The 113181-nt window shown below is 52.7% G+C and carries 119 protein-coding genes, 3 tRNA genes and 2 pseudogenes (2 of these 124 only partly in view); 83 read left to right on the top strand and 41 right to left on the bottom strand.

Features of this window, described 5'->3' with window-relative positions; all coding sequences use genetic code 11:
- The 7 genes from OLTU_RS30450 to OLTU_RS30420 all read right to left on the bottom strand — a co-directional run.
- On the bottom strand, positions 1–34 hold the start of the coding sequence (locus OLTU_RS30450) for an NACHT domain-containing protein (protein WP_141736478.1). 3977 nt of this gene lie to the left of the window's left edge; 34 of the gene's 4011 nt are visible here — the first part of the coding sequence; its start codon is at positions 32–34; its stop codon lies off the left edge, out of view.
- A 76-nt stretch (positions 35–110) separates the two neighbouring features.
- Positions 111–1556 carry a DUF2971 domain-containing protein gene (locus OLTU_RS30445; RefSeq protein WP_141736477.1) on the bottom strand — a complete coding sequence of 482 codons (1446 nt, stop codon included), beginning with the start codon at positions 1554–1556 and terminating at the stop codon, positions 111–113.
- 10 nt (positions 1557–1566) lie between these two features.
- Positions 1567–2361, bottom strand: a complete 795-nt coding sequence (locus tag OLTU_RS30440; RefSeq protein ID WP_218110372.1) for a hypothetical protein — start codon at positions 2359–2361, stop codon at positions 1567–1569.
- A gap of 33 nt (positions 2362–2394) precedes the next feature.
- Complete coding sequence (locus OLTU_RS30435) at positions 2395–2598, bottom strand: recombinase family protein (protein WP_218110371.1); 204 nt, start codon at positions 2596–2598, stop codon at positions 2395–2397.
- Between the two features lie 230 nt (positions 2599–2828).
- Positions 2829–2904, bottom strand: a tRNA-His gene (locus tag OLTU_RS30430).
- 63 nt (positions 2905–2967) lie between these two features.
- On the bottom strand, positions 2968–5640 hold the full coding sequence (locus tag OLTU_RS30425; RefSeq protein WP_141736475.1) for a hypothetical protein: 2673 nt from the start codon (positions 5638–5640) through the stop codon (positions 2968–2970).
- The gene (locus OLTU_RS30420) at positions 5637–6626 is read right to left on the bottom strand and encodes a hypothetical protein (RefSeq protein ID WP_141736474.1); all 990 of its coding nucleotides are present in this window, start codon (positions 6624–6626) and stop codon (positions 5637–5639) included. Before OLTU_RS30420 ends, OLTU_RS30425 begins: the two co-directional genes overlap by 4 nt.
- A 273-nt stretch (positions 6627–6899) precedes the next feature.
- Here OLTU_RS30420 and rpsJ point away from each other — a divergent pair, with 273 nt between their 5' ends.
- From rpsJ to OLTU_RS30270, 30 genes are all read left to right on the top strand, one after another.
- On the top strand, positions 6900–7211 hold the full coding sequence (gene rpsJ / locus OLTU_RS30415; RefSeq protein WP_141736473.1) for a 30S ribosomal protein S10: 312 nt from the start codon (positions 6900–6902) through the stop codon (positions 7209–7211).
- A gap of 77 nt (positions 7212–7288) precedes the next feature.
- The gene (rplC, locus tag OLTU_RS30410) at positions 7289–7942 is read left to right on the top strand and encodes a 50S ribosomal protein L3 (RefSeq protein ID WP_141736472.1); all 654 of its coding nucleotides are present in this window, start codon (positions 7289–7291) and stop codon (positions 7940–7942) included.
- A gap of 22 nt (positions 7943–7964) precedes the next feature.
- Complete coding sequence (gene rplD / locus OLTU_RS30405) at positions 7965–8594, top strand: 50S ribosomal protein L4 (protein WP_141736471.1); 630 nt, start codon at positions 7965–7967, stop codon at positions 8592–8594.
- A gap of 1 nt (position 8595) precedes the next feature.
- Positions 8596–8883, top strand: a complete 288-nt coding sequence (gene rplW / locus OLTU_RS30400; protein WP_141736470.1) for a 50S ribosomal protein L23 — start codon at positions 8596–8598, stop codon at positions 8881–8883.
- A gap of 20 nt (positions 8884–8903) precedes the next feature.
- Positions 8904–9731: a 50S ribosomal protein L2 gene (gene rplB, locus OLTU_RS30395; protein WP_141736469.1), complete on the top strand. Its 828-nt coding sequence runs from the start codon at positions 8904–8906 to the stop codon at positions 9729–9731.
- A gap of 15 nt (positions 9732–9746) precedes the next feature.
- Positions 9747–10016 carry a 30S ribosomal protein S19 gene (gene rpsS, locus OLTU_RS30390; RefSeq protein WP_141736468.1) on the top strand — a complete coding sequence of 90 codons (270 nt, stop codon included), beginning with the start codon at positions 9747–9749 and terminating at the stop codon, positions 10014–10016.
- 17 nt (positions 10017–10033) lie between these two features.
- A complete protein-coding gene (rplV, locus tag OLTU_RS30385) occupies positions 10034–10372 on the top strand; it encodes a 50S ribosomal protein L22 (protein WP_141736467.1) in 339 nt (112 codons plus the stop codon).
- A gap of 16 nt (positions 10373–10388) precedes the next feature.
- On the top strand, positions 10389–11030 hold the full coding sequence (gene rpsC / locus OLTU_RS30380; protein WP_141736466.1) for a 30S ribosomal protein S3: 642 nt from the start codon (positions 10389–10391) through the stop codon (positions 11028–11030).
- Between the two features lie 29 nt (positions 11031–11059).
- The gene (gene rplP, locus OLTU_RS30375; RefSeq protein ID WP_141736465.1) at positions 11060–11482 is read left to right on the top strand and encodes a 50S ribosomal protein L16; all 423 of its coding nucleotides are present in this window, start codon (positions 11060–11062) and stop codon (positions 11480–11482) included.
- Positions 11482–11694 (top strand): 50S ribosomal protein L29, encoded by a 213-nt coding sequence (rpmC, locus tag OLTU_RS30370; protein ID WP_141736464.1) that lies wholly within the window; start codon positions 11482–11484, stop codon positions 11692–11694. The genes rplP and rpmC overlap by 1 nt, the downstream gene beginning before the upstream one ends.
- 12 nt (positions 11695–11706) lie before the next feature.
- Positions 11707–11985 (top strand): 30S ribosomal protein S17, encoded by a 279-nt coding sequence (gene rpsQ / locus OLTU_RS30365; RefSeq protein ID WP_141736463.1) that lies wholly within the window; start codon positions 11707–11709, stop codon positions 11983–11985.
- A 33-nt stretch (positions 11986–12018) separates the two neighbouring features.
- On the top strand, positions 12019–12390 hold the full coding sequence (rplN, locus tag OLTU_RS30360) for a 50S ribosomal protein L14 (protein ID WP_141736462.1): 372 nt from the start codon (positions 12019–12021) through the stop codon (positions 12388–12390).
- Between the two features lie 28 nt (positions 12391–12418).
- The gene (rplE, locus tag OLTU_RS30355) at positions 12419–12967 is read left to right on the top strand and encodes a 50S ribosomal protein L5 (RefSeq protein ID WP_141736461.1); all 549 of its coding nucleotides are present in this window, start codon (positions 12419–12421) and stop codon (positions 12965–12967) included.
- A 9-nt stretch (positions 12968–12976) separates the two neighbouring features.
- The gene (locus tag OLTU_RS30350) at positions 12977–13162 is read left to right on the top strand and encodes a type Z 30S ribosomal protein S14 (RefSeq protein WP_141736460.1); all 186 of its coding nucleotides are present in this window, start codon (positions 12977–12979) and stop codon (positions 13160–13162) included.
- A gap of 24 nt (positions 13163–13186) precedes the next feature.
- Positions 13187–13585, top strand: coding sequence for a 30S ribosomal protein S8 (gene rpsH, locus OLTU_RS30345; protein WP_141736459.1), 399 nt, complete (start codon positions 13187–13189; stop codon positions 13583–13585).
- A gap of 12 nt (positions 13586–13597) precedes the next feature.
- The gene (rplF, locus tag OLTU_RS30340) at positions 13598–14140 is read left to right on the top strand and encodes a 50S ribosomal protein L6 (protein WP_141736458.1); all 543 of its coding nucleotides are present in this window, start codon (positions 13598–13600) and stop codon (positions 14138–14140) included.
- Positions 14141–14157: 17 nt separating this feature from the next.
- Entirely contained in the window at positions 14158–14514 is a 357-nt protein-coding gene (rplR, locus tag OLTU_RS30335) for a 50S ribosomal protein L18 (protein ID WP_141736457.1), read from the top strand.
- A 126-nt stretch (positions 14515–14640) separates the two neighbouring features.
- Positions 14641–15135 carry a 30S ribosomal protein S5 gene (rpsE, locus tag OLTU_RS30330; RefSeq protein WP_141736909.1) on the top strand — a complete coding sequence of 165 codons (495 nt, stop codon included), beginning with the start codon at positions 14641–14643 and terminating at the stop codon, positions 15133–15135.
- 28 nt (positions 15136–15163) lie between these two features.
- The gene (rpmD, locus tag OLTU_RS30325; protein WP_141736456.1) at positions 15164–15349 is read left to right on the top strand and encodes a 50S ribosomal protein L30; all 186 of its coding nucleotides are present in this window, start codon (positions 15164–15166) and stop codon (positions 15347–15349) included.
- Positions 15350–15371: 22 nt separating this feature from the next.
- The gene (gene rplO, locus OLTU_RS30320) at positions 15372–15815 is read left to right on the top strand and encodes a 50S ribosomal protein L15 (protein ID WP_141736455.1); all 444 of its coding nucleotides are present in this window, start codon (positions 15372–15374) and stop codon (positions 15813–15815) included.
- Between the two features lie 2 nt (positions 15816–15817).
- The gene (gene secY, locus OLTU_RS30315; RefSeq protein ID WP_369696367.1) at positions 15818–17140 is read left to right on the top strand and encodes a preprotein translocase subunit SecY; all 1323 of its coding nucleotides are present in this window, start codon (positions 15818–15820) and stop codon (positions 17138–17140) included.
- Complete coding sequence (locus OLTU_RS30310; protein ID WP_141736454.1) at positions 17137–17778, top strand: adenylate kinase; 642 nt, start codon at positions 17137–17139, stop codon at positions 17776–17778. Before secY ends, OLTU_RS30310 begins: the two co-directional genes overlap by 4 nt.
- Positions 17779–17898: 120 nt before the next feature.
- Complete coding sequence (gene infA, locus OLTU_RS30305; RefSeq protein WP_141736453.1) at positions 17899–18117, top strand: translation initiation factor IF-1; 219 nt, start codon at positions 17899–17901, stop codon at positions 18115–18117.
- 69 nt (positions 18118–18186) lie between these two features.
- Entirely contained in the window at positions 18187–18300 is a 114-nt protein-coding gene (gene rpmJ, locus OLTU_RS30300; RefSeq protein WP_141736452.1) for a 50S ribosomal protein L36, read from the top strand.
- 11 nt (positions 18301–18311) lie between these two features.
- Complete coding sequence (gene rpsM / locus OLTU_RS30295) at positions 18312–18683, top strand: 30S ribosomal protein S13 (RefSeq protein ID WP_141736451.1); 372 nt, start codon at positions 18312–18314, stop codon at positions 18681–18683.
- Positions 18684–18707: 24 nt separating this feature from the next.
- Positions 18708–19097, top strand: coding sequence for a 30S ribosomal protein S11 (gene rpsK, locus OLTU_RS30290; protein WP_141736450.1), 390 nt, complete (start codon positions 18708–18710; stop codon positions 19095–19097).
- 194 nt (positions 19098–19291) lie between these two features.
- Positions 19292–20302, top strand: a complete 1011-nt coding sequence (locus OLTU_RS30285; protein WP_141736449.1) for a DNA-directed RNA polymerase subunit alpha — start codon at positions 19292–19294, stop codon at positions 20300–20302.
- A gap of 17 nt (positions 20303–20319) precedes the next feature.
- Positions 20320–20706 carry a 50S ribosomal protein L17 gene (gene rplQ / locus OLTU_RS30280; RefSeq protein ID WP_141736448.1) on the top strand — a complete coding sequence of 129 codons (387 nt, stop codon included), beginning with the start codon at positions 20320–20322 and terminating at the stop codon, positions 20704–20706.
- 97 nt (positions 20707–20803) lie between these two features.
- Positions 20804–21238, top strand: a complete 435-nt coding sequence (locus tag OLTU_RS30275) for a hypothetical protein (RefSeq protein WP_141736447.1) — start codon at positions 20804–20806, stop codon at positions 21236–21238.
- A gap of 24 nt (positions 21239–21262) precedes the next feature.
- Positions 21263–22357 (top strand): LptF/LptG family permease, encoded by a 1095-nt coding sequence (locus OLTU_RS30270; RefSeq protein ID WP_141736446.1) that lies wholly within the window; start codon positions 21263–21265, stop codon positions 22355–22357.
- On the opposite strand, the gene OLTU_RS30265 is transcribed toward OLTU_RS30270, so the two are convergent.
- The gene (locus tag OLTU_RS30265; RefSeq protein WP_141736445.1) at positions 22323–24143 is read right to left on the bottom strand and encodes a hypothetical protein; all 1821 of its coding nucleotides are present in this window, start codon (positions 24141–24143) and stop codon (positions 22323–22325) included. The genes OLTU_RS30270 and OLTU_RS30265 overlap by 35 nt on opposite strands.
- Positions 24144–24538: 395 nt before the next feature.
- On the opposite strand from OLTU_RS30265, the gene rimP reads away from it, so the two are divergent.
- From rimP to OLTU_RS30190, 17 genes and pseudogenes are all read left to right on the top strand, one after another.
- Positions 24539–24994, top strand: coding sequence for a ribosome maturation factor RimP (gene rimP / locus OLTU_RS30260; protein WP_141736444.1), 456 nt, complete (start codon positions 24539–24541; stop codon positions 24992–24994).
- A 76-nt stretch (positions 24995–25070) separates the two neighbouring features.
- The gene (gene nusA / locus OLTU_RS30255) at positions 25071–26645 is read left to right on the top strand and encodes a transcription termination factor NusA (protein ID WP_141736443.1); all 1575 of its coding nucleotides are present in this window, start codon (positions 25071–25073) and stop codon (positions 26643–26645) included.
- A gap of 108 nt (positions 26646–26753) precedes the next feature.
- Positions 26754–26891: pseudogene (locus OLTU_RS33325) on the top strand (translation initiation factor IF-2 N-terminal domain-containing protein); the annotation flags it as partial.
- A gap of 79 nt (positions 26892–26970) precedes the next feature.
- Positions 26971–27168, top strand: coding sequence for a hypothetical protein (locus tag OLTU_RS32815; RefSeq protein WP_245676847.1), 198 nt, complete (start codon positions 26971–26973; stop codon positions 27166–27168).
- A gap of 212 nt (positions 27169–27380) precedes the next feature.
- On the top strand, positions 27381–29786 hold the full coding sequence (infB, locus tag OLTU_RS30250) for a translation initiation factor IF-2 (protein ID WP_245676846.1): 2406 nt from the start codon (positions 27381–27383) through the stop codon (positions 29784–29786).
- Between the two features lie 107 nt (positions 29787–29893).
- A complete protein-coding gene (gene rbfA / locus OLTU_RS30245; RefSeq protein WP_141736441.1) occupies positions 29894–30235 on the top strand; it encodes a 30S ribosome-binding factor RbfA in 342 nt (113 codons plus the stop codon).
- Positions 30236–30249: 14 nt separating this feature from the next.
- Positions 30250–31227: a tRNA pseudouridine(55) synthase TruB gene (gene truB / locus OLTU_RS30240; RefSeq protein WP_141736440.1), complete on the top strand. Its 978-nt coding sequence runs from the start codon at positions 30250–30252 to the stop codon at positions 31225–31227.
- Complete coding sequence (gene metK / locus OLTU_RS30235; protein ID WP_141736439.1) at positions 31224–32390, top strand: methionine adenosyltransferase; 1167 nt, start codon at positions 31224–31226, stop codon at positions 32388–32390. The genes truB and metK overlap by 4 nt, the downstream gene beginning before the upstream one ends.
- An 86-nt stretch (positions 32391–32476) precedes the next feature.
- A complete protein-coding gene (locus OLTU_RS30230; RefSeq protein ID WP_141736438.1) occupies positions 32477–33076 on the top strand; it encodes a HAMP domain-containing protein in 600 nt (199 codons plus the stop codon).
- Positions 33077–33100: 24 nt separating this feature from the next.
- Positions 33101–33856 carry a Holliday junction branch migration protein RuvA gene (ruvA, locus tag OLTU_RS30225; protein ID WP_141736437.1) on the top strand — a complete coding sequence of 252 codons (756 nt, stop codon included), beginning with the start codon at positions 33101–33103 and terminating at the stop codon, positions 33854–33856.
- A gap of 25 nt (positions 33857–33881) precedes the next feature.
- The gene (ruvB, locus tag OLTU_RS30220) at positions 33882–34925 is read left to right on the top strand and encodes a Holliday junction branch migration DNA helicase RuvB (protein WP_141736436.1); all 1044 of its coding nucleotides are present in this window, start codon (positions 33882–33884) and stop codon (positions 34923–34925) included.
- A gap of 89 nt (positions 34926–35014) precedes the next feature.
- The gene (locus tag OLTU_RS30215; RefSeq protein WP_176737092.1) at positions 35015–36127 is read left to right on the top strand and encodes a porin; all 1113 of its coding nucleotides are present in this window, start codon (positions 35015–35017) and stop codon (positions 36125–36127) included.
- 76 nt (positions 36128–36203) lie between these two features.
- Positions 36204–37001: an undecaprenyl-diphosphate phosphatase gene (locus tag OLTU_RS30210; protein WP_141736434.1), complete on the top strand. Its 798-nt coding sequence runs from the start codon at positions 36204–36206 to the stop codon at positions 36999–37001.
- 25 nt (positions 37002–37026) lie between these two features.
- Positions 37027–37254, top strand: coding sequence for a hypothetical protein (locus OLTU_RS30205; RefSeq protein WP_218110370.1), 228 nt, complete (start codon positions 37027–37029; stop codon positions 37252–37254).
- Positions 37235–38623 (top strand): DEAD/DEAH box helicase family protein, encoded by a 1389-nt coding sequence (locus OLTU_RS30200; protein WP_141736432.1) that lies wholly within the window; start codon positions 37235–37237, stop codon positions 38621–38623. The genes OLTU_RS30205 and OLTU_RS30200 overlap by 20 nt, the downstream gene beginning before the upstream one ends.
- Positions 38586–39812 carry a DUF790 family protein gene (locus tag OLTU_RS30195; protein ID WP_176737091.1) on the top strand — a complete coding sequence of 409 codons (1227 nt, stop codon included), beginning with the start codon at positions 38586–38588 and terminating at the stop codon, positions 39810–39812. The genes OLTU_RS30200 and OLTU_RS30195 overlap by 38 nt, the downstream gene beginning before the upstream one ends.
- Positions 39813–39893: 81 nt before the next feature.
- Entirely contained in the window at positions 39894–41102 is a 1209-nt protein-coding gene (locus tag OLTU_RS30190) for a DHH family phosphoesterase (RefSeq protein ID WP_141736430.1), read from the top strand.
- Positions 41103–41140: 38 nt separating this feature from the next.
- Here OLTU_RS30190 and cutA read toward each other — a convergent pair whose 3' ends face one another.
- The gene (gene cutA / locus OLTU_RS30185; RefSeq protein ID WP_176737090.1) at positions 41141–41476 is read right to left on the bottom strand and encodes a divalent-cation tolerance protein CutA; all 336 of its coding nucleotides are present in this window, start codon (positions 41474–41476) and stop codon (positions 41141–41143) included.
- Between the two features lie 10 nt (positions 41477–41486).
- On the bottom strand, positions 41487–41930 hold the full coding sequence (gene dtd / locus OLTU_RS30180; RefSeq protein ID WP_141736428.1) for a D-aminoacyl-tRNA deacylase: 444 nt from the start codon (positions 41928–41930) through the stop codon (positions 41487–41489).
- 95 nt (positions 41931–42025) lie between these two features.
- Between dtd and gpmI the strand changes: the two genes are divergently transcribed.
- Both gpmI and mazG read left to right on the top strand, forming a co-directional pair.
- Entirely contained in the window at positions 42026–43660 is a 1635-nt protein-coding gene (gene gpmI, locus OLTU_RS30175) for a 2,3-bisphosphoglycerate-independent phosphoglycerate mutase (RefSeq protein WP_218110369.1), read from the top strand.
- Positions 43661–43678: 18 nt separating this feature from the next.
- Positions 43679–44524, top strand: a complete 846-nt coding sequence (gene mazG / locus OLTU_RS30170) for a nucleoside triphosphate pyrophosphohydrolase (RefSeq protein WP_141736426.1) — start codon at positions 43679–43681, stop codon at positions 44522–44524.
- A gap of 68 nt (positions 44525–44592) precedes the next feature.
- Here the strand turns inward: mazG and rpsT are convergent, their stop codons facing one another.
- The 4 genes and pseudogenes from rpsT to rpsR form a co-directional block, all read right to left on the bottom strand.
- A complete protein-coding gene (rpsT, locus tag OLTU_RS30165; protein WP_141736425.1) occupies positions 44593–44862 on the bottom strand; it encodes a 30S ribosomal protein S20 in 270 nt (89 codons plus the stop codon).
- A 71-nt stretch (positions 44863–44933) separates the two neighbouring features.
- Complete coding sequence (gene rnhA, locus OLTU_RS30160; protein ID WP_141736424.1) at positions 44934–45407, bottom strand: ribonuclease HI; 474 nt, start codon at positions 45405–45407, stop codon at positions 44934–44936.
- 221 nt (positions 45408–45628) lie between these two features.
- On the bottom strand, positions 45629–45859 hold the full coding sequence (rpmB, locus tag OLTU_RS30155) for a 50S ribosomal protein L28 (protein WP_141736423.1): 231 nt from the start codon (positions 45857–45859) through the stop codon (positions 45629–45631).
- Between the two features lie 149 nt (positions 45860–46008).
- A pseudogene (gene rpsR, locus OLTU_RS32810) lies at positions 46009–46200 on the bottom strand (30S ribosomal protein S18); the annotation flags it as partial.
- A 241-nt stretch (positions 46201–46441) separates the two neighbouring features.
- Here rpsR and priA point away from each other — a divergent pair.
- The 4 genes from priA (at position 46442) to OLTU_RS30130 (ending at position 51355) form a co-directional block, all read left to right on the top strand.
- Positions 46442–48730 (top strand): replication restart helicase PriA, encoded by a 2289-nt coding sequence (gene priA / locus OLTU_RS30145; protein ID WP_141736422.1) that lies wholly within the window; start codon positions 46442–46444, stop codon positions 48728–48730.
- A 59-nt stretch (positions 48731–48789) separates the two neighbouring features.
- A complete protein-coding gene (locus OLTU_RS30140) occupies positions 48790–49419 on the top strand; it encodes an ATP-dependent Clp protease proteolytic subunit (protein ID WP_218110367.1) in 630 nt (209 codons plus the stop codon).
- Between the two features lie 33 nt (positions 49420–49452).
- A tRNA-Leu gene (locus OLTU_RS30135) sits at positions 49453–49538 on the top strand.
- A gap of 107 nt (positions 49539–49645) precedes the next feature.
- Positions 49646–51355 carry an ABC transporter ATP-binding protein gene (locus OLTU_RS30130; RefSeq protein WP_218110366.1) on the top strand — a complete coding sequence of 570 codons (1710 nt, stop codon included), beginning with the start codon at positions 49646–49648 and terminating at the stop codon, positions 51353–51355.
- A 67-nt stretch (positions 51356–51422) separates the two neighbouring features.
- Here the strand turns inward: OLTU_RS30130 and OLTU_RS32805 are convergent, their stop codons facing one another.
- From OLTU_RS32805 to OLTU_RS30105, 5 genes are all read right to left on the bottom strand, one after another.
- Positions 51423–52391: an electron transfer flavoprotein subunit alpha/FixB family protein gene (locus tag OLTU_RS32805; protein ID WP_141736420.1), complete on the bottom strand. Its 969-nt coding sequence runs from the start codon at positions 52389–52391 to the stop codon at positions 51423–51425.
- An 11-nt stretch (positions 52392–52402) separates the two neighbouring features.
- Positions 52403–53194, bottom strand: coding sequence for an electron transfer flavoprotein subunit beta/FixA family protein (locus OLTU_RS30120; RefSeq protein WP_141736419.1), 792 nt, complete (start codon positions 53192–53194; stop codon positions 52403–52405).
- A gap of 117 nt (positions 53195–53311) precedes the next feature.
- Positions 53312–54457, bottom strand: coding sequence for a pyridoxal-phosphate-dependent aminotransferase family protein (locus tag OLTU_RS30115; RefSeq protein WP_141736418.1), 1146 nt, complete (start codon positions 54455–54457; stop codon positions 53312–53314).
- 89 nt (positions 54458–54546) lie between these two features.
- The gene (locus OLTU_RS30110) at positions 54547–55860 is read right to left on the bottom strand and encodes a lytic transglycosylase domain-containing protein (RefSeq protein WP_176737089.1); all 1314 of its coding nucleotides are present in this window, start codon (positions 55858–55860) and stop codon (positions 54547–54549) included.
- A gap of 59 nt (positions 55861–55919) precedes the next feature.
- Complete coding sequence (locus OLTU_RS30105) at positions 55920–56699, bottom strand: outer membrane protein assembly factor BamD (RefSeq protein WP_141736416.1); 780 nt, start codon at positions 56697–56699, stop codon at positions 55920–55922.
- A 161-nt stretch (positions 56700–56860) separates the two neighbouring features.
- Here OLTU_RS30105 and OLTU_RS30100 point away from each other — a divergent pair, with 161 nt between their 5' ends.
- Entirely contained in the window at positions 56861–57856 is a 996-nt protein-coding gene (locus OLTU_RS30100; protein WP_141736415.1) for an energy transducer TonB, read from the top strand.
- A 387-nt stretch (positions 57857–58243) separates the two neighbouring features.
- The gene (locus OLTU_RS30095; RefSeq protein ID WP_141736414.1) at positions 58244–58651 is read left to right on the top strand and encodes a hypothetical protein; all 408 of its coding nucleotides are present in this window, start codon (positions 58244–58246) and stop codon (positions 58649–58651) included.
- 54 nt (positions 58652–58705) lie between these two features.
- Here the strand turns inward: OLTU_RS30095 and OLTU_RS30090 are convergent, their stop codons facing one another.
- Entirely contained in the window at positions 58706–60076 is a 1371-nt protein-coding gene (locus OLTU_RS30090; protein ID WP_141736413.1) for a 3-dehydroquinate synthase, read from the bottom strand.
- Positions 60077–60241: 165 nt separating this feature from the next.
- On the opposite strand from OLTU_RS30090, the gene OLTU_RS30085 reads away from it, so the two are divergent.
- The 5 genes from OLTU_RS30085 (at position 60242) to avs2 (ending at position 67131) form a co-directional block, all read left to right on the top strand.
- Positions 60242–60751 carry a response regulator gene (locus tag OLTU_RS30085; protein ID WP_141736412.1) on the top strand — a complete coding sequence of 170 codons (510 nt, stop codon included), beginning with the start codon at positions 60242–60244 and terminating at the stop codon, positions 60749–60751.
- Between the two features lie 75 nt (positions 60752–60826).
- Positions 60827–60902 (top strand) — tRNA-Asn (locus tag OLTU_RS30080).
- 248 nt (positions 60903–61150) lie between these two features.
- On the top strand, positions 61151–61441 hold the full coding sequence (locus OLTU_RS30075; RefSeq protein WP_141736411.1) for a hypothetical protein: 291 nt from the start codon (positions 61151–61153) through the stop codon (positions 61439–61441).
- Positions 61441–61728 carry a hypothetical protein gene (locus tag OLTU_RS30070; RefSeq protein ID WP_141736410.1) on the top strand — a complete coding sequence of 96 codons (288 nt, stop codon included), beginning with the start codon at positions 61441–61443 and terminating at the stop codon, positions 61726–61728. The genes OLTU_RS30075 and OLTU_RS30070 overlap by 1 nt, the downstream gene beginning before the upstream one ends.
- A 396-nt stretch (positions 61729–62124) precedes the next feature.
- The gene (gene avs2 / locus OLTU_RS30065) at positions 62125–67131 is read left to right on the top strand and encodes an AVAST type 2 anti-phage system protein Avs2 (RefSeq protein ID WP_141736409.1); all 5007 of its coding nucleotides are present in this window, start codon (positions 62125–62127) and stop codon (positions 67129–67131) included.
- A gap of 39 nt (positions 67132–67170) precedes the next feature.
- Here the strand turns inward: avs2 and OLTU_RS30060 are convergent, their stop codons facing one another.
- Positions 67171–67557, bottom strand: a complete 387-nt coding sequence (locus OLTU_RS30060; protein ID WP_218110365.1) for a recombinase family protein — start codon at positions 67555–67557, stop codon at positions 67171–67173.
- 353 nt (positions 67558–67910) lie between these two features.
- Between OLTU_RS30060 and OLTU_RS30055 the strand changes: the two genes are divergently transcribed.
- From OLTU_RS30055 to OLTU_RS32170, 3 genes are all read left to right on the top strand, one after another.
- Positions 67911–68924, top strand: coding sequence for a type IV toxin-antitoxin system AbiEi family antitoxin (locus tag OLTU_RS30055; RefSeq protein ID WP_176737088.1), 1014 nt, complete (start codon positions 67911–67913; stop codon positions 68922–68924).
- A 326-nt stretch (positions 68925–69250) separates the two neighbouring features.
- The gene (locus OLTU_RS30050) at positions 69251–69703 is read left to right on the top strand and encodes a hypothetical protein (protein WP_141736406.1); all 453 of its coding nucleotides are present in this window, start codon (positions 69251–69253) and stop codon (positions 69701–69703) included.
- A 93-nt stretch (positions 69704–69796) separates the two neighbouring features.
- Entirely contained in the window at positions 69797–69964 is a 168-nt protein-coding gene (locus tag OLTU_RS32170) for a hypothetical protein (protein ID WP_176737087.1), read from the top strand.
- Positions 69965–70250: 286 nt separating this feature from the next.
- Here the strand turns inward: OLTU_RS32170 and OLTU_RS30045 are convergent, their stop codons facing one another.
- On the bottom strand, positions 70251–71156 hold the full coding sequence (locus tag OLTU_RS30045) for a hypothetical protein (protein WP_141736405.1): 906 nt from the start codon (positions 71154–71156) through the stop codon (positions 70251–70253).
- 245 nt (positions 71157–71401) lie between these two features.
- Here OLTU_RS30045 and OLTU_RS32565 point away from each other — a divergent pair, with 245 nt between their 5' ends.
- The 4 genes from OLTU_RS32565 to OLTU_RS30030 all read left to right on the top strand — a co-directional run bounded on the left by OLTU_RS32565 (position 71402) and on the right by OLTU_RS30030 (position 75381).
- Positions 71402–71662 (top strand): hypothetical protein, encoded by a 261-nt coding sequence (locus OLTU_RS32565; protein ID WP_218110364.1) that lies wholly within the window; start codon positions 71402–71404, stop codon positions 71660–71662.
- A 1317-nt stretch (positions 71663–72979) separates the two neighbouring features.
- On the top strand, positions 72980–73189 hold the full coding sequence (locus OLTU_RS33320) for a DUF4160 domain-containing protein (protein ID WP_141736905.1): 210 nt from the start codon (positions 72980–72982) through the stop codon (positions 73187–73189).
- Positions 73179–73619 carry a helix-turn-helix domain-containing protein gene (locus tag OLTU_RS30035; protein WP_141736404.1) on the top strand — a complete coding sequence of 147 codons (441 nt, stop codon included), beginning with the start codon at positions 73179–73181 and terminating at the stop codon, positions 73617–73619. Before OLTU_RS33320 ends, OLTU_RS30035 begins: the two co-directional genes overlap by 11 nt.
- Before the next feature lie 643 nt (positions 73620–74262).
- Positions 74263–75381: a DUF642 domain-containing protein gene (locus tag OLTU_RS30030; protein ID WP_176737086.1), complete on the top strand. Its 1119-nt coding sequence runs from the start codon at positions 74263–74265 to the stop codon at positions 75379–75381.
- A gap of 1017 nt (positions 75382–76398) precedes the next feature.
- On the opposite strand, the gene OLTU_RS30025 is transcribed toward OLTU_RS30030, so the two are convergent.
- Positions 76399–77658 (bottom strand): type II toxin-antitoxin system HipA family toxin, encoded by a 1260-nt coding sequence (locus OLTU_RS30025; protein ID WP_141736402.1) that lies wholly within the window; start codon positions 77656–77658, stop codon positions 76399–76401.
- Positions 77655–77969 (bottom strand): helix-turn-helix domain-containing protein, encoded by a 315-nt coding sequence (locus OLTU_RS30020; RefSeq protein ID WP_141736401.1) that lies wholly within the window; start codon positions 77967–77969, stop codon positions 77655–77657. The genes OLTU_RS30025 and OLTU_RS30020 overlap by 4 nt, the downstream gene beginning before the upstream one ends.
- Positions 77970–78525: 556 nt before the next feature.
- Between OLTU_RS30020 and OLTU_RS32560 the strand changes: the two genes are divergently transcribed.
- The 4 genes from OLTU_RS32560 (at position 78526) to OLTU_RS30005 (ending at position 81861) form a co-directional block, all read left to right on the top strand.
- Entirely contained in the window at positions 78526–78693 is a 168-nt protein-coding gene (locus OLTU_RS32560) for a hypothetical protein (RefSeq protein ID WP_218110363.1), read from the top strand.
- On the top strand, positions 78615–78902 hold the full coding sequence (locus tag OLTU_RS33315; RefSeq protein WP_141736904.1) for a HipA domain-containing protein: 288 nt from the start codon (positions 78615–78617) through the stop codon (positions 78900–78902). The genes OLTU_RS32560 and OLTU_RS33315 overlap by 79 nt, the downstream gene beginning before the upstream one ends.
- A 219-nt stretch (positions 78903–79121) precedes the next feature.
- The gene (locus tag OLTU_RS30010; RefSeq protein ID WP_141736400.1) at positions 79122–81410 is read left to right on the top strand and encodes an ATP-binding cassette domain-containing protein; all 2289 of its coding nucleotides are present in this window, start codon (positions 79122–79124) and stop codon (positions 81408–81410) included.
- A gap of 67 nt (positions 81411–81477) precedes the next feature.
- Entirely contained in the window at positions 81478–81861 is a 384-nt protein-coding gene (locus tag OLTU_RS30005) for a DoxX family protein (protein WP_141736399.1), read from the top strand.
- Positions 81862–81941: 80 nt separating this feature from the next.
- On the opposite strand, the gene OLTU_RS30000 is transcribed toward OLTU_RS30005, so the two are convergent.
- From OLTU_RS30000 to OLTU_RS29990, 3 genes are read right to left on the bottom strand one after another with little or no spacing between them, the layout of a single operon-like run.
- Positions 81942–82292 carry a DUF2200 domain-containing protein gene (locus OLTU_RS30000; RefSeq protein WP_141736398.1) on the bottom strand — a complete coding sequence of 117 codons (351 nt, stop codon included), beginning with the start codon at positions 82290–82292 and terminating at the stop codon, positions 81942–81944.
- Positions 82293–82338: 46 nt separating this feature from the next.
- Entirely contained in the window at positions 82339–84117 is a 1779-nt protein-coding gene (locus tag OLTU_RS29995; RefSeq protein WP_141736397.1) for an ATP-binding protein, read from the bottom strand.
- A gap of 17 nt (positions 84118–84134) precedes the next feature.
- Positions 84135–85262, bottom strand: coding sequence for an FIST signal transduction protein (locus OLTU_RS29990; protein WP_141736396.1), 1128 nt, complete (start codon positions 85260–85262; stop codon positions 84135–84137).
- Between the two features lie 289 nt (positions 85263–85551).
- Between OLTU_RS29990 and OLTU_RS29985 the strand changes: the two genes are divergently transcribed.
- The 5 genes from OLTU_RS29985 (at position 85552) to OLTU_RS29965 (ending at position 92432) form a co-directional block, all read left to right on the top strand.
- Positions 85552–88488 (top strand): DEAD/DEAH box helicase, encoded by a 2937-nt coding sequence (locus OLTU_RS29985; protein WP_141736395.1) that lies wholly within the window; start codon positions 85552–85554, stop codon positions 88486–88488.
- An 84-nt stretch (positions 88489–88572) separates the two neighbouring features.
- Positions 88573–89142, top strand: coding sequence for an OsmC family protein (locus tag OLTU_RS29980; RefSeq protein WP_141736394.1), 570 nt, complete (start codon positions 88573–88575; stop codon positions 89140–89142).
- Entirely contained in the window at positions 89143–90630 is a 1488-nt protein-coding gene (locus tag OLTU_RS29975) for an adenylate/guanylate cyclase domain-containing protein (RefSeq protein WP_141736393.1), read from the top strand. It begins immediately after the preceding gene.
- A complete protein-coding gene (locus OLTU_RS29970) occupies positions 90627–91835 on the top strand; it encodes an FIST signal transduction protein (RefSeq protein WP_141736392.1) in 1209 nt (402 codons plus the stop codon). The genes OLTU_RS29975 and OLTU_RS29970 overlap by 4 nt, the downstream gene beginning before the upstream one ends.
- Positions 91836–91955: 120 nt before the next feature.
- Positions 91956–92432, top strand: a complete 477-nt coding sequence (locus tag OLTU_RS29965; RefSeq protein WP_141736391.1) for a hypothetical protein — start codon at positions 91956–91958, stop codon at positions 92430–92432.
- A 4-nt stretch (positions 92433–92436) separates the two neighbouring features.
- Here OLTU_RS29965 and OLTU_RS29960 read toward each other — a convergent pair whose 3' ends face one another.
- From OLTU_RS29960 to OLTU_RS29930, 7 genes are read right to left on the bottom strand one after another with little or no spacing between them, the layout of a single operon-like run.
- Positions 92437–93534 carry an ABC transporter permease gene (locus OLTU_RS29960; protein WP_218110362.1) on the bottom strand — a complete coding sequence of 366 codons (1098 nt, stop codon included), beginning with the start codon at positions 93532–93534 and terminating at the stop codon, positions 92437–92439.
- Positions 93531–94643: an ABC transporter permease gene (locus tag OLTU_RS29955; protein WP_218110361.1), complete on the bottom strand. Its 1113-nt coding sequence runs from the start codon at positions 94641–94643 to the stop codon at positions 93531–93533. Before OLTU_RS29955 ends, OLTU_RS29960 begins: the two co-directional genes overlap by 4 nt.
- The gene (locus OLTU_RS29950) at positions 94643–95578 is read right to left on the bottom strand and encodes an ABC transporter ATP-binding protein (protein ID WP_141736390.1); all 936 of its coding nucleotides are present in this window, start codon (positions 95576–95578) and stop codon (positions 94643–94645) included. The genes OLTU_RS29955 and OLTU_RS29950 overlap by 1 nt, the downstream gene beginning before the upstream one ends.
- Positions 95575–96303 (bottom strand): ABC transporter ATP-binding protein, encoded by a 729-nt coding sequence (locus OLTU_RS29945; protein ID WP_218110360.1) that lies wholly within the window; start codon positions 96301–96303, stop codon positions 95575–95577. Before OLTU_RS29945 ends, OLTU_RS29950 begins: the two co-directional genes overlap by 4 nt.
- On the bottom strand, positions 96296–97042 hold the full coding sequence (locus OLTU_RS29940; RefSeq protein WP_141736388.1) for an HlyD family secretion protein: 747 nt from the start codon (positions 97040–97042) through the stop codon (positions 96296–96298). Before OLTU_RS29940 ends, OLTU_RS29945 begins: the two co-directional genes overlap by 8 nt.
- On the bottom strand, positions 97039–98397 hold the full coding sequence (locus OLTU_RS29935; protein ID WP_141736387.1) for a TolC family protein: 1359 nt from the start codon (positions 98395–98397) through the stop codon (positions 97039–97041). Before OLTU_RS29935 ends, OLTU_RS29940 begins: the two co-directional genes overlap by 4 nt.
- Positions 98394–99014 carry a TetR/AcrR family transcriptional regulator gene (locus tag OLTU_RS29930; protein ID WP_141736386.1) on the bottom strand — a complete coding sequence of 207 codons (621 nt, stop codon included), beginning with the start codon at positions 99012–99014 and terminating at the stop codon, positions 98394–98396. Before OLTU_RS29930 ends, OLTU_RS29935 begins: the two co-directional genes overlap by 4 nt.
- Before the next feature lie 348 nt (positions 99015–99362).
- Between OLTU_RS29930 and OLTU_RS29925 the strand changes: the two genes are divergently transcribed.
- The 3 genes from OLTU_RS29925 (at position 99363) to OLTU_RS29915 (ending at position 101774) form a co-directional block, all read left to right on the top strand.
- Positions 99363–100451 (top strand): LNS2 domain-containing protein, encoded by a 1089-nt coding sequence (locus OLTU_RS29925; RefSeq protein ID WP_141736385.1) that lies wholly within the window; start codon positions 99363–99365, stop codon positions 100449–100451.
- Positions 100452–100605: 154 nt separating this feature from the next.
- Positions 100606–101010 (top strand): HPF/RaiA family ribosome-associated protein, encoded by a 405-nt coding sequence (locus tag OLTU_RS29920; protein ID WP_141736384.1) that lies wholly within the window; start codon positions 100606–100608, stop codon positions 101008–101010.
- A gap of 200 nt (positions 101011–101210) precedes the next feature.
- Entirely contained in the window at positions 101211–101774 is a 564-nt protein-coding gene (locus OLTU_RS29915; RefSeq protein ID WP_141736383.1) for an Hsp20/alpha crystallin family protein, read from the top strand.
- A gap of 69 nt (positions 101775–101843) precedes the next feature.
- Here OLTU_RS29915 and OLTU_RS29910 read toward each other — a convergent pair whose 3' ends face one another.
- Positions 101844–102554 (bottom strand): caleosin family protein, encoded by a 711-nt coding sequence (locus OLTU_RS29910; protein WP_141736382.1) that lies wholly within the window; start codon positions 102552–102554, stop codon positions 101844–101846.
- Between the two features lie 358 nt (positions 102555–102912).
- Between OLTU_RS29910 and OLTU_RS29905 the strand changes: the two genes are divergently transcribed.
- Positions 102913–103380 carry an RrF2 family transcriptional regulator gene (locus OLTU_RS29905; RefSeq protein ID WP_141736381.1) on the top strand — a complete coding sequence of 156 codons (468 nt, stop codon included), beginning with the start codon at positions 102913–102915 and terminating at the stop codon, positions 103378–103380.
- A 12-nt stretch (positions 103381–103392) separates the two neighbouring features.
- On the opposite strand, the gene OLTU_RS29900 is transcribed toward OLTU_RS29905, so the two are convergent.
- Positions 103393–104052 (bottom strand): leucine-rich repeat domain-containing protein, encoded by a 660-nt coding sequence (locus tag OLTU_RS29900; RefSeq protein WP_176737085.1) that lies wholly within the window; start codon positions 104050–104052, stop codon positions 103393–103395.
- Between the two features lie 242 nt (positions 104053–104294).
- On the opposite strand from OLTU_RS29900, the gene OLTU_RS29895 reads away from it, so the two are divergent.
- Positions 104295–104678 (top strand): DUF5679 domain-containing protein, encoded by a 384-nt coding sequence (locus OLTU_RS29895; RefSeq protein WP_369696366.1) that lies wholly within the window; start codon positions 104295–104297, stop codon positions 104676–104678.
- A 35-nt stretch (positions 104679–104713) separates the two neighbouring features.
- Here OLTU_RS29895 and OLTU_RS29890 read toward each other — a convergent pair whose 3' ends face one another.
- From OLTU_RS29890 to OLTU_RS29875, 4 genes are all read right to left on the bottom strand, one after another.
- The gene (locus tag OLTU_RS29890) at positions 104714–105718 is read right to left on the bottom strand and encodes a 3-oxoacyl-ACP synthase III family protein (RefSeq protein ID WP_141736378.1); all 1005 of its coding nucleotides are present in this window, start codon (positions 105716–105718) and stop codon (positions 104714–104716) included.
- 210 nt (positions 105719–105928) lie between these two features.
- Entirely contained in the window at positions 105929–107815 is a 1887-nt protein-coding gene (locus tag OLTU_RS29885; RefSeq protein ID WP_141736377.1) for a hypothetical protein, read from the bottom strand.
- 15 nt (positions 107816–107830) lie between these two features.
- Positions 107831–109060, bottom strand: a complete 1230-nt coding sequence (locus tag OLTU_RS29880; RefSeq protein ID WP_141736376.1) for a transporter family protein — start codon at positions 109058–109060, stop codon at positions 107831–107833.
- Positions 109061–109131: 71 nt separating this feature from the next.
- Positions 109132–109968 carry a hypothetical protein gene (locus OLTU_RS29875; protein WP_141736375.1) on the bottom strand — a complete coding sequence of 279 codons (837 nt, stop codon included), beginning with the start codon at positions 109966–109968 and terminating at the stop codon, positions 109132–109134.
- A gap of 384 nt (positions 109969–110352) precedes the next feature.
- Here OLTU_RS29875 and OLTU_RS29870 point away from each other — a divergent pair, with 384 nt between their 5' ends.
- Together OLTU_RS29870 and OLTU_RS29865 are read left to right on the top strand one after the other, a co-directional pair.
- Positions 110353–111045: a response regulator transcription factor gene (locus tag OLTU_RS29870; protein WP_141736374.1), complete on the top strand. Its 693-nt coding sequence runs from the start codon at positions 110353–110355 to the stop codon at positions 111043–111045.
- An 11-nt stretch (positions 111046–111056) separates the two neighbouring features.
- Complete coding sequence (locus tag OLTU_RS29865; RefSeq protein ID WP_176737084.1) at positions 111057–112580, top strand: sensor histidine kinase; 1524 nt, start codon at positions 111057–111059, stop codon at positions 112578–112580.
- Here OLTU_RS29865 and OLTU_RS29860 read toward each other — a convergent pair.
- Positions 112575–113181: the 3' end of a YihY family inner membrane protein gene (locus tag OLTU_RS29860; RefSeq protein WP_141736372.1), read on the bottom strand. 674 nt of this gene lie beyond the right edge of the window; 607 of the gene's 1281 nt are visible here — the last part of the coding sequence; the start codon falls outside the window, past its right edge; it ends in the stop codon at positions 112575–112577. The two genes, OLTU_RS29865 and OLTU_RS29860, sit on opposite strands and share 6 nt — an antisense overlap.

Here is a 113181-nt window from a genome sequence, read left to right as displayed (position 1 = left end):
GGAGTCGTTCAATCGACTGGTGAATGGTAGTCATTCGTACTCCAATTTCGGAACCTATTTAAAGACACGGAAATAGAAGCGTATTGATCGAAGGAAATAAGATTATATTATCACGTAAATTTGAGTAGGCGCATCTCTGACACATGCATTTTCCCGTCTCGGCTGGAGTATGAGGCCTGGTAGAATTTGAAATCTTTTCTTCCTTCTGAAGAGCATTTTTTGTCAATAATGTCGATTATTTTTAGCTTATCTTCAATTGAAGTCTTGATGCCAAATATGATGCCTTCCAAAGAATTAAAGTCATATTTAAGTAATCGATCTGCTTTCTCGATCTCATTATCTAGAACGCCACTGAGAATAAGTCTGCTTTCATTCTCATGTTTCCACTCTGAAAGCTTAATCGAAGTGTTCTTGATAAAGGTACTCCAATAAGCTTCCCGCCATTCATCCTGGCTGTCCATAATTCCACGAACTTTTTTACTAATTGTCCCATCTGCATCCGCGAACCAGTGTTTTAGTAATTGTGGAATTGGCAGTCTACCAATTGATTTGAAGAAGTCTATCTTCGGATAAGTGACCCCATACTCGACCTGATAGAGGCGAAAGAAATGCTTGCCATAAGTTTTATTTGACTTAATACCTTCAGCAATTTTTCTCGCACTAGTGCCAGTAACGGTATGTAAGTGAATGCCTCGCTGCCCTTGGTGTTCATCCGTTCGGAACTTCAGGCAGACGCCTGAGTGATCATTCGTATAGTACCCCCAGGTTGCAGGGTTTGTTGGATCGCTAAAGAAACATGCTGTGTACCAGTTTGGGTACATGAGTCGCTCAAGCTGCCGAATGTATCGCTGAGGAAATTCGACGAAATAAAAGCGCTTAGCGAGGCTTTCGCGAAGACCTGGGGTATTGAGGATTGTAATTAATTCCATTTGAGCATGTACGCGCTGTGATATTTCAAACGCACCTGCGGCGAAATTGGCTATTTCGGGAGAGTCTCTTTCAGCACTTTTGAGTGTATCGAAGAGCTTAGTATCGAGTACATCCCAAGGGTTTTTTACAGGATCACGAAAGCCAGATTTTTCGGTTTTTGTAGTTGAAATACCGCTTTCGGATTCATTTATTATTGACAAGCAGTAAGGGTGTATCATTTTGAGGTAGAAATTAAGTTCATCTCTGCCGATAGGTCCGCGTTCACTCAATCTGGCGATAACTTGAGAGATAGTATCATTCTCAAAAAACATTTCGAATAGCTTTGATACACGCTCTTTATAAGCTTGGGTTGGAAACCGCGACTCGTTGTTAAATACGAAAATGTCGTCGTCTTGAAGGTCCTCTTTGCCGAGGCGGATTAGTATGTACACTTGGTAGACACAATGAACGTAGTTCCGCAACAGTGCATTCCAGAGGATCTTGTCACCTTCCCAGAAGATGTCCCGATAGCCTTCCATAGGATCGTTGAGTTGCTCAAGAGATGCGAAATAGATCTGCTGCTTTTCTAGCTCTTCGCGATCGAATAAAGATTTGGTTGGACGAAGACGGTAAATGAACTCACTCATATGAGACCCCCTAAGCAGGAAACATCGTGATAAAAGTTCTGATACCGAAAATCATGGGTTTAACCATGGCTTCGCTATACTTGCCATAGTCCCCGTGGGCAGCATCATTGCGAATGCCAGCCCAAGCTGTGACAAGTTTCTGCTGAGTGGGGTTGTATACGGAGGCAGCAGCAAGCTCGGAATTCATCGTATCCAATTTCTTTGGTTTACCATCCGGTTTCAGGGTAGATATGCTCTGTTTGACGCATAGCTTGCGAAGGTGCTCTTCCAGAACGCTACCTGCAAGTACTGCAGCAGGGTCCTTGTAATTCTGTTCGAGGAGATGATCTGCCATGTCCAGGAAATCTGAGAAGACCTCCCCGCTGATGATTTCGCCAACAGATTTAGCGTAGCCGGCCGTGACATCGCGTTGCAGAGCCTTCAAAACACCTAGTAGGGGTTGCAAAATGTAATTGTTGGTATTGAGATGTTGAGCAACGAGCGCATTTGCTTGTCGAAGGTACTCAGTTTCCCCGTGAGTCGTTCGGCGTATGGTGCTCAGCGCTGTAGTTACAGCGCCTGTGACGTACTGCTCTTCATCAGTGTCATGACGGCTTCTTATCGAGTTGAAAGGGTATTTTCGCGCAGCTTCTGCAACGACTGCGATTGCGCCGTCGATTTGTTCAAGGATGTATTTCGTATCCATGCCTTCCTTCCAAACGCATACACTGTTTTCGGTTTTACCGATAAACTGCAATTTGATCGGAGGGCTGTCCATCAGTTTTTGATCGTCCGGACATGCTGCTTTTGAAATTCTCTTGGGCATAGGGAGAAAGTGGTTGCGCTACGCTATACCTGATCAATCACCCACGATTGCCATCACCGATCGCGCGTGCCATTGCCCCCTTCCAGTCTTCGTCCTCACCTTCAGCGTGTTCAGGATTTTGGCGATCTTCCAGTAGCTGTGGCCCTGATCCCGCAATTCTTTGACCTGCTTAAGGACTTCCTGCTCTCGCTTGTGATCTTCCACGCTACGGCCGACGATCTTTTTCCCAAACGGCAAATGCCGCTTGGGTCTGATATTCTATCCACCTTCCCTGACTAGGATGCCGTATTTTTTGAGATGCTTCAGCACCGTACTCACAGCACAGCCAATCTCAGACGCAACTTCATCCGCCGAGGCATTCTCGCCGACATACTTTTTTTGCAGAAATTTCTTGATTGAGATACAGAGGAGTGACCGGAAACTCAAACCATCAGAAAACTGACTTCTAGTTTGTCTTCGGGGAAGTATGGGGTGGGTGATGGGGATCGAACCCACGTATGTCGGAATCACAATCCGATGCGTTAACCACTTCGCCACACCCACCATACGGGAGAGCGTGATATTACCCGGAACATTGCTTTTGTCAACCCCATAGCCCGGGGTCTTTCAAAGATTTTGGAGGGTACCTTTCTCGATAGCAAATGACATGCTTTGCTCGGGACTCCAGGTTTCCCCATCCTCGCTCAGGCTGATATGCATGTCAAACGCGTCACCATTGGCGATGGCCTCGTCCAGAAATTTGGCATCCGACAGGCCGTTGCGGCCATTCAAGGCGACATGGAAAGTCTCTGTTCGACCGCGACGTGATTCCAGTCCGGACCTGCTGACGTTAGGGGACAGACGCACAATGTGCTCGGATAAGACGAAACGGCCGAGATCCAGCGCCCCATGCTGTTCAAAACGGATATAGGCCTGCAAATTTCCCTGGGTGATGGACATATTCCGAATGGTCAGCTGCAAACGCAAATCCCCGACGGCCCCTGCCCGGGCCCGACGCGCGGAACGGTCCAGCGTAACCCTGGCTTTCAGCAGCTTCGGCGTCGGCCGCGGATCACGATAACCGCCAGGCTGAAAATTCGCCAGCTTCTCCTCCACGCTCTGATCCCGCTTCAAAGGCGGAATGGACCACGGCGACTCAAACACGCGGTCATTCAGGATCTCAAATTTCTTTTTCGCCGCCCGCACATCCTGGCTATCCTTCCCCCGCTCCTGACCCTGCGCGCTGAAACCCACCACGACCGGCACTGGCAAACCCTTCGCCATTTCCCCAAGCGCCTGCATGAATTCCACGGGATGCCCGGTATCCATGATCTGATGATAGGCTTCCTGAATCTCCAAAGGATCCCGCGCCCTCAGCAGGGCTTCAAAACCCTTCCGCATCCGCCGAACTTCAGCGGCCACATCCGGATAACCCGTCTCTATATTCAGAAGCCGCAGCGGCATCACCACATAAGTCCCGAGCAGGTTTGCATAATGAAACATCCCCTCCGCTGGCCCCTCGCGCGCCCACTGTTTCGGGTTGGCATCAAAGGCCTTCGCCAGTGCCGCCCAAAGCACCCGCTCATCCTTGCGAGCCAGGGCAATGAGCAGGTCATGCGAAAAATAAAGATGCGCCGTCGCACTCAGTTTCCCAAGATGAGTCGCGGACACGGTCTGCGCATAAACCTCATCCATGGGATTCCCCAGAGCCTGTTCCCGCAAAAGTTTTCTCTCGACATCCTGGGCATAGAGCGGGATCTCCGGCAGGCTATCCATCGCGAGGCCGGTATACCGCCGCAGAAGATCCACCGTGCGGTTATAGTCCCGGACATCGACAAAGTTATCGATGATCCGCAGAGAGGCCGTCATATAAAGAGGATTCGCGGCATTCGCGGTCAGGATATAACGCGCGGATCGCCGCGGACCCTTCTCCTTTCGCACAGGAATGGAAAGCTTGTGGCGAAACTCCATTGTGTCCGTACCCACCAGGATGTTCCAATTCCGATCATACAAAAAATGCTCGGCCTCGAGGTTCATGAACTGACCATCCCGGTCAGTGGTCTGACTTTCCCCCACACCAAACGTGCTTTGTCTTTGACTTTGCGCCACATAAAAGCTGCGTTCCAGCTTGTGACCTATTTCATTACGGGTGGTGACCCGATAGAACTGAAAGGTGACACCACTCGCCCTGTTCGGCCTGGTCGTCTGCCCCTGCAGCTGTCCTGTCAGCTCCCGCGCTTTACGGAAATCCCCGTGCAAGGCTTCCGTAAAAGCCCGCCGGGCCCCCTCACGCTGCAGATCAAAATCATAAAGCTCATCGATCTGAAAGATTTTCGCGCGTTGCAGATCAAAATCCACGGGCGTAATGGGAGCCGGGACGCCGGCCCACCATTTCACCATCTTTTGAAAGACCATGTAATCCTTGCCCAAAGTCAGCTGCAGGCCGGTGCCGATCCGGCGAAGCTCGCTCAAAGCCAGCCAGACATGCGACTGATTACGGCGTAACACGCTGATTCTATGTTCCCCATCCCGAAAAACCGAGAGCGGAATGGTCAAATCCAGGTCGCTGAGACCCAGGGATTCCTGCAAAGATCTTGCGGTGCGACCGGCGGTGTCAACGGCCAGGGAGGCCCCCCCGCTGATACCGTAACTGCGGATATTGCCTATGGGAAGTTCCAATGCATGGTCAATGGTCGAGGGAAAAAGGAAGGGCGTTTTCAGATAGGTGATCGGATCATAGAGCTCCAGGGGGTTGAACGAAGGCGGCAGGATATTCGTGAGGAACGGCAGGATTCCAAACCAGTTCGCAAAGAGTTCCGTCCAGAATCCCGCTTTTTGTTCCTCGGCTTTGCGGGAGGCATCACTGCGATAGGTGGCATTGGTGACGAAGAGTTGACTCTGGCCGTTGAAAGTCAAAGGCAGGCCGCGCACCTTGCCGAGCTCCCGCAGAAAATCCGGTCCCATTTGAAAACGATCGACGACCACATAGGTGCCGATATTGGTTGGATGCACATCACGCCGATAGCCGCTGACAAGCGACATGCTATCGCTGCCGCGGATGTTGATATCCTCGTCCATCAAACTATAAAATAAACTCTCCATCAAAGAGTCCACAGAACGATTGATGCTGTCCGCGCCCGAAGCCAGACCGGAGGCGATCGTTGAGTTCTTGATCACGCGACTGATCGATTCATAAGCGTCGATCTCGTCATTGGGTTGACGAAAATCCTTCTCAACCTGCGAGGATTGAGCCCAGACGCCATACGACCAGAACATGATCACCAGCCACCAGTATCTCATGGATGCTGCTCCTCCCAGGCCCATGCCTGGCCAAAGCCGAGTCCTACCATCACGACCCAGTGATGTCGCGGTTCCTCCCGCTCTCTTTGATAATGCACACTCATGGTGCCGACAAGGTCATGAATCCAGGGGCGTCGCGCTCCCCAGCTCAGTCGATAGGAATCCTTGCGCAATTCCTCGATGCCCAGAACCCAGGCCCAGTCCTTGAGCTGCTGCTCATGAACGAAGCGGAAAACCTGATCGAAATAATCCGGCAAGGCCTCTTCGGTCACGCGAAGCCATTCCAGACTTGTCCGATGTTCGTCATGATGAACCAGGGTTGCCAGTCCCACGCGCGTCTGTCCATAATCCGAGGACGCGGCATAGGAGGCCATGATGCGGGCTCCTTCGAGGAGATCGATGGTACGGATCAGGCGTCCGCTGATCACATTGCGTTCCTTGCCTGTGACCGGATCGGGTTGCCCCAGATTGCTCGTTCCCACTTCAAGGCGAAACCCCTCGCGGGAACCGAGACCGATCCGCCCGCCATTGACACTCGTGAGCCACAGCCGTCGCGCCCGACTCGGCAGGTTCAGGCGGAACACATCGTGATTCAAGCCAAAGGGAGCATCCAGGCGCCCAGCCGCTGCATAGAAGCGGTCGACGACAGGATGGCCTAGCTGCAGAAAAAGATGCTCTGCCCTTTTGTACTCGCGAACGGTGCTGTCGTTAACACTGGCTTGACGGGTATAAGCGCCTCTGGCATGCATGGAAACCCAGTGCCCTAAAGCGAAGGAGCTGTAGACCTGAGCCAGTGCGGCTGTGTCGGCCCGTATTTGGTTGTCATCACCCAATACACGTTCCGATAACTCAAGGTATCCCGACACACAGGCTGTGTAAGGATTATAAATAAGCCATTTGTCAGTCTTGAGCTGACAGGGTGGAAGTCCTTCCGCGTGGGCGATCGAGCTCAAAGCGCCCAGCAAGATGACAATGCTGCGTTTCATTCATACTCGTCTGTGAAAAGCCTTGATTTCCCGCTGAAGAGCAAGCCTTCTTCATCATGCCCAAGTCGATACGACATTGAAAGATGAATTCTAACTTCTCCAAAAGCTTCCTATAAAAACCTTGACACCCAAAGGCCTCAGTAATATAACCCGGTCTCCACTATCGAGGTAAGCCTGCGACAAGCAAGCCAATGCCACATGCCGGTGATGCTCATCACTTTCTTGCCTCGGTTTGTTTCGTAACCCTATCCAAGTTGACTAGGTTTGGGAATTATGAGTAGTCAAAACATTAGAATTCGTCTCAAGGGGTACGACCACCGATTGCTTGATCAATCTGCGGTCGAAATCGTAGAGCGTGCGAAACGGACGGGAGCGCGAGTCGCTGGTCCTATACCACTGCCCACCTCGATCAACCGTTTCACAGTCCTGCGCAGTCCTCACGTTGACAAAAAATCGCGTGAGCAGTTTGAGATTCGCACACACAAGCGCGTTCTCGACATCATGGATGCTAAAGCGCAGACAATCGATGCTTTGATGAAGCTCGATTTGGCAGCTGGAGTCGACGTCGAGATCAAACTCTACTAAGCAGAGTGCGGTTGTTGTCGTTTTCTGAACGGTCGCTTTAGGAACCGAATAACTCAACAGCAGGTTGAATATAAGTCATGACAATTCACGGACTAATAGCAAAAAAAGTGGGAATGACCCGGGTCTTGGACGCTGAAGGTCAAATGATTCCCGTGACTCTTCTCAAAATCGAAGGTCAGAAAGTTACCAAGATCCTGACTCCTGAACGCGATGGCTATCATGGCATTCAGGTTGGCTACTACGAAAAGCCTGAGCGTAAGCTGACCAAGCCCGATGTGGCCCGCCTGCGTAAAGTCTCGGTTGGCGAGAGCTTCACTCGTTTCAAGGAATTCCGTACCGAAGGCGCGCTGGAAGGCGTGAACATCGGTAGCGCAATGAACGCCGCCCTCTTCTCCGATGTGGGCACAGTTGATGTCACCGGCGTGACCAAAGGTCATGGCTTTGAAGGTGCGATCACTCGTTGGGGCCACTCTTCGGGTCGTCGTTCGCACGGTTCAAACTTCTATCGCTTGCCTGGTTCGCTCGGTATGAGAACCACCCCAGGTCGCGTATTTAAGAACAAAGAAGTTCCGGGTCACATGGGTTGCGTGCAGGTTACCGTTCAGAACCTGAAAGTCGTCGATGTCGATGTGGAAGCCAATGTTATTGCTCTCAAAGGCTCCGTTCCCGGGTTCCGCAATGGCTTTGTTATCATCAAACCTTCTGTGAAAGCCAAAGAACTCAAGAAATGAGTTCTAGGGGGAATGGATAATCATGCAAGTCCAAGTCAAAGACATCAAGGGTAACAACGTGAAGTCGATCGATCTTCCCGATTCGATCTACAACGTTGAATTGAACGATCACGTTCTTCACCATGTGGTCAAAGCATACCTGGCGAACCAACGCCAAGGAACGCACGCCACCAAGACCCGCGCTTATGTAAGCGGCGGTGGTAAGAAGCCTTATAAGCAAAAAGGCACAGGTGGTGCTCGCGCCGGTTCGACCCGCGCTCACAACCGTCCCGGTGGTTCTGTGGCCCACGGTCCTCAGCCCCGTGACTATCGTCTGAAGCTCAACAAGAAAGTGAAGGCTCTGGCCATTCGTGTTGCGCTCTCCGACAAGGCTCGTCACGGTAAACTGGTTGTCGTGAACGATTTCGCAGGCGTCAGCTCTTACTCGACGAAAACTGTGTTGGGTGCTCTGAAAGCCTTGAACGCGCCAAAAGCTCTGCTTTCCGACGTTCGCGAAGACGATTTCCTGTATCGTTCGGCTCGCAACATTCACGGTGCAGAAGCCAAGTCGCCACTGGATTTCAACGCCATGGATCTGCTTCGCTACGAGACTCTGATCATTAGCGAAAAAGCTCTCGAGGCTCTCAACGCTCGCGTAAGTGAGGAAGCATAACATGCATCCATATCATGTGATCGTTCGCCCAGTTCTGTCCGAAAAATCGAACGGCGTTCGTGAAGCTCAAGGCAAATATACTTTTATCGTGCAAAAAGAAGCCACCAAAGACGACATCAAAAAAGCTGTTGCGGCTCTTTGGAATGTGAAAGTGCAATCGGTTCACACTCTGCTTCAACGCGGTAAATTCAAACGTCGCGGCGCTCGCTACTCCAAGCCTGTTCTGACCAAAAAAGCGGTCGTGAAATTGGCTGAAGGCGCGAAACTCCCGATCTTTGAAGACCAATAACGAAGGGACTGGTAAACGTTATGGCTATCAAGCAATACAAACCGACATCAGCATCTCAACGCGGTACCTCCGTCGTTGATTACAGTGTCCTTGATCGCGTGGAACCGTTCCGTCCTCTCGTAGAGTCTACAAAGAGAAACGGCGGCCGCAACAACACAGGCCACATTACAGTTCGTCATCACGGCGGTGGCGCTCGTCGTCACTACCGTCTGATCGATTTCAAACGCAACAAGCGCGATATCTCGGGCCGCGTTGAGTACATCGAATACGATCCCAACCGGACGGCCTTCATCGCGCGTATCGTCTACAAGGACGGTGAGCGTCGTTATATCCTGGCTCCGGACGGCCTCAAAAAAGGTGATGAAATCATCGCCTCGGCCAATGTGGACGTGAAGCCCGGCAACGCCATGCCTTTGAAAAACATCCCCTTCGGTACTCCTGTTCATAATATCGAGATGAAGGTGGGTAAAGGCGGTCAGCTGGCTCGCAGCGCCGGTGTTTCCGCTCAGCTGGTTGGTCGTGTCGACGGCTACGCTCAGCTCCGCATGCCTTCTGGTGAAATGCGCCGCGTTCGTGAAGAATGCTACGCAACCATCGGTGTGGTTTCCAACTCAGACCATTTCAACGTGAAGATCGGTAAAGCCGGTCGTACTCGCTGGTTGGGTATTCGTCCCACCGTTCGCGGTGTGGCCATGAACCCGGTCGATCACCCTCACGGTGGTGGTGAAGGTCGTACATCCGGTGGTCGTCACCCCTGTACACCTTGGGCTGTGCAGACGAAAGGTCACAAGACCCGTCATAATAAGCGCACGGACAAGGATATCATCCGCCGTCGTAACCGTAAGTAATGGGAGGTATGCTCAGTGGCTCGTTCAGTTAAAAAAGGCCCCTTCGTGGATGGCTATCTCTATAAGAAGGCCGAGCAGGCTCTTAAAGATAAGAAGCCGATTAAAACCTGGAGCCGTCGTTCGACGATCGTTCCTGACTTTGTCGGCCTGAATTTCCTCGTACACAACGGGAAGAAATTTGTTCCTGTATTCGTGTCCGAGAACATGGTCGGCCATAAGCTGGGTGAATTCGCTCCAACGCGCACCTACTTCGGCCACGGGTCTGACAAAAAAGGCAAAAAGTAAGATAAAGGGAGCTAGCCTTGGAACGTCTCTATCAAGCAGTTCTTCGGAACACGCGAATCGCCCCGCGCAAAGCGCGGCTGGTAGCTGATCTCGTTAGAGGGATGCCCGTTGCGGTCGCTCTGGATGCACTCCGGGTGACTCACAAGAAGGCTTCTCCTCTTTTCTCGAAACTCATTCAGTCCGCTATGGCGAATGCAACTTCGACAGCGACTGTCGACATCGACCGTCTCGTCGTGCAGGAAGCCTATGTGAATGAAGGTGAGAAGCTCAAGCGTTACCTGCCACGTGCGCAAGGTCGTGCCACCCAGGTGAAAAAGCGTTCTTCACACATCGTCATTAAACTGGCTGAGATTTAAGGGAAGGGTAGGATCCGTGGGACAGAAAGTAAATCCAATTGGTTTTCGTACCGGTATCACACGCCCCTGGGCCTCGCGCTGGTATGCGAAAAATGATTATGCAAAATTCCTGCACGAAGACATGCGCATTCGCGACTATATCATGCGGAAGTTCGACAGCGCTGGTGTTTCGAAGGTCGAGATCGAACGTGCAGCCGCTAACATGCGCGTGAACATCTATTCGAGCCGCCCTGGTATCATCATCGGCAAGAAAGGTGCAGGCGCAGAGAGTCTGAAAGACGAACTGGTCAAGATCTGCAAGCTTGCGTCGGGCGATCCGAATGTGAACGTATACGAGATCCAAAAGCCAGACGCCGACGCCAACCTCGCTGCTCAGAGCATTAAGCAGCAGCTGGTCCGCCGGGTATCTTTCCGCCGCGCCATGAAAAAAGTGATCGCTTCTGCGGTCAAAGCCGGCGCCAAAGGTATCAAGGTAAGCTGTTCGGGTCGTCTCGGTGGTGCGGATATGTCCCGGATCGAGAAATATCGGGAAGGTCGCGTTCCCCTCCATACCCTGCGTGCGGACATTGACTACGGCACAGCCGAAGCTTTGACCACCTACGGTTTGATCGGGATTAAGGTCTGGATCTACAAAGGCGACATTCTGACCGACCAATAAGCGGTCCGTAGCAGCAAGAGGAAAGTGCGATGCTATCTCCAAAGAAAATGAAATTCAGAAAGCAGCATAAAGGCCGCATTAAAGGCGAAGCCGAGCGCGGAGCCAAGCTGTCTTTCGGTGACTTTGGCCTTCAGGCCCTGGAAGCAGGCAAAATCACTGCGCGCCAGATCGAAGCAGCCCGTATCGCGATGACCCGCCATATTAAACGCGGCGGTCGCGTATGGATCAATATCTTCCCTGATCATCCCGTAACCAAGAAGCCTCTTGAGGTGCGGATGGGTAAGGGTAAAGGTAACGTGGAATTCTACGTTGCTTACATCAAACCCGGTCGGGTCCTCTATGAGATGGACGGTGTGACACCCGAAGTCGCAGCGCAAGCTTTGGAACTCGCAGGGTCTAAACTGCCGATCAGAACCAAACTGCTGACTAAATCGGAGGATCCCTGGTCATAATGGATTACTTTAAAATTACAGCCGATGAGCTGCGGTCCAAAGACAAAGGTGAATTGCAGGCAACTGCAAGTGAAGTGCGAAAAAAGCTTGCTGAAATTCGTATGGACATCTATACAGCGCCAGCAGTGAATGTGAGCAAAGTGAAGAAACTGCGCAAGACCCTTGCCCGTCTCCTCACTGTGCAAAACGAAAAAGCGCGTGCGAAAGCTTGAGGGGATTGAGCAATGTCTGAACAAAAAGAGAAGAAATCCAAGCCTGTGTTCGGTGTTGTCACCTCGGACAAAATGCAAAAATCGCGCGTTGTCACTGTGGAACACCTTGTGAAGCATCCTCGTTACGGCAAGTATATGAAACGCCGGACGAAATTGATGTTCCACGACGAAAAGAATGAAAGCCGAATCGGTGATTCCGTTTTGATCATCCCTTCTCGGCCCCATAGCGCTCGTAAGCGCTTTGATCTCTTGAAAATCGTGCAAAAAGCGGGCGAGCTTGTCGCCGAGTAATGGCAGATAGATGCAAGACCAAAGGGCGTTAATATGATCCAGATGGAATCCGTACTACTCAGTGGTGACAACTCCGGGGCGAAAGTCCTGAAGTGTTTCAAAGTACTGGGCGGCAGTAAAAAGCGCTTCGCGACCGTAGGCGACACCATCGTCGTGTCCGTGAAGGAAGCTCTGCCCAATAGCAAAGTGAAAAAAGGTAGCGTTCATAAAGCTGTGATCGTGCGGACGGCTAAAGAAGTCCAACGTAAAGACGGCAGTACGATCAAGTTTGATGAGAACGCAGCGGTGCTGATCAAGGGAAAAGATAACGAACCCGTAGGGACTCGTATCTTTGGACCGGTAGCGCGGGAAGTGCGGCAGAAGGGTTTTGTCCGCATCGCGTCTCTGGCACCTGAAGTACTCTAATCATCGACAGAATATAAAGGTGTCCGTGATGGCTAACGTCCCTCGACTTCAAGACCAATATAATAAGATCCGCGAGCAGCTGGGAAAAGAGCTGGGATTGGAAAATCCTAACGAAATTCCTCAGATTAAGAAAATCGTTGTGAACATCGGCCAAGGCGAAGCCGTCCAGAACCATAAGATTCTGGAAGGCGCTGTGGCAGACCTTGAGAAAATCACAGGTCAAAAAGCTGTTACAACCAAGTCCAAGAAAGCGATCGCAGGCTTTAAGCTGCGTGCTGGCTTGCCCATCGGCTGTAGCGTGACCCTGCGTCGTCAGCGCATGTACGAGTTCCTCGACCGTCTTATCAACGTGTCGATCCCTCGTATCCGCGACTTCCGCGGTTTCTCGCCCAAAGCCTTTGATGGTCGCGGCAACTATACTCTCGGCGTCAAAGAGCAGATCATTTTCCCAGAGATCGAATACGATAAAGTCGATCGGATCCGCGGTCTGGGTATCACGATCGTGATGAGCGCCAAGAACGATATCGAAGCCAAGGCGCTGTTGGAAAAGTTCAACTTCCCCTTCAGAAAAAGCTAAGGAGCGACCATGGCAAAGAAATCACTGATCGAAAAAGCTAAGCGCACGCCGAAGTTTTCGACCCGCGCTTATACTCGATGCAATAAATGCGGCCGACCCAAGGCGGTCTACCGTAAGTTCGGGATCTGTCGTATCTGCTTCCGGCAAATGGCCTTGAATGGTCTGCTGGCCGGCGTGACAAAAGCATCCTGGTAACAGAGCAGTCGGAGAAGAGAGACGATGCAAGTTAATGATCCAATCGCAGACCTTTTAACACGAGTTCGCAACGCACAAAAAGCGGGTCATGAAGTCGTGAGCGTACCAGCCTCGAAGATGAAGATCGCGATCGCCCATATTCTGCGCGAAGAAGGCTTCGTACGGAACTACAAGGCCATTCGCGACAATAAGCAGGGTATTTTGAAAATTGCTCTCGCATATTCTGAAGATGGCAAGCCTGGTATTCGTACGATCGAACGTGAAAGCACTTCTTCGCGTCGCGTCTACGTTACGGCTGACAAGCTTCCCTACGTGAAGAGCGGTTACGGTATCGGCATCCTGTCGACATCGAAGGGTATCATGACCGATCGCGAAGCTCGTAAGCTCAACATCGGCGGTGAGTATATCTGCTCCGTCTTTTAATAGAGGTTGTATATGTCACGCATAGGTAAAAAGCCGATCACGGTCCCAAGCGGGGTCGAGGTGAAGATAGAGGGCAGCCTGGTTAAGGTGAAAGGCCCCAAAGGCAAACTGGAAAGAACGCTTCATCGTGCGATCAAGGTCGCCCAGGAAGGTTCGACTCTGACCGTGAGTCCGGTTGCCGACACCAAGGAAAACAAAAAATTCCATGGCCTGACGCGCACTCTGATCGCCAATATGATCGATGGTTGCCATAAGGGCTATGAAAGACGTCTGACTCTCGTCGGCGTCGGTTATCGCGGTGCGAAGCAAGGCAAAGGTTTGAACCTTTCTCTTGGTTACAGTCATCCTGTTTATTTCGAAGCTGTGGAAGGCGTCGATCTGAACGTTGACAAGAACACTACCATCATCGTCACCGGCGCTTCGAAAGAGCACGTTGGCGAAACAGCCGCGAAAATCCGCTCGCTGCGTCCACCCGAGCCGTATCACGGCAAAGGCGTTCGCTACGAAGACGAAAGAATCGTCACCAAAGTTGGTAAATCTGGCGGTAAGAAATAACGGGGTAGGATTGCGTCATGGCAAGCACAAATTCGAAATACGCGTCGCGTAAGAAGCGCAAAACCAGGATCCGTAAGAAGATCTTCGGTACGACTGAACGTCCCCGTCTGAGCGTGTTCCGCTCGGCCCGGCACGTTTATGCCCAGGTGATCGATGACACCAAAGGCGTGACACTGGCACATGTGCACAGCTTTAAGAAAGGCGCCGAAGAGCGTGCCGGCAAGGCTGCTTGTACTGAACTTGGCAAGAAGCTGGCGGAAGCCTGCAAGTCCAAGAACATTACAAAAGTTGTGTTTGATAAAAATGGTTATGCTTATCACGGCCGGATCATGGCTTTGGCCGAAGGCGCCCGTGAAGGTGGCCTGGATTTCTAAGAGTCATGGTGGAGGCACAAGTCAGTGGCAAAAGAAATAAGTCCTAAAGATAATAAGCGCGAAGATAGACGTGATCGTGGAGACCAGCGCGGCCGTGAAGGAGCTAGCTCCGCCGGTGAAGACAACCTGCAAGACAGAGTTGTGAACATCGCTCGCGTGGCCAAAGTTGTGAAGGGCGGTCGCCGTTTCAGCTTCAGTGCCCTGATCGTGGTCGGTGATAGCAAAGATAAAGTGGGCTTCGGCCTTGGCAAAGCCAACGAAGTTCCCGATGCGATTCGTAAAGGATCGGATCAAGCGAAGAAGAACATGATCACTGTTCGTAAGAACGGTGGAACGATTCCTTTCGAAGTCGTCGGCAAATACGGCTCCGCCAAGGTTCTGATGTACCCTGCTAAAAAAGGTAAGGGCATCATCGCCGGTGGTGCAGTGCGTATCATCGCGGAACTCGCAGGGATTCAAGACATCGTGTGTAAGGTCCACGGTACCCGCAACCACCAAAACGTGGTGCGCGCGGTCATCAACGGCCTGAAGCAGTTGGAAAGCCTGGAAGAGTATGCGAAGAACCGTGGAAAAGAGGCTCATGAAGTCTACCAGGTTCGTAACGCGCAAGCACAAGCTTAATTTGTAACGCGCTAGGCGGAGTTCCCCTATGTCGAAGATTATTGTCAGACAAACCCGGAGCCTGATCGGCAACAACCCGAACAACCGCAAGGTGGTTCGCGCTCTCGGTCTGGGCCGGATTGGCAAAACGAAGGTCCATAAGGATAACAATTGCATCCGCGGGATGATCAACAAAGTCCGCCATCTCGTTGAATACGAGTTGGTAAACGACTAAGGATGCGTAAGTGGAGTCTATCATGAAGTCGTTGGAAAATTTGCATCCAGCCCCCGGATCGAACAAAGGCAAGAAACGTCTTGGTCGTGGTCCTGGCAGCGGTAAGGGCGGCACTTCGGGTAAAGGCCATAAAGGTCAGAAAGCCCGTAAGAGCGGAAACGTCCGCGCCGGTTTCGAGGGTGGTCAGACCCCTATGTACCGTCGTCTGCCAAAACGCGGTTTTAAAAATCCTTCTCGGATTGAATACAATCCGATAAACTTGGATGCTCTGAACGCTTTTGACGCGGGTACCGTTGTAACCGCAGAATTGTTAGCTCAAGGTGGATTGTTGCGCAAGCCTAATATGCCCGTCAAGTTGCTCGGCCGCGGCCAGCTGAACAAAGCCTTGACTATCAAGCTTCACAAAGCAAGCAGCGCAGCAAAAGCAGCAGTGGAAAAGGCAGGCGGTAAAGTTGAGGAGATCTAATAGTGGGACAGCGGATATCATCTCTGCCTGAGGTGACTCTCAATCACTTGACCAAGAAAATCCTGTTTACACTGGGTTTCTTGGCTCTCTACCGGATTGGGGTGCACGTTCCCATCCCGGGGGTAAATTCGGAGGCTTTGGCTGAGTTTTTCAGAAGCCAAGGCGCCAACCTCTTTGGCATGTTTAACATGTTCTCTGGGGGCGCCCTCGAAAGGTTCAGTATTTTTGCCTTGGGTGTGATGCCATATATCTCGGCTTCCATTATCTCTCAACTCTTAACCGTTATCGTTCCGCACCTGGAAGCGCTTTCGAAAGAAGGCGAGGCCGGTCGCAAGAAAATCACTCAGTATACGCGTTACGGCACGATTGTGATTGCTCTGGTTCAGGGCTTCATGATCGCGCGAACGCTGGCCACAACCTCGATGGGAGCGGGTTCCTTTGTAACGGACCCGTCCACCAGCTGGGCTGTGCTCACGACGATTTCGTTGACCGCTGGTACCGCTTTCGTCATGTGGCTGGGTGAGCAGATCACCGAACGTGGCGTGGGCAATGGTATCTCGCTCATCATCTTCTGCGGTATCGTTGCCGGCTTGCCCAGTGTGATCGGCAACACCTATGAAAAGTTCAATAGTGCAGAAATGGACCTGGCTGCGATTGCGATTCTTATTGCCATCGTCATTGTCGTGACAGCGGGTGTGGTGTTCATGGAGCAGGGCGCGCGTCAGGTTCCGGTTCAGTACGCAAAACGCCAGGTCGGCAATCGGGTTTATGGCGGTCAGACTTCGCATCTGCCCATTCGGGTGAACACCTCAGGTGTGATTCCCCCGATCTTTGCCAGTTCGCTCCTGCAGATTCCCGTGACGGTGGCTCAGTTCGCCCAAACAGGACTCTTTGCGAGCGTGGTGGGAACGGTTTTGATCCCTGGTGGATGGCTCTACAATGTGCTCTACCTCGTGATGATCATCTTCTTCACCTTCTTCTATACGTCGATTCAGTTCAAGCCGGATGATATCGCGGAAAACCTGAAGAAGCATGGCGGCTTTATTCCTGGCATTCGCCCCGGCGCAAGAACTTCGGAATATCTGGGTAAGATCATAAACCGTCTGACCCTGACCGGTGCTATCTATCTGAGTGCGATCTGTTTGATCCCCTCATTGATCACCGATAGTTTCAACGTTCAGTTCTATTTTGGTGGCACCAGTCTTTTGATTATTGTCGGTGTCGCTCTGGAAACTTTTAGACAAATTGACGCGCATCGCCAGTCCCTCCGTTACGAGGCGTTCATGAAGAATACCAGTATCAGGAGCAGAGGAGGCCGGCGTTGATAGTCATCCTTACGGGCGCTCCAGGCGCAGGCAAGGGCACTCAAGCAGACCTTCTCGCTCAGCGGGAAGGTTATAAAAAGATCTCAACCGGTGATGCCCTCCGCAAGCAAATCAAGGAAGGCACCGAGATCGGCAACAAGGCCAAGTCCATTATGGCCGAAGGCAAGCTGGTACCCGATGATGTTCTCCTCGGCATTCTGCAATCCGAACTGGAAGCGGCGCGCGGTTTCCCCATCCTGTTGGATGGTTACCCTCGCAACGTGGCGCAAGCCAAGGCTCTGCAGGATCTGGTCGGTAAGAACGGTATTCGCGGCGCGATCCATCTCGAAGTTGATCCTGGTGCGTTGATTCAGCGCATTAGTGGCCGTCGTACCTGTGTGAACTGCGGCGCCAGCTACCATGCGACCACAAATCCTCCGAAACGGGAGAAGGTCTGTGATCGCTGCGGTTCGGAAGTGGTTCAGCGTCCAGATGACACGGAAGAGAAGGTCAAGGTCCGTCTGGGTGTTTATGAGAGTGAAACCCGTCCGGTTCTTGATTTTTACAGAAACCTCGGCCTCTATCACCGTGTGGATGGTAATGGGACGACGGAAAGTGTGTATAAGGCTCTCGCTGCTCAGCTTCGTTCGCTCGCCTGAACGAAGCGGTTGTGGGTTCTGGGAATCAGCGGTTTTCACTTGCTGAACCAGGGGCAAGTGTGTAAAGTTTCGCATCTGTCAACCCTGGGCAGGCATTCAGGCGTAAATCCGAGGAAGGCAATGGCCAAGGAAGATGTGATTGAGGTCGAAGGGGTCGTGAAAGAGCCACTCCCCAATGCGATGTTCAAGGTAGAGCTCGAAAACGGCCACGAAGTATTAGCTCATATTAGCGGCAAAATGCGCATGCACTTTATTCGCATCCTGCCCGGCGACAAGGTCAAGCTGGAGATCTCTCCGTATGATCTCGGTCGTGGAAGAATTGTTTACCGCGCGAAGTAAGAGAAATAGGGCGGGCACAGCGAAGGATGACGACGCAATTCGTGCCCTAGTCATACGAGAGGGTTCTTGATGAAAGTTAGAGCAAGTGTGAAGCCTATCTGTGATAAGTGCAAGGTCGTTCGTCGTAGTGGCGTGCTGCGCGTGATCTGTGAAGTCAAAAAGCATAAACAGAGACAGGGCTAAGGAGTTAGGGAATGGCACGTATTGCTGGTGTTGACCTTCCTGGTCAAAAAAGAGTTGATATTGCACTGACGAGCATCTACGGCATCGGCCGTCGTTCCGCTGTCGTCATCGCGGAAAAAGCTGGTATCCCTGCGACCAAGAAAGCTGCTGAGCTGAGCGCTGAAGAGGTCAACTCCATCCGTAAAGTTATCGACGGTGAAGGCATTCTGGTTGAGGGTGACCTCCGCCGTGAAGTTTCGCTGAATATTAAGCGCCTCATTGACTTGGGCAATTACCGCGGTCTGCGTCATCGCAAAGGCCTTCCTGTTCGCGGTCAGCGTACAAAGACCAACGCGCGTACGCGTAAAGGTCCTCGTAAGACGATTGCTAACAAGAAGAAGTAACCGCGTTAAAAGGAATAGGTTGATATGGCAAAGGCTACTGTCGTTAAAAAGCGCAAGACGAAAAAGAACGTCCCCATGGGGGTCGCTCATATTCAGGCCACCTTTAACAATACCATCGTTACCATCACAGACCTTAACGGTGAAGTGGTGGCCTGGTCGACTGCAGGCGCCAAAGGCTTCAAGGGTTCGCGTAAAAGTACGCCCTTCGCTGCTCAGGTTGCCGCAGAAGAATGTGCCCGCAAAGCCATGGACGCCGGCATGCGTTCCATCTCGGTTCTGGTTAAGGGTCCAGGCTCGGGTCGTGAAAGCGCCGTCCGCGCTCTGTCGGCTGTCGGCCTGAAGGTCAACTTGCTGAAAGACATCACTCCGGTTCCGCATAATGGTTGCAGACCGCCAAAGCGGCGTAGGGTCTGATCAGGGCTGAATGGTCCAACACTGCGGCCTGATTTAGAGAAGGCCGCGATATTTCTAGACCAGCAGAAAAATGCTGGTAGAATGACAGTACCGGGCCATCAAAACAGCCGCGTTCATGAGTCGTTTCGGAAAGAAGCCCGCTCATGAAATCAGGTCTTATTCATCATTAACGGAATCAAGACGGAGAAGCGTTCATGCATCGCAATTGGCAAGACTTGATCACTCCTAATAACGTAGAAATTGCCGCCTTGACCGATACCTATGGCAAGTTTATTGCGAAGCCGCTCGAGCGCGGTTATGGTATCACGCTTGGTAACTCGCTGCGACGCGTGCTTCTCTCAAGCATCAATGGTGCGGCTATCGTTGCCGTCCGTATCGAAGGCGTCGATCACGAGCTGAGTACGATCACGGGCGTTAAGGAAGACGTAACCGATATTATATTGAACCTGAAGCAGGTCAATATTCGTTATTTGGGCGAAAACGATGCCCGCATTACGCTGAAGTCGAAAGGTGATGGCGTCCTGCGCGCTGGTGATATTCAAGCCAGCAGCGATGTGGAAATCCTGAACCCGGACCAGCATATTGCTACAGTCGGTGAAGACGGTACGCTGTCGATGGAAATGATCGTGCGCCACGGCCGCGGTTATGTCTCGGCAGATGCTAACCGTACGGAAACGATCCCGACGGGTTATATTGTAACCGATTCGATCTTCGCTCCCGTTCGTCGCGTTGCTTATAACGTTTCGAACGCTCGCGTGGGTCAGATGACTGACTACGATAAACTCACGCTGGAAGTTTGGACCAATGCCGCGGTTCGGCCGGATGATGCACTGGCTTACGCAGCAAAGATTCTGAAGGAACAGCTGACGATCTTCATCAACTTTGATGAATCGGAAGAAGTGGAAGCTCGCGGTTCGGAAGAAACCATTGAAGCACGTCCGCAATTGAACGAAAACCTGTTCAAGACGGTCGACTCGCTGGAGCTGTCGGTTCGCGCTGCCAACTGCCTGGAAAACGCCAACATCAAGTATATTGGTGAGCTGGTGACGAAGACTGAAGCTGAGATGCTGAAAACCAAGAACTTTGGTCGTAAGTCTCTCAACGAAATCAAGGACATCCTGGCTGAAATGGGCCTGTCCCTTGGTATGAAGATCGACGGATTTGATCCTTCGATGCTGAGACAAAAAGAAAGCGAAAGCAATTAAAGGTTAAGAGGCTAGTTATGAGACACAAGCACGGCTATCGGAAACTCGGTCGCGATTCAGCTCACCGTAAAGCTCTTTTGCGGAACTTGGCCACGTCGTTGATCACTCATGAGCGTATTACAACGACTTTGCCAAAAGCCAAAGAACTGCGCAGCGTTGTTGAGAAAATGGTGACTTTGGGTAAGAAGGGCAGTCTGCACCACCGCCGTCAGGCCGGTGCCTACCTCTTCGAAAAAGATGCTGTTGCCAAAGTCTTTGGTGACCTTGCTGCCCGTTTTAAAGACCGCCAGGGCGGTTATGTTCGGATCCTGAAGCGCGGTCTCCGCGTCGGTGATGGCGCTCAGATGGCCATGATTGAGTTCGTGGACTTCGAACCCAAGGCGAAAGCTGCGGAAGCCAAATAAGCCAAAGACCCGCCCCAACCGGCGGGTTTTTTTTCGCCCCCTCGCCCCAGCGGCCCTGGCTATGGTAAAATATGCCATACGTACTGGGAGGTAGCCTATGTCCTTTCGCAAGCCAGGTCTGGTTCCGATCTTTCTGCTCCTCGCGCTCTCCAATATTTCCTGTCAAAAAATTCAGGTTCTCAAGGATGAAATCGATGTGACGAGCTTCGCGTGGACGGGTGGCACGGTGTTTGGTGAACCCTTTCAGGTGACGACCAAACAGCTCCATTTTGATACCGGCGATCTCTTTGGGAAGGATGTGATCCTCGAAGGTGATATTCTGGAACGGGGTGAGTCGAGCACGCATCTGGTGATGGCAGATCCGGATGGCCGCATCCTGGTGGTCCTGACGGCAGTGGACGAATCCTATCGCATGCTCGGCGAGGAAACGGTCAATCGCGTGAAAATATTGGGCCGCCTGGAGCGCGGGAAAAAAGGCCTCCCATATCTGCTTGCGAAGGCTGTCCGGCCAGGAGTAAAGTCGTCGCAGTAGGGTTGGTCCAGGCGAAGGCGGAACATGACTTTATTCTTCTATGTGCTGCGGGATTTCATTCGGTATGTATTCGGGACCTTGCTGCTCGTCGTTTTTCTATTCCTGCTCTTCGACTTTATTCATAAGACCACGCGCTACATTCCGCGCTACAACCCGGAAACGGCGCTGCTCGTCAAATACTACATCTACCTTCTGCCGAGCCTGATTATTCAGGCTCTGCCGATCGCTTCACTGCTCGCATCAGTGATCACCATGGTGCTCCTGAGCCGCACGAACGAAATCACCGCCATGCGGGCTGCCGGCATGGGACCTTTAAGGGTCGGGATGCCGATCGTATTGGGTGGACTCGCGCTGTGTCTCGTTGGAATTTTTCTGGGCGAGTATATCCTCCCGCGCTGGTCGGAGAGGATGCACTACATTCAGGAAGTGCAGATCGAAAGAGGCTCGGAAACTCAGATCGCTGAAGGGGCCCGCTGGGTCAAGGATGAGAACGTTCTTTACAATTTCCGCGACTACGATCCCATCACCAATGTCATGACCGGGGTGCGCGTGATCGAGACGGGCGATAATTTCCGCCCGAAAAAAAGCCTCGAAGCCCGCCTCGCTACCTATCGTCCGGAAAGTACGGACTGGCTGCTTGAGGATGTGAAAATCCTTTATTTCTGGCCCAAAGGCACGCTGTCCTATACCGAGCGCAAGGACGTGATGCCGGTCAGCATTCCCGTGGAACCGGTCAAACTTAAAAAAGAACGGCGCTATCCCAACGAGCTTTCCTCCGCCGAACTCGTTGACACCATTCGCAAGGGTTCAGCCTCCGGCGTCGATATCCTCTCCTATCGGGTGGAACTGCACACCAAGCTGGCCTTTCATTTCGCACCCTTTGTGGTGTGTCTGATCGGTCTAAGGTTTGGTTATCGCTCCGAACGTACCATGGAAACTGCGCGCGGCGTTCTGCTCGCCGTGGCGATTGGAATGAGCTATTGGTTCTTCCTCAACGCCGCCCGGGCTCTGGCCAAGCGGGGAATATTGCCGCCAATTCCGGCCGCCTGGTCGGCTGATTTCATTCTGCTGGCCTATTCCGTTCTTAATATTTGGAACCTGCAGCGGAAACGGACATAAACAGCGTCCGATTGTTTTTCGCATCCGCTCGGATATGCCCCTGGGCTGTCAGCTCCCGCAGATAGCGGCGCAGGGAGCTTTCCGGAATATGGGTGGCTTCCTTCAGACCTTCCATCGAACGTGGTCCATGCTGGAGGGCCCGCAGAATATCCTGCCTTCGTTCATTTTGAAGATTCGCCGGTGTGGGTTCAAAGCTCAGAGCATCCAGATTCAGCCGCAGCATGCCCTGTGATTGGATCACAAGAGGCGCCAGCATAAAGCGAAATTGAAAGCGCAAACGCGAGACCGCATTGCGCAGTTTCTGTTTCCATCCTTCCAGCGAAGCAGCCTGATGCCACACGAGATCCTGCACATCCTGAGTCGGCAGAGCCTTGTGCGGATGCCGTAAAATCTGCTGGAGCAGCCGATTCAAAACGGGATAAAGGCTGAGGTCCACCCGGTACACATCATTGACAAGGTAAAGACCCGATCCCAGACTCTTCAGATTCGGCGCGAAAAAATATCGCAGGAGCCGCAGGCTTAAGGCCATCAGTTCCGGGTTCACATGCCGGGGCATGCGGCCACGCGCATGCGCCAGCCAGAGACCGATAATGCGTCGCCGCAGGCGGTCCTGGGACAGGCGCCGGGCCCGCCTGAGGGTCTGGAGACATTCGTGAAATTCCCCCTGTCGATAAAGATGCGCCGCCTGCAACAGGGCACCAAAACTTTGCAGCTCGTTATAGGGCATGCTTTGCAAAAGCCGCAGCTCCTGAAACCAAAAGTCCATCAACTCCGGATCATGCCGCAGGGGATAGTGATGCAGCATGAGCCCCAAAAGCCGCGAACGGGCGCAGGCCGCAAGCAGGCCATTGCCCAGATTTTCCTGCTGAAAAAGAACCTCTTTCAACGCCGGAACGCATGGCACCGCATCCGCGTTTTGAATGTTCTCGAGCCCTTCGATGCAGTGGGTCAGCCACAAAAGTTCGGGGACATGTTCAAACTGAGGCTGTTCGGTGGCCGCGGTATCAGGCAGCTGACTCTTCCATAGCGCAGCACCCAGGCCCTGCTCCGGATTGATGAGATAGGCCGCGACCGCCATCAGCTGCGGCTGATTTCCGGCATGTGGCAAGTCATCCAGGGTTTTGCGCAGCTGATGCTGCAGCCGCAACTGATCAAACCAGCGGGCTGATATGCTGGCAATATAGAGATGAAAGGCCAGGCCATAAACCTCAGCCAGGGGCGTTCCTACCCAGTGGACACTGGCGCTGCGCAGAAGGCCGATGACCGTATCGTTATCAAGTTTTCCATTCAGATAACTGACGATGGTGGCCTTCAGTTCCGTCAGGCGTTGCCATTCACAGGCCGCGCCGGCACTGGGAAAACAGGCATAAAGCTCCCAGGCCTCATTCATGGCATGCAGGGCCGCCAGGCGATCTGCCACCCGGACCCAGGCCACCTGCAAAAGAAGATCATGAGGAAAGAACGCCGCCTTCTTCAGATCCGCTGCCACGCGTTTGAGATCCTTGAGTGTTTGCAGATTCAGCGCACGAAAGGCGAGATGTTCCTGCTCATCCTTAAAAACACGCTGCCTGATCCGCATCATGCTCGTCTGCCAGGCATCATGATCCTTGCAGCGTTCACGCACATAGCACACGAGGAGTTCCTCCCGCGTGCTCAAGCGTTCCGTCTGCTGATCCGCCCACTGCATCAGGCCGCGAAAATCCCAATGCCGCAGATAGTCCTCAATCGGATGGGGGCGATTTTTGTCGACGATGAGATGACGGCGTTCAACGCGATGGGGTGCCAAACCTGGGCGGCTCCAACATATAATATAATGAAACTATTGAATTTTTATCATGGCGATTACGGCTGCTGGATGATTCAAAGCATGGTACCGCTTTTTCCGCGCAAAGGCCAATTTACAACTCTTATTGCGCGGGCTTGGACGCGTAGAAATAGGTCAAAAGAGTTGACTTTCGCGGGGGGACCTGTTAAACGTCGATCGTTAGATTGTACGCCGTGAACCCAGGCAAATACTCCATGCGAGTGAAGGGGGGTTCAGCGTACGGCTTCTGCACGTCAGCTCGCAAGTACCAGCGGGCGATCGGCCCTCATGTTGACCCAAATCAATCATGGTTTATATGAATGCCTTGCTCACTGTGATGGTGCGTGCTGGGCTTTTTTATTTGTGGTGTTTGAACTATGAATCGCCAGCAATACGACAAGATAATCGAACTTATCAATCCGAAGATTGCCCCTCTTGGCTATGAATGTGTCGAAGTTGAGTGGGATGGAGTCGAGGAAACGCTTCGCGTCTACATTGACAGGCCTGAAGGCATCAAAATGGAAGACTGTCTTCGCGTGAACGATCTCTTGATCGAAGCCAATGACCTTGATGCATTGGTTCCTGGCGACTATCGCCTGGAAATCAGCTCCCCAGGTATAGAACGCCCACTCCGCACGCGCGAACATTTTTCACGCGTGATCGGCCAAAAAATAAAGGTGCGTTTGACAGAAAGAACGCAGAACAGAATGGAAGGTGCAGGGAAGCTTCTTGGAATAGACCAGGATGATATCGTATCCTTAGAGTTGCCGGCAGGTGTCTGGAACTTTCCATTCCAAGCGATTCGCAAGGCCAATGTTGTGTTCGAGTGGTGAAAAACGCTCACATGATATTGGAACTACGGATCTTTTTTAACTTTTTTGACAACTTCTTGAGAAGGAACGACCGACGATGACTCTAATCGATAGTTCAGAATTAGAATCCGAGCTCCGCAAAGTCATTTCCGGCGTCAGCCGCGACAAAAATCTGGACAAAGCAGTGATCATCGACGCTCTCCAGCAGGCTGTGGTTCATGCCGCACGCCGGACTTTGGGGGCGACGGCCGACCTTGAAGCTCATTATAACGAAGAAACCGACGAAATCGAACTCTACCAGTTCCGTACGGTTGTGGATGATGATGATGTCGCCAATGAGAGTTTGGAAATCGCCCTGACCGATGCCCGCAAACTGGACTCCGAAACAGTCCTGGGCGACGCCATCGGTATCAAGATCGACACCTCCAAATTCGGTCGTATCGCAGCCCAGTCGGCGAAGCAGATTATTGTTCAAAAGGTGCGTGACGCAGAGCGTTCGCAGATTTTTGATGAATTCAAGGATCGCGTCGGTGAAATCCTGAGCGGTTATGTTCGTCGCTTCGAACGCAACGACATCATCGTCGACCTGGGTCGCACCGAAGCTGTGATTCCGTATAAAGAGCAGGTTCCTACGGAAAAATTCCGCGTGAAAGACCGGATCCAGGCCTATGTGGTCGACGTCAAGCGTTCGAGCCGTGGTCCGCAGATCATCATGTCACGCGCCCATCCTGGATTCCTGGTGGCGCTCTTCAGTCAGCATGTGACCGAAATCTATGATGGTATCGTCACGATTGAAAGTGCCGCCCGTGATCCTGGTTATCGTTCAAAAATCGCCGTTTATTCCCGCGATTCTGCTGTCGACCCGGTCGGCGCCTGCGTGGGTATGAAAGGTTCGCGTGTGCAGGCCGTTGTAAATGAAATCAACGGTGAGAAGATCGACATCGTGCCTTACGATCACGATCCGGCCCGCCTCGTCTGTAATGCTCTGGCCCCTGCGGTTGTGAGCAAGGTGATTGTCGATGAAGACAATCACAGCATGGAAGTGATCGTGGGCGATGACCAGCTCTCACTGGCTATCGGGAAGCGCGGTCAAAACGTGCGTCTCGCGGCTCAGCTGACCGGCTGGCGCCTCGACATCAAGAGTGAGTCCTCCATCGAAGAGAAAATGGCAGGTGCCAAAACGAATCTTGTTCGGATTGAAGGCCTGGATGACATGATGGCAGACCTCCTGCTTCAGGAAGGCTTTACCACTCCAGCAGAAGTGGCTCAGATGTCGCCGCGTACTCTGAATCGTCTTTTGAACATGGATCAGGAGCAGGCTCTGGAGCTGATTGAACGGGCAAAACGCGTGGCCAGCAGTACGCCGACAGCAACTCGTGCTGAGCCTAAAAAGTATGCGCCAGTCGATGACGTCCTGGCAAATTCCTCTGCGTCCCCCGTTACACTTGACAATAAGGCGGAAGACTCTCAAATTAGCGAGCGTGTGAAGGTCTTTTTGGAACTGTCCGGGGTCGGTGAAGCAACTGCGCATGCATTGGCTGAAGGCGGCTACGTCACAATAGGTGATATTGTGGCGGACTCTGCCGAGGAAGTAGCCCAGAAAACGGGATTGTCGATAGGCGTCGCACGGACCATTCAAATGGCGGCTGATCGCTATCTTCAATCCGAATAATGAAAAGAAGGGAAAGAGGGCTCGAAAAACGAAGTCACTTTTTCCTTTCCCTTTGCACTCAAAATACTGAATGAATGCTAATGAGATACCTTGGGGGACTCAGAGCGAATGTCCAAAATTCGTGTCTACGAATTAGCCCGCGAGCTAAAGATCGAAAGTAAGTTGCTTGTCAACAAGCTGAAAGATATCGGAATCGAGGTCTCCAGCCACCAGAGCACTTTGACTGCAGACCAGATTGTCCGTATCAAACGCGAGTTGAGTGGTGAGGGAGCTGGCAAGGCTCCTAAAGCAAGCCCTTCTGTTATTCGCCGCCGCAAGGGTCCTGGTGAAGACAGAGAAGCAGCTGCGTCATCGGACGATGTCGATCATGAGGTGGCGGCTCAAAGCTCTGAAACCACCTCTCATGAAGAACCTGAAGAAGAAGTCGCTCCTGCTGTTGCTGCTGCTCCTGAAGTGGAAACCGCTCCTCCGTTGGCGCCAGCCGAACCGGAAGCTGTTGAACCAGAACCAGAACCTGAAATAAGCGAGCCAGAACCTATTCAAACTGCTCCACAAATCGAACAACCTGCAGCCAGCGCCGCACCGGTGACTCCCGCTGTAGAGGAGGCTCCCAAACTCGAGGAGCCAGAAACCCCAAGCCCGCGGATGGACGTCCGGCCTCCGGCCCCGACTCCTCCCCCCGTGCGTCAAGAGGCGCGTGCACCCAGCTCAGCGCCTGTCAGCGAAGGACGACCCATGCAGCGCCCAGAGAGTTCGACTTCCACCGAAACGGCGAAAATCGTCAGACGCGAAGCGACGACGCCACCACCCGCAAGACCGGGTGGAGCGACGATCGTTCGTCGTGCTCCTCCTCCCGAGGAGGAACAACCGCGTCCACGCTCGGCTTCCACCGCGCGTATTATGCCGGTTGGCCGTGGTCCCGCGCCCCGCATTGGCGGTGGTGAAGGCGGTGGTGGTGGAGGAAGCGGAATTACCATCGGTCCACGTATCGGTGAAAACCGGCGTCCCATCGGTCCCATCGCCAAAGGTCCAGATCTGGATCTGCCGGTCGACGGTGGACTGGGCATCGGCACCAAAACCTGGCGCGATGATGGTTCCAAGGCCAAGGAAAAGGATAAGAAACGTTCCTTCGCGAATGTCGAAGGACCGGAAGAAAACGTTATTAAAAAGGCTCTGAAGCCGAAACGCGATCAGCTCAACCTGAGAGCGCTTTTGAAACAGGCCGAACCGCTGGATGAAGATGGCGAGGACATTGAAGTTCTGCCGGAAGCTCCCGTCGATGATAAGAAAAAACTGGTCTATACGCCGCAATCCTCTGGCCGTCGCAAGGATCTGAAGCGTCGTAAGGACTTGAAAAAGACCCAGCTGACCACCCCACGGGCGTCGTATCGTGTGGTGAAGATGGGCAACGAAATCACCGTGGCCGAGCTGGCCAAGCAGCTGTCGGTAAAAGCCGCGGAGCTGATCAAAAAGCTAATGTCGCAAGGCATCATGGCAACGATGAACCAGCCCCTGGATTTCGATACGGCCACGCTTTTGGCTTCGGAATATCACTTCGAAGTGAAGAGCAACGTGGTCTCGATCGAGGACATTCTGTCGGATAAGAAGAAGGCTCAGGACACGGCAGAATTGGAAGAGCGTCCGCCGATTGTGACCATCATGGGTCACGTCGACCACGGTAAAACGTCGATCCTCGATGCCATCCGGAAAGCCAAGGTTGCGGCCGGTGAAGCGGGTGGGATTACCCAGCACATTGGTGCCTATACTGTGGATAAGGACGGTCGCAAGATCGCATTCCTCGACACCCCGGGTCACGAAGCCTTCTCGGCCATGCGTTCCCGCGGTGCGAAAGTTACTGATATCGTGGTTCTGGTGGTCGCGGCCGATGACGGCGTGATGCCTCAGACCATTGAAGCCATCTCGCATGCCCGTGCTGCGAATGTGCCGATCATTGTTGCCATCAACAAGATCGACAAGCCCAACAAGAACCTCGATCGCGTCTATCGCGAACTCGCGGATCAAGGCATCCAGTCGGAAGAGTGGGGCGGTGAGACGCAGTACGTTAAGGTTTCGGCTCTGCAGGGCATCGGGATCGAGGAACTGCTCGACGCGATTCTGCTCCAGGCCGAAGTGCTTGAGCTGAAAGCCCCGATTGATGTTCCGGCCTCAGGGGTTGTGGTGGAAGCCCACCTGGATAAAGGTCGCGGTCCTGTGGCCACGATGATGATTCAGAAGGGTATGGTTCGCGTCGGTGACTTCGTGGTGGCTGGTACCACCCTCGGTCGCGTCCGTGCCATGCATGATCATACAGGCAAGCGCCTGAAGGAAGCCGGTCCCTCGACTCCTATCGAGATCGTCGGTCTTTCCGAGGTGCCGATGGCCGGTGATCAGTTCGATGTGGTGGAAGATGAAAAAACCGCCAAGGACGTCGCCACATGGCGCCGCGATCAGGAGCTGAACAAAGCGCAGAACCGTTCGTCGGCTGCTACGCTCGATCAGCTGCTGGCGAAGGCCAAGGCTGCTGATGCTCTGGAAGTACCGGTCATTATCAAGGCCGATACCATGGGCTCGGTGGAGGCGATTGCCGAAGCTGTCATGAAACTCAATACCGATCGCGTTCGCAACCGTATCGTCCACAAGGCCGTCGGTGGCATCAACGAATCGGATATGGCCCTGGGCGCAACGTCAGGTGCCGTGATTATCGGCTTTAACGTACGGGCCGCACGTGGCCTGGATGATATGGCTGAAAAGCAGGGTGTTCTGATCAAGTACTTCAGCATCATCTACGACATCGTCGATGTTCTGAAGTCGATCATGGCCGGTAAACTGCCTCCGGTGCAGAAAGAGGTTATCCTCGGCCACGCCGAAGTGCGCGCCACCATCAAAGTTCCGAAAATCGGCCTGATCGCCGGCACCTCGGTTCTGGATGGCAAGGTTACACGAAACTCGCTCTTGCGCCTCGTCCGTAACGATGTGGTCATTTACAGCGGTCGGATCGGTTCGCTCCGCCGCTTCAAGGATGACGTCAAAGAAGTTGTGCAAGGTTATGAGTGCGGTATTGGTATCGAAGGTTACTCCGACATTCGCGAAGGCGATGTGATCGAGGCCTTTGTTATCGAAGAGCACGCACCAGCGCTGTAATAAGAAAACACGTTTATGGATCCCCTGACCTGGTCAGGGGACAAGGGCTCAGGACGGCCGCCAATAAATGGCTGTTTTTGAGCCCTTTTTGTTAAGGATTGAATGTTATGAGTCTCCGAACTGAACGCATGGCTGATGAAATTCGGGATATCCTGGCTGCCAATTTTCAAGGCGGCCGGATGAACGATCCACGCCTTGAATTTGTGACCATCACAGCGGTGAAAATCTCGCCGGATCTGCAGGTGGCCACGGTTTATTTCCGTACCTACGACAGCAGCAAGCCCGAGCGGGCCAAGAAAGGTTTGGAATCCGCCACAGGGTATCTGCGCAAGCAACTGAAGGTCCTCGACATTCGCCGGGTTCCCGAACTTCGCTTTGTCTATGACAGCACCCTTGAATCTGCGGAACGCATTGAAGGGATTTTGCACAAGATAGCTGAGGAAGATTAAATCGGGAGCCGCGTGTGAATCGTCCGCAAGTAAGAAAGATCGTTCCGATCGATGGCCTGCTGCTTGTCTATAAACCGGCAGGCATGACGTCGAAGGATGTGACCCGCTGGTTTCAGCAGCGCATCGGTAAAGTAAAAATGGGTCACGTGGGAACCCTGGACCCGCTGGCGGAAGGGCTTTTGCCACTCCTGTTTGGCAAGGCCACCCGGATCCAGGATTTCCTGTTGGCCGGAACCAAGGCCTACGAATTTGATGTGGGCTTTGGTGTGGCCACCGACACGCTGGATGCCGATGGGCAGGTGGTCGCGCATGCTCCGAAGGACCACATCACCGCGGACCAATTGCACAAAATCTGTGAATCCATGGTCGGCGACTTCATGCAGGTCCCGCCGCTCTATTCCGCCATTAAATTCCAGGGCAAACCCCTTTACGAATATGCAAGACAGGGCAAGGCGGATCAGGTTCCGCTGCAGCTCCTGCGCAAGATCATTCAGATAGAAGAGCTCCTTTGTTTGCGGTACGCCGATGGAGTCGGAACCTTCCGCATTCGTTGCTCAAAAGGGACTTACGTGCGGGTCGTGGCCAGCCAGATCGCAGAACAGGCGGGCTCTCTGGGCACCATCACCCGCCTTTTGCGGCTCAGCAGCGGTGATCTTTCCTGTGACAAAGCGTTTACGCTGGACGAGCTTGAAAATAACCTGGAGAATCTGAATCAGCAGATCATCCCCATTCAGGATATCAACCTGGCAATCCCGAGCTGGCGGGCTCTGGACACCACGCTGGTGGAGCGTTTGAAGATGGGGCAGGAGATGCACGTGGAAATGAAGACCTTTGAGGGCGGGCTCACCCATGATGGCGTGCGTCGGGCTACAATTAGATCGCTTGACCACGTGATCTTAATTGATAACAATGGAAAGTCTTTCGGAATAGGTAGCGCTCAAGTGCTCAATACGGGGCGCATAGCGGTTAGAATGAAGAGAGGACTCGCATGAGCGGACAACTCAAGAATTATCTTTTTACTTCGGAATCTGTCAGCGAAGGTCATCCGGACAAAGTCTGTGACCAAATCAGTGACGCCATCCTGGATGCTTTGCTGGCTCAGGACAAGTATTCTCGCGTTGCCTGCGAGTCCCTGGTGAAGACTGGTCTGGTCGTTATCGCCGGTGAAATCACGACCAAGGCTGTGATCGATTATGCAAAGATCGCGCGTGAAACGATCGATGAGATCGGTTACAACGATGGCGCTCTCGGCTTTGACGCCAAGAGCTGCGGCGTGATTCTGTCGGTCGAACAGCAGTCGCCTGACATCGCGATGGGTGTGACCGAAGGCGAAGGTCTGCACACCGAGCAGGGTGCCGGTGATCAGGGTATGATGTTCGGTTACGCCGTGAATGAGACGGCCGAATACATGCCAGCCACCATCAGCTACGCGCACCACCTTCTCGACAATCTTTCGAAGGCCCGCCGGAGCAAGGCCGTTCCGTTCCTCCGCCCTGACGCCAAGTCGCAGGTGACCGCGGAATATCGCGACGGCAAGCTGAGCCGCATCGATGCTGTTGTGGTTTCGACCCAGCACTCTCCCGACGTTTCGCACAAGGACCTCGAAGCCTTTGTGATCGAGGAAGTGGTGAAGAAAACCATTCCGGCTCACATGCTCGACGCCAAAACCAAATATCATATCAACCCCACCGGTCGCTTCGTGATCGGCGGACCACAGGGTGACTGCGGTCTGACGGGTCGCAAGATTATCGTCGACACCTACGGCGGCCACGGCGCTCACGGCGGTGGTGCTTTCTCGGGCAAGGATCCGACGAAGGTGGACCGTTCGGCTGCTTATATGGGCCGTTACATTGCCAAGAATATCGTCGCGGCCGGCGTCGCGGACCAGTGCCTGGTTCAGCTCGCCTATGCGATCGGCGTCGCCGAACCGGTCAGCGTGTTTGTGAACACATACGGCACAGGCAAGGTTTCCGAAGAGAAGCTGTCCAACGTGATCCGTGAAGTGTTCCGCCTGACCCCACGCGGAATCACCGAGAGCCTCGACCTTCTGCGTCCTATCTACAAGAAAACGGCTTCCTATGGCCACTTTGGTCGCGACATCTTCCCCTGGGAACGTCTCGACAAAGTCGACGCTATCAAAGCCTGCTTGAAATAAAGTCTGGACGGGCCCTGCAGCAGCAGGGCCTTTTTGCCTCCTCTTTACGATTCCCAACTCTGCGGCCGCCAGTTATAGTGGTGGTTATGAAGCAAAAATTTCAGCGTCAAAAGCAAAGGCTCATCCTGATCAACCGGGACTTCCAGTTCCGTTACACAGGTGCGGCTGTCCTGGTCGGTCTGCTCTCCACGATTCTGACCACGAGTGTGATCCTCTATCCGCTCTATCAATTCGAAATCCTCCGTATCCCGCGCTTTCTGCCCTGGCCTGTCCTGGGTGTGATGGCAATGGCTGCACTTTTGAATGTTCTCCTGGTCGGATTTATGGGAATTTTAATAACGCATCGGCTGGCCGGGCCCATGTATTCCCTGGTCAGACAGTTCCGTCGCGTCGAGGAAGGCCGCTGGTATGGTCAGATGAAAATTCGCGACGGCGATGACATGCGTTATGTGGTGCGGAATTTCAATGCCATGCTGGATGCCATCAACAAGCAGACCCAGATGGATTTTGAAAAGCTGCGGCACGTTCGGGAGCTTCTGGTCGCCGATAAGGTGCAGGAGAGCGAGCGGATCGCCAGCGCCCTGCTCGAACTGAAAACGCTTGATGAAAAAATGCGCGAGCGTTTGCATGCTGAAAACGAGCATGATATCGAAATGGAAACGGAACCTCCCACCCGTTTGCACTGAACCTCCCTTTTCGTGGATTGACTCATGTATATTGAACGACTGACAGGAACCTTCTACGCCAGTCTCCCGACCGGTATCATCCTGGATGTTCAGGGTGTGGGCTACGGCCTGGAACTGCCGCTCTCCACGCTCTGTCAGCTGCCCAAGGTGGGTCAGAAGATATCCCTTTGGATCTATACCTACGTGCGCGAGGACGCGATTCGGCTCTTTGGTTTTCGCAGCTATGAGGATCGGCAGGCCTTTGAAACCCTGTTGAGCCTGAGCGGCGTCGGCCCCAAGGTGGCCCTGGCCATACTTTCCACGCTGACCGTCAATGCCCTGGATCGAGCGGTGTCGCAGGATGATGGCAAAATCCTGGAAAGCGTGCCTGGTGTGGGTCCCCGGCTGGCCGAAAAAATCATTGTCGACCTGCGGCCCAAAATGATGAAACTGAAAGCCGCGCAACTGCTCGATCTTCGGGAAGAGCATAGCCGCAGGGATACCGCTGATTTCGATGGACCCTTGCCGCTGGATCATGGCCATGACCGCCAGGAGCAGCAGGAGATGGTCTTTTCGGATCTGGTATCGGCTCTGGAAAATCTTGGTTACAAGGACAAAACCATCACGCCACTGCTCACCAAACTCAGAAAGGAATCGGGGCATCTGGCCTTTCCTGATCTGATGCGACAGGCTCTCAAGCAATTGAGCCAGGGAGCTTTGGGAGCGATTGAGCAGAAAAAACGCGAAACCAAAGGCGCCAAAGGACGGGATCTCGGTCTGGCCGAGAACGAGCCTTTTTAGTGGTTTCGTGAAGGAATTATAAACGATGGATCCCATACATATTCAGTTGCAGGAACCTGCTCCCAGGCGAAACGAGGAGCTGACGCAGCCGACCTACATGGAAATCGATGAGAACCTGGAGCAGCAGCTGAGGCCCCACCGTTTTGTCGATTATCCTGGCCAGGAAGCGGTTAAGAACAATTTGGAAGTTTATGTGGCCGCCGCTCGCAAACGCGGGAAACCTTTGGACCACATCATCCTGCATGGGCCTCCCGGTCTGGGCAAGACCACGCTGGCGAAGATCGTGGCCCATGAGATGGCTGTTCCCTTTTATCAGACCAGCGGTCCTTCGATTGACAAACCGGGGGATCTGGCGGGAATTCTGGCCGGAGTCGAGCCGGGCGGCGTGCTTTTTATCGATGAGATTCATCGGCTCCCCATTACGGTCGAGGAAATTCTTTATTCCGCCATGGAAGACTTCTGTATCGACATCCTTGTCGGTCAGGGACCAACTGCCCGCACAGTGCGCATGCCGATCAATCCTTTCACGTTGATCGGGGCGACCACGCGGGTGGCCAGCCTTTCCGCGCCTTTCCTGAGCCGCTTCGGGATTCAGGAGCATCTGGAGTTTTACGATGCCGCCTCGCTGGCGAAAATTCTGCAGCGGAGCGCGGGGCTTTGGGGTGTGGAGCTTGCCGAGGAAGGGGCCTTTGAATTGGCCCGACGCTCGCGAGGAACGCCGCGGATCGCCAACCGGCTCCTGCGCCGGGTACGCGACTTTGCCGACTTCCACGGAGTCGAGCGGCTGGATCATGATATTGTGGATCTGACCTTGACCCGATTAAATATTGACCTCGCTGGACTGGATCGTATGGATCGGCGCATCCTTCGCGTTCTGCAGGAACGCTATAACGGAGGCCCGGCCGGCATTGAGGCTCTGGCCTCGACCATCGGAGAAGAGCGGACCACGATTGAGGATGTCTACGAGCCCTTTCTTACTCATCAGGGCTTTATTCGGCGCGGGCCGCGAGGCCGTGAGTTGACGCCACAGGCCTTGATACACCTCGAAGCTGTGAGTCAGATGGTCTAGCTTCGGGAACGGGCCGGGATTGCACTTGAAGTGGAATGATGGCCTTCGTTATGATGGATCACTTGATAGCTTTTGCCAGGAGGTTCACTGTGAAGGTCTCGCGCGTTTCGTTGAGTATGGCTGGTCTTGCTTTGGCTCCCAACCTGCACGCCGCACCTGAAATCGAAATTGGATCGGAATATCAACTGAACGTTGTGCATTCCGACAACGGTCTGAACGAGGAAGCCAAACAAAGCAGTACCACCAGCTTCAATCTGAAGGGGGCGAAGGTTGTTTTTCGCGGCAAGCTTTCGGATGATATTTCCTGGACCGTTCTTTACAAAGCCAAGGAAAGCGAGCTGGAACGCATTTACGTGACCCATCGGGTGAATGAGAACCTTGAGCTTACCCTGGGCAAGCAGAAGAACAAGCTCTACGGTCTGCATCGCAAGCTTACCAGTGGTGTCACGACTCCGGTTGTCGCCGCCCACCTCGCGCACAACCCGATGAAGGACCGCGTTGCGATTGATATCACCTATAAGCTCGCTGGCTCCCTGTCGCTGCAACTGATCGATGACTATAGCTGTGCTCCGAGCAACACCAGCTGCAAAAGCTGGAACCAGGGCAAGGATGAGCCTATTGTCACCAATAGCAGCGAAACGCAGACGGTGCAAAAGCAGCCGGCAGCGGCCTTCGAATGGTACGGCAGCTTTGGTGAACTTTCCCCGTTGGTCCAGTATGCCGTTTATGACCTTGGCAAGAGCAGCTCGGCGTCGGCGGGTCTGCGTTACAAGACCGAAACCGTGGATGCCTATTTTGATTACACGATGGATACCCGCAACAACAAGGGCGTGGACTCGACGGATCCGACGAAATCGGCCAAGGAAAAAACCACGTACACCGGTATGGTCGTCTATGGCGAGTTCAAGACCGGTCTCTATTCGCCCTTCGTTCATTTCTCGACACTGGCCACCGATCCTTTCCAGGCTCCTGGTTCAACGGAGGTCGACACCGTGGCTTCCGAGTCGAATGGCGCGGGGAAACTTGATAGGAATGCAATGATCGTGGCGGTCGGAACGCATTTCGAAAACTGGGGCGCCTACTATCGTCCCTTCGTTGACGTTACGCTCTCGCGTGGGGAATTCGTTGATCCGAGCAACCCAACGAAGAAAGAGGACCGGACGAAAACGGACCTTGTCGCCGGTTTGATCGGCAAGTTCTAAGACAATTGGAAATTTTCTGTTAAGCTGAAGCCCGTGACCGTATCACGGGCTTTATTAATTCAAGGAGACGTCCAGGATGGAGCTGTGGCATTCCGTCATTCTCGGGATCATTCAAGGTTTGGCCGAATTTCTTCCTATTTCCAGTTCGGGGCATTTGATCATTGTCTCGACCATGCTCCAAGGCCAGCCCTTGCCTATGAGTCTCGAAGTGGCTCTGCACGTCGGCACCATGGTAGCTCTTTTGATTTATTTCTGGCGTGACTGGCTGAATCTTATCCAGGGATCCCTGCTGACTGTGAAAGAAAAGAAGCTCAACCCCAACAGTCAGCTCGTTCTGAATATCATTGTGGGCAGCATACCGGCGGCGGTCATCGGCCTGGTATTTGAGCATCAGATCGAAACATTTTTTTCGACCCATCCCTATCTCGTCTGTTTCCCGCTCGTGATCGTTGGCATTCTGCTCTGGTGGGTGGATCGCAAGGCTTCGATTCACCGCAAGATGCTGGAATTCACGCCAACGCATGGTTTTCTGGTCGGGATTGCTCAGGCCTGCGCTTTGTTCCCGGGCACATCCCGCTCCGGCGCGACCATCATCGCCTGCCGGCTGCTCGGGCTGGATCGCAGTGATGCCGCGCGCTTTTCATTTCTCCTGGGCACTCCGGTCATGGGCGGGGCGGCCCTTCTCAAGGCTGATGAAATCCTCGCCAGTATTCATCTTCCCGAATTTTACGTAGGCATGCTAGTGTCAGCCCTCACCGGATGGCTGGTGATCGGTTTTCTGATGCGCTATCTACGCAAGTATGGCTTTGGTGTCTTTGCCATCTATCGCGTGATTCTGGCGCTCGTGAGCATCGGTATCCTGATGTCCCATTGAGGCAGTTACGGGCATGAAATCCTATTTGCGACGTTCCATCTTTACCAAAGCCGTGGCTCTTGGTTTTATCGTGATGATTCTGCTGGGCAATGCCTGGCTGGTCCTCTTTTTAACCGGCCAGGGCGGAGCCGTCTGGCTGAGCAATTCCCTGGCCGCTTGCATGGTCTGGACACTCCTGGGCGGCTTCGGTATGGGATTAAGAATGATTCAGCATCAATTCCAAAAGGAACCGGATGACGACGCTGCAGTATGAGCTTGGAACCCTGCTCCTGGATGGCGCCCTTGGCGACATTGGTCAGGATTGGCCGGGCTTCCGTTTCGACAGTCGGACCAAACAGTGGCGGGCCCCGGGGTATTGCTATCGGGATGTGGTGCTGAAGGCCATCGAGGAAAAGAAACCTCTGGTCGATCGCGCGCGCTCCTACCAGGCTTTGGAATTGAAGCTGCGCGAACCCATCGTGCCGCGGCCACACCAGGCGGGGGCCCTGACGGCCTGGCAGCAGCAGGGATCGCGTGGAGTTGTGGCCCTGCCCACCGGTGCGGGGAAAACCATCCTGGCAGTGCTGGCGATGGTGGCCAAACAGAGGCCAACGCTTGTCGTTGTGCCGACGATTGACCTTCTTCTGCAATGGCAGAACGTGCTGAAAAAATTCTTCGGCATGGAAATCGGTGCCCTCGGCGGCGGCTGGAAGGATATCCGGCCGGTAACGGTCTCCACCTATGATTCCGCGTATCTCAGCATTGAAACCATCGGCAATCGCTTTGGTCTGCTCATCTTTGATGAATGCCATCATCTGCCTTCGACCCAGTATCAAATGATAGCAAGAGCTTCCATTGCTCCCTTCCGTCTTGGTCTTTCCGCAACCGTGGAACGTGCCGATGGCAAGGAGGAGCTGATCTATGAACTGCTCGGTGAACTCTGCTATGAGGGCCAGATTCGTGAGATGGTGGAAACCGTGCTCGCGCCCTACGATGTGGTGAGCGTGGAAGTTCCACTGACGCCCGAGGAAAAGGAAGCCTATCAAAAGGCGCGCGGCACCTACACCGCCTTTATCAAGAATCATCGCATCAACTTCTCCGGCCCCGAAGGCTGGCAGGATTTTATTCGTAAATCCGCCACGCTCCCAGGAGGCCGGGAGGCCATGGACGCCTGGCGCGAGCAAAAGCGCCTGGCTCAGGCCGCAGCGGGCAAGATGGATGAGCTTTGGAATATTCTTCAGAAGCATCGGGGTGATCGCATCATTGTTTTTACACAGGACAATGCGATGGCCTATCAGATCGGGAAGAATTTTGTGTTGCCGGTTCTGACCCATCAAACCAGGCCCAAGGAACGCAAACAAATGCTGGAGTATTTCCGGCAAGGGCGTATTGATGTGCTGGTGACATCCAAGGTCCTGAACGAGGGCGTGGATGTCCCCGAGGCCAGCATTGGTGTGGTGATCTCCGGCAGTGCCGCCGTCCGTGAGCATGTGCAAAGACTCGGCCGTATTCTGCGCCATCAGGAAGGGAAAAGGGCCGTGCTCTATGAGGTGATCTCCAAGGACACCAACGAATTCTATGTCAACAAGCGGCGCAGGAACCATCATGCTTACCAAAGACCTTCTCAAGTATACAAGGCGTGAGAGCCGTGTTCATCCCAAGTATCTGAAGCCGAATGACCGAAAACTTATTCAGCTCGGCGATGAACTGGCCGCGATCTACCGCGAGCATGTGGGGCAGAGCTGGCGGGACCTCGCCGAGCGGCTGAAGCAGCATCCGGAATCATCAGACGCTGTATTCCAAGGCTTCGGCAAACTGCTGGAGGACCGCTGCACCTTCGGTGAGGCCGATGAGATTCTCGAGGAGCAGCGCTGGCAATGGTTCGAGTTGAGTCGTGCGCTGCGGGCTGAGGGCGTTTCCACTCTTGCGGTTTTCGAGCAGCAGATGGCGGAAAAAAGCGGACGCAGCTTTGGTGCCATACAGGATCAACTCTATGCAGATCTGCCGGAGTTTCGCAGCCTCCAGACCTTTGATGATATTGCGGGCGAGGCTCTGGTTCACCGTTACAACGCCGCTCAGATTCAAGGCCTGCTTTTAAGGGCCCAAAAGGTTCGTTTTACCGTTCACGAAAAGGATCTCGTTACCCGTCGACGATTGTTGCAGAAACTAAGATTCTGTCGACTCCTGGCTGAATTTGTTGAAAATCCAGAGGGTGCCCTGGTCCTGGAAATTTCGGGCCCCTTGGCCATGTTCGATCAGGTTCAGAGTTATGGCATGAGACTTTGTCAGTTTTTTCCTTATGTTCTGCTCATGCCGCAGTGGGACTTGGAAGCAACAGTAAAGCTTGGTGAAAACTACTACGACTTGAAAATCGATAGTTCCAAGCCGATTCGCAGTCATTACCGGAGCTTTAGTGGGTACATTCCCGAGGAGTTCCAGGCCTTTATGAAGGCTTTTAACGGCCTTCCGGCAGCGGATCGAAAAGATTGGAAGGTGGAGGAAGGGCAGGAGCATCTGAACCTTGGTCAGCAGTGCTATAGTTTTCCCGATCTTACGCTGCGTCACAGCACAGGAGTTGTCAGACACCTCGAGTTGTTCCATAAGTGGCATGAGGGGGAACTTCGCAAGCGGATTGCGGTTCTCAGTGAAGTCAAAGAAGTCCCACTGATGCTGGGCATCAGTCAGGATTTGGCGAAGGAATCCACTGTTGAAGGAGTGCTTGCGCAGGCCAAGGAAACTGGCATAAGTATTTTCACCTTTCGGCAGTTCCCGACGGTCAAGGCAATATTGACCCACTTGCCCAAGGTGAAAAGTGGAATCGCAGTGGTATAATGAAAGAGAGCCGCGATCCTGTGCGGACGTGCAGACGAAAAGAGGGCCGAACCCAGGCGAGCACGTGAAAGGAGTAGCCCTTTGTCGACGATGGATACGCGATTCAAAGAAAAGGAGGCTGAATTGATCAGCCTCAAAAAGAAAGTCAAAGCTCAGAAGGAGCTCAGCAGTGGCGACACTGATCTGATGGAAACTGAAGCGAATGGCTCGGATCCCGTACGCGTGGAAAAGAAAAGCAAAACTCAGGAACTCATCGAAACCCTCGAGAAGGCTCGCGGCAAACGGCTGCTGATCTGTATCAAGGGTTATCCGGATCCTGATAATATAGCGACATCTCTTGCCCTCGCGTACATGGGTGCCCAGTTCGATATCCAGTCCACCATCCTTCACTTCGAGCAAATCTCCCATCATGAGAATCGCGCGCTGGTGAAAAAACTGGACCTGGATATAGAGGAATATAACGATCAGTTCGATTATTCCTCCTACGATTACTATGCAGTGAACGACTCACAGAACACCGAGCTGCCGATCAAGCTGCCGGAAACCTGTGAGCTCCTGGTGTTTGTCGATCACCACAGAAAGCTGGGAACCATCAAAGGCCACTTCCTGGATATCCGGGAAAACGTCGGTTCCACGTCCGCGATCTATGGTGAATATCTTTGCGACCCGCGCTTTGGCTTCAAGGGTGATACGCTCGAAGAGGCGAAGATCGCCACGGCTCTCATGCATGGCGTGCGCACGGATACCGATAACTTCGTCAATGCAACACCGGCTGACTACAAGGCCTCGGAGTTTTTGTCCCGTTATGTGGACAAGGATCTTCTGGCACTGATCTCCCGGCAGTCGATCCCGGCCAAGACCATGGACCTCACGCAGATCGCCCTGCAAAGGAAGGATATACGCGGTACGTTCATGTTCTCAGGCGTGGGTTATGTGCGGGAGGAGGACCGTGACGGCATCGGCCAGTGCGCGGACTACCTTTTGAATCGCGAGGGGATCGATACGGTTGTGGTTTATGGTGTGGTCGGCGGTGAATTCGTCGATGGTTCCCTGCGCACCAAATCGCACACCCTGGATCCCGACAAGTGGATAAAGGATGTCTTCGGCCAGGACCAGCATGGTGTTTACTATGGTGGCGGCCGCAAGGATAAAGGTGGTTTCCAAATCCCGCTCGGGGTCTTTGGCAAGTGTTCGGACAAGGAACTGCTCTGGATCCTGATCAAGAAGACCATCGACGAGCTGTTCTACAACAAGATCGGTATCGACGACAGCGAGTCGAACAACGATTGATCCTGCAGCACTCAAAAAAATGATCAGACCCGAAGGCCTCAAAGGCTTTCGGGTTTTGATTCTGTATGCAAGGACTCGTGCACCCACTTTGCATAGCCGGGATTCACGGCTTCCACTTTCCACTCCAGAATACAGGGACAGCTGTAGCTGTGCAGCTCTTCGATGCGTTGCATGACACGGCCGCGATATTCAGGGCTGGTCTTGACCAGCAGGATGCTTTCCTGTGTCTGCTCCAGCATGCCTTCCCAGATATAGAGCGAGTCCGCCGCCGGGATGATGTTCGCACAGGCGATCAGTTTTTCCTCGAGCAGTTTATGGCTGATGCTTTCAGCTTCGGTGCGATTGCCACAGGGAACGTAGAGTACGCTGATCATTGTCGGCTCCTTAGTTGGGAACATCCATGATAATGGTCACCGGTCCGTCGTTAACTGAACTGACGTCCATATGGGCCTGGAAAACACCAGCTGCAACCCTTATGCCTTTGCCCGCGGCGCAGTCCAGGAACTGCTCGTAAAGAGCCCGGGCTTTCTCCGGTGGCGCCGCGTCCTGAAAATTCGGTCGCCGGCCTTTGCGACAATCACCGTAGAGCGTGAATTGACTGACGATCAAAAGGCTGCCGCCTATGTCGAGCACCGATCGATCAAAGCGTCCCTCTTCATTGGGGAAAATGCGGAGGTTGATGATCTTATCGGCCAGCACCGGCACCAGTTCGGGCCCATCGCTTTGATGAATGCCCAGGTACACCAAAAGCCCAGCCTCGATACTGCCTGTAACTTTGTCTTCAACCTTGACATCAGCACGGCTGACTCTTTGAATCACGGCTCTCATGCGTTATGGTTATTTTCCTCGGGAAAAAGCTTTTTTCTTGGGGCCCTATCGGCTACTGTCAGCACGTTGCCCACCATAAACGCAGGGAGTTGGTCGTGTCAAAAGCAAAGCGTAAAGTTCTCGTCGTCGTGATGGATGGTGTGGGTGTGCGGGCCAGCTCCTACGGCAATGCAGTGAAGCTCGCGCATACACCGCAACTTCGCCAGTTGGAAAAAACCGCGATCTATCGCACCCTGAAGGCCCACGGCACCTATGTGGGATTGCCCAGTGATTCTGACATTGGTAACAGCGAGGTTGGTCACAATGCCTTGGGTGCCGGCCGGGTCTTTGATCAGGGCGCCAAGCTCGTGCAGAACGCGATTAATGACCGTACCCTTTTCAACGGCCAGACCTGGACCGATCTTGTGCGGTCGGTGAAGAGCCAGGACACGACCCTTCACTTAATCGGCCTTCTGTCGGACGGCAATGTCCACTCCCACGACGGGCATTTGCACGCGCTGCTGAGGGAGGCGAAGCGCGCTGGCCTCAAACGCGCGCGGGTGCATGCGTTGATCGATGGTCGGGATGTCGGGGAAAAGACCGCTGAAATTTATGTGGAGCGGCTGGAAAAAGTCATGAGCGAGCTGCAAAGCTCGGACTTTGATGTCAAGGTGGCTTCAGGCGGGGGGCGCATGACGACCACGATGGACCGTTATGAAGCGGACTGGTCGATGGTCGAGCGGGGCTGGAAAGCCCACGTCCTGGGGGAAGCTCCCAATCGCTTCCCCAGCCTGCGTTCTGCCATCATGGGATTCCGGCAGGATCCAAAGCTGATCGATCAGTACCTGCCGCCCTTTGTCATCACCGAGAATGAAAAACCGGTCGGCCCCATTCAGGATGGGGATGGCATTGTGCTGTTCAACTTCCGTGGGGATCGGGCCATTGAAATCTGCCGGGCCTTCACCGAAGAGGATTTCAAGGTGTTCGACCGCGTGCGCTGGCCCAAGGTGTTCTTCGCCGGCATGATGGAATACGATGGTGATCTGCACATTCCTCCGCGCTATCTCGTGACGCCTCCAGCCATTGATGACACGCTCTCGGAACACCTTGTCAAACAGGGTCTAAGGCAGTTTGCCTGTTCGGAAACGCAAAAATACGGGCACGTGACCTATTTCTGGAATGGCAATCGCTCGGGACTTTTTGATGCGAAGCTGGAAGACTATGTGGAAATTCCCAGTGATGTCATTCAATTCGATTTGAAGCCCTGGATGAAGGCCTTTGAAATTACCGAAGCCACGATTGCCCGCATGCGCAGTGGCAGTTTTGATTTCGGCCGCATTAACTATCCGAACGGGGATATGGTCGGGCATACCGGAAATCTTGAGGCGTCCATCACGGCCATGTCCACCGTGGACCTTTGCATCGGGCGCCTTCTGCAGGCGGCCAAGGAAACCGATACCGTGGTGATGATCACCGCGGACCATGGCAACGTCGATGAGATGTTTGATACCAATCAGGAAGGACCGGCTGACTGGCTGGAGCTGCCTTTCAGCTGGCGGCCGAAACCCAAGACCTCGCATACGCTGAATCCGGTACCCTTTTATCTGTATGATCCCCGCGGTCCCAACGGCTATCGGCTGGTGCCGGGACTGGATAAGGCCAGTATTGCCAATATCGCCTCCACTGTGATTACCGTGATGGGCGTACCGAAGAAGGAAAACTATCTGCCTTCGCTGGTGGAATTGATCTGAGATACGGATGGATAATTTATGACGTATGACGAGAACGACTGGGAAAAGGAACTTGAGGTACGGGCGGCGGAAGCCGGTCGCATCTTTTCCGATTTTGTGAAAACCGTGGCCACTCTGCGTCATCCCGTGCGTGGCTGCCCCTGGGATCTGGAACAGGATCATAAGAGCCTGCGGCGCTACATGCTGGAGGAGGCCTATGAAGCGGCTGAGGCCATGTTCGGGACGGATGAGGCGCATCTGCTCGAGGAACTCGGGGATGTCCTTTTGCAGGTCGTTTTGAATGCCCAGCTGGCCCATGACAAGGGCCGGGGTGATATCCGCGATGTGACCACCTCCATTAACAGCAAGATGGTCCGGCGTCATCCTCACGTTTTTGGCGACCTGGCCGGGCAGGGGATCGACAAGGCGGAGATCAAAACCAACTGGGAACGGATCAAGGCCACGGAAAAGGCCATCAAGCAGCATAAGGCAGGCTATTTCGCGGATTGTGTCAAGGTCGTCCCGGCTCTGACCCAGGCCCATAAAATTGGGAAGCGGGCCCATACCATTCATTTCGACTGGGATTCACCGGCCGATGTCCTGAAGCAATGCCAGGCGGAGCTGCAGGAACTGGAGCATGAAATGGTCGCAGCCGATCGGGATCGACTCCATGACGAACTGGGGGACGTCTTCTTCAGCCTCGCGCAGCTCAGTCGACATCTGGGGGTTGACCCTGAGGTCGCGGCTCAGCAGGGCAATGCGAAGTTTCTGAGACGGTTTGCGGTGATGGAGGAGATCGCACGGGTCCGCGGTCAGGAGGTCACCCAGCTGACGCGGGATGAGCTGGAAGCGCTCTGGAAGGAAGCCAAGACTCAGGAAGTCTGAACGCACAAAAAGCCCGGTGTCCTGCGACCCGGGCTTTTGTATGTTCCGTCCTGCGGAATCGGCCTGACTTAGGCCTGAACCTTGGTGCGTACCAAAGCTGTCAAACGAGCCACTTTACGGGATGCCGTGTTGCGGTGAATCAGACCACGCGAAGCAGCCTTGTGCAGAAGGGATTGAGCTTGCTGTAGCAGACCAGCCACGTCAGCGGTTTGACCTTTTTCAACTGCAGTACGGACTTTCTTCACAGCGGTGCGAACGCCGGAAATATAGGCTTGATTGCGGCTTTTTTTCTTAGCGTTAACAAGGATACGCTTTTTTGCGGATTTATGTTGTGCCACTGTGTCGTTCCTCTTCCTCTTCGATTTCAGAGAGTATGTCGAATAACAAGCTGGACGCCATTCGTCAAGCTTTATAGTTCGTCGTTTCCGGCATTAAAGCCGCGTGCATCGCGCAGTGCAGTCGCCTGTTTCCGGGCTTCCTGGTCCACCCGCTCGTTATCCATATGGCCGTTATGGCCTCTTACCCAGACCCAAGTGACCTTATGACGGTTGACCTGGCGTTCCAGTTCCTCCCAGAGGTCCTGGTTCTTGACGGGTTTGTTGCCGGCTGTTTTCCAACCGTTGGCCTTCCAGTTGACGACCCAGCCCTTATCAAAGCCATCGAGCACATAGCGGCTATCAGCCATGAGGGTGACGTCGCAGCGTTCCTTCAGGGCCTCGAGACCTTTGATAACGGCCATCAGCTCCATACGGTTATTGGTGGTGCCAGCTTCCGATCCGGAGATCATTTTTTCATGCTGGCCAAACCGCAGGAGTGCCGCCCAACCCCCTGGACCGGGATTCTCAAGGCAGGCCCCATCGGTGATCACAGTCACTCGCTTCAAGCGCTGTCCCCTTGAAAACAAAGAGCGCTCCTTGGTCGGGAACGCTCGCTGTCATGGCTAGTGCCTCACATCCCATGGATCAAGGCACGGGTGTGAGCCTTTATTTCGCAGCCTTGGCTGCTTCGATCTTACGCTTGATGCGCGCCTTCAATTTCCGGCGGGCTTTGTGGCGTCTGACTTTAGGAGTTCTACGATTATCACCGCGACCCATGGTATCTTCCTTACTTCAGTTTGATGCCGTTTTTGCGAGCGAACACATCCAGACCGAGTTTATCGATCGTACGGATCGTGGACGTGGCAACTTTCAACGTCACGAATTTTTTCAATTCAGTCGACCAGAATCGTTTGGTCTGAAGGTTCGGCAGGAAGCGGTGTTTCGACTTGATATTCGAGTGCGAAACGCGGTGGCCTACCTGAACGCCTTTGCCTGTGAGTTCACAGCGACGAGACATTATTCTTCTCCTGCTTCACGAGGGGGGCCTTTGCTCTCGTCCGAACGAGGACCGCGAGGTCCGCCCGAACGGCTGGAAGTGCCCATGGCTGAAGTTGCGATAGCAGACATCTCGGTTGCAAAGTTGCGCTCCTGGCGGTGGCCAAGACTGTAAGGCAACAGAGCGAGGTAACGTGCGCGTTTCACAGCGTTACAGATAGCGCGTTGTTGCTTGGCAGTGGCGCCAGAGATCCGACGAGGAATGATCTTGCCGCGATCCGTGATGAAACGGCGCAGAACGTCGGGGTTTTTGTAATCGATGATGATGCTAGGATCCAACGTCCGTTTCCGGCGGAACATCAGACGTCTTTTCTTTCTCGAGTTAGCCATGCAGCCTCCGAATTATCCAGTGTACTCTCCGCAGAGGAAGAGAACTTTTAAATCATCGCACGCCTCTTCCTGTCTGTGTTTGGGACGAGGGAAGAAGGCACGTAGAAACCACCTTGATTGGGTCTTCACCCTAAAGGGTGTTGAAAATTAACCTAAGCGCAAGCTATACGCAAGTAAATAGATTTCCGAACCACTTGTGGTGAGAAGGATACCGGTGCAGCAATATCATCTCGACATATCGATGCCGGTGCCTCTGGACCAGGCTTTTACCTATCGCGCCTCCGAGCTGATTCCCAGCGGCTGTCGCGTAACCGTTCCTTTTGGCGCGCAACAGACGATCGGTGTGGTTCTGGGCCCGACCCAGAAACTGCCTGAAGCCGGCATCCGAATCAAATCCATTGTGAACCGTATCGACGAGCGGCCGATCTACAGCGAGACCCTGATCAGTCTGGCACGGTGGATGAGTGCCTACTATATGCATCCTCTGGGCGAAATATTTCGCGCCATGTTGCCGGCAGCGCGCAAGACTTCGGTAGTTCCCAAGGTCACGTTGACAGAGTCGGGCAAGATGATCTGGAAGGATGCCGACCATCCGCTCGGTCCAGTCTTTCGTAAGATATGGACGAAAACGGGCAGCTGCTCTCTCAGTGTTTTTGAGAAGAATGTCAAAAAGGCTGCAGAGGCCGGTTTGCCTGGGGTCGCGCTGCCTGATCTGGTGAGTGAAGGTCTTGTGCTGAAGGTCTCGCGGACCACGCGGGCTCGCACGAACAAGGACAAGGCCGTTGAGCTGGGTGCCTCGGATGTCATGGAAGCGGCACCTGCTCAGTCCCTCACGCCGGAACAAAAAGTCGTTTTGGATATTCTGGTGGAGGAAGGCTTCACGCAAGGCCAGGCCAAACCCTTTCTGCTCCATGGGGTCACCGGCGCCGGCAAGACGGAAGTCTATTTGCACCTGATTGCGAAGGTGTTGGCAGAGAACCCGGCAAATCAGGTTCTGGTCATGGTTCCGGAAATCGCCCTCACCCCACAGATGACGCGAATTTTTACCGCGCGTTTTCCCAATCTGGTTTCGGTCGTCCATTCCGCGATGGGTCCATCGGAACGCTGGGCCCAGGTCAACGCCATTCATCAGGGACAAAGGCGCATCCTGATCGGTCCGCGTTCCGCTGTGTTCGCGCCTTTTGCGCAGCTCAAACTCCTGATCGTCGATGAAGAGCATGACAGCAGCTACAAGCAGGCCTCCAGCCCAACCTATAACGGACGGGATGTGGCGGTGATGCGGGGCCATCTGGAAAAGGCCGTGGTTCTGCTCGGCAGTGCCACACCCTCGATGGAATCCTATGCGAATGCCATGCAGGGCAAATATCGCTTACTGGAGCTGCCCAATCGCGTGCATGGGCGTGGACTGCCTCAGGTGGAACTGGTGCAGGCCGAACTCGACAAGGCCTTCGCCCAGAAGCTGAGTCCCCATGGGCGCATGCTTCGCCTGATGGAACTGCCGGTGGACCCGCGAATCATCGAAGCCCTGCGCGAAAATCATGCCCGTGGGATGCAGTCCATGGTGATTGTGAACCGCCGCGGCTTTGCCTACTTTCTGTTTTCGCTCCGGGAACGCAAGGCGGTGACCTGTCCGCATTGCAGCATCTCCATGACCGTTCATAAGAATTCCACGCTGCTGCGCTGTCACTACTGTGACTTTAAACAGAAGGTGGATGACCTCGTTACGCCCGAGGAGCGCGACGCTTATGTCATGGTCGGTTACGGCAGCGAGCAAATGGAGCTTTACCTGCGCGAAGCCTTGCCGGGAACGCGGATCCAGCGGATCGACTCCGATACCGTGGGCGATCGGGAAGGCCTTCCCGCCATGCTCAACGATTTTCGTGAAGGGCATATCGACATCCTCGTGGGCACGCAGATGCTGGCCAAAGGCCATGACTTTGCGCGGGTGACGTTGATCTGCATATTGGAAGTCGATCAGATTTTGAATCTGCCGGACTTTCGCGCCGGGGAACGGGCTTTTCAGCTGATGGTCCAGGCCTCCGGTCGCGCCGGTCGCGGTGAACACAGTGGCTGTGTGATGATTCAAACGCAAAAACCGGATCATCCTATCCTCCAGGCGGGAATGCAGCAGGACTACCAGGCCCTCTGGCGGGATCAGGACGCATTTCGCCGCCAGCATGGGTATCCACCCTTTGGACGGATGATCATCTTTGAATACTCGGGAACGCGAAAGGATCTTCTGGATGATCTGGTGCGTTCCATGAACACTTGGATCCGGGAGACTTTGAAGCAATATCCTCAGATCCAGCAGGCTGTTCAGGTTCTTGGACCTGCCGTTCCACCGATTGAGATGATTCAAGGCCGCATGCGGCGCACGATTCTCATGATTGGCGCCGATCGCAAGGTGCTTGCCTGGTTTGCTCAGCAGCTCCGGTCAGCCTTTGCCGAGCTCAAGGGTGATCTGCGCCTGAGAATTGATGTGGATCCACAAAGCCTTATGTGAAAAGCGGTTTGCATTTGCCCATCCCACGACTATAAAATACAGGGTATTCGCATCACCCGATGCCTGAGTACAAACCTTTTCGCCAGCACGAAGGAGCTAGCATGAATATGAGCGGAATGGACCTCGAGCAGTTGGCAGGTCAGGCAAGTGAAAACAAATTGCTGGAAAAGCGCGTGATCTTTGTATCGGAAGCCATCAACTCCAACGTGGCCAAGCGTGTGATCAGCAATCTTTTGGCGATGGACACTCAGGACTCCAACCAGCCCATCTACATGTATTTGAATAGTCCTGGCGGGGAAGTGAATAGTGGCTTTGCTATTTATGACACGATGCGTTTTCTGAGCTCGGAAGTTCGCGTGGTCTGCACCGGCCTCACCGCCAGTATTGCAACAGTCATGCTGCTCGGCGCACCGAAACAACATCGTTACAGCATGCCCAACACACGGTTCCTGATTCATCAGCCCTTGATTGGTGGAAACATCCAAGGCCAGGCTTCTGACCTGGAAATCACCGCGAAAGAGATCATTAAGACACGGTCGAAAATCAACCAAATGCTGTCCAAGGAGTGCGGTCAACCCTTTGAAAAGGTTGAAGAAGATACCTCCCGTGACTACTGGATGAACGCTCAGGAAGCCTTGGAATATGGTTTGGTTACAAAAATCATTGGCAACCTAAAAGAGATTGTGTAAAAGGGTTTTCTCCATCTCCAGTGTGAGAAGTTTGCGAAGGTGGTGGAATTGGTAGACACGCTAGTCTCAGAAGCTAGTGGGCGTAGCCCTTGGGGGTTCAAGTCCCCCCCTTCGCACCAACAATTCTCAGGATCCCGAGACAATCCAATTCGAGTTTAGTTTGGTATATCGATACCTGCAGCGCCGCCTGGCTTCCCTGGTCATTGCTACTTTATGTACCTTTGCCTTGGGAATCGTATCGGCGCTTACCTTTGCTCTGATCGGCCCCGCCTGGCAGGTTCTGACTCAACCCAAAAGCGATGCAATCATTACCATGGACCAGCTGTTCAACGAACGGCTGGGTTCCATCGTGTCCTGGGTTCTGCAGCGGGATGGAATTCCCGCTCAGGAGCTTTGGACTGTTCTGCCTTTTCTGATCGCGGGCGCCGCCGCAGTACGGGCGCTCCTGACCCTCATTCAATGGTTTCTTTGGGAGCGCAGCAGTGAGCTCGTGGCCCGGGAAATGCGCCAGGATCTGGTGGAATCCTTTTTGGATCTGCATCCCGAGGCCCGGCGGGATTCCATGTCGCGGATCGATGCAGAACTGGCCGCCAACATTGGAACCGATATCCGCATGGTGCGCGAATACCTCGTGCATTTCTTCGGGGGTTTTCCGCGGGAATTGATCCAATGCCTCCTTTATCTCGTGACACTGTTCATGCTGGAACCCACGCTCGCGGCCTTTTTTCTCCTGGGCCTGGGTCCGGCCGGTGTTCTCCTTTCCAAACTCGGCAAGAAACTGCGCAAGCGCTCGCAAAAAGTTCTGAGCAACGTCAGCCAGCTTTCCGAATGGCTGCAGCAGCGTTTGTCCGGCCTCGAAACGATCAAGCAATTCCGAACGGAAACGAGCGAAGTCGAGCATATGGAGCAGCTTTCGAAGTCGCTCTTTCGCAACTTTGTGCAGGCCGCCCGTGTCAAGGCCAGGACCTCGCCGCTTCTGGAAGTGGTGGCCGTGGCCGCGATGATGGTGGTCATGGGCTACGGCATCAAGGAAATCGATCGCGGTGATCTCAACAGCAGCATTCTGATGTCCTTTTTCTCCCTCCTCGGGATCCTTTCGCAATCGGCCTCCAAACTGGGCCGCTATTTCAATAGCAATAAGGAAGGCGAGGCGGCGCTGCACCGGCTTGAATCGACGATGAAGTCCATGAAGGAGGGGGCAAGCCCGACCTGGCAGACGCGTTTTGCTGGGGATTCCACGGATCCCTTGATTCTGAACCAACTGACCTATCGTTATCCCGGCACAACGGAACCGGCGCTGGCTGACCTTTCCCTGGATTTCAAGCGCGGCCGCATCTATGCGATTGCCGGTCCCTCCGGTTCGGGTAAGAGCACACTCCTGAAATTGATTTTGGGTCTTTGGCGCGCGCCCCAGGGGACCTTGCTCTATGGCGTCAACGGACCCGAGGATATCGGTTATCTGCCGCAAACGATTCAATTGATGCCGGCCACGATCGTCGCGAACATTACCTATCCCGATAAGCACATGGATGAGGTGCGATTGAAGCAGGCCCTCCAGGAAGTGCGCATGCTGCAGTTTGTGGAGCAACTGCCCGCGGGCTGGAACACCGAGGTGGGCGATGGGGCTCTGACGGTTTCGGGAGGGCAGGCCCAAAGACTGCAGCTGGCCCGGCTTTTCTATCATCGCTTTCCTTTGATTATTATCGATGAAGGAACGTCAGCCCTGGATCCGGAAACGGAAGGCCTGATATTTTCCGTTCTGAAAGCCATGGTGCATGGTGGTTCCACGATTTTGATGGTGGCGCATCGTCTGTCAGCTTTGAAAATCGCCGATGAATTGATTGTGCTAAGGCGAGGCCGCTTGCACTATCAGGGGCCGCCGCAGACGGTCCTGCAGGGGGAAGACTGGCGGGAACTGTTTGATGGTGAGGCGTAGAAAAGAAAAGGCTCGGTGTTCACCGAGCCTTCTTTTTTAACGGACTGTTACCGACTTAACGGAGGGATTAACCCTTCAGTTCCTTAAAAGCCTTGGTCATGGCCGGCACAACCTGGAACAGGTCACCGATGATACCGTAGTTGGCGATCTTGAAGATCGGCGCTTCGGGATCGGTGTTGATCGCTACGATCACTTTCGACGAGCGCATGCCCGCCATGTGCTGGATCGAACCGCTGATACCGGCGGCGATATAAAGGGTTGGGTTGACTGTTTTACCTGTCTGACCCACCTGCATATCGTGAGCGGCATAACCGGCATCCACAGCCGCGCGCGAGGCACCAACCGTGGCGCCGATCACATCAGCCGCTTCGTGAAGAATCTTGAACGCATCGGCCGAACCCAGCGCGCGACCACCCGAGATGATCAGAGTCGCTTCGGTCAGGTCGACTTTTTCGCTCTTGCCCTTGCGAATTTCCACAGTCTGCAGCGGAGAGGCGGGAGCCGCCACATCGAGCTTGCTGACGTTGGCTGCGCCGTCGCCGCTGGTTTCGCCTTTAAAGACGTTGGGGCGCAGGGTGGCGAATTGCAGTTCGGTGTTTTGCAGAGCCAGCTCGGCAAACACTTTACCGGAATACATGGGCTTCAGACCGGTGATGAAATCGCCGTTGGCTTTGATTTCGATCAGGTCCGTGGCGAGACCGGCATCAAAGCGGGCGGCCAGACGGGGGAAGATATCGCGGCCCATGGGGCTGGCAATGCCGAGCACCAGTTTGGGAGCGAAAGTCTTGATCGCCTGCTCAGCGGCCGCTGCGTAAGCCATCACATTGTACTTGTCAAAAGCTGCGTTGTTGACAACGTAAACGGTGTCAGCGCCGTAGTTTTTCAATTCACCGGCGAGACCTTCGACGCTGCCGCCGACGAGCAGGGCGGCGACCTGGGAAGCCGAACCAGCCAGTTTACGCGCCGCAGCCAGAGCTTCAAAGGCGCTTTTTTTCAGTTTATTGTCACGTTGTTCAACGAAAACCAAAATTTTCATGTGGCTTCTCCTTACAGCACTTTCGCTTCTTCGCGCAGCAATTTGACAACTTTTGCGACCATGGCTTCAACGGGTTCGCCCTTGAAGACTTGACCAGCTGCCTTCTGCGGTGGGTACTGATACGATTTGATCGCGACTTTGACTTTGCCTTGCAGCTGGGCGTTGTCCAGCCCAAGGTCAGCAGGCTTCTTCACGTCGAAAGGCTTTTTCTTGGCTTTCATGATGCCGGGAAGAGCCGCGTAGCGAGGTGTGTTCAAGGATTTGTTGGCGCCGATCACAGCAGGCAGGGGGAACTTGTAAACTTCCACAAGACCGCCTTCCGCTTCACGCTCAGCCGTGGCGTTTTTGCCGTCGAGCGTCAGCTTGTTCACGACATTCACATGGGGCCAGCCCAGGAGTTCGGCCACCATGGGACCCACGTGCATGTTGTCGTCGTCGATGGCCTGCTTGCCGACGAGAACCAGATCAGGATTCTCCTTCTTCACAGCGGCGGCCAGAATTTTTGCGACCGTCAGAGAATCAGCGTCCTGCAGACCTTCGTTGCTAATGAGAAGGCCACGGTCACCGCCCATCGCGAGTCCTTTGATGATCAACTCACGAACGCTCTCTTCACCGAAACTGGCGATCACCACTTCCGTGCCGGCGTTCTTTTCCTTGATCTGGATCGCCTCTTCGATGGCGTATTCATCATAAGGGTTGATGATGAATTTCACATCGCTGTTGTCGATAGCAGCGTTGTTGCTGGTGAGCTGAATCTTGGTCTCGGTATCAGGTGTCTTTTTCAGAAAAACCAAAATTTTCATAGAAAAACCTCGATCTGCCTAATCTTCTAGGGTTTGTCGAAAAAATGACTGTAGCAGGCAGTCCTGGCCTTGGCAACTGCTCGTCCAGGGGTCCTGCAGATTGCATGGTTTAAGACCTTACGCGAGTGTCCGCATCGCCGCAGCAGTTCCAGAGCCGAGCGCATGGCTGTAACCCAGATTATGTAAGCCCATTTCAAGCGCGGCAATCGCTCCGATCAGGTCGAGATGATCGACCAGACCCAGGTGAGCTATGCGAATAATTTTGCCTTTTAATTGATCCTGACCGCCCGCAAATATCGCACCGTATCTGTCACGACAGGTTTTCACCAGCGCGGAGCCATCCATGGAATCGGGCAGGCGCACAGCCGTGAGCGCTTGAGACGGATGACTTTGGGCGAGCAGAGGCAGTCCTATCGCCTCAGCAGCATTGCGGCAGGCTTTGGCCATACGCGCATGATATTCATCACAACCCTTGGGTCCAAGAGCGCTCAGAGTCTCAAGGGCGGCCTTCAGAGAAAAAATCAAAGTCGTGGCGGGAGTCCAGGCCGTTTCGCCTTTGTCCTGCCCGGATTTTTCCTTGGCCAGATCAAAGTAAAATTTCGGTCGCTTGGAAAGCTGGGTCCAGGCGCGTTTTGAGAGGCTGACAAAACTGAGTCCGGGTGGAATGCCGAAGCCCTTTTGACTCCCGGCAACCACAGCATCCAGGTCCCAGTTATCCATCTCAATAAGTTGAGCTACTAACGACGACACCGCATCGACTACAATCAACGCATCCGAAACGGAACGAATCGCGGCCGCCAGTTCCTTGACCGGATAGGCCACCCCGGTGGAGGTTTCATTGCCCTGGAAAAAAACAGCTTTGCAGTCGGGGTTGTCCTGGAGATGTTTTTTCACAACCGCGGCGTCGGGCGCTGTGCCCCAGGGGATCGTGTAACGGATCACCTTGCATTGATAAGCCTGGCCCAGTTTTTCCCAGCGTTCACCGAACTTGCCACCATTGATGACCAGGATTTTGTCGCCCACGTCGGTGAGGTTGACGAGTGCGGCTTCCAGCGCTCCGGTGCCGGAACTGCTGAGAATCAGAGGCGCCTCGGCGCTGCCAAAGAAGGGCTGCAGCAGGCGCCGGCAGTCGAGAACGATCTGCCGAAAGGCATCCGTGCGGTGATAAACGTTGGTTTGCAGGCCGGCTGTGCTGATTTCCAAAGGGACCGGGGTTGGCCCCGGGCAAAACAGCCTTGGTTTGACAAAAGGGTTTTCGCGCATGGAGTCCTCACAACATGGGTTGGATGCTCCACCGTTATACGCATGAAATTTGGGCTCGTCCTGCCTTTTTCAAGGCGTGTGGAAGGGGCTCACAACATTCCCGTCATGATCGCAGGGATGGGTACGGCGATCGTACGTCCCGGCCTCAGGCGCTGAGGTTTCAGGTCTGGATTCATGTGCATGAGATCCTTGACGCTGATGCGATAGCGCTTCGCTATGTTGTCGAGGGTTTCGCCTTTCTGAATGCGATGAAGCTGGACATCCTGAATGGTCAGCTGCTGCAGGTCACCCTGGATCGACGCAAACTGCTCGGTCAGCGGTTTGGGCAGGCGCAGCTGATAAGGGACCGGCTTTTGGCGTCGTGGCGGTGGTGTGATGCCCCGTATGATCTCGGGGTTCCAGCGCTGGAGCGCGCGGGCTGGAATTTGCAGTTTTTCCGCGATTTCCGTGAGCCTATAGGGATGTTCCACGGTGATGGTGGACAGCGGTGTTGTGTTGCGAATGTCATGCGACACGTAAAAACCATAGTTTTCCGGATGGCTCGCGATAATGAGCGCAGCCAGAAGCTTGGGGACATAGTTCTTGGTTTCGGGCAAAAGGTAAGGTGATTTGCTGAGTGTCCAGTAATCGCGGCTCTTCGTGGCTTGCATCGCTCGCATGACCTTGCCAGGCCCGGCGTTGTAGGCCGCGACAGCCAGATACCAGTTGCGCATCTGCTTATGCAGGTCTTTCAGATAACGGGCGGCTGCAATCGTGGATTTCACCGGATCCCGGCGCTCGTCCACCCAGTAATTGATCTGCAAACCATAATGCTTCGCGGTCAGCTTCATGAACTGCCAGGTTCCTGACGCCGCCGAGCGACTGAAGGCGGTGTTGTTGAATCCGGATTCAATCATGGCCAGGAAAAAGAGTTCCGGCGGCAGGCCTTCCTTTTCCAGTACAGGCACGACCAGCGGGCGGAAGGATTCACTGCGCACCAGCCACTGCAAAAACTCCATGCGCCCGCGACCGGTGAAATACTGAATCCAGGCATAAACGCGCGGGGTGGCTTCCACCGGCATGTCGCCGAAGAAAAGCGGCAGGTGCTGGTTCAGCTTTTTATAGGCTTCCAGATTGGCTTCCTGCTTCAGGCGCCGGGCATTTTTATCTTTTTTTGAAGGTTGATAACTGGATTGATCGAGATAGCTTTCTTTTATATAAAGACTGTAGATATCATCCTGGCAAAAGCGTCTATCGTAGGATGTGTCATCCATCACTTCAACACCAGCTTCAGTCAGCGTTTCCGTGGCCTTTTTCGGCTCCGGAACCGCAAGGTCTGCAGTGGCTTTCTCTTGATCCTGTGCTGTCTGACATGCTGCCGCAAGGCAGCAGACAAGGTAAACTGTCCAATGACGAATATTCATGCGGCGGTCCCCTCCCGGCATTCTTACTTCTCGACAGGAGTTGGGGGGGACTTGAGGTTTTAAAGAGCGATGCTCTCCGCTTTCTTTTTCAGTTCATCCGCCTTCTGTTTCAGATCATTGGATGACATCGATTTGAAATAAATATTGGCATCACTTTGTTCGTCTTTTGATTTGATTTTGGACATTTCTTCAAACGCAAGAGCGGCCTTGCCATAGGCGGTCTTGGTGAGATCCTTAAACTGCGGGTACTGCTCCGCCAGCTGCAGATAGCGGTAAGCGCAGGCGTGATAGATCTCCTGTTTGCAATAGAAGCGGGCGATGAATTCGGAATGTTCCGCCACACGACGGCGGCCTTGCCGCAGAAGGTCCTTGGCCTCGCTGAGGTAGGAACTTTGGGGATAGTTCTTCACCAGTTTGTCCCATTCCGCGATGGCTTTGATGGTGTAGTCCTGTTCACGATCGATGGAATCAGGGGCTTCCGCCCAATACGATTCGCCGACACGAAACTGGGCAAAATCAGCCTTTTCATGGCGGGGGTGCAACCTCGTGAATTGTTCGTAAGCACTCGCGGCTTCACTGTAATGGCCCAACTGATAGTGGGCATCAGCCATCATCAATTCCGCCTCGGGGGCGTGCTTGGAATACGGAAAGCGTGATTTGAATTCACCCAGTTTTTGGATGGCGATCTCGTACATCTCATCATCGTACGATTCACGCGCGCGCACAAACGCAGCGGCAGGGTCGTTGGGGTCCACTTCTTTTTCGACGCAAGCGGTGGAGAAGAGGGCTGAAATAATCAATAGCTGAAGAATGTTGCAGATTTTTTTGCTTAATCGCATGCCTGGCCCTTCAAGTGCTTGAACTTTTACCGATAAACTAACATAAGGTCAGAGAAGCTGGGTCAACCCTGGGCTAACTGATGAATAGTTTTAGGTGTTGAATTCAGTATTTGACAAGCTTTTTAGGGGCCATGGCCACGAACAGTTGATAAGGGCCGGACATGAAAAGGGAAAGCCAAAAAGAGGGACTGTTCTTCGGCCTGCCACGCCAGGGCTGGTTCTGGCTGGTTGTGACGATCCTCTTCTCTGCGCTTATCCATTTGATCTCATTGATCAATTTGGACAAGCTGCCGCATCGGGCCTCTATGCCTCATCCGCGTACCAAACGCGAACCTTCAAAAGTGACGGTGAAAATCACACAGAAGCCGAAGTTGAAGGAAAAAGACGAGAACGACCAGCAAAAACAGAAAAGAATCGTGGAAACGCCGATGGCGCCGACGGAGGCTCCCAAGGATTCGCGTTTCGAGGGTGCTCAGGATCATAAGACAGACAAGGAGACGCGCGTTTCCAATCTCACCCCACGCCCGAAAGCTGCGGACGCTGGCGCGGCAGGCTCCGACACGAAGTCGGTGAAGGAGCAGTCAAAGACTGTGCAACAGGCCCAACCTTTGCATCCTCAAAAGATGACCGTGACGCCTGAGCGTCTGGCACCAAAAAAGAAAACCGAACTGCTTCTATCGCCGAACGGCAGCGTAAGCGTGGCAAAGCCTGATCGCAAGCCACGCAACGTTTATGAGTCGCTCATGCCGCAGGCCGAGGAAATGCGCAAGCAGGTGGCGGCCGGTTATCAGGATTATGTTGATGATAATGTCGAGGTGGGTGAAAGAGTCGATCTTAATACGAGCAACTTCCGTTATCTGGCGTATTTTACATCGCTTCGCAAAGCCTTCGAACTGGTTTGGACCTATCCTTCGGAGGCTGTCCAGCGGGGACTGCAGGGTGAAGTCAAAGTTGAATTCACCATTTTGAAAGATGGAACCGTCGCACGCGTGAAAGTGATTGATGGTTCCGGTCACCGTATTCTGGACGATGCCGTGGTGGAGGCGATTCGCCTGGCGGCTCCTTTTACTCCACTTCCGGTGGGCATGAAAAAGGAGAGGCTGACAGTTGTTGGCTCATTCCGCTATGTTTTAACGAACTATGCAGGCGCGATGTAAACGACTGTCAGGATTCTGACACTGGGATTTTTCCCGAGTCCGCGTAAGACTTCATAATGCTTGGGAATGATTGATTTATACGGAAATTTCAGAATCCCCGCAACCTGGAACACGGTTTGCTTTACAGATTAGTGAAGATGGGGGATGTTCTCAAAAATGCTGTGGCGTTCCCGTTGTACTCCTGCTGCTCCATGTGCTGTTACCCCTGCGAGATACCCCTGGAGTTCATTTTCCCATCTTGTTTTTTCCTCCGGCATGATCTTGGCCCCCACTCCTCACCTGTGATACAACTGATCCTTAGCGATCAGGGATTCTTGACGAATCATATTCGAAATTAGGCTGACAGGACGTCTTGATCGGGGCAGACCAGTGAACCAAGGGGGTACTATGGATCTTAATGCCAGGAAATCCAAAGTTGTCCGGCAAGGGGAAGTGAAAGTGGCTCAGGAAGAGGGGCCCGCGGATGCTGTGGATACGAGCCTTTTGGAAATGCTGCGAAGTCTGCAGGACGCTGGTGGCAACCAGAGTTTTGCTGATTTGCTATCCACGAATGTGCAAAAGATCGGCTACGATTTGCGATTAGCGCAGCATTTGGTTTTGCAAAGAGACCAAAGAGGGCTTGATCAATGTGCCCAGGCCCTGACCCAGAATGCGCTGAAAATCGGTGCCGTTCGCATGCTGACCCGAGCCATCGAAATGCAGGCCCTCGCGCGCATCGGTGATTTCGTCGGCGTCGCACAGTTGGTCACTGGATTGGAAGAAGAACTGAGAACGGTTGAGAAACAGTTGGTCTGATCATTTTCCAAAGAGCTATTTCCAACGCCTGCCGGTGAAGAGCCGGCAGGTATTTTATTGCGCCCAGTTTTTTATGAAACTTTGATAGCAGCGGCGCCAGTCGTCATCGCTTACTGTTATCGTGTAACGTCCCCTGTCCTGCAGGGGTTTGCCCCAGTCCTTCAGAAGAACCCATTCGCTCGCATGACTCTCCATATTTTTCTTGTCCTGCTTGATGCCGACGAGTAGTTCCTGCATCAGTCCTGGATTTAAAAGATCATCGGTGGCCAGAAAACGCTGCAGATCAGCAGGGGAGGGCACGATGCGGGACTCCTTCAACTGCCGGGTCATGGCCTGCCAGGCTTCATCGTTCAGATGCCCGAGCGTATGACTCATATCGATACAGAATAAAAGACCGATGCCAACCGCCTCCCCATGCAGGATGGAATCCGCCGGATTTTTATCCTGGCTGATGCGTTCGATCGCATGCGCCAGGGTGTGACCGAGGTTCAAGGCCGCACGCAGTCCCTGTTCGGTCGGATCCTGGGCCACGATCTCGGCTTTCACGGCCACCAGATCCCGCAGATAAAGGTGAAGATCCTGGGTCCTTCGATCGAGTTGAGCGACCTTTTCCGCGAGGGCGGGATCCCCACGCAGCACCGCATGTTTCCAGCCTTCGGCGAGACCGGCGAGGTATTCGCGCGGCGGCAGGGTCGTCAGCCAGTCGAGGGCGATGAGAACCTCCTGGGGAAATGCAAAAAGACCCAGCTGGTTTTTTCCGTAGGGAGAAAAGTTTACGCCGGTTTTTCCACCAATGCAGGCGTCCACCATGGACAAAAGGGTCGTGGGAACCAGCCGAAAACTTTGCCCGTCCAGAGCCGCGGCAAAGGCCGCCGTGTCCGCGAGGATGCCGCCGCCGACGATGGTCCACGGTGTGTGCAGGCCGGTTTTTTTGGCGAGAACCCGCAGCTCGGCCACGCTTTCGAGGGTTTTGCTCTGTTCATCCAGGCGCATGAAAATCCGATTCGGACGGGCTTGGATGTCATGGGCCTCGGCCACGGCCTGATCGATGATGCAAAGCTGGGTGTGGGGCAGAAGATCATTCCAATTGAGAGCCTTGATAAAACGGATGCGGTACTGACCCGCCTTCTGCTCCGCTTTTTGATCCTTCATGGCCACGCCGCGACGGAAGACCCGGGCCGCCATGTGAAACGGAGCCTGGCGGGACTTGGAAGATATTTCCCAGCCGTACTTTCGGGTGAGCTGCCGCTGGAAGGCTTCGTCCAGGACGCGCAGGGTGCCGCCCGGCCAGCCGAGTTTTTGTTCGAGCGGAGTTGTCGCGCCCAGGGCGATATCCGGCCATTTGAAATATTCCTGGGCCGGCATGGGCGGATCAGGCATGGCCCAGCTGACACTGAGCGGCGCAATCTGGTAAGGCGTGGACATACGGGACGCTTCTCCCTGTCATTTGCTAGGAATACCAAAGGGCAGAGTCATACCTGCCGCTCAGGTTTCATAACAGAATGTCGAGAAGGGAGAAAGGATGTCTTACCGGTGCGGTTGTGTTGATGCAGCCAGGCATCGCCCAGGAAGGGATGGAGTGAGAAACGCATGAGCGGTCCACGTTTTGGTTCAAAGAATGAATCCTCGCTACGACGCCAGATCGAAGCGATTCAGCGTAAACGCATGGTCCGCGAGCAGGTCGTGGATCTGAATGACTTCCGGAATCTGCGCAAGGAGCTGCAGGCTCCCACGATCCTCGTCGTCGACGATGAAGAGATCATGCGGAATGCCATGAAGCGGATCCTGGAAAATGAGGGTTATAAAGTCATTTTGGCTGAAGATGCCATGGCCCTGTCCAAGGTCCTGGAGCATACCCAGCTGGATCTGATCCTATTGGACATCAACCTGCCCTGGGTGGATGGCATCGAACTTTGTACGATGCTGAAACGTCATCCGGTCCTGCGCCTCGTACCCCTGATCCTTTGCTCCGGCCGCCGCAGCAAGGAGGACGTGGAGCGCGGCTTTGAAGCCGGCTGCGATGACTACATCACCAAGCCATTCGAACTGGAGAGCATGGCCCACGCCGTCTCGAAGGCGCTGAAACGGGAACAGGTCTGAATCGTTCTCTACTTTCCACGCTTCGAGTCTTGACAGCCCGAAGCAACGCGTGTAGTTACATAAGCCTTGGCAAGTTCCTCAGTAGCTCAGTTGGTAGAGCAGGTGACTGTTAATCACCTGGTCGGCGGTTCGAGCCCGTCCTGAGGAGCCATGCTCCTTTTTTCTTGCCCAATATAAAATCCAAACTAAAACCAGAATAGATATGTGCCCGCTTCGCGGTCCCATGGACTTGTTTTTGAGCCCGCTATCGCAGGCTGGAAAATCCTCATTCCCTTGCTCGCCCACTTCAGAATCCCAAAAATTTAACTTAATAAAATTAGATATTTATTCAATATTTGTGGATTTTTACTGTGATTAAAATCATATTTTCTATGATTTTTCCGATGAGGAGATCACGGAATGGGGAACATGGATGGGTTCCATTGGGAAGATGAAAAGTCCGAGCTGCTTAAGCTAACACGAGGTTTTTCACTGATCGAAGTTGCTGAGCAGTTATTTGAAGGCGAATATGTGGAATACGTTCATGCACGATATCCCGAGCAAACACGCGTGATTGGAAAAGTTCGACGAAGGGTGATAACCCTTGTCTATGAAGTCATTGACGATGATTTTAGCTCGTTTACGAGACTCGTTACTTACTGGGACGCGAGCCCCGTAGAAAAGAAGATATACATGGAGAGAACAAAATAATGGAGTGGACTAAAAAAGATCTCGATAAAGAGACGGAAGAATTACAACCAAAATCTGAAGAAGAAATGATTGTTAAAGGAGTAAAGCGCGGGCGACCCGCCAACTCTAAAGCCGTGAAGACCAATCTGGATCTATCGATTGAAGTCATTTTGGAACTTGACGAGGTTGCTGAGTTTGTTGGGTCTACGCGTCAAAGCATAATTAAAGGATTCATATTGAATGGATTAAAAGATTTCCATCTTGCGCGAGATGCTAAGATGAGATCCAAGAAAAAAGGTAATGAATAGTCGTAGCTTTTACAACTCATCGTTTCGCTTGGTTGCTTTCGGGCGATTCGTTTTGTTTCGTCGATATCATTTTTTCAAATTCTTCCCGGAGTTTGCGAAGAAAGTACGCGCCACACCATATCTTCATCACGGCAACGTCGCTAAGATTTACTTCCTCTCTCGTTCCGGAAAGATTCTCAAATTGGGCACCGATTCGATAATATCTCTCGAACTCTGCTGGCTCCAAATCTGGAGCAATGCCGTCGACGAAAAGTAAGTAGAATCTGCCAAATTGAGCTTAACGCTTATTCTGCGCCGGCTTTAAGCCTGCCCTACCTTCAGTGCCTCTTGCTAGACCAGTCGAGATGTTTGCGTCATCATAGGGGCAGAAATATTGTTGGTGCAAATTAAAATATTATGTACGGCGTTGTTGCGGTGAATGGATTCGATATATTCCTGGTGCTTGGTGACTTGAATTATTCCGCGGCCCGTATCAAAGGGAAAGAAATGACAGCAATCCAACTAGATTGGAATTCGATTCGCCCGCTAAATGGTGGTCGAGACAAAGGATTCGAAGAAATCTGTGCCCAATTAGCTCGGGCTGAATGTTCCGCGGGTTCCACATTTGTAAGGAAAGGAACTCCAGATGCTGGGGTCGAATGTTACTCCATATTAGGTGATGGATCAGAGTGGGCCTGGCAATCAAAATATTTCGATTCTATCGACGATAGTCAGTGGTCGCAGATCGATGAATCGATTTCTAGAGCGCTGGAAAAACACCCTCGGCTTGTGCGCTATCACGTTTGTGTGCCCTGGGACTTGCCTGATGGCCGAATAAAGGGGCGAAAATCTGCCAAAGATAGATGGGATGAACATGTCGTGAAATGGTCGCAGTGGGCTGCAGATCGTGGCATGACGGTTCAATTTGTTTATTGGGGTAGCCACGAAATGTTGGAGCGTTTGACTGATCCCAAGCACGCGGGACGCGTCCAATTTTGGTTTGGTGTTCGTAGCTTTGATGGTGCTTGGTTTTCCAAACGATTGGATGAGGCCATTCGAACTGTTGGCCCCCGCTACACTCCGGAAATCAATGTTGACCTACCAATCGCCGGCGAATTCGAAGCTTTTGGAAGAAGCGAGAACTTCTTTAATGGCATCAAGAGTCTTGCCATCAGCATTCGCAAGAACTTCCGAACATTTATAAGCAACAAAGTATCCGGCATCCTAGGCCAAGAAATTCAAAGCCATCTGACAACTCTCGAATCTCATATTCGCGCAACTCTAGAGGGCTTAGCCGGCATAGAACCAAGCCCTATGGGAGATTTGCCATTCGCTATAATTGCGCAACACATAGCGGCCGCTGATGCCATAAACAGTACCCTCGAAGAACTTTTACAGGATCTTTCGAATTCCTTCGAAAATGATTCTGCGAAGGAAACACCAGAAGACAGCACATTGAAGAGCACTCGAAGGGAAAACCATTATAAAAGCATGCTTTTCTCACTTTACAACCTGAGCGCCGACCTCAAGGACGCCAAGGAAACTCTGGATCGCGCTGAAAAAGTTGCGACTAGCAAAATTATGCTTATACGAGGAGACGCGGGTACGGGCAAAACCCACCTGTTGTGCGATGTTGGAAGTCGACGCCTCAAGGATGGGAAACCGACGATCATCCTACTTGGCCAACGATTCATCGGCACTGATTCACCTTGGGTACAGGCACTTCAGCAAATCGATTTGGCAAATTTGTCGACAGAGGAATTTGTGGGTGCAATTGAGGCGTCTGCTCAAGCCGCAAATTCACGCGCGCTTCTCTTTATAGATGCAATTAATGAAGGCGCAGGTAGACTTGTATGGCCAAACCATCTTTCAGCCTTTCTTGCACCGTTAGAACGATCGCAGTGGATTGGAACAGTTATTTCGGTTCGCTCTTCCTATCAAGAGTCTGTGGTTCCAGATGACATTTCGAAAAAAGCGCTTGTCGTAACGCATCAGGGTTTCTTTGACAATGAGTACGACGCCACACGCACTTTTTTCCTTCACTATGGACTGGAGCTTCCTTCTACCCCGCTTCTTGCCCCAGAGTTTCGTAACCCCCTGTTTCTAAAAACTCTATGCGTTGGCCTTAATGCCAAGGGAGAACGACGCCTACCACGCGGATTTCATGGAATATCTGCCGTGTTCGATCTTTATCTTTCTACAATCAATGCGCGATTGGCCGGGGCACTTGGCTTTGATCAACGATTTCCGTTGGTAAGGCGAGCTCTCGAAGCTTTTGCTCTCTCGCTGGTCGACGCCAAAACCAACTGGTTGTCGTTGGAAGTGGCCGCGCGAACCGTGAACAGCATACTTCCAGATCGTGAATATGAACGGTCGCTATACCGAGGTCTGGTCGTCGAGGGCCTGCTCGTTGAGGATATTAGTCAAACCCGAGGAACCGATCGCATCGAGATCGTGTTTATCGGCTATGAGCGCTTCTCTGATCATCTGATAGCCTCTGCACTGCTCGATAAGCATCTTGATAACGCAGATCCAGCCGCTGCGTTTTCCGCTGACGGCGCTTTGCCATTTTTAAATAACAATGCCCAATATGTGGCTTCTGGTCTCCTTGAGGCTCTCCTAATTCAGGTAGCTGAGCATACGGGCCAAGAGCTTATCACGATCAATCCTGAGCTAAGGAACCGTCCGGGCATAAGAGACGCATTTCTCCAGAGCATCATCTGGAGAGATTATTCCGCATTCTCTGCGGAAGCTCATAAAATCATGGATTGGCTTGTGCATTCAGAACATGGCCGGGACGAAACCTTCGCTACGCTGATTACTATCGCTACTCTCCCTGATCATCCTTTCAATGCCAATTACCTAGGCGCCCAATTGCGTGGGTACTCAATGGCGGATCGCGATGCCTGTTGGAGCATATATCTTCACAAAGCTTGGAATACTCATGGTCCAGTCGACAGGCTTGTGGACTGGGCGTCTATGGTTCAAACCAATGGAGAATTCGACGACAGGACCCTGGACCTTTGCGCGACAACGTTGGCGTGGATGCTTTCTACATCGAACAGATACCTTCGTGATCGGGCAACAAAAGCGCTGCTGGCACTACTGTCAGGTCACGTTTCGGGGGTGCAGAGGCTAGTCGAATCGTTCGCAGATGTTGATGATCCTTACATAGTGGAGCGAGTCCTTGCAGTGGCATATGGTGTAGCCACTGCCTCCAACAATCAAGAGGAGCTTGGCGAGCTTGCGAGTTCAGTATTTTCACTATTTTTTGCCGATACCCCTCCAGCCCATGTCCTATCACGAGACTATGCACGTGGAGTTATTGAGAAGGCAATCTTCGTGGGCATCAAAGTCGAATTTGATATAACTCGAATACGGCCGCCCTATCAGAGTCAATGGCCTGCGATTCCGAGCGACCATGAAATTAAGCCCTTTTTAGAGGACTGGTCCCGAGGTTCGCACGATGGAGGAGGCCTGGAATGGTCTCGCAATATTATATCGAGTTCAGTGATGAACGGAGACTTTGCTCGCTATGTGATAGGAACAAACTCGTCCACTGACTCAAGGCATTGGTTGTCTCTTAAGCTCAGTGATCCACCATGGCAGCGTGTTGAATCGCCAGAAGATCTGCAGGCTAAACTCATGTCTGAATTTTCTTCGGCTGAATCGCAAAGCTTGGAAGACTATACAGCCGCTTGCAGAGCCTTTCAAAAGGCTCTTGGCGACTCTTTTGATAATTGGCTAATTCAGGAAGGTTACAAAGATACTCTATCGTCTCAAAATTTAGACAATCTTTTCGGGGATTTTCAAAAAGACCTTCCTTCTGATCTGATTGCCGCTGAGGCTAACAGGACGCATCAGTTTGAAAAACTCAAATCCGCTCTAACTCCGAATCATTTGGAGAGCTTCGTCCAGATCCAGGAGACCATTGATGACGGTGACTCACGTCGGAAGGCACCCAGATTTGACCTTAGACAAATGCAACGATATATCCTTCATCGAGTATTTGAACTTGGATGGACTGTTGCGCGATTTGGTTATTTTGATAGGTTCGATGTTCGCTCCAACGGCCGAGAAGCTGCAAAGGCTGAAAGAATTGGAAAAAAGTACCAATGGATTGCTTATCACGAGATTTTAGCCCTCATATCGGACCACTTTCAATACATGTATGAGGGGGAAATACCGCAGGCGTTTGAAGGGCCCTGGCAAGGTTATTTCCGCGACATTGATCCTACATGCACACTTAGTGAGACTGTTGGCGGCACCTCTTGGGGACCGCATACATCGTCGTGGTGGAGTTCCAGCGGGTTCGTCAGCTGGGGATTTCCAACTGACCCAGCCGCATGGACTGCCAACCTTGATGACTTTCCAGATCTTCGCAGTCTGCTGGTGGCAGAAAACCCGGATGACCAATTCAAGTGGATTAATGCACATTGTAGCTTCAGCTGGCAGCAGAGCGTTGACGCAGACAAGGATCGATACGATGTCGAGCGCCGAGAGTTGTATGTGTCCTGTGTCGGATTTTTCCTCCGTAAAGATGATGTTCAGGCTTTTATGAAATGGGCTGCAACAACCGAGTTTGACGGATGGCGGTTGCACGATGTTGCAACAAATTCCCAAGTGTTCTTGGGAGAATACGGATGGGCTCCCGCATTTCGATTTTATTCAGATGGCAGTTGCGACGATCCATTTGAAGACTGCCCAGTGTCGATTAAGAATGCCGCAGTAGAATATCAAAAAGAGTCAAAAGGGTTCGATTGCTCGGTCAATGAGGGCTACAAGCTCAACCTTCCCAGCCAAGATCTATTAATTAATATGGGGCTATCGTGGACCGGTCGAGCAGCTGATTTTGCCGACTATGAAGGACGATTAACAGCTTTTGATCCAACGGCACTATCAGCAGGCCCAAGTTCATTACTCCTTCGAGAAGATGCATTGCGCACATACTTAGACAAACAGGGCCTCGAATTGTGTTGGATGGTCAACGGCGAGAAGCGCGTCTTGGCGCCAGGGCTTGGTCGCGGTCTGTACAATCCACCTCTCTCAATTTCTGGGGTCTTGGGTCTTGGCAAAGAATCACCGTACGGATTTCTCAAATTTTCTTTGGAGCAACATAGGGGAGATTCTGATGGACCACCCTCGATAACCATCAAGCATGTGGGTGGTGGCGTAGATTTGGGGCCTAATTCAGAGGGGATGGACTGGGGGCTATCAGAAGTCGTGGTTAGAAGCAAAGTGGGTTCGTCCAGAACGAAGAAGCGCAAGAGTACGAAGCCGAAAAGTGCCGAAAAGGCGATGAAGACCAAGGTAGCCAAAAAAAACCACCAAAAAGGCCGTAAGCATAAGGCGCAAAAGTCAGGAAAGAAAAATGCAGCAAAGAAGAAGGCTGCCAAGAAGCCAGCAAGAAAGAAGCAGCAATAAAGAAAAAATAATCTGTAGTCGATAGGGCAAAAGACTAGCCTAAGGAGCTGAATCAGATTTCAGCATATTCATGACGGTCGTTCCATGCCATTTTGATTTTCTGGTCTTCGTGGAAATCGCCAGGGTGTTTAAAATGTCAGCGATTTTGTGATAGCTAAATCCCTGCTTCCTTAGATCGCTCATGCGTCGCAGAACATCACTCTCCTTTTTATGACGGATCCTATGACCGTCTTTGATCCTCTGACCGAATGCGAGTTGGCCTTTTTGAATTTCGTCGCCAGCGCGCAGGGATATGCCTAAGCGACGCATATTTACAGATACTGTTGATCTGGAGGCAAAAATTTCGCTGGCGATTTCATGGATTGACCGGCCTTTTTCCTGATATTCCACCCGGAGGAAAGACTCCTGGCGATAGAGCGGTAACACATTAAATTCAATAAAATTAGATGCTTGAATTGGAGGAAAATCGGTTCTGCCTAACCCGGTGTCAGGGAGCCATGCTCCTTTTTTCTTGCCAATATAAAATCCAAATCAAAATAGTGCCCGCTTCGCGGTCCCATGGACTTGTTTTGGGCCCGCTGGCGCTGGCGGAAAATGCATCCTAATCCAACGGACTCTTGTTGAGCTGTGATCAATCCGCAAAATTTACCTCTTCATTTTAGTCTCAGTCTTTGAATTCAGAAATATTTTAAGTAATAATTTCAAGATATTGAATATGATTTATACCTAAATATTCACAAAATATGTTAAATTCACATTATAGAAATAGTGTGGATTTTATGAACATAGACAAACAAATTAAAAAAGCCCTCGATAGATTCAGCAAGCAAACTGGCTTGGACTGTAGCATCCAAAGCTATTGGATAGTTGCATCCATTGATGAAACCTTTGACGCCTTTATTGTCATCACAATTGGAAGTGCTCAATATCCATATTGGGTGAATTACAACCAGCAAGGCAAGAAAAGGCCAAAATCAGGCAAAATAGAAAATGTGCTCGAAATGGGCGATCTATCGACAGCGCAGAAAAACAAACTATTAGAGAAAAAGACTCCGTTCATAGCCAATGACGGGGAGTTCTCGATTCCTCTCACTCTCTCCAACATCAAATCCAATCATGTGAGGCTAGGCCAGACAGCTGGTAATGTAACCGCCCAAGCGGTGGAAAGCACCTTCCCATCTTCAGAATCCATGGCAAGGTTTATCCATTTCCTTGCAGCGACGCATCCATCGCCAAAGAGGACTCAGAGAGTCATGGCCGATGAGGTTGGTATCTCTACTCCAGCAGTCAGTAAGTATTTGAAGGAATTGCAGGATGCGAACTATATCGTCAATGGCAAAACGATAATTCGTCTGGTGGATCCAGGTAAGCTCCTTGAACTTTGGACTGTGGAATATATCAAGAGAATCCTTCCCAGAGTTGAAAAATACACCTTCGATGCCTATGACGACAAACAATTCCATGAGCTAAGAGCAAATCCCATCAAGCTCAAGAATGGTCTTTGGAGCGCCGTAAAAGCGGCTGATATCCTTACGAAATCGGAACTTCCAGAAAACTTTATCATCTACAGTGATAAGCCTCATGAAGTCGTGAAGGAGCTTCGTCTTCGTCCTTCAAAGCTTGGGAAAATAGAGATTCGAAAAAAATTTTGGAATTTTGATTGGAAGGAAAAGGATAAAGGAATTGTCGATCTTCCATTGATCTATGCTGACCTTATGAACAGCGATGATCCGAGGGATCTTAAAACAGCAAGGGAAATGCGTGAAATATGGATCAGAAGCCTATCATCATAATTGATAACGATGTCCTTGAAGGTTTGGAAAATCTGAGCATGCTATGTGGCGATAGCTTTTTCATCGTTGGTGCCGCTGCACGGGACATCCTTATGCAACATCATAAAATACGGCCAGCGCGAGCGACACGAGACGCGGATTTGGCTGTAAGAGTTGGCAGCTGAGCAACCTATGAGAAGCTAAGGATTCAACTCATAGCCAAGGGGTTCAGAGAGCAGACTCGGATATATAACTTCTGCTATAAGTCTGCCATATTCGACATAATGCCATTCGGAGACATATTGGATGGCAAGAGTGAAATACTTTGGCCTCAGGATGGAAAGATCATGAACATGCTGGGCTTTGATGATGCCTTCCGTACAGCCCATAAATTCAGGACGAGCACTGACGTCAGTGTCCGAATTGCATCTTTATCAAGCTTGGTGATGCTTAAAGTTATAGCCTGGAATGACCGCCCGCACGAAAGGCCGCAGGATCCAGCGGATATTAACGCTATCATAGATAACTATCTTGAAGCTGGTAACTTCGATAGGTTTTATGATGAGAATTCGGATTTGGTTGAAATGGAGAATTATACGATCGAAAGGGCAGGAGCTGCTTTGATCGGTAGAGACTTGCACCAGCTATGTTCTCGTGGCCCTATTGTGGAATTGAAAAGGATTCTTCAGAAGGAGCTCGAGCTATCGGAAAGATCTTTATTCTTCCAACAAATGGCAGGATACAACAACATCGAACCGTATATTGGAAAGATAGAAATCATGCTTTCAAACATTGAATAAATACTCGTTAATCTTGGAGATAGGTTAAGTGAATACTTTCATTTAAGGTTGTTACTCCGTGGAGAAGAACCTTTACAAGGAGAGAATAAAAATATGGAATGGACCAAAAAAGATCTCGATAAGGAGGCGGAAGAACTACAACCGAAGTTTGAAGAGGAAATGATCGTTAAAGGAGTCAAGCGAGGATGGCCCAACGGGGCAGCTAAAATGTTTGATCGGATGTTTGATTGCAAGCCATGCTCGCGTCTTAGCATGTCGTAATATTGTTAGACCATGCCATATATCTGCCAATTTCATGCCTCTCAAATATACTAAAATGAAGAGTTAAATTTGATACTTAAAAGGCTATAGTCCACAGTTCATCAAGGCGAAGGATTTGTTGTGGCCGTATTCAAGTGTTCGGTATGGAAAGAAACATTTCTGCTCTGGCTACTATGGTGCTGAATACCGCGATTCTCATGGCGATCTTCGATCACAGCTTAGAGCGGCAAGACCCTCGACCACCTGGGCATCGAACCCTATGACCTGGTGCAGACCAACAGGAATGTCATCTGACTTGACCCCTCAAAAAGAAAAGCGGAATGCTGAAAAATTCCTGATGCCCCCAGGTAGGATCTCCCTCATGAGGGGCTGGCTCAGAATAAAGGTTCAGGTGTGTGGTGATATCATAGGAGATTTTTTTGGATTTCAGGCAAGCGAGGTCCAGGCAATCCAGTAACTTCTGCTGATGCACTATCGCTGATTCGTCTGTTTCCGTGTAGCTGCTCAGATCGGCCTCGAGAAAATCCACGATCCCTTCACCTTTTTTCGCTGGATCAGGCACTATTCGGAATTTTACCGATGGGCGGATGAGTGTCATGCCTTCTGATCCTTGACCCAGTTCTTTCTCAATAACTGAGATAAAGTCGCTGTAGCTTTTACCGTAGACGAGAACAGGCTGATTCAGAGCTGGCTCCAGCCATGCAGCAAACGTTTGCCGGAGTTCGGAGAAGTTCTGACCGAAAAAATCATCAGAGGTTTCAGGTTCGTATATAGGCCAGTCATTGCCAGCGTTTCTAAAATAGGCCGGCTTCAGCATGACAAATGCTTCCTTGGTCTTGTCGAACGTATATGAAAGCAGAACGCCCAGTTGCAGAGATTGATCGCCTTTCTTGAAGAGCGGTCGAATATCAAACGATGAGGCTCGATTCATGATCTGGGCGTGCTTGCAGGTGTTTGGATCGAACGATACTTCAACTTCAGGCAGATAATTCTTCTGGAAGGTCTCAAAGAAGTCCTTGATCCCGTTGCACTTGTCTTCCAGCGGCAGGTCTGCAAAAGACTTTACGGCAAAGTTCGTCAGCGCCAAACCTCGATTGGAATCGGCGTTTCCGGAATCTCCCTTGTCATCCCTGCCACAAGCCCAGACAAGCGGGAGCGTCAAAGCGATTGAGTAAAGAAACCCTAATTTCATATCGTTCTTCCTTCCGATTCGGAAACGGTGTTTTCACCAAGTATCCAGGGCGAAATGGGAAAATAACGTTGTTCCAGGGAACTCGTTTTAGCAGATCTTTCCGCCATATTCTCCTCAAAAATAAAGGCGCAATTACCTGCCCCTCAAGGCCTGTGCCGGATTTTAGTTGTTTTCACCGCTGCATACCCCATGATAGAGAATATTTACCCTGAAAACGATTTTTTAAGTCCGCTTCCACTGATGTCTTGACGGTTTTTAAGGCAGAGCTTAAGAGTTTAATGGAAATCGTCCCAGGAAATACGGGCTGGATGAAAGCACTCTACTTTTTCAGGATATATAAAGGGCCCGAAGGCTACAGAATAGCTTTGCCAAAGAAGTGGCTGAGTGTTGAAGTCGACGGGTACGATATCTTCGATGATTTCTTCCTAACCAGGACCGTATTTCCTAACAGATTTCAAGCTATGCAGATTGCTGCCCGAATTTTGGATAAAGAGACCGGGTATTAGGTTCCCGGAGGCCCGCTGCTTGCCCAGATTGCGGCTACACGATAATGCGAGAAAAGATGGGCAATAGAAGCTTGGGCAGGGCGAGAAAGAGCGTAAGCCTACTCAGAGTGTGAGGTGACCCATAATGTGGTGCTGTGTGCCTGCCCCCCGTCTCATCCCTATGCCGGACAATCATGAGAGAGTGAAGTACATGTCCTCCTGTGGTGGATTGAGCCTCCACCAAGAAAGCGAGTATATGTGAGATATGTGGACGCTTCGCGGTCCCATGGGCTTATTTTTGAGCCCGCTGGCGCGGGCGGGAAAAGGTCGTGACAGACACCGTTTTTTTCAGATTCTGCCGGACTATGGGCTCTGACGAGATATTTACTCGATATATCTTTGGACAAGGGTTTTCTATCTAATCGTCATTTCATTCGGCAATCTCGATTTTTAGAACTTCTAAGCCTCTGTTCCGGCAACAATAACTCCCAGAAGGCGCTCTGGGACTGAATCACAACCGCGGGTAAATTTCCACATGGTGCCGGTATCGTGGTAAGTACCTTTGGCGAGCGCACCTGTGAACATGGTCCCGACGTGATAGAAGAGGTGATGGGACAAGAGATATGCATACAGCCTTCCATATGTAGTGCCTCTCCCTCTAGTGAGGATATTTCAGCTTTTCTTGATAATCACTTCAATTTGTTGCATTATTGATGTAACATATAGACGTGGAAAAAAAGAATAGCTCAGGTACTATTATCCGGTGGTCGCATATAAAACTGTTAACTCGGGAAAATGCGTGGTCCAGTCGAGTCGCAAAACTTGGGTAGTTGTCCCATTGTTCAGAACCTTCAAAATGAACCTGCTCTCTTCTTTGTCCGATGCCCATTGAACCTCCGACAAAAGGCTCAGAATATATCGACAAAAAATCTGGAAAAATTAGCCAGATTCCATTGCATTTAGGCCCCATTTCCAACCTTCCAGGTTATCCATAGCCAGAATCCTAGAAACTGCCCCCATCCCTTACACCTGAGATCAATCAATGGCGTGCATGCTATTGTAGTGTCCTTTCAAACCAGCAGCTGACGGGGGCAGTAAATCACCGAGACGTGCGCCCCCGTTTTTTTACCAGATTCCTGGTATCTGCTGCCTTCCCTTCTTTTGGCTCAGAATCGAATGGTTCTTTGGCATAACTATATAAAATTAATTCAGATATTAATGTAAAGTTTTAAGTTTACAGACCCGATAAGGCGTTGTAAACTCGCTCTCGGTCGATGGGACTGACCAGAAATGGGAGAAGGCCAATTGAGTCAAGTTTACCAAGCGTGAAAAACTGTAATCCATATTTGGTCTAGAGATCATCGACCTGTTCACTGCCACGTGACAGTCACCAATGAGTCGGAGTATCGGATTTTTCTTCCTGATTTGAGCTTTGAATATGTTGAAGGGAAACCTCTCACATCAAGTGAACTGAAGCAGATCCAGCAGATTGTGTGGGACCACCGTTACCCTATTGGGCGTGAATGGAGAAGATTGCATGGAAATTAAGAAAACAGAAAAAGGTTGGGAGTACGGAGGTGTGCTCTTTAAAGATGAGAGATCGGCACAGCTTTCCAAGCAAGCAGATGAAGCTGCATCGGGAACTGCTAAAGCCGAGACATTGCCTCCCACTGAAAATTTCCAACTTGTTTATGACGGATCTCAAGGAAAATCTTTCGGTAAATTTATTGACAAGGTTTTGAAAGAAAAAAATATAAGCATTTCAAAGCTTGCGAAGGAACTTGGAGTAAGTCGGCCAACTCTTTATGCCTGGATGTCGGGTGCAAGTATTCCGACCGAGTTGAATCTGGATAAAATCTATGTGTTCACGAAAGCAACTCCAGATGAGATATTCAATGCTTTGGCTGACAATTTTGAAGGGCAAAAGGAAATCATCCGTCAAAAAATTTTTGCACTTCCAAAGGTAAGTGGGCACTAATCCCGAGGGGCTTGCAATGGATATTTACTGGAACAGATGATATGCAAGGAGAGGATAAAATAATGGAATGGACCAAAGTAGATCTCGATCAAGAGACGGAAGAACTGCAGCCGAAGTCTGAAGAGGAAATGATCGTTAAGGGAGTAAAACGAGGACGACCTGGAAGTTCCAAGTAATCATGGAAATCGACAGAGCTGCCGAGTTTATTGGATCGATGCGCTAAAACATTATAAAGGTTTTATGCCCGAATCCCCGAAACTTTCCGTCAGTCCCATCCCGAATTCCCATCACCAGTACACCTTTGCGGTCTGAGACGGAAAAGTGGATCCTTGTGTCCTGGAATTTGGGCTGCACATTCGTCCTTATACACCTGCTTGGTCTTTATCCTCTCGCCTTAAATGCTGATTATCGCTGATGCTGGTCTTGTTCCCTGAAGTTTATTTATAATATCAATAACTTGATCTATGCTGCTTAATAGCTTGAATTATCGACGTTCAGCCATGGGCCCAGTCTCGGAGAGAAATAGATAAATAGGCTCAGATTCCCCAATAATGTCATTCTATAAATGAGTTCCTTTCAGAACCACCGCATATATTCCGATCGAGCTATAGACCCAAAGAGTTCGACTGAGAGGGCGCCCTTTATGAGTTCAAGGACTCGCTTCATTATGCTGCTCATGTTTGGATTGATCAGCGTTTGCTGTTCAAAAAGGTTTGTTAAGGAAATCTCGTCGAAAGAGGATAGCGAAGCGAAAAGCGCAAACACCTCGGACTTCGTCGTCGATGACGACGAATCGACTGATTCAATCGCACAGGAGCCTGCGATCATCGCGGGCGGATTTCTCTATTGCTCCGTAACGGAAGATGAACAGTGGAAATCCATTCGCGAAGGAGACGGCGTTATAGCCATAGCTGAATGCTTTGTCGGCGACGCTGCGAAAAATCCGAAGCAGGTTTCATCGCCGGAAGCGACCCGATTTACCACAATCACGGCGGAAGGTCAGCCGGTAGCGGTCACAGCCGTCGTGATCAGCAAGAATGAAATCACCCACTGGCTGCTCCCAATGAAAACCTTTGCGACTCCATGGATTGCTATTGCGACATTTGCGGATGAGAGTCAGTTTCAATGCGAAATCGATAAGGGGGCTTTCTCCCCCACCAACAACTCAAATAATGATGTCAAGCCCCCTGTCCTAACAACCAGCTTTGGGCCAGATTTGGCACTGAACGGAACCTTTTCACAGCCGGCTGTGGGCAATGGAGTCTTCAGCGATGGCTCGAAATCCTGGGATCATTTTGCCCCAAATGGGGTCAATGGCTGGGATGCGGTGTGGAACAATACGACCTGCACCAACGCTGTGCGGCTGGAGATTCAGCGAAAGTCTGGAGCTGATGGGCAGCAGTGGGTGGATTTATCGGGATCCTGTCAGGTCGGCGTCACCCCGCCGGCTGGTGGTTCCAACCTCAAAATCTCTCAAACCATCAAGACTGAAGTTGGGGCCAGCTACCAACTCAGTTTCAATTATTTCCTGCAAAAAGCCCGAATCTCGGCTTTCCGGGTCACCCGACCTGAAGGTACCCTGTTCGATACCAATCAGATCGCCAATCTCAAGGCGGGTGTTTGGAACGCAGCAACGATGGAATTTGCGGCGACCAGTACGGAGACCATTCTCAGTTTTGCCGAATATGGCAGCGATCCTTTGGAAGGAACGTTGCTCGACAACGTGTCGGTGAAACAGATCATCCGCAGTCTACAAGAGTGAGACCTTCAGAACCTCGACGATTGTGGTTCTTGCGGAAAAAGTCCCTACAGCTCCCTGGTCGAATGGTCCTCGACAAGATACTTCTACCGTAAAAACGCTTCGTTTTTTGTTAAGGCGATGCCATAGAAGGCAATAATTATAATTAGTTATAGGTTCGGAGGAATTTGTTCGAGTGGTCCGGGCGATGGTGAGCCATGCTCCTTTCTTGCTCTCCTTAATAAAAATCCAATTAAAACCATATGTGCCCGCTTCGATGTCCCATGGACTTGTTTTTGGGCCCGCTGGCGCGGGGGGGGTACCCATCCGTTTCTTTCATGCTAGTCGTGAAGTTCGAAGTCTCATGAGGGTTTATGGGTCGTCCTTAGGTCCACCTTATCAGTCCAGTTTCGTGAATTGCTTTGTTATTTACATCAAACACTTACAGAATATTGTGCCAATTTATTCACAAAATATTGAATATTCATAATGCGTGAACATAGTGATTGTCATGAATATAGAAAAGCACATCAAGAAATCCCTGAACAATTTCGCCAAGCAAACTGGTCTAGGAATCAGCGTCCAGGCTATTAGATACTCGCATCCATTGATCAATCATTTGATGCTACAACCGACGAGCTGAAGCAGCCACTCGCTGCTTGGACTGAGGTGTATCAGAGGATGGCGAGTGATATGGGCATTGAGGGTGATATGGAGGCTGGTTTTCGCTCGGTTCTGCAGATTTTGAATGCAATACTGACTCGCTAATATTCCTGCTCTAATGGTGTTCTATAGAACACCATTAGCCAAGTTTCTGGTGTCCTGTAAGACACCATAAAGAAATTTGTGACACCCCCAATCTTTGACAATCAAGTATTTGGTGACCTGGGGTCTTGAACGCCTAAATTCCAGGGCTGCACGTACCTCGTCATGGACGTGTTTTTTCTCACGGATCAGCTGTCCATCACGTGCCAGCTGAGTTCGGAACATACCACGACCCTCCGGATCCAGCGCCGGCTTCCCGCCCAGACTCCATCGGGTTCAAATTTTTTTGCGTAAGCGATTCGTCACTCCTTTTATATAGCCCTCTTCGAGTCCTATTTCCATGGCCCGTGATTCAAACTGATTTGCCAGTTCCAAAATAATGTCCAGCATCTCATTTGCCCTGGTTTTGGAAATCCCAAATGCCTTGCCTACGTTCAATAAATCACTTCGATTAAAAGCGTCGTCTTTCCCATGGAAAGTCATTTGATGAGTGAGGGCCATTCCTCCAAAGACATAGGTAACGTCGTAGGCTGGCGAAAGAGTCCAATCCCCCTTCTGGTTCATAAGGAAGGCGAAGTTTTTTGTGTGATCATCTTGAACTCGGAAAACAATGTTGAACAGCGCTCGACGGAAAGCTTCTTGAACTTCTTCCTGAGATTTTGTGAGTTCCAATACAACTCTGAAATATTCCTCATAGCTACACGAATGCTTTTCTCGATAATCTCGTAATATCAACCCGCAAAGGCTTGCGAAGTGATGGGTTTTTTCCTTGGCTATGTTTCGGTCAAATCGCTCAATAATAAAATGGGCGAGGGGACCCTGCTCGTTTTCCATGTCGAGTAGGTAGGTGTCTGGCATTCGAATACCAGATTCTTTTGCCAATTGAGAGTAAAGATATTCGAGGCGTCCGTAGTAGTTCGCCTCGTCCCCGTCCATGAGGCCGTCAAGCTTGATGATACAAGGGAGAAAACCCGGCATGGGAGCATCGAAGCCCGCTCTTATTTCTTTGGTTCGGGGATTGAAATCTATCAAAGCTTTCGCCTGACGACCACCCGCTGACGAGGAGATCTTGATGATCTGGTCAGTTACTGTGTCAGCTTTTCCTTGCAAGATGAGCCGAGCTGAACTGATAAGTTTCTGGACTTCCAGGTAATCGCCTTCGGGGATCTCCTGACCTTTTTGCGGGAAAAATTCCAGGGCACCTATTGATCGATTGCCAATGTAGGAGAGAATTTCCAGGGGGCCCACTTGATGCGAATCAAGATTAAAATGTTTTTTGTAAAAAGCGTGGATTGCAGCACGCCCGTATGTGTCAGGCAAGCAGTCTGCGATGACGCCTGGTAGACCGGAAAATGTTTGGCTTCGTAAATGAGATTGATAGATAGTCGTGGTTGCAAGAGGGATTTCGAATGGTGAAATTTCTATGGATTTTGCTTTGAAATCATCTTCAAATTCAAAGGCAATGCCTGTCTTTACCTTGGCAAGATGCCCAACTGTCTGACCCCAGAGGCGAATTTCCAGGCTTTGTATGTTCATGATTTCCGTGCTCGCTGTCGGATGCGTCCTGCTTTTTCTTTTCTTTCATGGATAGCTTTTGGGGATTCTATATTTTCAGCGACGAGCGCATTGAGTCGGGAAAATTCACCGAGCGCCCGCATGATTTTGAAGAGTGTGAGAACCTTAACTTCTTGACCGGCTTCGAATTTGACAAGAGTAGGGACAGCTATTCCCGCCTTTGCGGCTAATTCTTTCTGCAGGATATTCAAAGCCAGTCTCTTGGCGACGAGACTTTCCGTTATTTTTTGGTACATCTCCTGATCAGTCAGGAAGTTGACTTGGATTTGCATGGTAGCCCCATAAAATTAGCTGTAGTGTAATTTATCGGCCAGTTTGCTATTAAATTATACTGCAGCTGTTTTTATAGCGGAAGGGATGAAAGGAATAAAGTATATTAGAATACAATTTAATTGATATTTTTAGGATTAAATTACATTAAAATATAATTTAAATTGGATTCGCTAATATGTGATGAAAATTAAAGATTTATATCATGGTGGGGACAAGCGTCACGGCGATCTTGCGATAGCCGAACCCTCTGTCAGCGCTATTCGATCATTATGGCCACGTTCTTAAGCTCCCGCTGATGGCCTAACTCACGTCTCAGGACTAGCTTCTCGCCTTACGCAAGTAGTTCCGTGTTTATTCTGTGGGTCACATCAACACGCCGACATGGGATGTTGACTGTGAGATCCATCTCACGGAAAAAGAGAAATGCGGGAATCGCATATCCTTTAAGTTTTACAAGCATATTTGTCTGTTCATAAAATTGAACAAAAAGGGGAATTTTGTTCAAAATGGTGAACAAAGGAAAGTCAAAAGCCGTCCTGTTTCCGAAAGTCGCGATTGGCTGCAGATGATCCCGAAGGCCGTCAACTGCACGATATCAAGACACTCGCTGGTTCACGGATGACCATCTTCGTAATCATGGGTTCCTGTATAATTTCGATCGAAGAGGCTGGGATCTATCGCCTGCTTTTGATATCAATCCTGTCCTTGGAGGCGTTGGTTTGACCTTATCGATTGATGAGGGTGATTGCTCTTTGAGTCTGGAATGCGCGCGATCAGTCGCTCCGTATTTCCAGATCGAGCGCACAGAGGCGGATGATGTGATTCAACATGTCCTTGCGGTTCGAAAGGGTTGGCGAATGCAAGCGAAGAAGGTTGGAATTAAGCCTTCGGAAATTGAATTAATGAGTTCGGTATTTGAGGCGGATAGGTAAGCCGTCCCGACCTGCGAGCACCAACTTGCGCCCAGAATATCCCCAAAACCGCCCTGGAACATCCCTAACAAATTTTAGCTCCAATTTTTACGCCACATTGGTATAATAGTCAGGCACAACGAATTCGTTTGGTAGATGTTCAAAAAAGGGCAGGAACGGCTGAAGTCACCTGCCCATTCATTGCGTTTAAGGGTCGGCAGAGCTATCCGAGGAGCATTCATGCCACAGGAATACATCGAAATTCGCGGCGCACGTGAAAACAATCTGAAGAACGTTTCGCTGCGCATCCCCAAACGCAAGATCACCATTTTTACCGGCGTATCAGGCTCAGGCAAATCATCCATCGTGTTCGATACCATTGCCAGCGAATCACAGCGTCTGCTGAACGAAAACTTCAGCATGTTTGTGCGGAACTTCCTGCCGAAGTATGCCCAGCCCGACGCGGATGCCATCGAGAACTTGAGCATGTCCATCGTCGTGGACCAGAAGCGGATGGGTGGCGGTTCGCACTCGACCGTTGGCACGGTCACCGACATCAACACAATCCTGCGCCTGATGTTTTCCCGCATTGGAAAACCGTATGTTGGACCCTCCAGCGTTTTTGGCTTCAACGATCCCAAAGGGATGTGCCCCAACTGCAACGGCCTGGGTCGGAAATTGGATGTCGACCTGGACAAGTTTCTGGACCCATCCAAGTCCTTAAACGAAGGGGCGATCCTTTTTCCAGAATACGCCGTGGACAGTTGGGGGTGGAGCCTGCTCATAAATTCCGGTTTGTTCGACCCCAAAAAGAAGATATCCAAATACTCCAAGAAGGAAATGGATGCGCTGCTGTATTGCGAGCCGATGAAGATCAAAACCAAGGTCGGACCGAAGGATATGAACCTGACCTTCGAGGGCATCGTTAGCCGCTTTACGAGCAAGTACATCAAGCGTGATATCAAGACGATGTCTGAGCGGACGCAAAAGTCGGTGGAGCCCTTTATGACCATGGGTCCATGTTCGGTTTGCAAGGGAGCTCGATTGAGCCCGGAGACGTTGAAGTGCAAGATCGAAGGCTACAACATCGCAGACCTGACGAGTATGGAAATTCCTGAGTTGCTGGATGTTGTAAAAAAGATCAAGGATCCTGTCGCCGAGCCGATGGTTAAATCTCTCCTGGAGCGTCTTCAACACCTTGTGGATATTGGCCTGGAATATCTTAGCCTCAGCCGCGAGACCGATACATTATCAGGTGGCGAGTCTCAGCGTGTGAAAATCGTCAAACATCTTGGCAGCAGCCTCACTGATGTGATCTACATTTTTGATGAGCCGAGCGTAGGTTTGCATCCACGTGACGTGCATCGCATGAATGATTTGTTGTTGAAATTACGTGACAAATGCAACACGGTTATCGTGGTGGAACATGATCCGGATGTCATCAAAGTAGCAGACCATATCGTTGATGTTGGTCCCCATGCAGGCCCGCTGGGCGGTGAGATCGTCTACGAAGGCAGTTACGAAAATCTGCTCAAGGCGAACACGTTGACGGGCAGGCACATGAAGCAAGCCATCACCCTGAAGAGTTCGTTCCGCACGCCGGCAGGCAAACTTCCGGTCAGGAATGCGAAAGTCAACAACCTGAAGAATGTCAGCGTGGATATCCCAAAGGGTGTGCTGACTGTGGTCACGGGTGTGGCGGGCTCAGGCAAGAGTTCGCTCATCAATGAGGTATTCCAACAGCAACATCCGGATGCGATTGTGATTGACCAGTCGGCGGTCGGTGTTTCGAGCCGTTCCAATCCCGCCACGTACACGGGTATCATGGACGACGTCCGCAAGGCTTTTGCTGCTGCAAACAAGGTGCAAGCTTCGCTGTTTAGTTTTAATTCGAAAGGGGCTTGCGAAACCTGCCAGGGACTTGGCGTGATCTACACCGACCTTGCTTTTCTCAGTGAGGCAAAAACGCCCTGTGAAGACTGTGGTGGGAGACGCTTCAAGGATGACGTGCTGGCCTACAAGCTCAATGGCAAATCCATCAGTGATGTCCTGGCGATGAATGTCCAACAGGCCCTTGAATTTTTCGAGACCAAGGAAGTCGTCCGCAAACTGCAAGCCATGAGCGATGTAGGGCTGAATTATCTGGGGCTCGGTCAACCGTTGAGCACGCTGTCGGGCGGTGAATGTCAACGCATCAAACTCGCCAGCGAACTGCACAAGAAGGGCAGCATCTACATCATGGATGAACCGACCACAGGCCTGCACATGTCTGATATCGGTCACCTCATGCAGGTCATTGACCGCCTTGTGGACGCTGGTAACACGGTTGTGGTCATCGAGCACAACCTGCATGTTATCAAGAACGCCGACTGGATCATCGATATGGGTCCCGAAGGCGGCAGTAAAGGTGGGCAGGTCGTATTCGAAGGCACGCCCCAGGATTTATTGAAAGCGAAACAATCACTCACCAGCGCCTACCTCGGTAACCAGGAGAACGAGAATCATCAGGAAAAAAAGGTGGGAACATGATATAGTACCGTGTCCGGGAATATGAACAAACCAGGCCGACCACGCGCCGATAACGAGGAGGGATCAGGTGAGCATTTTGTTATGGATTCTTCAAGGAGTCATTGCCCTGTTTTGCATCATGGGCTCGATATGGAGATTCAATAATTACGAACAGGCTGCAAAGGACGTTCCCTCCCTTAATGCTCTTTCCTATGGGATGTGGAACGCAATTGGAGCATTTGAAATCATCTGTGCGCTAGGCCTCATTCTGCCAGGACTCTTAAAAATGAAGCCTATCCTGACCCCCATCGCGGCTGCCTGCCTCGCTGTGGAGATGCTCCTGGTTACAGGACTGCACGTTAAATTTTTTGGGCTTCAACCAGGGGCCGAAAACCCAGCCACCTGGTCATTCATGTTAGCCATCTTAACCTCGTTTGTGGCTTATGGAAGGTACGCACTGAGGCCGCTCTGAGCATGGTGGTTGGCTGAACAAGGCTATAAAATGAGTAGCCGGGAGAAGATTCTTTGTCATCTCTTGGCGAATCCAAAATGTTACTTCCGCAATATCTTCTCCATCACTTTTCCTTTTGCCAACTCATCTATCAGTTTATCCAAGTAGCGAATTTCCCGCATGGTTGGCTCTTCGATGTCTTCCACTCGGACGCCGCAGACCACACCTTTGATCAAGGCCCGTGAAGGATTCAGGCTGGGAGCTTCTGCAAAGAAGGTTTCAACGTCTGTCTGTTTTTTTAATTGGGTGTCCAACTGTTTCTGGTTATATCCTGTCAACCAGCAGATGATCTCATCGACTTCTGATTTCTTGCGTCCTTTCTTCTCGGCTTTCGTAACATAATGAGGATAGACACTAGCGAAACTCATTGTATAGATTCGATGTTTGGTCATGATACACCCTCATTTCTTTGGTTCCCTTATTTTAGCAGTCACGGCCCTATGCCACAATTTGGGGCGCACGGCTCCCGCTGATTGTGGAGGTCGGCAGCTCGGTCACGCGATCAGTTGGCAGCTCGATGATGAAACGCAAGGCATTGGGATGGTTGCCAGGAGTGAGCTCCACCCGAATATCGCCCCCCAGGCCCTGTACCAGACAGCGAACCGCATACATTCCCATGCCACGCCCCGATACCTGGCTTTCCTCCTGCCGCGTGCTGAGACCTGGTTCAAAAATCAGTTGAGCCAGGTGATCCGGAGGCAGCTCCCGCAGTCCGTGGATCAGGCCAAGGGCAGCGGCCTTCTCCCGAAGGAGTTTGAAATGGAGGCCTCTGCCATCGTCCTGCAGGCTAATATTCACCATGGATCCCTGCCCCACCACGCTGATGTCGATGCGACCGCGGGCCGCCTTGCCTTTTTGCAGACGCTCCCCCTCGGTTTCCAGCCCATGGTCGAGCGAGTTGCGGATCAGGTGATTGAAGATGCTCTCCAGAGCATTGTGTGTGCTTTTGTGGAAGGCACGACCCGAGGAGTCAATCGTCACCTGAGGCGGAAGCTTGCCGAGTTCCTGGGCCAAGTGTCCGGCTCCATTGACCACGCTTTCCAAAACCGTATCCAGGGTGGAATATTCGAATATGCGGGTGCGCTCGGCAATCTCATGCAGTGCGGACTCAGCCGTGCATTCGCGATTATGGAAGGTCCGCAGAACATCCATGGTATGTTCGATGAATTGATACCGTTGCAGTTGTTCGGGCTTATCGCTGTAACCGAAGGCCCTGTCTGCCATGGATGCATAAAAATCAAGTTCCTTGCGGATCAACTCAAGATCGCTCAAGCGCTCTGCGGTATTCCAGGAATCATGGATCACGTGCACAGAAATCTTGTAGTGGTCCTCGGCCTCATGCACAAGATTGGTGATTCCGCGGAATCCAAACATTCGGGCATTGCCCTTGATCGTATGCAGATCCCGATAGAGTTCCTGGAGGCTGCCAATCGAAATCAAATGACCTTCCCTGTTGAGGATGGCCTGGCAATGTTCGACAGCCGCGATGGAGGCTGTATGGAATTGCTGGAAGCGGGCGCTGCTGGTACTCATCAGCTGGCCCAGAATTTCCAATTCCTTTTGCTGTGTTAGGTTTGCCTGTTCCAGAGCCCGGATTTCTGAAACGTCCCGCAGACTCACGAGGATTTTTTCGACCTCGTAGCCATCATTAAAGATAGGGGTCCAGTCCAATTCCACGGTTTTTTCCCGGGAGTCGGGGAAGTTCAGGATCAGCTGACGAGGCAGGATATGGGAATTGGCACAAAATCCCACTCCATCCGTGCCAATGGCAAGATCCAGAACGGAAAGAATCTGCGCGAGAGAGTCCCGGTCCATCACGGCTCTCTGCAAAAGGACTTCCTTGACGTCGCAACCGGCGAGATCCGCTTTTTCCAGAAGCTCGGTGGTGTAGACCGAATATTCCGGGTGGATGCGCCGCCCTTCCGTAATCGTGAAAATCCCCTGCCTGATATGCCGGAGCATGTTCAGGATATCCAGCTGCTGCTGGCGGTTGACGGCCTCCGCGTGCTTCAGCTTGCCGATATAGTTGGCGATCTCCTCCGATGACTGACGGACGATCTGCTCATAGCGACTCTCCCGCTCTTTGAACTCCTCATAGGTGCTGTCCACCCGAGCCAGAAATTCCCGAAAGACTTCAATGGCAATCGTAGGAGATTCCAGATCGATTTTGCTTCGCTTGAGCTGCCGTAACAGCGTCGAAGAAAGTTCCTTTTCCATGAGCAGATCCTCAGTTCTTATTTCTCGTACAGCATAATGAGGTTCATGGTCTGATTGTGCAGGGAACAGACCCCGGCGGAGTCGGTCGCTATCTCACCGAAAGAATAGAAACCGTTCACCACGTACTTCTGCGATTTGAACTGATCGCGGATCGACTCGAGTTCGTCGTCCACGAATTCGCCCATCACCAGCTTGCGGGTCAGACAACTGACCGGGATGAGCAGATACTCATTGTTGTCGCTTTTCTTGTGAAGGTCGAAGAGCTGCTTTGCGGCCTTTTCTGATCCATCGACCAGGTTGTCTGTAATTGCCATCATCATGCGGATCTTCGATCCCTCGGGAACTTCGCCGGTATAGGTGATGGACTTGTCCTGAAGGTTCACGCCGAAGGGTGTGCGGATGAGTTCGTCATCCTTGATGCGATAGTCCTTGCTGACCGCGATAGGATACTGGATGGCAAGCTGATCGATACGTTTGATTTTTTCGCCCAGGAATTCCTCATAGAAGGTCAGGGCCGGTTTGCCGTCCACCTCGTAGAGTGTGTTGCGGACCGCCTTGGTCACGGTCCTTTCCACGCCGATGGGTGTGACCCCTGCATGCGAACTGACCATGAGTTCAATGCCTTCGCCGTAAAAGCCGAGGCCAATCACGGCATCACGATGGATACCGTGGCGATCGATAACCCAGGTATCCTTGATCATGGGATCACCAGCCAATCCACCGGCGACGACAATCTTCCGCGCGTTCGCCTTGTTGATGCCGCGTGAGAACTGGTCACCATTCATGAAGCCGTTTCCGAACACCAGGGCCCCGCGCAAATCCTTGGCATCCAGGCCCTTGTAGAGCTGTTCGCCGCACTGAAATGATTGTTCATAATCCTTGTAAGGAATGCGGATGACCTTCATGCGCGTGCGATCCAGTCGGCAGATGGTCACAGTCAGGGTATTAAGGTACTGATTGGTGTCGTGGATCTCTCCGGCGGTGGAGCAGCCTATGATCTGGGACTTTGGAAAGGATTTCGCCACTTCTTTGACAGCATCCTCCGGGTTACCAAAAAGCAGGACCATGGTCTGGTCGGAATCCATATCCTTGGGTAAAGGTTTGCTCCAACGGCCATCCGCGAAGTTTACTGTCTGAACTTTCATTTATATCTCCTTGCAAAGGCTTGGCGTCGCTTTCCAAACGGTTCAGCACACTATCGTCGGCTGGTAACCCAAATTCAGTAGAGACTGAAGTAGGGTTCAAGTGCTTGAAGCCCTTGAATAATTGAGGGTTGAGGGGCTGCTATATTGATAGCAACCGGTCGCCCCGGCTCGGAAAATGGCTGTTTTAGCCTTCCTGTAAGAAGTTTCTTTTTGGCATACTACCCCACGAATGAGCTTGGCTGCAGGAGCTGAGTCGTGAATTATGGGGCCATGCGGAGGGTGACGGGAGATGAGCTCAGGGCTGGATAGAACAAGATTCGTTCGTTGGGAACAGTTTCGGAGTCAGATCAGTTATCGACCGGAGCCCCCGGAAATTCTGCGAACCGAGTTTTTACAGCACGATACAGCCCGGGAACGTTCCCTGGCGCTGGCGCTCGACTGCGGTCCCCAGATCGAAAGTCACGACCTGATTCTGCGCTTTTTTTACCGCGAAAAATTGTCCGACGAGAAATATGGCAGCCTTAAGCCGTATACCCTGCGCGGCGAGCTGGAGCCGTCCTTCAGCGACGCGCAGGATCATGAAGTGATGCGTGGACTGAAGAAGGAATTCGATGGCTTCGTGGATATGCGCGGTCCGGCACGCTCGACGCGCCTGCAGTTCGCATCAAGCCGCGACTTCATGCAGGGGGTGCTGCTGCCACCGGCCGAGGCTCTGCGCGTACTTCACAACCTGGATCAGCAGGAAAAACTCTTCGCACTTCCGGTTGACAACAAAAAGCGTGAACCGATACGGCTGCGGGTTTCAGCAGAAGTCTGGAGCGTCGCCGCTGAACTCGTGCCTTATGATGAGGAACATTTTCGCTACCATCTCTTCCTCAGCGAAGGTGATTCCCGAATGGATCCGGAAGCCTTGCAATTTTTAGCCGGCGGGCGCTTCATTGTGCAACGGGATTGGATCGCACCCTGCACCGTTTCTGAACGCTGTTTGGAAGACTGGATCGAACGCCTGCAGGATGGGCCTGCTGTACTGGTTCCAAGGGCCGAGCTCGACGCCTTTATTCGTGATTATTCTGAAATCCCGGCTGCACCTCTTCTCAGGCTGCCTGAGGAATTGGGATGGACGGAAGAGCTGGATCTGCCCCGTCCCCTTCTGCGACTCACAGCCAAAGCTCACAATAACCGCAGTGAATGGCTTGGAGAGGTTATCTTCCGCTACAGCCGGGGGGACGTAAGCCTGATCGATGGCAGCGCGCGCTGGCTTGATTATGAGGAGCGTCGTCTGTGGCTGCGGGATCGCGCAGCGGAAGAGCAACTGGTTCGCGATCTTCTGAATGTTCCTGGAGTGCTGCGCTGCTATGCGCCTGATATGCTGGAGCTGGGCCGCGTGGCTCGAATCTATTTGCCCAACCTGCCCGGCGTGATTGAGAAACTGGAGGACCAGGGCTGGCAGGTCGAAGCCGATAACAAGCGTCTCAGCCTTCTGCGGAACTTTGAAACCACCGTGCACGGTGATACCGATTGGCTGGATGTCGACATCAAAACCACGCTGGACGCCAGGACCTATGAACTTCCCACCCTTCTCAGGGGACTTGCCACGCGTGACGATTTTATCCCGCTTGGCCACACGGGCCTGGGACTTCTGCCAGACGCCTGGGCCCAGCGCTATGCGCTTCTCGAGGAAGCGGCTCTGCACCACGAGGGGCATCTGCGTTTTTCATCGCGGCAGGCTCTCCTCATCGACAGTTTGCTGAGTGAAGTGCCCGCTATCATCCACAGCTCGCGGCTGAAAGAGATCAAACTTAAGATCAAGGCCTTTCAAACCATAGAGCCCGAAGATGCTCCTCCCGGGTTTACGGGAATCCTGCGCGATTATCAGCGTGAAGGACTCGCATGGCTGGGCTTTTTGCAGGATTTCGGCTTTGGCGGCTGCCTCGCCGATGAAATGGGACTCGGCAAGACCGTGCAGGTGCTGGCCCACTTGCAAAAATTTCATAGCCAGGCGCGGAAGCCCAGTTTGATCGTTGTGCCGCGCAGTCTCGTCGGCAATTGGCTCGCGGAAGCCCGCAATTTCTGTCCCAATCTCCGGATGCGGGATCTAAGCGGAAGCCAACGGGACTGGAAAGATTATGGGGAAGTCGATGTTGCCCTCATCACCTACGGAACATTGCGGCTCGATATCGAAGAATTGCGGAGGATTCCTTTCTCCTATGCGATCCTCGATGAATCGCATCTGATCAAAAATGAGAGTTCCCAGACCGCGAAGGCCGCGTTTCTCATCAATGCCGAATACCGCCTGGCGCTCTCCGGGACACCGATCGAGAACCATCTGGGCGAAATGCGATCACTCCTGCGTTTTCTCAACCCTGATTTCCTGGACAGCCGTACCTGGACCAAAACCCTGCAAAAGAATTCAGATCTGAAGGATCCTCATGTCGCCTTCCTTAAGAAAGCCTTGAAGCCCCTCATCCTGCGTCGAACCAAAGCCCAGGTCCTGCAGGACCTTCCGCCCAAGGTCGAGCATACCATCTTCTGTGAACTCGAAGGGGAACAGCGGCGGAATTATGATGAGCTTCGAGAGCACTACCAACGTCATCTTCTGCCCGAGCTGCAGGAAGGCCAATGGCGCAAATCCCCCCTTATTCTGATCGAGGCTCTCCTGCGCCTGCGACAGGTGGCTTGCCATCCCGGCCTTTTGGATGCCCGGCACGGAGAGGCGAGCAGTGCCAAACTCGAGATCCTGCTCGATCGCCTGCAGGAAATTTGCGAATCGGGGCACAAGGCCCTCGTTTTTTCGCAATTTACAAGCTTTCTCAAAATCGTTGGCAGGCATCTCAAAGCCAGAAATATGCCCTATCTTTATCTGGATGGTCAGACCAGGGACCGATCCGAACGCACCCATCGCTTCCAGAATGATCCGACCATTCCGGTCTTCCTGATCAGCCTCAAAGCCGGCGGTGTCGGCTTGAATCTCACAGCTGCCGACTACTGCTTTATTCTCGATCCCTGGTGGAACCCGGCTGTTGAAGCGCAGGCGATCGATCGCGCCCATCGCATTCATCAGAAAAATACGGTTTTTGCCTATCGGATGATCGCCAGGGATACAATTGAAGAGAAGATCCTGCAGCTGCAGCAGGGCAAGCGGCAGCTTGCCGAGTCTCTTCTGCAGAGTGATGCTTCACTCCTGAATGGCCTTGATTTGAAGACGATTCAGTCCCTGTTCCTTTGACTCCTTCGTCGCCGCACCTTTACTCAGAAGTAAGACATGGCCGTGAACTCATGCCGATAGGTCTTACAAATCAGGAGGTGAAATATGGCTAATATTCGTAATGGTGTGAATCTTGACAATATCAATGCGCTTGTGGAAGGGGTGAAAAGCAATCCGAAGCTGGCCAATGTCACCTTTGTAGCCAATTCCAAATGGAAAAACGGCACCAAAACTGAAGTTACTATCGGCGAGCTGCTGGCCGATGGCAAAAATATCCGTCCCTCAGGCAAGAGCTTCAAGCTGATGGTGGATGAGCCCAAGGAATTGGGCGGCAACGATGAGTACCCCAATCCCGTCGAGTACCTGGCCGCTGGTCTCGCCGGTTGCATCACAGCTGGAATCGCAACCAATGGCGCCCTGTTCGGTACTGATTTTACCGAAATCAATGTGAAGGTCGAAGTCAATTTTGATCTGCACGGGGTGCTCGGCCTTGACAAGTCCAAACCCAACGGCGCTTTGGATATTCGGTATCAAGTGGAACTCGCCGGGGCCGCTTCACCTGAAAAGCTGACCAAAGCCAAGGAAACTATCGACCGCAAGTCCCCGGTGAAAAACACTCTCGAAGGTCAGCTTCCTGTCAGGACCTCGGTGAAGGTCAAAAAAACGGCAGCGTGAATGACAAAGGACCTGAAAATTCACGAAGGGATTCCCGAGCCCGAACGGGTCGAGGCGATTCGCTACTATGCGGAGCTCGTGGATTCTCTGGGTGGCGAAATCATCAAGGCGGATTCGACGATTTCCGCGATCAAACATAAGATCCGGCAGCGGGAGCAGGGCTTTCGACTGCTGGCTCTGCTGAATGAAACCCTCCTGACCGATACCGAGAGCTCAGAAGTTCTGCGCAAGACGCTCTATCTCATCACAACGACCCTTTGTATGGACAGCGCCATCTATCTGCAAAAGGAAAGCAAAGGCTATCGTCTGATTCAAGCCCTTGGTCTTTCGAGTGAATGCCATACAGCTCTCCTGAACCAAACCCTGGCCTTTGAAATCCCTTTTGACGAGCAGGACCACGCTCTCGTCGTCAATCGCAGCACCGCTCTCACGCCTCGGCTCGAGGAGTTGCGGGAGACCTTTAAATTGCCCTATTTAGTTGCCGTTCCTGTGGTCGATGCCGAGAGGGAAGGGCTTTTGATCACAGGACGCCTTAAGGAGGTCAAACCCTTCTTTCCGCCACTGGATCAGGGCGATGCTCAAACCATGCGAGCCATTGCTGGAACTCTGTCTCAGGCCTTTGCGAACTATAGGCTGTACGACGGTCTCGCGTCCCTGGCTCGCTCGCTGGCCCGCTTTGTGCCTGAGGAAGTTCTGCGTTTTCTCAATAAGTCGAGTATTCTTGAAGTTCGCGCCGGTGATCATACCACCGCCACCATGCACGTTATGTTCGCTGATATCCGCTCCTTCACAACTCTTTCCGAATCGATGACCCCAGAGGAATGCTTCAGCTTTGTCAACGCCTATCTGCGCCGCCTGGAGCCCGTGATTCGGCAAAATGGGGGTTACATCGATAAGTATATGGGTGATGGTATCATGGCTCTTTTTCCGGGCAAGGCGGATGGCGCCTGCCAGGCGGCTATTGCCATGTTGGAGCAGGTGGCCCTCTACAATGTCAAGCGCGAGCAGGACGGCCATATCCCCATAAGAATAGGCATTGGCATTCATACCGGGCCCCTGGTGCTGGGAATCGTCGGCGGTGAAAATCGTCTGGAAGGAACCGTGATTTCCGATGCTGTGAATGCAGCCTCCCGTATTGAAACGTTGACCAAAACTTATGCTTCGCCTCTGCTGATCAGTCATGACGTCCTCGCTGCTCTGGAGAACAAGGACGATTATAAATTCCGCTCCATTGATCACGTTAAAGTCAAAGGCAAGACCAGACCCCTCAGCATCGTGGAAATCCTTAACCATCCTTTTGAAAGGGACGCGGAGAAGAAAATGGCGACCCGCGATATATTTGAACAGGGCATGCAGACTTTCCATGACGGGTGGCCGCTGGAAGCTCTGAATCTCTTCAAGCAGGTTCTGGAAAAAAATCCGGCTGATAGTGTGGCCCGACATTATCTTGCGCGTTGCCTTGAGCATCATACGGACGTGGACATATGACAAAAGTTGGAGTGGGCTTCAGCGATCACACCGATTCCATGCAGGCCGCTCGCGAAGCCTGTAACCGTGCGCAGGAAAACCTGGGGCAGACGAGTTGTGATCTGGTCTTTGTCATCAGTACCTCCAGGCATGTTCCTGAACTCGTCATGGAAGGCATTCGCCAGATCTTTCCCGATCCCATACCTGTGGTCGGCGGCTATGGTGTGGGTATTATAACCAACACCGAGCTCGCTTATGATGGATATCAGCTGGGGCTGGCCCTTTTTTCGCTCAAGGATATGAGTCTGGGGCTGGAGTATGTTCATCCGATTACGGACGCGGAATTTTCCAAGGGACAACAACTCGGCCAGGCTATACTTGAACGTTTTCCAGGCGCGCACGCCATGCTGCTGTTTTATGATTCAGTCAACCGACTCGGCGAGCAGCTGCGTTTGAATATGGCGACGCCTCTTCTGCAGGGCCTCAAGGCCGCGATGGGCGACGCCTGTCCGCAGATCGCGGGAGCAGGCCTCGTCGGTGATATGCAGTGTCAGAACACCTGGCAATGGTGCGGACAATCCATCCTTCAGCACAGCGCAATCGCCCTCATCCCCCAGGGCAATGTTCAGCTCGATACCGTGATCATGCATGGCTGCAAACCTGCGAGCAGCTATCACGCGATCACAAGGGTGGACGGCCCCGTGGTTCTGGAAATCGATCATAAACCCGCTCTGGATTTTATTGCTGAGGCCCTCGGGCCCGAGTCCGGTAAAACCTGGCGTGACTATGCTTTTTTCCTGACCCTGGGCATGAATACCGCCGGGCGCTGGCAGGCCTTTGATGAAAATGCCTACGTGAACCGCCTGTGCATGAAGGTCGATAAGAAGCGGGGCGGCCTCGTGATGTTTGAGCCCTTCAAGCCAGGAGATGTGATCCAGGTTATGCGCCGCAGCATGGATTTGAGTTATATCAGCAGGAAGATTCAAGACCATCTGGCCAAACTCCAGGATCGCCATATTTTCTTTGCCCTTTATATTGATTGCGCAGGACGGGCGTCGGCCTACTCAGGCATGGATATCGAAGAGGCGAGCGAGGTCCAAAAATCACTGGGATCGGACATTCCCCTGCTTGGTTTTTATTCGGGTGTGGAGATTGCAGAGATTCAAGGCGAGGCCATGGGTTTGGACTGGACCGGGGTGCTCTGTCTTTTTTCACAGGCGCGCTAGAGCTCGGAAGCCATCCTGGAGTTTCTGATATTAGAATCAAATTTTTCGATGCTTCTTGCCCCCAATGGGTGATTGCTCCATAAAGGCCCGGACAGTGCCGATTCGAAAATGGAGCGAATTATGAGAACGATCAACCTCATTTCATGCGTGCTTTTGACTCTAGGATTCGAAATGAAAGCGGAGAACAAGGTTTACGACGCAGGAGCAGACTCAGCGGAAATGAAACAGGACCCTCTTCAAATGGCTTTTGATTCTCTCAAAAGCGCCGAGGCTTTGGAATCACCTTATATTGGTTTTGCCGCCATGCCATCAGAGAAGCTCAAGAATCTCCGCGAGATCCTGGGCAGCAGCGAGGCCGAGCCAACGTTGCTCCTTCTCTACGAAGAAGGAAATTTGGTCGGCAAAATGTATGCAATTATCGGTTTGCAACTCCTGGAGAAAACGGATCTGGCTCAAAACCTGATTCAGGATGCCTACAAGTTCCAGGCAGACACCCTGAGAACGATGGATGGTTGTGTTATCTTTGACCGACCCCTGCCTGACCTTCTGAAGGAAATAGAAGCCGGTTATTACAAACAGCTGTTTGCGGAAACCTGACGAATCAAAGTGTCGTTCGGAAGCGGCGGATACTGACGACTCCGAACAGGAGGGCCATCACGGCCAACACCGCCGTATTCCGCAGCATAAGAAAGGGATCCCCTCCTTTCAGCATGATATTCCGCAAGAGCTCCATATAGTAGGTCAGCGGATTGCACCAGGCGACGACCTGGAGAACAGCCGGCATGTTTTCCACGGGGAAGATCAAACCCGAAAGAAGGATGGATGTGAATAGGAATAAAAATCCTCCCATCAGGGCCTGCTGCTGCGTCTTCGCCAGGGTTGAAATCAAAATTCCGATCGTAACCGTGGCGCAGATAAACACGAGCGAGCCGCCCATCAGAAGCAGAAAGGATCCGCGCAAGGGAACATCAAAGAGCAGAACCGCCACTCCGAGTATCAGGGGCAGGTTGACCAGGCCCAGCATCACATAGGGAATGGCCTTGCCGAGGATCACCTCAATGGACCGCATCGGTGCCGCGATGATCGTTTCGAACGTCCCCATCTCCTTTTCCCGAGCGATGCCCATACTGGTGAGGATGATGGTCGTCAGGCACATCACAAGGCTCATCACACCAGGTACCATGTAGGCCGCCGAGCGCAGGGTCGGATTATAGAGGATTCTTAAATCGAAATCCAAAGGCGGGATCCGCCGCTGGCCCGAAACCGTCTGCAGCTCCTGATTCACAATCCCTATCAGATAGCGCTCGATGCTCTGCGCCCGGGTTACGTTGGTGGCATCGATCAGCACCTGCAGGGTTCCCGTGCCCTTCCCCATGGCCTTCGTCAGTCCCCCGGCCGGTGGCACCAGCACGACATCCGCGTGTCCGTTCTTCACCAAGGCAAAGGGATCCGCGGCCCCATCACGGCCGGCATCGATAAACCAGCCCGAGGCCAGGGCATGGGCCCGAATGTCATCCAGAACATCATCAGCCGCACTGGAAGCGACAGCCAGACGAATGTTCCTGGCCTCCGTTGTCAGAGCGATGCCGAAGAGTATCATTTGAATGCAGGGTGCGAGGAAGAGGAGCACACGCATCCGCTTATCCCGCAGAGTCTGCTTGAATTCCTTCTGAATAAAACCCCAGAGCATGCGCATCATGGTTCGACATCCTTTTTGAAGTTAAACGTCGCCAGGGCAATGAGTGCGAGACAGATGATAGTGAGAGCCAGAAAGGGCTGGCCCAGTTCAGTCAGGCTGGAGCCTTTCAGATAGATTTCCCGGCTTATCTGCATGAACCAGCGTGGAGCCAATACGCCCGTAAAATAGTGAAAGAAGCTCGGCATGTGTTCGATAGGATAGATAAACCCGGAAAGAAATAGTGAGGGCAATAGGCCGGATACGATCGCCGCCTGCATCGAGATCTGTTGCGCACGAGTGACGACGGAGATAAAGAGGCCCTGGGCCATGCAGGTCGTGACAAACAGAAAGCAGCCCAAAAGGTAGAGGAGGTGACTGCCTTGAAACGGAACACCGAAGACCAGACGCGCCGCGAGGTAGATGAAGACCACGCTGCCCAAACCCAGTACCAGATAGGGCGCAAGCTTGCCGATGACGATTTCGATCGGTTTAAGGGGTGTGGAGAGCAGAAGCTCCATCGAGGAATTTTCCCATTCACGGGCTACGGTCAAGGACGTGAGGAGAATCGAAAGGATGGCCAGGATCACCACACCCAGGCCGGGGACAATGAACCATGGGGTCTTCAATTCATGGTTGAAAAGAAAACGCGTTTTCATGGCAATCGGTGTATCGAATCGGACGCCTGTTATTCTCTGCTGGGCGAGCTTTTGCACCTGCGGCAGATAGCTGAGGATCGAACCGGCTGAGGTATTGTCCGCCCCATCAACCAGAATTTGGACGGACGCTCCCTGCTGACTCAGAGCCTTGTGCTCAAAACCGGGATCTATGATGAGACCTGCCCGGGCCTTGCCCTGGTCCAGGGCCCTCGTGACAGCCTGAGGGCCCGGCATCCTCAGAATCTCGAAGTGACCGGAACTCGAAAAACTCTCGATAAGAGTGCGGGACGCGGCTGACTTGTCCCCATCATGCACGGCCAGGGCGATGTGATTCAGATTGAATTCAAAGGCAAAACCAAAAATCAGTACGATGATCATCGGCAGGGCAAGGGCCAGAGCAATGGTAAAAGGATCGCGACTGATGTGGGCAACCTCCTTGCGGGCGATGGCTGCCATGCGCTGCATGCTCAGCATCAGATGGCCCTCCTGTCTTTCCCTTCGACCAGTTCGATAAAGACATCCTCGAGGGATGGCTGGATCTCACGCTGATCAAAGCGTTTGCTGAATTCCTCGCGCACCTTCTCCCAGGCCGCTCTCGATTCCGTGACGGCGTGATAGCGGATGCCGTGGGGCTGGATCGAACGCACGCCCGGCATCTTGCGAAAATGCTGCAGTTCCTCCCGGCTCAGGGCCACGTTGCGCGGCTCAAGTTCGATGATGGGTTCAGGAAAAGCCGTCCGCTTCAGACTGGGGATGTTATCCAGAGCGATCAATTCACCCGAGCGCATCAAGGCGATGCGACCGCAGTTTTCGGCCTCATCCATGTAGTGGGTCGTTACGAATATGGTTTTCCCCTGTCCCTGGAGTTCCCGGATCAGGGACCAGAACCGCGCTCGCGCCGCAGGCGAAACCCCGGCTGTGGGCTCGTCGAGGAAAATGATCTCGGGATCATGAAGGAGGGAGGCGATCAGGGAAACCTGCTGCTTGAGGCCTCCAGCCAGATCCCTGACCATCGTGTGCGGATCGCGCGAGAAACCGATGAATTCCAGAAGGCGATTCCGTCTTGTGGCATAGACCTTGGGATCAAGCTTCCGCAGGCATGCGGCAAAGTCCAGGTTCTCCTGCACGGACAGATCATTGTAGAGGGTGAACTTTTGCGACATGTAACCGACCTTGGCCTTGATCGTATGCTGGCCGCCGCTGTATTCAGCCCCCGCGACCCGGACTGTGCCCGAGCTGGGGGGCAGAAGCCCGCAGAGAACACGGATGGTCGTGGTTTTGCCGGCTCCGTTCGCACCGAGAAAGCCGAAGATTTCCCCCTGCTGAACGCTTAAGGATAGATCCTTCACGGCAAAAAAGTCGCCGAAGCGGACGCTTAAATTTTGGGCCTCGACTTTGACTTCGCTCATAAACCCTCCTTGAGATAAAGGGCATCGATACTCGCGACCTGATGTTCGCTCATCAGTTTCCCGGGCTCGCCTTCAGCCAGAGTGCGTCCGGCTTCCACCAGATGCACCTCGCCGCAGCGCTCTGCCTCGTCCATATAGGCTGTGGCGACGATGATCAGAATATTCTGATCCTGCAGATCGTAAAGCAGCTCCCAGAACTCCCGACGGCTGATGGGATCGACTCCGTTGGTGGGTTCGTCCAGCAGCAGGATCCGTGGGGAACGGAGGAGGGCACACATCAGCCCCAATTTCTTATACATACCCCCGGACAGCTTGCCGGCGGGCCGGTCGATGAAGTCCTTGAGACGCGTGATGTTCAGCAGTTCATCCCGCTTCTTTTGATAGACGGCATCGGGTACGCTGTAAAGGGCTTTGAAAAAATCCAGATGCTCCTGGATCGAAAGATCAGCATAGAGGCTTTGCTGCTGAGGCATATAGGCAATCTGATCCCTTATTCGGGTCGCCTCGATGGATTGACCCTCGCTTTTCCACAGAATCTGCCCTGCATCGGGCCGCAGGAGCCCCACGAGGCATCGCATCAGCGTCGTCTTTCCTGCGCCTTCCGGTCCGATCAGTCCATGCATACGCCCGGCTTCAAAATGGAGAGAGAGGCCGTCAAGCGCCTGATTGGAGCCTAACTTCTTTTTTAGATTCTGAATGGACAGTGTGTATATGCCCTCACTCATGGCCGTCATCCGGAAGATCCACTTCGATCGGCATGCCCGGCTTCAGAAGACCCTGCTCGTTGGGGAAACGCAGTTTGACACCAAAGACCAGACGCGTCCGCTCCTCCCGGGTCTGCACATTTTTGGGCGTAAATTCAGCCTCTTCATTGATTTTGATCAGGCTCCCGTCGATCTGTTTCATGTCGAGTTCCGGAAGATAGCCCGGAACCTTCAGTCCCAGAGGAAGCTGGGCCAGCAAGGTCTGGGGCACGTAGACATAAGCCCAGACATCATCCAGATCCGCGAGCGTCAGAAGCTTTGCGCCGGGAGCAACCCATTCCCCTTCCTCATGATACCGATTGAGAACACGACCTTTGATGGGCGCTGTGATGGAGCACCAGCTCAGTTTGAGCTGCAGTTCATCGTGTTTGGCCTTGACCTGTTCAAAGTTGTCCTGCGGCATCGAACCAATTTTGGCCAGTTTGCGTCCCCGTTCATAGTTGTGGGCAAGCAGAGTCCCCTGGATCCGGAGATCCTCGCAGTCCAGCTCGGCGAGCAGCTGCCCCTTCTCGACCAGATCCCCTTCCTTGACCAGCATCCTGGTGATCACCGAGGGCAGGCGTGATGGAACATCGACTTTCGTCGCCTCGATCGTTCCACTGTAGCGGAACTCGGCGGTTTGTCTTCGCCACCAAAGACCGACGGCTGTGCCAACGGCAAGGAGAATGATGACGGGAACGATCACTTTCCTGGCTTTCATGATGCTGCCTCCGTTTGAGCTGAAAGATAGTTTAAGAGAGCGTATTGGGCGAAAACCTGGGCATCAAGACGCGAAAGACTGGTCCTGATTTCCAAAACCTGGGTATTGGCCCGTTGGACTTCAAGGTAGTTGATCGCTCCGGCTTGATAATTGGCTTGAGTCAACTGCGCCTCCTGCTCCGCTCGTGCCATGGCGTCCTGCACAACCTTGCGCTGCAGCTGAAGGCTCTCGAGCTGGGCTCTGGCGTTCGCCCAGGATTCCTGAAAGTCCTGCGCGATCTTTTCCTTTTGAATCTCGTGGGAATGAAGCTCGGCGAGTTTCTGGGCTTTTTGATGCTGACGCAGGGCGCCATCGTAAAGCGTGAGAGACAGGGCCACACCGAAGGAATTTTGCCAGACCGCTTCATCGAGCGGCCCATGTGGATAATCATAGGTTGATTTCGCGAAGACCTGAATTTTGGGCGATCCGGCCTGCTCCCGGCTTTCACCTTCCAGCCTTGCGGATTCCTTGCGCTCGTCCCAGGCCTTCAGCTGCGGATGCGTCGGGCTCGGCTGCCGGCCGATCGTGCGTTTCACCCGGGACATTTGTCCGGCGGCACTGTCGATATCAACAATGTAATTCCCGGCGGGCAGGCCCAGAGCTTCCGGACTGTCATGAGGTCCGATCGGCAGGAGTTCCTCCGGCAGGGTCCGGTCGCCCATGAGAAAGGCCAGCTTGCGCAGATTTTCCGCAAGAGAAGCCTGCGTCTGCATATAGCGCAGTTTGGTTTGCAGTTCCTCGCGCTGGATGGCGAGCGATTCGAGGCGGCTGGCGGAGCCGTGGCGCAGGCGCTGCTGCGTGTCCTTGAGGCGGGCCTGCAGAACCTGCAAGGAGCCGATCAGAAGGCGCATTTCATCGAGGCTCAAACGCACGCGACTGTAGGCCAGACGCGTGTCGAGTATCGTACGAAGGCGCGTCGCCTCCTGATCCTTTTCCCTGGCTTTGAGTAGGTGCTCGATGCCTTCGGTGGCTTTATCATGGGCGCCGCCGTTGTAGACTTCATAGCTGAGCATGGGCCCGACGCTGTAGTTGTGATGCTGTCCGAACGCAACCGTCGCAGGACCCAGCTGGGCCTCAGGAATTTCGCTCAAATAGCGATAGGATCCCTCAAGGCTCAGACGCGGTTTTAAACTCGATTTTTGGATGTTCAAGGTTTCCTTGGCCACCGAGAGCTGGGCCTCGGCCTGCCTGCTGTCCAGTGAGGCGGCGACCGCGCGCTGTTCGGCCTCCTCCAGACTCAAACGCAGACGGCCAGGTCCGGCGCAGAGGGCCGATTCCCATAGGATCAATCCAGAGAGAAGAAGAAGGAATTTCATGGCGTAACTCCTTTCAGAGCCATGCGGACTCTTAGTTCAATGGCCGCGTCGCTCAGCACGAGTTCCTTCAGGAGAGGCGCGGCTTGGAAGGTTTCACCAAGATCCACAATCATGCCGCCTATCATCCCGGGCATCGCCACAGAAGACGCCAGGAAAGCCATGACCTGAGGGATCGGCACCTTGATGATTGTGCCCTCGTGTTGTGCCTTGCCGACGAGCTCTCGGATCAGAGTCAAGTGTCGGGGGAAATTGGCTTTTACGAAGTCGATCGCGATCGGATGAGCCTTCTTGATATCCATGATGAGGCTGAGGAGGATGCGATGCTGATCGCGAGAGAAGCAACCCAAATTGAAGAGAGCAGTTTTCAGGTTATTAATAGCCGGCTGGGAAGGATCGATGCTGTGAGTGAGCCGGGCAAACATCATTTCATAGAGCTCTTGCAGCAGGATGCGCGCGAAGGCCTCCTTGGTTTTGAAGTGATAGTGAAACATACCAATATTCACCTGCGCTTTTTGTGCTACCTCGCGCAGGCTCAAGCCTGACAAGCCTGTATCAGGAAGCATCTCAAGGCCGGCTTTGATGAGAAGACTGTCTATATTTCGGGAGGGGCGAGGCATGGGACCTCCTTATTAGTCACATGTATAATTATACAATCGGCTAATAATAAACGAAGCTCAAGGAGTTTGTATTAACTCCTTGTATTTAAAAAATAATTTACCAAAGGGAAAGACGAGGTATCGGCCTGAACCGGTCGGCCGGCAGCCTGTCCACTTCTTGAAGAACGGGGAACGATCTGTCCAGTGATCCGACAGCCTCCTGATGAAATTCCGGCTTTGGACGGCAAGCCTGATGGCAAGTCTGTGATCTGACGCGCGAATCATCCTGGCCTGAATCATGCAATTTTCACCCCCAAGTTTCCGGAATTTCAGAAAAATAATCCACATGCACGAGCGGGAGAAGTCCACATGAATTTTTCCAGGCCAGCCCTTTTTCTGCTGATCGCGGTCTTTTTTTTCGCGGCCTGCGGCAGGAGCAAAGGAAAATCCGGTCAGGATCCCGAAGGAAATGATACGGCCGAGACCGATACGTCGGGCACTCAAGGCGCCGATGGCAAGACCTGCCGCCTCGCTCTGGATTGCAAGGCCCCACTCCCGGACCTTGGTCCCTTGCGACCCTTTCAAAGTACAGCGTCATCGCTCCTGGCTGTTGCCGGCGCTCCGCTGCATCGCGGGCGTGATGTGTTCGTGAAGGAAGGTGATAAGGCCTGGGTTCTGGCGAAGTTCACTTATGGAATTTTGGATGCGGATCTCAAGGGTGAGGAAGTCGATATTTATCTCTCCCGCGGCTGTCAGGAAAAATGGGAAAAACTCGCAACGGCCACCACCAGCACCGATGGGCAGAACGCCACGGTCGATGGAATCGTGGATTCAGGCGGACGGGTTTACTATGAAATCCCGGAGACGCTCAAAGTCGGCCGCTATCGAGTGCTCCTGGTCGTGGCAGGTGATCACAGCAGCGCGGAACTCTTTATCGACGTCATCCCCAAAACTTCGAAGGTCGTCGTCACAGATGTTGATGGAACCCTGACGTCGAGTGAACTGGCCGCTGTGACCTCGGTGGTCGGCCTGCCGGATCCGGAGGCGCATCCGGGGGCCGCGGACATGCTGCGGGCTTTCTATCAGCGCGGCTATTATATTTACTATCTGACAGCGCGGCCCGAGTGGTTGATGCAAATCACCCGTGACTGGATCAACGCGCGCGGCTTTCCACCCGGCATCATCAATACGACCCAATCCAAGATTGGAGCCAACGGTGACGGCGCGGCGACCTTTAAAACGGATGAGCTGAAGCTGCTCAAGAGCAAGACCGACATCACTCCTGGCTTTGCCTTTGGCAACAAGGCGTCGGATGTGGCCGCTTTCAATGCCGCCGGAATCGAACAAAAAAATTCGTACTACTATCAGCTGGACGGCGATATCGGCCAGGGACACAACCACAGCGATTACCAGCAGCTCGTCAAGACGGCTCTGGAAGCCCCCTCGGCCTGCCCTTGACTCTTATTCCTGCCCTGTTCCCCGTGACGGGGGTGCATGGGCCATGGAAATACGTCATGGTCGTCTCTTTGTCATGTCGCGCCATCCGTTCTGTTCGGCGCGGAATTTGCAGAATTCCTCGGTGGAATCTTAGGCTCATCGACAAGGAGACTCTATGTATATTCAGGTGAATGCGCACAATTCAATCACGGCTCCAGCCAGACTCCAATCCTGGGCTTCCGAAGAGTTGGAGAGAGCTCTGAGTCGTTTCAGTACCAAGCTCTCCCGTATCGAAGTTTATCTCAGTGATGAAAATCAGCACAAGGAGGGCTCGAATGATAAACGCTGCTCCATTGAAGCCAAGATGGACGGGTTCCCGATGATGGCCGTGGCGCATCAAGGTGATACGATCGGTGAAGCGCTGCAGGGGGCTGCCGAAAAACTGCAACGTATGCTCGATAAGAAACTCGGCAAACTGCAACATCATAAAGGCAATACCCCGGTCGGTGGTGAACCTTTCGCTGATATGACAGGACCCAGAAGCGAAGAGGATGTGGATCAGGAGTTTGAAACCATCTGACCCGCGCCCGACCGATACCGCAGACCCTCCCTCCCGTCCGGCTCTGCGGTATCGCAGACTTTAGTCTCCACGTGCCTGACGCCAGCTGATCCCTCTACATGGATTCCCAATCTTGACAACATGCCCGATGCTTCTAATCTCACCCCAGGATCTCGAACAAGGCTTTCGTCTTTTTACTAATTCACAACTGGAGAATCCGTATGGCAAATACACCTGATCTGTGGCGCGACTTTGGTCGTCCTGTTTCCGGTTTCGGCTCCTGGCGCCCGCTTCTCAGGCAGCTTGATGATATTTTCAATGAAGCGATGGATACCCGAACGGACGACAGTGGCCGCATGATGATTCCACAGTGTGATATGGAAGAGTCAGACGATCACTATCTCCTGAGCTTTGATATGCCTGGCCTTGAAAAGGATAACATCGACATCGAAATGCAAGGCAACCAGCTTGTGGTGACCGGCGAAAGAAAGCAGGAGCAGGAAAAAGGGGAGGGACGTTCGCGCATTGTTGAACGCCGCTATGGTCGTTTTCAGCGGGCGATCCGCCTGCCCGAGAATGTGAAGACTGATGGCATCGAAGCGGAATATACCAATGGCGTGCTGAAGGTGGCTGTTCCAAAATCCGCAGAATCCGGACGCCAGAAGATCAAGATTGGCTCTGGCAACGGCAGCGGCATTTTTAGCAAGCTGGCCAACAAATTGACCGGCGGTGAGGAACGCAAATCGAGTGAAGGCAGCAGCCAGAAGTCTGAAATGAAACATTAGAAAGGCATCGTCGTTCATGGTGTCGCCATCTTTGCAAGAAAGATGACGACATCATGTCAAGCCTCGCCTTTATTCACCGAGCCAGGGCTCACGACAACCCAGGGTTCCAAGGTCCCCGGCAATCGCATAAAAGAGCGAACCATCATAAAGTCCGCGCATGCGGGCTTCGCTGATTTTGCCATTCTCCTGGGCCACGAGGAACAGCACACTGAATTCGCCACCCGATGCGATCGCACCGAAAAAGTCGAAGAGATCGGTCTCGGCATACCAGCGCCGGGTCAGCTCGACAAGATTGAGGGCACCGTCCCCATCCGCATCCCATTTTTTAAACCACTGATGAAACACCTCCGGAACAAAGTGTCCGTCATCGTCGTAGATCCCCGAATCGCTGCCGTGAATCCCGGCTTCAATGGTGTCGACCTGAATCGTGAGAGTGGGATAACCTGCCGTCGGAGTGGCCAGAGCTCCATTGATGGCTGCGGCAAACGGCGCAGACAGGACCGGGGAAATACCCAAATCACGCAGGCCGCGATAGGTTTCCTGAACGGTGATCCGCCCATCGGCATCGAGGTCAAAGAAAGCGACATGCTTTTCCAGGGCATTCATCTCCTCCCAGGGTATATCCGGCCGGCTGTCGCAGGTTTTGCGCAGCGACTGCTGGTAGGCGTCCTCCGAAACCACGGGCCCGCTCGCGGCCCAGGCCGGTGCGGTGAAAGCCAGACATGCGGAAACAGTCCAAGCGCGGGACCAGGCAGGTCCCCTCAAGATTGTGTGCTGCATACAGTTTTTCCCTTAGTGTGTGTTACGATAAGGTCCGCGCATGCTCCAATGGGGCATAATACGCAGAGAAGAGACTACAACGCCTCCCCCCGGACTGCCTATCCGTGACAATCCCAAGTCGCAAGGTTATGAATCCCGCCTTGAATTTGCCAGGGCTTCGCCTTCTGCTTAATTGTCTGCACGTCTTTTTACATAGTGCTGCTAGCAAGCATGCAGGTTTTTTTCAATCCAAAGTCGCATTGGAAAGATTTCTTTAATGGGCCGCGTTTCGTTGCGCCTGCAGAGGGGAGCGGTATAATTTTTTCATACCTCTTGAAGCGCTTGTATCAAGGCCTCAAACAATCATGTGGAGAAATGCTTGGAAATTTCCTTATACTCCGACTATTCCTTCCGCGTGCTGATGTACCTCGCCTTGCACGGGCAGAAGCTGGTCCAAATCAAAACCATCAGTGATGCCTACCGCATCTCGGAGAATCATCTGGTCAAGGTCGTGCAGCATCTCGTGCGACTCGGCTACGTCGCGTCCGTGCGCGGCCGGAGTGGTGGGATCAGACTGGCCAAGGCTCCCGAGGAGATTGGGCTGGGTGATGTCTTTCGCAAGACCGAGCCGACCTTGAAACTTCTATCCTGCTTTGAAGCGGAACACACGGCCTGCCCGATTGTCAGCGTCTGCGATCTGAATGGCCTGTTTCAGCAGGCTCTGAAATGTTTTCTGGATGAGCTGGATCGGCAGACTCTGGCCAGTCTGGTGGGACGTCGGATGCAGATGATCGCCACGCTGAATATTCAGCCTTACGCTGTCACCAAAGAGGTTCAGTCAAGCTAGAACGCAACCAGTTCACTGACTGCAGAAATCCCGCAGAGCCTGGCTGATGCCATCCGCTGTGGGACAGTTGCTGCTGGTTTTGTTGGTGGCAATCGGATTGTTTTTGAGGTCCAGAACCATCAGAGCGGAAAGCCCGCTCAGCGCATTCACGTCCTGGATCTGATTGTTGGAAAGATTCAGGATATACAGTTTTTTCAAAGCCCCAATCGCTTCCACATTGGTCACCTTGTTGCGGCCCACGTAAAGTTCCTGCAGGGTGACGAGGTCACGCAGAGGGCTCACATCCGTGATCTGATTGTTATCCAGTACAAGATCCTTCAGACGGACGAGCCGTTTGAGGGGCGCAATATCCTCGATGCGATTTCCATAAAGATGCAGCCACTGCAGGTGTTCCAGATCGCCGATGGGGGTCAGATCCTTGATGTCCTTCTCATTCAGAACGAGAAACGTCATGCCGCGCAGTTTCGATTCTGTATCGCGACAGTTTCCGGTCCCGGTCATTTCCATCAAAACCTTGTAGGTGCGGCCGGCTTCACTGGCTGGATCCGTTTGTTCACAACGCGTGGCAAAGGTTTCGCTGGGGATGGCTTCCTTTATCTGACTGGTATCACGGGCAGCTTTACAGGCAGAAAGGCAGGCGAGCAGACCGAGCACAAGCGATGCTTTTCCCATGCGGGCACCTTTGAAATACAGTGGCAGTTTAGATTTCCAGCATAGCATGGCATCGACCTTTGTCCAATGACCTCAACAAGCGAGTTGCCGTGAACCCGCGGGGCCATCGTATGGTTTTTTGACAGTTTTCAGGATCCGTTGCGCCATACGCGCGGATATCCTTGGACTTTTTCGCGGCAGGGCTCTTGCAGGATGCGAGCCGGGAACAGGCTGTCCCGTTGCTGTTGCGTTCTTCTGTTGCTGTGAGGTGCCCCGTGAATTACCCTGATTCCTACTGTATTAAGTGCAAAAAACACACGGATACCCTGGGCAAACATACCATTATGCTGGTTAACAACCGGCGGGCCCTGAAGGGTGTATGTCCCATCTGTGCCACGGAAACTTATCGCTTCATGCCGAAGAAGGATGAAGCGCGCGCCAAGCCACCGCTTTCCGTGATCTCCTCGATGAAAAAGCTGGAAAAAAAGGCGCCGGTCTCGGCTGTGCTGCCGACCTCCACCGCGAAGCTTTTGGATCGTTATGGGCGTGCTTCGCCGGCTCAGGAACTTCTGTATTACGGAAGTCTGCTCGTCGTCCTGGGGCTCGGTCTGGCTGTGGGATTCGCAGCCATCATGCGGATGATGTGAAAAAGGGCTCCCGTGCGGAGCCCCTTGGGTTGTGATTAGTAGGTGACGATTGCCGCCGCCCAGGTAAAGCCGGCTCCAAATGCTGCCATGAGCATGGTCTGACCCCGGGCGATTTTGCCTTGGCGAATCGTCTCATCAAGCAGCATGGGAATGGATGCCGCCGAGCAGTTGCCGTATTTCTGAATATTATTGTGAACCTTGTGCGCCGGGATCTGCAAAAGTTCGGCGACCTTTTCATTGATCCGAATATTGGCCTGATGAAAGATGAAGTGATCGATCGAATCGATGGTACGACCTTCCTTCTCCAGAACCTCCCGCACCACCTGGGCCAGACGCTCCACCGCGTGTTTGAAGACGTAGCGGCCTTCCATGATGGGATACAGTTTGCCCTGCTGCACATCCTCGTCAGTCATCCAAACACCTTTGCTGGTGCCAGGCTTTTCAATCCAGAGTCGATCCGCGAACTGACCCTGCGCATGCAAAGTCACGGCGCCGACGCCGGTATTGTCCTCGGTGGCTTCGAGCACAACCGAACCCGCACCATCACCAAACAGAACGGCCACATCACGGCCGCGCGTGGTCCAGTCCAGGAGTGGCGAGTGCGCTTCCGCACCGATGACGAGCACGCGCTTGTATTGACCGGACTCGATAAAGAGTTTGGCGACGTTCAAGGAATAAATAAAGCCCGAGCACTGACAGCGCAGGTCCATCGCTGGTGTGGTTTCCAGCCCAAGTTTTTGCTGGACGATGGCCGAGGTTCCCGGGAACTGATGATCCGGCGAAAGCGTGGCGACGATGATGAGGTCGATGCTTTCCGGCGTGCAGTTGGCAGCCGCCAGAGCCTGACGCGCGGATTCCACGGCCAGATCCGAGGTGCCGACACCCGGTTCAATCACATGCCGTTCTTCAATGCCCGAGCGTTGGCGAATCCACTCGTCGGACGTGTCCATGAACTGTTCCAGATCCTTGTTTTTCAAAACCTTGGGCGGAACATAAAGGCCAGTTCCCGCGATGCGGGCACGAATCTTTGCTGGGGTCATTGAAGGGTCTCCTCACCAACTTTGGCCTGAAACAGCCAAAATAACCAAGGAGAGGATCATACCTTCCTTTCAGCCTTCCGTCAAAATCAAGTGGGAGGCTTAAGGCAAGACAACAGGGCCAGGGCTGGCTGCGCAAGGCAAGACATCGGAACTGAGCTGGTCTGCAAGGGAAGACAACGGGGCCAGTGCTGGCCCCGCAAGCGGGTGGAATCACTCCTCCCACATGGAAATTCCAGCCTCGTAGAGGTAAGGTCCGTCACGTGTGAAGAGAGCCTTGCCTGTCAATATGTCGAGGGAATTCTGCATGCGGTTGGGATACAGCTCAAAGGTCAAGGTGGTGCCCTTGATCTGCTCGGCCGTCAGCTCCATGAAGTAATCCGGGGACGCTTCGTTTTTCGCCTTGTAACCAAGACCCACGGCGTCCGGATCATCCAGCACCGTACTGAATTCAATACGACCCTTGTCGGCATTCAAGACCAGTTGCGCTTTGCGCAGGGTTTCACCGGCCAGACCCAGGCCCGCAGGGCAATCGATGGATGTGCGACTCACCTTATCCAGGCAGCCTTCGAAGACCTGATCGTCATGACCATCAAAGGTGATGGTCGCCCGCATGATATCGCCGTTGTGTGTGACCGTCATGCGATAGGCGAGGAAACCAAAGGCCACGTTTCCGGCGTTGGCGGCGCGAATACCGGCACGCAGAGCCTCGCTGGCCACGGCTGTCAGGCGATTCCGCTCGCTGCGGTGAAAGGTGAGATCCTTTTGCAGAGCCGTCAGCTCCGCTTCCTTCTGATCCTTGAGGGCCCGGTCCTCGGCATTCAACGAAAAGACCTTGTCGAGGAAGAGGTTGTTGATCGTGCTGACCGCTTCCTGCTGCAGACCCAGGCTCTCGGCCGACGGTTGACTCAGGGTATTGCCGGGAGTCAGCGCATGGAAATAGTAATCCGAGTTGCTGGGCTGCGGTGTTCCTACGGTGGGACGCTGGCTGAAAAATTTGACCGCATCAGATATCGTTTTCAAATCCTCGCGATCCTTGATCACGAGCAGGGCAGAATTGAATTCAACATCCAGCATGGAAGCCTGAGGAGTCCTTTCCTTCCAGGTGCGGGCAAACATGCCGCAAATGAAGGAGTAGGCCGGATCCAAAAGTTTCAGACATGACGCCTCGGTACCGATGGACGGCTTGCCGCTCTGCATGGCGGTGTAGAAGTAAACCTTTTTCTTGAAGATGGCATCCTTGACGATCGACGAGGCGGTGCCGATATAAGGAGCCGAGATCGTGGGATCCGCCATCAGAATTTTACGGAAAACTTCCGTCTTTTCCTTGTCCTCAAAGATCGGCTTCAAAAGATCGGCGAGGCTTGTGCCGTTCTGTGCAAGAAGGCTTCCGCTCTTCACCACCCCTTCCTGCCACAGACAGGTGAAATAATCCCCGTTCGTGCAGGATTCACCCTGGAAATAACCGCGCTCCTGATAATAATTCTCGCAGAGCTGATTGGGGCTCGGGCGTGCGGTATAGCCATCGACGGCCAGCGTGGCAAACAGAGGATGCGCGGCAAATTCCACAATCTTCGCATCGCAGTAGCTGGCAAAGGTGGCCTGCAGTTTCGCTTGATCCTCGGCGCTCAGATCGAGCGACGCCGTGGTTTCAGCAAACCAGCCCGCGGCCGCCTTCTGGCGATCCTCAAGTGGAATGGGAACGGCGCGACCCTGGGCTTCGGTAAGGAAGGTCTGCAGCGCCTCCTGCTTTGCCTTGATATCCGTGATCACGGTTCCCGAATCACCATAGCGGCGATCGAATTCCCTTTCATTGCCCACAAAGCTTTTGGCATCGGCGGCCTTCACGCGAGCCACTTCCGAGGCGCTGATCACTTCCGCCAGCAGGTTGACGTCACCGGTCGGATTGAGAATCAGCATCGTGCTCTTGTAGGAGACGGAAGTCTTGCCCCCGCTCAGAGCAAACACATTGTCCTGGATGGCAGGCAAGGGCGGCAGACCCACTGTATCAACCGCCTGCCTGCTGGCCTTGGCGCCTTTGCCGCAACCATTCAAGGTCATAAGACCGAGGACGACCATTCCGAAAAATTTCATATTCATGATGATTCCCCTCGCTTAAAAGAACAGGTTGATATCCATCTGCGCAAAGTCGGTGATCGGCATATTGCGGCTGGCCAGTTGCCGACGATACTCGAACATCACGTTGGCCGGCAGCGGGAATTCCCCGCGGCGGTAGGCATCCACCGTGGAATAGCCGATGCGAGCCTGCCCATATTCCGCGTTTTGATCGGTCCAGCGCTGCAGCTCACTTTTCACAGGAGCCTCGGGAACGTCATAGCGATCGCCGAACTTGCGATAGTAGAGCGCGCCCAGTCCCGCAGTCAGACCTGTGGCCGCGGATTCATATTGAACGGAAAGACCGGCATCGACCTTGTCACCGTATTTGAAGTCGGTGCTGTTGACCGGCACTTCAATACTTTCCTCATAGGTTTTCCAGGCCACCCGCCGTTGATCAGGAGCCTGGTAGGTATACTTGGCAAACTGATTCAGGAACACACTGCTGGTCAGCTGCTGATCGAAGGTCAACTGGGAGAAAACATCCCATTGCCCGTCACCTAAAGGCAAGTCGGTGAGAATACTCGGGCTATCACGACGACCCGTCGGAGCCACGACCCCGCCCGTCACAGCGAATTTGAAAACGTTCTGGTCCACGGCCCGATATTTCAAGGCGAGCGTGGTATCACCCCAGCCGGTCTGATTCCAGGCTCCCAGCTCATCATAATTCCAGGCGACAAGCTTGCGATTCAGGCGACCGATGGCGTCGCGGAATTTTTCCACGGCTTCCTGTGCGGAACCATAGTTGTTCATGGATTCCGTGGTCAGTCGCGCGAGAAAGTCATCAGCGCCGCCGTTGGTGCGAAAGCCCGGCTCGATATCGGTGCTGGTGCTGTAATAGGGAATGGCCACAGCCAGGGTGAGGTTGTCCGTCAATCCCCAGCCGAGGATGGGCGCCCAGACGTTGATGCGAGCATTCAGATCAGCATAAAAATCACCGACAGCCTGGTCCTGGCTGATCCCCTGCTGAACGAGGAAGGCTTCCAGCTGAGTTCGCTTCAGAGGATCCTCTTCCGTGGAAAGAATATTGCGGAAGCGGAGAGGGCGCCAGAGGGGTTCAGCGAGGGAAATGGAATTGCCGTTCGGATCAGTTTTCTCGCTTGTGCTGGTGTAAAGACCTCGAATATTCAAATTGCGTACGCCTGTTGGCAGCGTCTTGGTGGATTCAAACGCAGATGCAGCGCCGGCGCTCAAAAGCAGCGCGAAGGCAATAACGTGATTCCTTTGCATGGCTCTCTGTCCTCACAAACACAAGGGGGCCTAAGCCCCCTCAAAGTATTTTTTTACGAACAATCAAGGCTTTAGCTGGCTGGCGTGTTGGCCTTCAGCTCGGTGACGTGCTTGATGCAGTCGGCTGTTTCCGCGCGAATGAACTCGGGGATCAAGCCTTCTTCCAGGTAAAGAGGGAAGTCGGCCAGAACCATATCCGCGGTGGCGTGAGCTTCAGCGTGGTTTTGCAGTTCGTTGAGGGTGATGATCTTGCGACGATAGTTTTCGCAGAAGAGAGCGCCTTCAGCATTGCCAGGATAGGCTTCCGAGGCAATAGCCTGATCCACCAGATTCAAGGCTTCCTCTGGGTTGTAGATGCCACCAGGAAGACCTTTGGCTTCGGGATTGCCTTTGATGGCAGCTTTCACGCGGAGCAGACCGCCGCCTTCATAGGTGGTGCCGCCCTGGGTGGCGAAACCGGATTCCAGAGCCTTGTTCATTTCAGGCAGAAGAGTCAGGCGTTGAATCACATTGGAAACTTCCGCTTCATAGGCAATGCAGCTGGCCTTGAAGTAGTAGTACACAGGCGATTCAAAGCCGAGCTTCGCTGGGCTCAATACTTCAGCGCCAACTTTCCAGCAGTCGTTGAAGATTTTTTTGCGCGCGGCGCGATCTTCAGCGTCAACGGTGGTGTAATAGTGGGCGCCTTCAAAAATGGTGGAACGCAGGTAGCCTTCCGCGGCACGGATCAGGTCGGCGTCCTTGGCGCCTTGATCCAGAATCGCCTTATAAGCAGCACGGGCTTGCTGGGTGGCTTCGATCGAAGTATCGCGCAGAGCATACTTGGCATCAGCTTCTGTGAAGTCCGCTGCCTGTGCGCTCATGCTAAAGCCGAGAGCCAGAGCCGCAATCCATTGTTTCTTAACCATAAAAAGCCTCCTGAAAATTGAGCGGTTTAAGAACCTGTACTGAAGTCTGGCCAAGCTACCTATCAGTGTGGCTATTGTCAATTGATTAGCAGGAAAGATAGATTCAGACATTGCTAGGAAACTTGCAGTGTCTTTGGCCGGTGTAAATCTTGTGTGACAAGTGTTTGCTGGCCGCAATGAAAGGCATTGAAGTGATTTGCGCCGGTTGATACGGTCAAACCGGCAAAAAGGGGGCTCTCAACGCCCGAATATGACATGTGTACGCTGAGTTCGAAATTTTTCTCATAATTCTCTGAAAGGTCTTAGCTGACTTTCATTCAGGGCGAATTATCTTGTCACCATGCCCGTCTTTCAGTATGGGAACAGTGTCAAAAGGGAGGAACTATGCGTATTTTGGTTGTCGAAGACGATAAGGCCTTGTCGAGCCTGCTTGTACGCGCATTGCGCGAGGAATCCTATGCCGTTGATTTGGCTCAGGATGGGCAGGAAGCGGAATGGCTGGCCTATGAGAATCCCTATGACGCCATCGTGCTGGATCTCATGCTGCCCATTAAGGATGGCTTGACAGTGCTCAGGAATCTGCGGGCGGGTGGTATCAGCACCCCTGTTCTGATTTTGACGGCCAAGGATACGACCGAGGATGTTGTCAAAGGTCTGGATGAAGGCGGCGATGACTACCTGAAAAAACCCTTCAGCCTCGACGAACTTTTGGCCCGTGTGCGGGCTCTGCTCCGTCGCAAGGATACGGAAGTGGCCACCGTCATCGAAGTCGGTCCAATCAAAATCGATCCTTCCAAAAAGATGGTGACGCGCGAAGGTCGCCCAATCGAACTGACTGCGAAAGAATATGCGTTGATGGAATACTTTGGTCGCAACGCTGGCGTAGTTCTGAGCCGGACCCAGCTCTCCGAGCATGTCTGGGACATGAATTTCGAACCGACCTCGAATGTGGTCGACGTTTACGTGGGTTATCTGCGCAATAAGATCGACAAACCCTGGGAGAGTAACTTTATCAAGACCATGCGGGGTCATGGCTACATGCTGGATGTCGAAGGTCGCTCGAACGCGGACGCCTGAAGGAGATGCGCGTGCTGTCACGAATCCCGATTCGTATACGTCTGTCGGTGAGCCATGCGATTTGGATGGCTCTTATTTTTGTGGCAATCGGGATTGGTGTCTCCAAGGTTGTCGAAGATTCCGTCATGCAGTCCCTTGATGCCACTCTATTGACTTCCGCCAAGACTCTGCGGGACGCCCAGCATAATCAGAAGCAGAATCTCTCGGTGTATCACGAGCCCGGGGACTGGGAGTCGATCATCGATGAGTTTTTCGGGGGGCGTCGCTACGTTCGCGCTTATGCGCAGTTGATCGATCCCTCCGGAAAGGTCAGAGCCCGCACCAGCAATATTCGCGTGAATCTTGCCGTCTCCACAGCGTCCCTGGAACGGGCGAAAATGGGGCAGGAGACCTATGAAACCTATCGCATTGCCTCGGGCGGTTCCCTCAGGCAGCTAACTCTTCCCGTGATGCGTCACGGGCAATTCACGGGCGATTTGATTCAGGTGGCCGCTTCCATGAGTGCCGCGCTGAATACGATTCGCAATGCCCGCATGATGCTTTGGATCACTCTGGGACTGGGCTTTTTCGTTTCGCTGGTGTTTGGCTATCTCCTCACCAGCTGGTCGCTGAAGCCGGTGACACGCATCACCCGGGAAGTGGCGGCGCTGGGCTTTACCGATAATTTTGATCGACGTCTGAAGCTGCCTTCAGCCGAGGATGAACTGCGCCTGCTCGTGCGGACCTTCAATGAAATGCTCGGTCGCATCGAGGATGCCTTTGGCCGTTTGCGCCGCTTTGCTGGTGATGTCAGCCACGAACTGCGGACCCCGATTGCCGTTCTGCGCGGCGAAGCGGAGCTGGCTCTGCGCCGCGAACGCACGCCCGAGGAATATCGCAATTCCATGCGGACGATTGTGCACGAAGCCGAGCAGATGTCGACGATTGTGGAAAACCTTTTGCTGTTGGCCCGGGCGCAGGGTGAGGCCATCCAGATCAACCTGGAAGAGGTGGGGCTTGAGCGTTTTGTTGAGGAGCTGAAGCAATCGGTTGCCAAGAACTTTGAGGCGAAGCAGGTCACGCTTTCGGTGGATACCAGTGAATGTCAGGATAAAACCGCGAAGATGGCCTCGGGCTATGTGACCCTGGCGTTGAAAAATATCCTGCTGAATGCCTGCAAGCATTCAAGTCCCGGCCAGACGGTTGAGTTCAAGGTGCATGACAAGGTCAACGAATGGCATTTTGAAATCCGGGACTTTGGGGAAGGAATCGCCGAGGAAGCTCTGCCTTATATCTTCGATCTTTTTTATCGCGCGGATACGGCCCGCAATCGTTCCTCCGGGGGTGTGGGCATCGGCTTGAGCCTGGCCAAGGCTTTGATCTCGCTTCATAATGGGCGTATCGAAGTGACCTCGGAAGCGAAACAGGGGGCGACCTTTACTGTGGTTCTGCCGCGGGAAGTGCCGGCGAAAGAGAAATCCCCACATCGGCCCATGGCTCAGCGCATTCGCAGCTGGCGCCGCCTCAACTGGCTGCGCCGCTGGGTGGCTTCATGAGGCGCGCAGGTCTTCGGCCAGGGCTTTTGTCTCACCGTTCAAATAGGACTGGATAACGCTCGTGTATCGACCTTCGGCTGCATGGGGCCACTGGGTGGCGCGCAGCCAGACATCCTCATCACCGAGCAATCTTTTTTTGAGATCCGCATAGGACAGCTGATGAGCCGGCACGCGTGGGAAATAAGCGTTGCTGCCGAGTTCCGATAATTCCCCCGCCTGGAGCGGCATGGCAAGGCCTTCCTGCTCCAGGGTATGGAGCGCCTTGCGCACAGGACTCAGCGAGACACCGAGTTCCAGAGCGATATTCTCCGGCAGCATGCCTTTGCCCTGATTCTCCTCATAGCCGCGATAGATCGCGAGCAGCACAAGAAACGGCATCAGTGCCCGGAAGTAATCGTCGCGAACATGCTCATGGATGGCCTCCACTTCCACTTCCTTGCTGCTCCAGCCTTCCATGCTGCGTTTGGTGATCAAGGCCCCGAACAGCGTGATAAACCAGATGATATAGAGCCACATGAGAAAGATCGGGACCGCGGATAACGCGCCGTAGAAAGCCTGGTAGCTGGTAAAGCTCGTGACATAAATCCCAAAGAATTTCACG

The organism is Oligoflexus tunisiensis, assembly GCF_001748245.1.
In the GTDB taxonomy this organism is placed as follows: Bacteria; Bdellovibrionota_B; Oligoflexia; order Oligoflexales; family Oligoflexaceae; genus Oligoflexus; species Oligoflexus tunisiensis.
The sequence above is the reverse complement of the archived record's forward strand: the minus strand, read 5'-3'. Positions and strand labels throughout refer to the sequence as shown.

What these genes read in the sequence shown, in the direction of transcription:
- rpsM (WP_141736451.1), top strand. Translation starts at nt 18,312, where the DNA reads ATGGCACGTATTGCTGGTGTTGACCTTCCTGGTCAAAAAAGAGTTGAT.
- OLTU_RS30420 (WP_141736474.1), bottom strand. Translation starts at nt 6,626, where the DNA reads ATGAAACGCAGCATTGTCATCTTGCTGGGCGCTTTGAGCTCGATCGCC.
- OLTU_RS29950 (WP_141736390.1), bottom strand. Translation starts at nt 95,578, where the DNA reads ATGAGCGAAGTCAAAGTCGAGGCCCAAAATTTAAGCGTCCGCTTCGGC.
- OLTU_RS30195 (WP_176737091.1), top strand. Translation starts at nt 38,586, where the DNA reads ATGCTTACCAAAGACCTTCTCAAGTATACAAGGCGTGAGAGCCGTGTT.
- rplW (WP_141736470.1), top strand. Translation starts at nt 8,596, where the DNA reads ATGCATCCATATCATGTGATCGTTCGCCCAGTTCTGTCCGAAAAATCG.
- rpsJ (WP_141736473.1), top strand. Translation starts at nt 6,900, where the DNA reads ATGAGTAGTCAAAACATTAGAATTCGTCTCAAGGGGTACGACCACCGA.
- OLTU_RS29925 (WP_141736385.1), top strand. Translation starts at nt 99,363, where the DNA reads ATGAATTTTTCCAGGCCAGCCCTTTTTCTGCTGATCGCGGTCTTTTTT.
- OLTU_RS29875 (WP_141736375.1), bottom strand. Translation starts at nt 109,968, where the DNA reads ATGGTTAAGAAACAATGGATTGCGGCTCTGGCTCTCGGCTTTAGCATG.
- OLTU_RS30115 (WP_141736418.1), bottom strand. Translation starts at nt 54,457, where the DNA reads ATGCGCGAAAACCCTTTTGTCAAACCAAGGCTGTTTTGCCCGGGGCCA.
- OLTU_RS30270 (WP_141736446.1), top strand. Translation starts at nt 21,263, where the DNA reads ATGACTTTATTCTTCTATGTGCTGCGGGATTTCATTCGGTATGTATTC.
- OLTU_RS30085 (WP_141736412.1), top strand. Translation starts at nt 60,242, where the DNA reads ATGAGCGGTCCACGTTTTGGTTCAAAGAATGAATCCTCGCTACGACGC.
- OLTU_RS29940 (WP_141736388.1), bottom strand. Translation starts at nt 97,042, where the DNA reads ATGAAAGCCAGGAAAGTGATCGTTCCCGTCATCATTCTCCTTGCCGTT.
- infB (WP_245676846.1), top strand. Translation starts at nt 27,381, where the DNA reads ATGCAGCGCCCAGAGAGTTCGACTTCCACCGAAACGGCGAAAATCGTC.
- nusA (WP_141736443.1), top strand. Translation starts at nt 25,071, where the DNA reads ATGACTCTAATCGATAGTTCAGAATTAGAATCCGAGCTCCGCAAAGTC.
- OLTU_RS29910 (WP_141736382.1), bottom strand. Translation starts at nt 102,554, where the DNA reads ATGCAGCACACAATCTTGAGGGGACCTGCCTGGTCCCGCGCTTGGACT.
- rplQ (WP_141736448.1), top strand. Translation starts at nt 20,320, where the DNA reads ATGAGACACAAGCACGGCTATCGGAAACTCGGTCGCGATTCAGCTCAC.
- OLTU_RS29900 (WP_176737085.1), bottom strand. Translation starts at nt 104,052, where the DNA reads ATGGGAAAAGCATCGCTTGTGCTCGGTCTGCTCGCCTGCCTTTCTGCC.
- OLTU_RS30200 (WP_141736432.1), top strand. Translation starts at nt 37,235, where the DNA reads ATGACGACGCTGCAGTATGAGCTTGGAACCCTGCTCCTGGATGGCGCC.
- OLTU_RS29965 (WP_141736391.1), top strand. Translation starts at nt 91,956, where the DNA reads ATGAGAACGATCAACCTCATTTCATGCGTGCTTTTGACTCTAGGATTC.
- OLTU_RS29870 (WP_141736374.1), top strand. Translation starts at nt 110,353, where the DNA reads ATGCGTATTTTGGTTGTCGAAGACGATAAGGCCTTGTCGAGCCTGCTT.
- OLTU_RS29930 (WP_141736386.1), bottom strand. Translation starts at nt 99,014, where the DNA reads ATGCCTCGCCCCTCCCGAAATATAGACAGTCTTCTCATCAAAGCCGGC.
- rimP (WP_141736444.1), top strand. Translation starts at nt 24,539, where the DNA reads ATGAATCGCCAGCAATACGACAAGATAATCGAACTTATCAATCCGAAG.
- ruvB (WP_141736436.1), top strand. Translation starts at nt 33,882, where the DNA reads ATGGATCCCATACATATTCAGTTGCAGGAACCTGCTCCCAGGCGAAAC.
- avs2 (WP_141736409.1), top strand. Translation starts at nt 62,125, where the DNA reads ATGTACGGCGTTGTTGCGGTGAATGGATTCGATATATTCCTGGTGCTT.
- OLTU_RS30210 (WP_141736434.1), top strand. Translation starts at nt 36,204, where the DNA reads ATGGAGCTGTGGCATTCCGTCATTCTCGGGATCATTCAAGGTTTGGCC.
- OLTU_RS30100 (WP_141736415.1), top strand. Translation starts at nt 56,861, where the DNA reads ATGAAAAGGGAAAGCCAAAAAGAGGGACTGTTCTTCGGCCTGCCACGC.
- OLTU_RS30070 (WP_141736410.1), top strand. Translation starts at nt 61,441, where the DNA reads ATGGAGTGGACTAAAAAAGATCTCGATAAAGAGACGGAAGAATTACAA.
- OLTU_RS30020 (WP_141736401.1), bottom strand. Translation starts at nt 77,969, where the DNA reads ATGCAAATCCAAGTCAACTTCCTGACTGATCAGGAGATGTACCAAAAA.
- OLTU_RS29980 (WP_141736394.1), top strand. Translation starts at nt 88,573, where the DNA reads ATGGCTAATATTCGTAATGGTGTGAATCTTGACAATATCAATGCGCTT.
- rpsH (WP_141736459.1), top strand. Translation starts at nt 13,187, where the DNA reads ATGCAAGTTAATGATCCAATCGCAGACCTTTTAACACGAGTTCGCAAC.
- OLTU_RS29915 (WP_141736383.1), top strand. Translation starts at nt 101,211, where the DNA reads ATGGCAAATACACCTGATCTGTGGCGCGACTTTGGTCGTCCTGTTTCC.
- rplF (WP_141736458.1), top strand. Translation starts at nt 13,598, where the DNA reads ATGTCACGCATAGGTAAAAAGCCGATCACGGTCCCAAGCGGGGTCGAG.
- OLTU_RS30035 (WP_141736404.1), top strand. Translation starts at nt 73,179, where the DNA reads ATGGAAATTAAGAAAACAGAAAAAGGTTGGGAGTACGGAGGTGTGCTC.
- OLTU_RS29955 (WP_218110361.1), bottom strand. Translation starts at nt 94,643, where the DNA reads ATGCTGAGCATGCAGCGCATGGCAGCCATCGCCCGCAAGGAGGTTGCC.
- OLTU_RS30075 (WP_141736411.1), top strand. Translation starts at nt 61,151, where the DNA reads ATGGGGAACATGGATGGGTTCCATTGGGAAGATGAAAAGTCCGAGCTG.
- OLTU_RS29935 (WP_141736387.1), bottom strand. Translation starts at nt 98,397, where the DNA reads ATGAAATTCCTTCTTCTTCTCTCTGGATTGATCCTATGGGAATCGGCC.
- OLTU_RS29890 (WP_141736378.1), bottom strand. Translation starts at nt 105,718, where the DNA reads ATGACCCCAGCAAAGATTCGTGCCCGCATCGCGGGAACTGGCCTTTAT.
- rplC (WP_141736472.1), top strand. Translation starts at nt 7,289, where the DNA reads ATGACAATTCACGGACTAATAGCAAAAAAAGTGGGAATGACCCGGGTC.
- metK (WP_141736439.1), top strand. Translation starts at nt 31,224, where the DNA reads ATGAGCGGACAACTCAAGAATTATCTTTTTACTTCGGAATCTGTCAGC.
- OLTU_RS30120 (WP_141736419.1), bottom strand. Translation starts at nt 53,194, where the DNA reads ATGAAAATTTTGGTTTTTCTGAAAAAGACACCTGATACCGAGACCAAG.
- OLTU_RS30050 (WP_141736406.1), top strand. Translation starts at nt 69,251, where the DNA reads ATGAACATGCTGGGCTTTGATGATGCCTTCCGTACAGCCCATAAATTC.
- OLTU_RS32805 (WP_141736420.1), bottom strand. Translation starts at nt 52,391, where the DNA reads ATGAAAATTTTGGTTTTCGTTGAACAACGTGACAATAAACTGAAAAAA.
- OLTU_RS30010 (WP_141736400.1), top strand. Translation starts at nt 79,122, where the DNA reads ATGCCACAGGAATACATCGAAATTCGCGGCGCACGTGAAAACAATCTG.
- OLTU_RS30275 (WP_141736447.1), top strand. Translation starts at nt 20,804, where the DNA reads ATGTCCTTTCGCAAGCCAGGTCTGGTTCCGATCTTTCTGCTCCTCGCG.
- OLTU_RS30025 (WP_141736402.1), bottom strand. Translation starts at nt 77,658, where the DNA reads ATGAACATACAAAGCCTGGAAATTCGCCTCTGGGGTCAGACAGTTGGG.
- infA (WP_141736453.1), top strand. Translation starts at nt 17,899, where the DNA reads ATGGCCAAGGAAGATGTGATTGAGGTCGAAGGGGTCGTGAAAGAGCCA.
- rplO (WP_141736455.1), top strand. Translation starts at nt 15,372, where the DNA reads ATGAAGTCGTTGGAAAATTTGCATCCAGCCCCCGGATCGAACAAAGGC.
- rpmB (WP_141736423.1), bottom strand. Translation starts at nt 45,859, where the DNA reads ATGTCTCGTCGCTGTGAACTCACAGGCAAAGGCGTTCAGGTAGGCCAC.
- OLTU_RS30140 (WP_218110367.1), top strand. Translation starts at nt 48,790, where the DNA reads ATGCCTGAGTACAAACCTTTTCGCCAGCACGAAGGAGCTAGCATGAAT.
- OLTU_RS29970 (WP_141736392.1), top strand. Translation starts at nt 90,627, where the DNA reads ATGACAAAAGTTGGAGTGGGCTTCAGCGATCACACCGATTCCATGCAG.
- OLTU_RS30425 (WP_141736475.1), bottom strand. Translation starts at nt 5,640, where the DNA reads ATGAGATACTGGTGGCTGGTGATCATGTTCTGGTCGTATGGCGTCTGG.
- OLTU_RS30445 (WP_141736477.1), bottom strand. Translation starts at nt 1,556, where the DNA reads ATGAGTGAGTTCATTTACCGTCTTCGTCCAACCAAATCTTTATTCGAT.
- OLTU_RS29945 (WP_218110360.1), bottom strand. Translation starts at nt 96,303, where the DNA reads ATGAGTGAGGGCATATACACACTGTCCATTCAGAATCTAAAAAAGAAG.
- OLTU_RS30055 (WP_176737088.1), top strand. Translation starts at nt 67,911, where the DNA reads ATGAACATAGACAAACAAATTAAAAAAGCCCTCGATAGATTCAGCAAG.
- rpsQ (WP_141736463.1), top strand. Translation starts at nt 11,707, where the DNA reads ATGTCTGAACAAAAAGAGAAGAAATCCAAGCCTGTGTTCGGTGTTGTC.
- OLTU_RS30285 (WP_141736449.1), top strand. Translation starts at nt 19,292, where the DNA reads ATGCATCGCAATTGGCAAGACTTGATCACTCCTAATAACGTAGAAATT.
- OLTU_RS30105 (WP_141736416.1), bottom strand. Translation starts at nt 56,699, where the DNA reads ATGCGATTAAGCAAAAAAATCTGCAACATTCTTCAGCTATTGATTATT.
- OLTU_RS29985 (WP_141736395.1), top strand. Translation starts at nt 85,552, where the DNA reads ATGAGCTCAGGGCTGGATAGAACAAGATTCGTTCGTTGGGAACAGTTT.
- rplB (WP_141736469.1), top strand. Translation starts at nt 8,904, where the DNA reads ATGGCTATCAAGCAATACAAACCGACATCAGCATCTCAACGCGGTACC.
- OLTU_RS30350 (WP_141736460.1), top strand. Translation starts at nt 12,977, where the DNA reads ATGGCAAAGAAATCACTGATCGAAAAAGCTAAGCGCACGCCGAAGTTT.
- OLTU_RS29920 (WP_141736384.1), top strand. Translation starts at nt 100,606, where the DNA reads ATGTATATTCAGGTGAATGCGCACAATTCAATCACGGCTCCAGCCAGA.
- OLTU_RS30440 (WP_218110372.1), bottom strand. Translation starts at nt 2,361, where the DNA reads ATGCCCAAGAGAATTTCAAAAGCAGCATGTCCGGACGATCAAAAACTG.
- OLTU_RS32170 (WP_176737087.1), top strand. Translation starts at nt 69,797, where the DNA reads ATGGAATGGACCAAAAAAGATCTCGATAAGGAGGCGGAAGAACTACAA.
- rpsK (WP_141736450.1), top strand. Translation starts at nt 18,708, where the DNA reads ATGGCAAAGGCTACTGTCGTTAAAAAGCGCAAGACGAAAAAGAACGTC.
- cutA (WP_176737090.1), bottom strand. Translation starts at nt 41,476, where the DNA reads ATGATCAGCGTACTCTACGTTCCCTGTGGCAATCGCACCGAAGCTGAA.
- mazG (WP_141736426.1), top strand. Translation starts at nt 43,679, where the DNA reads ATGACGTATGACGAGAACGACTGGGAAAAGGAACTTGAGGTACGGGCG.
- OLTU_RS30095 (WP_141736414.1), top strand. Translation starts at nt 58,244, where the DNA reads ATGGATCTTAATGCCAGGAAATCCAAAGTTGTCCGGCAAGGGGAAGTG.
- rplN (WP_141736462.1), top strand. Translation starts at nt 12,019, where the DNA reads ATGATCCAGATGGAATCCGTACTACTCAGTGGTGACAACTCCGGGGCG.
- OLTU_RS29995 (WP_141736397.1), bottom strand. Translation starts at nt 84,117, where the DNA reads ATGGAAAAGGAACTTTCTTCGACGCTGTTACGGCAGCTCAAGCGAAGC.
- OLTU_RS29885 (WP_141736377.1), bottom strand. Translation starts at nt 107,815, where the DNA reads ATGAATATGAAATTTTTCGGAATGGTCGTCCTCGGTCTTATGACCTTG.
- ruvA (WP_141736437.1), top strand. Translation starts at nt 33,101, where the DNA reads ATGTATATTGAACGACTGACAGGAACCTTCTACGCCAGTCTCCCGACC.
- OLTU_RS30090 (WP_141736413.1), bottom strand. Translation starts at nt 60,076, where the DNA reads ATGTCCACGCCTTACCAGATTGCGCCGCTCAGTGTCAGCTGGGCCATG.
- rpmD (WP_141736456.1), top strand. Translation starts at nt 15,164, where the DNA reads ATGTCGAAGATTATTGTCAGACAAACCCGGAGCCTGATCGGCAACAAC.
- OLTU_RS30230 (WP_141736438.1), top strand. Translation starts at nt 32,477, where the DNA reads ATGAAGCAAAAATTTCAGCGTCAAAAGCAAAGGCTCATCCTGATCAAC.
- OLTU_RS29975 (WP_141736393.1), top strand. Translation starts at nt 89,143, where the DNA reads ATGACAAAGGACCTGAAAATTCACGAAGGGATTCCCGAGCCCGAACGG.
- rbfA (WP_141736441.1), top strand. Translation starts at nt 29,894, where the DNA reads ATGAGTCTCCGAACTGAACGCATGGCTGATGAAATTCGGGATATCCTG.
- OLTU_RS30000 (WP_141736398.1), bottom strand. Translation starts at nt 82,292, where the DNA reads ATGACCAAACATCGAATCTATACAATGAGTTTCGCTAGTGTCTATCCT.
- OLTU_RS29960 (WP_218110362.1), bottom strand. Translation starts at nt 93,534, where the DNA reads ATGATGCGCATGCTCTGGGGTTTTATTCAGAAGGAATTCAAGCAGACT.
- OLTU_RS30110 (WP_176737089.1), bottom strand. Translation starts at nt 55,860, where the DNA reads ATGAATATTCGTCATTGGACAGTTTACCTTGTCTGCTGCCTTGCGGCA.
- OLTU_RS29880 (WP_141736376.1), bottom strand. Translation starts at nt 109,060, where the DNA reads ATGCAAAGGAATCACGTTATTGCCTTCGCGCTGCTTTTGAGCGCCGGC.
- rplD (WP_141736471.1), top strand. Translation starts at nt 7,965, where the DNA reads ATGCAAGTCCAAGTCAAAGACATCAAGGGTAACAACGTGAAGTCGATC.
- rpmJ (WP_141736452.1), top strand. Translation starts at nt 18,187, where the DNA reads ATGAAAGTTAGAGCAAGTGTGAAGCCTATCTGTGATAAGTGCAAGGTC.
- rpmC (WP_141736464.1), top strand. Translation starts at nt 11,482, where the DNA reads ATGGATTACTTTAAAATTACAGCCGATGAGCTGCGGTCCAAAGACAAA.
- rplE (WP_141736461.1), top strand. Translation starts at nt 12,419, where the DNA reads ATGGCTAACGTCCCTCGACTTCAAGACCAATATAATAAGATCCGCGAG.
- OLTU_RS30045 (WP_141736405.1), bottom strand. Translation starts at nt 71,156, where the DNA reads ATGAAATTAGGGTTTCTTTACTCAATCGCTTTGACGCTCCCGCTTGTC.
- OLTU_RS29990 (WP_141736396.1), bottom strand. Translation starts at nt 85,262, where the DNA reads ATGAAAGTTCAGACAGTAAACTTCGCGGATGGCCGTTGGAGCAAACCT.
- dtd (WP_141736428.1), bottom strand. Translation starts at nt 41,930, where the DNA reads ATGAGAGCCGTGATTCAAAGAGTCAGCCGTGCTGATGTCAAGGTTGAA.
- rplR (WP_141736457.1), top strand. Translation starts at nt 14,158, where the DNA reads ATGGCAAGCACAAATTCGAAATACGCGTCGCGTAAGAAGCGCAAAACC.
- OLTU_RS30030 (WP_176737086.1), top strand. Translation starts at nt 74,263, where the DNA reads ATGAGTTCAAGGACTCGCTTCATTATGCTGCTCATGTTTGGATTGATC.
- rplP (WP_141736465.1), top strand. Translation starts at nt 11,060, where the DNA reads ATGCTATCTCCAAAGAAAATGAAATTCAGAAAGCAGCATAAAGGCCGC.